Raw genomic sequence first — 115,343 nt, forward strand, 5'->3', positions numbered from 1 at the left:
TGCTGCAGAATATATTGCAGAAGGTTTAAACGCGAAAACGCGTGAGAGCATCGAGCTTCCTCGAGGCACTGGTAGCTTCGAAATTAAGCAGAGAGAAACAAAAGCTCTTTAAAAAAGAACATAATTGATTTAAAATGTAAAGAGGTGTATAATGCACCTCTTTTTTAGTTTATAAAAAAGGAAAAATATAACGTACTCGTTAGTGAGATAAATTGAGCTCTTACGAATAAGTTAGCACCCCATCTACCATCTTATTTTGGAAAACGAGATGATAAAATAATGTGCTTAAACTTAAAGTGGTAAGAGAGTTAAAATGAGTTATATAATATTGTATATATATTGTCAGATGAAGTAAGTAGAGAAAAAATAAAGAGTATAGTGTAAAGGAGTGAATATATTGCGTTGTCCATCCTGTTCGCATAATGGTACAAGAGTGTTAGATTCGCGTCCGGTAGACGAGGGGCGCTCTATTCGAAGAAGGAGAGAGTGTGAAAGTTGTTTAAGTCGCTTTACGACATTTGAAAGAGTAGAAGAGTCACCTCTTATCGTTGTAAAAAAAGAAGGCACACGAGAAGAATTTAATAAAGAAAAGATTTTGCGCGGCTTAATTAAAGCGTGCGAAAAAAGACCAGTATCTTTAAGACAATTAGAAGAAGTAACTCAAAGTGTGGAACGTGAACTTCGTAATTTAGGTATATCAGAAGTGAAAAGTGATATGATTGGTGAAATTGTTATGGAAGAACTGCGTGATATTGATGATGTTGCTTACGTGCGTTTTGCTTCTGTATATCGCCAATTTAAAGATTTAAATGTATTTATTGAAGAATTAAAAGATATACTGCAAAAAGAAAGAGAGTAGAAGTTGTATTTTATTCTCTTTACATACCGTAAGTAATGAGATAGGAGAGCTAGAAGCGAAAGCTAATAGCTCTTTTTCGCTAAGCAATTATATAATGAAGATAGAACGAATGAAGTAGAGGATAGATTGGATGAGAGAAAGGAAAAGCAAGAATGGAAAAACAGTCATGGATGGAGCTATTGCCAATTGATCGTTATAAAGTAAGTGCGAAAGGGTTACTGCATAATTACGACCGAAAAGTGTTAACGATGTTGTATCAGCCGTTAATAGGTAGTAGAGCTTTTAGTTTGTACATGACGCTATGGGGAGAGTTAGAGCAAGATCGTGTGTTTGGAAAAGAGAATACACATCATTCCCTTATGGTGACCATGCAGATGCAGCTTCCCGAAATATATGAGGAACGAGTAAAGTTAGAAGCAATTGGGCTTTTGAAGGTATATATTAAGAAAGAAAAAGATATTCGAATGTTTATATACGAATTGCAACCACCTTTATCTCCGAAGCAGTTTTTTGATGATATTGTGTTAAGCATCTTTTTATACAATCGATTGAGTCGGACAAAATATAATCAAGTAAAGCAATATTTCTTAGAAGAAGAATTTGATTTTGCTTCTTATGAAAATGTTACGCGTTCTTTCAATGATGTGTTTGGTTCGTTTAATCCAGGACAGCTTGAGCATGCGCAAGAAGATCTTCGTATTCCAAAAACGACAGCTATGCCAAGTAACGAGAAGGGAGACGCTCCAAAAGTTTGGAATGATTTCTTTGATTTCTCCTTATTTGTAGATGGCTTGTCTGCTCTTGTCCCTAAAAAGGCGATTACAGATCAAGTGCGAGAATGTGTCAGTACACTTGCTTACGTGTACGATGTAGATGTGTTATCGATGCAAAATATCGTTCTTGGTACGGTGACAGAGATGCAGACAATTGATATCGAAAGGCTTAGAAAAGGAGCACGTGATTGGTATCAGTTCGAAAACGGTCAAGCGTTACCTGTATTAAGTGAAAGAGTACAACCTCACGCTGCACGTATGATGGAAGGAAAAGAGCCTTCTACGCAAGAAGAGATGTTAATAAAACAGTTAGAGGAAATCTCACCAAAACAACTATTAAAAGAAATCTCTGGTGGTGCAGAGGCGACAAAGGCTGACTTGCAGATCGTTGAAGATGTAATGATCAATCAAAAATTAACGCCAGGTGTTGTGAATGTACTTATTTATTACGTTATGCTACGCTCAGATATGAAGCTTGCGAAAACGTATGTGGAGAAAATTGCTGGGCATTGGGCACGTAAAAAGGTCGGTACAGTAGCTGAAGCAATGGCGTTAGCGAAAGAAGAAAACCGTCAATATCAAGAATGGGCTGAGACGAAGAAAAAAGGCCGTACGTCGAAGAAAACGATAAGAAAAGAAATGGTACCAGATTGGCTGAAAGAAGAGCCGAAAGAACAAGAGAAAGAAACAGTGAAGAAAGATGTAAGTAAGAAAAAAGATGCAAGTACGTTAGATGATGAACGAAAACGACTAGAAGAAGTGTTAAAAAAATATAAGCGTGATTAATAGAAGAGAATGAACGCTCTTTGAGGTGAGAAAATGGAGCATATTCAAAATTCATTTGCAAAGTTAATGGAAAATAAAAATTTTAAAAATAGATATGAAGTATTAAAGGCGGAAGTAATGGCACATCCGCGTGTGAAAGAATTTATAGACGAACATCAAGGTGAAGTAACAACTTCTATGATTGAGCGCAGCCTTGTGAAGTTATACGAATATATTGGACAAAGTGTAGGTTGTGCGGATTGTCCGGATCTAGGTTCGTGTAAAAACATGCTGCAAGGATATGAGCCAAAGCTCGTTATCCAAGGGAAGATGATTGATATTCAATACGATCGTTGCGTTAGAAAAGTAGCATATGACGAGAGAAAGAAATATGAAAAACTCGTTCAAAGTGTATATATGCCAACTGACATTTTACAGGCAACGATGGAAAACTTAGATCCTTCAGATTTAGATGCGCGTATTGATGCAATTGGTGCAGCTAATGAATTTTTAAGTACATATGAACCTGGTAAAAAAGTACAAGGTTTATATTTGTACGGTAAATTTGGTGTAGGGAAAACGTATTTGTTAGGAGCAATGGCGAATGAACTTGCTCAAAAGAAAATAAGTTCGATGCTCGTATACTTCCCTGAATTTTTACGTGAAATTAAAAGTTCGATTCAAGATAATTCGATTGGGGAAAAGATTGATGCGGTGAAACGCGTACAAGTTTTAATGCTAGATGATATCGGAGCAGAAGCGATGTCAAGTTTTGTGCGTGACGATGTGCTTGGTGCAATTTTGCAATTCCGTATGTTAGAAAACTTACCGACGTTCTTTACGTCTAACTTTGATTTCAAGGAATTGGAACATCATTTAACGTATACACAGCGTGGTGAAGCAGAACAAATGAAAGCAGCACGTATTATGGAACGAATTAAATATTTAGCGAAGCCAATTCCGATTGGCGGGAAAAACCGACGTCATAAGTAAAGAGTAAGCTGAAAAGCTTGCTCTTTTTTCGTTTTGAACACTTTTCAGAATAGGTGAATTGCAAAACGAAAAACTTCTTATAGAAAATTCATTGTAGCTTGTATCATTTTTTTCTCCCTCCCTTAATATATATAAAATTAGCAAGCCATATTGAGTGGATTTTCTAACGATAGGAAATGTAATTCTACTAAGAGTGAACTTCCACGGGACGGACTCTTATAGGATTTGTAACGTATAGATACAATCCTTTAGAGCAGGGATAAAAGGGGGGACAAAAGTGATTGAAATTTGCTTCGAAGAAAAAAATGATGCTATGCATGTATATAGACAACTATTGAAAAGAGCGGAACTGTTATATAAGGAAACGAGTGTGTATTTACAGGAACAAAAAGTGGTGATTCACATACCAGTATGTGAATCGAATTATATTGAAAAGATTTTATTGCCGGTAATGGTATATTTCATTGTGAATGTAAAGCAAAATAAGTGGATTTATACAATCTTAAAAGAGAAGTTTTTTTATGAAGAAGAGGAAGAGTGTCATCAAATATTGCATATGGCACAAGAGATTTTAAAGGGAAGAAGAAAAGGGATTGCTCGTGAATTAACACGTCACACATTTGAATCATATATTAAATCTTCTTTAAATAACTGGCTTTGTGATCCGCTTTCGTTCTCGTTTTCATCATATGTTCGTTTTCGCCTTCGTACATATAGGGAAATGGTAGCTAAGCTTGCTGAATTGTCGATTGATGAGTATAAGTTGGAACAAGAATATCAAATGTTTATTGAGACGCTAAGGCAACAAGTGCGCAGCCGAAAATCACGTTTGTCCTGTGTGCATCTTATTTTTGATGAAAGTTTTATTTTCTATGATGATAAAGGTAGACGTTTAAAACAGGAGAAATTGGTCCAATATATAGACGAGGAATTATTAAAGCAAAAGGATGTATATATTGATACGAAAGTAATTGCACCACTTCTTTCTATTTCGCCGAAAAAAATTTATTTATATACGAAAGAACAAGACCATAATATGATTATTACTTTGCGAAATGTATTTCAAGAACGGGTCCAATTACATGGATTACATGAGTTTGAGCGCAATGTGAAAAATTTAAAAAATAAAGGTAACGCCCTTGATTTTCTAAGTTTTTGAGCATATAATTACCTACATAAATGAAATATATTGAAATGTCATGATGAGGACATGAGTAGTTTTCTACGATTTTCAGAGAGGGAAGCCTTAGGGTGTGAGCTTCCTAGTACGGGATTATTACTTACCACCTCTAAACTTTAGCAGTGAACGGTTTTTTCTAGTAATTGCTAACGGACAACACCGTTATGTTGAACTTGAGCAATTAACAATAATGTTAATTGGAACAAGGGTGGAACCACGAATTCAACACTCGTCCCTTTTTACGGGATGAGTGTTTTTTATTTTGAAAAAAAGAGGAGTGACCAGTGATGGCAGATGTAGTTAAAATTACTTTCCCTGATGGAGCTGTGAAGGAGTTTCCAAAAGGCGTAACAACTGAAGAAATCGCAGCTTCTATTAGCCCAGGCTTAAAGAAAAAAGCTGTGGCTGGAAAATTAAACGATGAGATGATCGATCTTGTTACACCAATCGAAGAAGATGGTGCAGTTTCTATTATTACATTAGATTCTGAAGATGGCTTATACATTTTACGCCATTCAACAGCCCACCTATTAGCACAAGCGTTAAAACGTTTATATAAAGATGCTAAGCTTGAGCTCGGCATTGGTCCAGTAATTGAAAATGGCTTCTACTACGATATTGATATGGAAGAAGCAATCACAGTTGAAGACTTCAAGAAAATCGAAAAAGAAATGCAAAAAATTGTGAACGAGAACTTAGAAATCGTTCGTCATGAAGTGCCACGTGCAGAAGCACTTCGTCGCTTTGAAGAAATCGGCGATGAGTTAAAATTAGATTTAATTAACGATCTTCCAGAAGATGCAGTTATTTCAATCTATGAGCAAGGCGAATTCTTCGACCTTTGCCGTGGTGTTCACCTTCCATCTACAGGGAAAATTAAAGTATTTAAATTATTAAGCGTTGCAGGTGCTTACTGGCGCGGCGATAGCAATAATAAAATGCTACAACGTATTTACGGTACTGCATTCGTTAAGAAAGCAGAATTAGATGAGCACTTACGTATGCTTGAAGAAGCGAAAGAGCGCGATCACCGTAAATTAGGTAAAGAATTAAAACTATTTACTAATAGCCAAAAAGTAGGACAAGGTTTACCACTTTGGTTACCAAAAGGTGCAACTATCCGCCGCATTATCGAGCGTTACATCGTTGATAAAGAAGCAAGCTTAGGCTATGATCACGTATACACTCCAGTACTAGGAAGCAGAGAGCTTTATGAAACTTCTGGTCACTGGAATCACTACCGTGATGGTATGTTCCCATCAATGGAAATGGATAATGAAGAGTTAGTTCTTCGTCCGATGAACTGCCCTCACCACATGATGGTTTATAAAAATGATATTCACAGCTACCGTGAATTACCAATCCGTATTGCGGAACTTGGAACAATGCACCGCTATGAAATGTCTGGAGCATTATCTGGATTACAACGTGTACGCGGAATGACTTTAAACGATGCACACATTTTCGTTCGCCCAGATCAAATTAAAGAAGAGTTAAAACGTGTTGTAAACTTAACTCTAGAAGTGTACAAAGATTTTGGTTTAGAGAACTATTCATTCCGTCTATCTTATCGTGACCCAGCTGATACTAAAAAGTACTATGCTGATGATGAGATGTGGGAAAAAGCACAAGGTATGTTAAAAGAAGCTATGGATGAAATGGGTCTTGATTACTATGAAGCTGAAGGTGAAGCGGCATTCTACGGTCCAAAACTTGACGTTCAAGTTCGTACTGCTCTTGGAAAAGACGAAACACTTTCAACTGTACAATTAGACTTCTTACTTCCAGAACGCTTTGAATTATCTTACGTTGGTGAAGACGGTAAACAACATCGTCCAGTTGTAATTCACCGTGGTGTTGTATCAACTATGGAACGTTTCGTAGCCTTCTTAATTGAAGAATACAAAGGTGCATTCCCAACTTGGTTAGCTCCAGTTCAAGCGCAAGTAATTCCAGTTTCTCCGCAAGTACATTTAGACTATGCGAAGAAAGTACAAGATGAATTACGTCGTGCTGGTATCCGTGTTGAATTAGATACTCGTGAAGAGAAAATTGGTTACAAAATCCGTGAAGCACAAATGCAAAAAATTCCGTACATGCTTGTAGTAGGTGACAATGAAGTAACTGAAAACGGCGTAAACGTACGTAAATATGGTGAACAAAAATCAGAAACAATTGCATTAGATGCTTTTGTTGATATGATTAAAGTAGAAGGAAAACGATAAGACAGAGCCGCGGTATACCGCGGCTTTCGTATGTATTATAAAAAAGAAAAACTAGAAAAAATAACCAAACTATACTTATCATAAAAAAGTATTGCAAGTATGTTAGTTGTTTGTTACAATATTTCTTGTTGTTAGTAAAACACATAGTGTCTTCTTGACAGACGTCATGTCCTATGATAAACTCATCAAGGATAATAGAATATTGTTTTGTGGAACAAGTAGAAGCACCCGCTTCTCACCTGATGGACGCATTCGCAGTTTACAGGTAAATGTATTTCTTACTTAAGAATTTACAAGTGTGGGTGTCGTATGCCCGCACTTTTTTTGTCGGGTTCTATGACTACAAAAGATGTTCTGAAAAAACCTTGGAGGTGGCTTACTATTAGCAAGGATATGATGATTAACGAGCAAATTCGTGCACGTGAAGTACGTTTAGTTGGTGCAAATGGCGATCAACTTGGAATCAAGTCTCGTAATGACGCTTTAGACTTAGCTGCAAATCTTAATCTTGATTTAGTATTAGTTGCTCCAAATGCGAAACCGCCAGTATGCCGCATTATGGACTACGGTAAATTCCGCTTTGAGCAACAGAAGAAAGAAAAAGAACAGCGCAAAAATCAAAAAGTAATTAGCATGAAAGAAGTTCGTTTAAGTCCAACAATTGATGAACACGACTTTAACACAAAACTTCGTAATGCTATCAAGTTTTTAGAGAAAGGCGACAAGGTTAAAGCGTCAATTCGCTTTAAAGGACGTGCCATTACTCATAAAGAAATCGGTCAACGTGTTTTAGATCGCTTCTCAGAAGCTTGTGCTGAAGTTAGTACAATTGAATCTAAGCCTAAAATGGAAGGACGTAGTATGTTCTTAGTTTTAGCACCGAAAAACGATAAGTAATAGATAGAGGAGGAAATACCTATGCCTAAACAAAAAACTCATCGCGGCTCTGCAAAGCGTTTCAAAAAGACTGGATCAGGTAAACTGAAACGTTCTCACGCTTACACAAGCCATTTATTCGCTAACAAATCTACAAAAGCTAAACGTAAACTACGTAAAGCTGGTGTAGTAAGCGCTGGTGACTTCAAACGCATTCGTCAAATGCTTGACAACTTAAAATAAGTTCGGCTGATATATAGAACAATTAGGAGGTAATATTATGCCAAGAGTAAAAGGTGGTACAGTTACTCGTCAACGTCGTAAAAAAGTTATAAAATTAGCAAAAGGTTACTACGGTTCTAAGAGTACATTATTCAAGGTTGCTAACCAACAGGTTATGAAATCTCTAATGTATGCATTCCGTGACCGTCGTCAAAAGAAACGTGACTTCCGTAAATTATGGATTACACGTATCAACGCAGCAGCTCGTATGAATGGTCTTTCTTACAGCCGTTTAATGCACGGTCTTAAAAATGCTGGCATCGAAGTTAACCGCAAGATGCTTGCTGACTTAGCTGTTCATGACGAAAAAGCTTTCGCTGAATTAGCAACAGTTGCAAAAAACAACATTAACTAATTAATTAGTTGAAACCTTAGAAGATTTTTCTTCTAAGGTTTTTTTATTTGTATGCAAAGAGAAGTATGTCGTTATCGATATGACAAAATCAATATAAAAGCTATAGCGATATAGAAGAATATATATATGAAGCCAGGAGAATTCTCCTGGCTTTTTTCAATTATCCCCCTTTGGAAAGAAGAGTATCTTTCCTACCTGAAACGACACTGCTATAATGGAAAGATGATATGGAACTTTCATCAGATAAAATAAATTTTTTATCAGTGGACAATCTCCGGATAATGATTAACTATCACCAATCGGAGTGAACAATCTAATAGTGATGATTGAAACGTATTTGTAAATTAAGGACAAGCTATTTTGTAAAGAGATAAATGGCTGACTTATTAATAAGAAACGAAAAATAATAATGAACTTTGAGATGAAACAACATTGTTGCGTAAAATGCGATGTTGGAGGAGGACAATAGAATGGACTTACTACAACTATTTAAATTACAAAAAGAATTAGATGACCGTATTGTGAAAGAGCATGATTTACAACCGAAAAAGTTGTTAAAAGAAAAAATGTTAGCTCTTCTTGTAGAAATTGGAGAACTTGCAAATGAAACACGTTGTTTTAAATATTGGAGCAACAAACCAGCATCAGAACGTGAAGTAATATTAGAAGAATACGTAGATGGCTTGCATTTTATTTTATCAATCGGAATTGATTTAGGTATTGATAAAAACTTCCTATTCTATAAATGTGCACAAACGAATAAAACACAAGTAGAAATTTTCTTAGACACATATGCGAAAGTAATTCGTTTTACAGATCAACCATCTATTACGAACTATATTGAATTATTTACAAGCTACCTTCGACTTGGACAAGCGCTAGAGTTTGAGCAAGAAGAAATTGAAAAGGCATATTTAGATAAAAATGAAGTAAATCATCAGCGTCAAACACAAGGATACTGATTTAATTTTTGAATATTTCAATTTCCTTTTGTATAATGAAGTGACTGAAGAAAAAGGAGGGTGTTGGCAATGACAAAATTAGACACAACATTGACAATGCTAAAAGAATTAACAGATGCACGTGGTATTGCGGGTAACGAGCGTGAACCACGCGAAGTAATGAAGAAATATATTGAGCCGTTTGCGGACGAACTTTCTACTGATAATTTAGGAAGTTTAGTTGCGAAAAAAATAGGGGAAGAAAACGGCCCTAAAATTATGGTTGCAGGTCATTTAGATGAAGTTGGCTTTATGATTACGCAAATTGATGACAAAGGTTTCCTTCGTTTCCAAACAGTTGGTGGCTGGTGGTCACAAGTTATGCTTGCGCAGCGCGTGACAATTGTAACGCGTAAAGGAGATGTAACAGGTGTAATTGGTTCAAAACCACCACACATCTTACCTCCAGAAGCGCGTAAAAAGCCAGTTGAAATTAAAGACATGTTCATCGATATTGGTGCTTCTAGCCAAGAAGAGGCAATGGAGTGGGGCGTACGACCTGGCGATCAAGTTGTACCTTACTTTGAATTCCAAGTGATGAAAAATGAAAAAATGTTACTTGCAAAAGCATGGGATAACCGAATTGGTTGTGCAATTGCAATTGACGTATTAAAACAATTAAAAGATGAAAAGCATCCAAACGTTGTATACGGCGTAGGGACTGTACAAGAAGAAGTTGGTCTTCGTGGTGCGAAAACATCTGCGAACTATATTAAACCAGATATCGCATTCGCAGTAGATGTTGGTATCGCTGGTGACACACCAGGTGTAACGGCAAAAGAAGCGCAAAGTAAAATGGGTGATGGACCACAGATCATTTTATATGATGCTTCTGTTATTGGACATACAGGTTTACGTGACTTTGTAGTTGATGTTGCTGACGAATTACAAATCCCGTATCAATATGATTCAGTAGCGGGCGGTGGAACGGATGCAGGCGCAATTCACATTTCTGCAAATGGTATTCCGTCTATGGCAATTACGATTGCAACGCGCTACATTCATTCTCATGCGGCAATGTTACACCGTGATGACTATGAAAATGCAGTGAAGTTAATTGTAGAAGTTATTAAACGTCTTGATAAAGAGGCTGTACATAACATTACATTTAATTAATAGAAAAAGCGAAGGAGATTTTCCTTCGCTTTTTTATGTTTTAAAAAGGTCGTTCTAATCCTGCAGCAGTATGAGCACCTAAAATGATTAAACGAGTTAATTGCATAGCCATAAAATGCGGGGTATAAATCATCCCTCTTTTTAACCATGACATAATCATCCCGATATGAGCTCCTGTCACATAACTAATTAAAATATCACGAGGAACCATAAGATCTTTATCATCTGGCTGTGAAATAGACAGGCTTAATGTTAAATGTGTTTGTATTGTTTTCATCATTTTATAAGAGTAGTTTCCAGCGGCTTTATCACCAAGCATAACGTTATAGAAGTTCACATTTTCTGCAATATGTTCGAACAAAGCCAAAAATGTCGGATGTGGTGAATCAAATGTAAGTTGAAAATCTTCTTTATTTCTATTTTTCGGCTTAATAACTTCTGTTAACTTCTCTAACATTTCTTCAATGCTTTTGTCTAATAGGTCATATTTATCATGGTAATGGCTATAAAACGTAGTGCGATTTACAGGAGCACGTTCTGCAATATGTTGAACAGTTACATCATCAAATCCTTTTTCGCCTACTAAAGCGACAAAAGCATCCTGTATGAGTTGTCTCGTCCGCTTTACACGTGGATCATTTGTATTTTTAATAGACATTTTTACTTCCCCTCGTTTAATTTTCTATACTTAAACAACATATAGGTATTATATTGTTGTTTAAGCGACATTTCATACTTAAATTGTCGGTTGTAGATTCAAAATAATTATTTATAATTATAAACGATAGTCCTTCAGAAATCAGCACCGCTCGCAGGTAGATAAATTTCAATTTACACCGCAGATGGTGTGATTTTTTTGTTTAAAAGTTAATATAATTAACAATTAAACACTCTAAACAATAAGGACGTAAATAGTTTAGAAAAAAATTATATGCGATATAAGGAGAGGAATGCAATGAATCAGTTTCGAAGAATGGTGATTATCAACATTATCACATTAATTGTACTAGTTGGCGGCGGTATTGGCGGTTATTACTATTACAATCAAGCGGAAAATTATTTAAAAACAGAAAATGCAAAAATTGATGGAAAGGTAATTCCGATTGCATCACCAGTAGCAGGTAAATTAATTGACTGGAAAGCTGAAGTAGGAAAGAATTACAATGAAAATGATAAATTAGGTGCTGTTACTGTAGCGGCAGCAAATGGAGAACAAACAGTAGATGTAACAATTCCACAAAATGCAACAATTGTGCAATCAAATGCAACAACAAATGCTTTCGTTGGAGCAGGTAGCCCAATTGCTTATGCATTTGATATGAACAATTTATGGGTAACAGCAAACATTGAAGAAACAGATGTTGACGATGTACAAAAAGGTCAAGATGTAGATGTGTATGTGGATGCATACCCAGATACAACTTTATCAGGAAAAGTAGAGCAAGTTGGATTAACAACAGCGAATACATTCTCTATGTTACCATCAAGCAACGCAACAGCGAACTATACGAAAGTAACACAAGTAGTACCAGTTAAAATTTCTTTAGATCATAGTAAATCAGTAAATATTGTTCCTGGAATGAATGTGTCAGTTCGTATTCATAAGTAAGGGGGAGATGAGATGTCCTCAATTGCAATTGCAGGATATGCACTATTTTGTATAATCGTCTTCTTCCTTGTAAATCGTCTTTTACGAAAGAAAAAAACGAACGTGGGAGAAGAACAAGTCCCAGCCGTAAATAAAATAGAAGTAAGTAAGGTAGAAACAGAAGAGAAAGAAATTGAACGAAAGCAAGAAGCAGAAATTTCTAATGTAGTTGAGTTAGAAACAGGAAAGCAAGAAGAAGTAAAACAAGAAAAAGAAGTGCCGAAAAAACAAATGTCTACGCCTGTAGAAAATGTGAACGTAAAAGCAGTTGTAGCTGTATTAATTCTCGGCATGTTCGTTTCTATTTTAAACCAAACAATTATTAACGTTGCATTGCCTCCGTTAATGAATGAATTTAATGTATCAACTTCAACAGCACAATGGTTAATTACAGGTTTCATGCTTGTAAATGGTATTTTAGTACCGATTAGTGCCTTTTTAGTTTCACGATTTACGTATCGTAAATTATTCGTAGCGGCAATGTTATTCTTCACGGTAGGATCTATCATTTGTGCTATTTCAGGAAACTTTACAATGATGATGACGGGCCGCGTTATTCAGGCGGTGGGTGCAGGTATTTTAATGCCGGTTGGTATGAATATTTTCATGACATTATTCCCGCCTCATAAGCGCGGAGCAGCGATGGGATTACTAGGTGTAGCGATGATTTTAGCACCAGCTATCGGACCAACTGTAACGGGCTGGGTGATTGAAAACTATAGCTGGAACTTAATGTTCTATGCGATGTTTATTATCGGTTTAATTATTACATTCCTATCTTTAAAATTCTTTACACTAGCTCAGCCAGTATCTAAAACGAAGTTAGATGTATTTGGTGTTGTTAGTTCAAGTATTGGACTAGGTAGCTTATTGTACGGATTTAGTGAAGCAGGAAATAATAGTTGGACTAGTGCAGAGGTTGTTATTTCACTTATCATTGGTGTAGTAGGTATTGCGGTATTTATTTGGAGAGAGCTAACAACGGACAATAAAATGCTTGATTTACAAGTATTTAAATACCCAGTATTTACTTTTACTTTAGTAATTAATGCAATTGTTACGATGGCATTATTCGGAGGTATGTTATTACTTCCGGTATATCTGCAAAACATTCGCGGTTTCACACCGATAGAATCAGGTTTATTACTACTTCCAGGATCATTAATTATGGGGATCATGGGACCTATTGCAGGTAAACTATTTGATAAGTATGGTATTCGTCCGTTAGCAATTGTCGGTTTAGCCATTACAACGTTTGCGACATATGAATTCACAACGTTATCGATGGATACACCGTATAGCGTTATTATGACGGATTATATTATACGTTCGATTGGTATGTCATTCATTATGATGCCAATTATGACAGCAGGTATGAACGCACTGCCGATGAAATTAATTTCTCACGGTACAGCAACGCAAAATACGTCAAGACAAGTAGCTGGTTCAATTGGAACAGCGATTTTAATCACACTTATGACGCAGCAAACGACTGCTCACGTAGCAGATTACGGCAACATGTTAACAACGTCAAACCCAATTTTAGTTGATAAAGTACACGGCATGGGGCAAAGTTTAGCAGCGATTGCTGGATCAGCGCAAGCAGGAGATGCGATGAGCACGCAACTATTATTTGGACAAATTTCGAAGTTATCTGCAATTAACGGTATTAACGATGCCTTCTTAATTGCGACGATACTCGCAGGGATTGCTTGGGTATTATCGTTCTTCTTACCATCAGGCAATAAACCAAATAGAAAAGCAGGGAATTAAATTCCCTGCTTTTTTGTCTGTTTAAAGAGTTAAATATAAAAAATGATAACCAGTTACGGAGCACAGCCCTGTTATAAATAAAACCATTCCCATAGCACGAATACTGGATATTTGTCTTCCGCTTATAATAGCTAATAGTCCAGCTAAAGAGAAGAAACACCAATATAAAGTTCCCGAAATTGGAACAATCCCCTCTAAATCTATTCCATAACCTATACAAATGATAGGAATAAAGATAAGCGATATACTAATCAAACCAGCCATAATAGTAAGTGGTTTACGACATTTAATACCAACAATAATTAAAAAAATGCCAACGATGAAGTCGCATAACATCAAAGTAAGAGCGAAAATCATCCAAGTTAATATCCCGAACACTTTTGTATTACCTCCGATTTATGGGTTTCTAAAAAATATTATATATAGTATGAATCACCTACAGTCATGAGTAACCAGAAGGTAACCCCTAATATACCAGCGATAAAAATAATGAATCCATATTACGTATACTTTTAATTTTGGCTTGGACTCCACTTACCCCTGCTAATAATCCAGTTAAAGAAAACAGTATCCAATATAAAGTGGTTGAAATAGGGAGGATTGCATTGCTATCCACTCCCATGCCCCAAAAAATAAAAGGTAGTGTGACAAAGGAGAAGCTAAGTATCCCCATTAAACCAACAAATAATTTACGATGTTTCATGCTAGTAACAATTAAAAAAATACCACCGAAAAATCCGCATAAAACAAGAAGTGGCATATAAACAACCCAAAGTAAGCTCAACATATATAGTCTCCTTCTATAGTAATCAGTTATATTTTACTACATGAGGTTTATTTTGGATATTATTAATAAATATGTATAAATTGATAGAAATGAGAAGTAATGATACGAATTAATAAAAAAGGTATCGCGATGATACCTCTTTCTAACTCAAGAATGCCAACATATTATTCATAATATGAAATAACATAGCTGGAATAATGGATTTTGTTTTTTTACATAAAATAGCCATTAATAATCCCATGAAGAAAGTAATTACCATTACGCCAAGTGAGTATGTATGAGCGATACCGAAGAAGAAGCTTGTTACGATAGCTGCAATCCAAAATGGAAAGCGTTCTGAGAAGAAGCGGAGTATAAAACCACGGAAAATCAGCTCTTCAAAAATTGGTGTAAGTATTGCGAAGCCGAGAAGTAATAATATTTGATACTGCTTGAAAACGTCTAAGTTAAGTGCGGAAGATTGCTGCTTTGTTGCGTCTTGGAACATATAATTTAACAAGATGTAATTGAGTAAAATATTTGTAGCGAAGAAAAGAAGTAAGTATACGTATGTACGCCATTCTTTAAGTGCTTTAAAGTTAAAAAATTTTAGTAGTAATTTTTTTGCGGGTTCGAATTTAAAAATGAAGAATAACAACACGGCTAGTTGTAATACGATACTTGCAGTATTTGCAATAGATTCATACAGGGCAATTTGTTTTTTATCTGTAAGACCGGCTGTATAAATTGTTAAGGGCATTGCGAGGAACACAGTAATAAGTCCGGTTCCGAAAAAAGCGAATAAAACGGAGCTAATAAATTGTCCCCATGACATAGAGTATTTCTGTTCATTAGAAAGTTGTGTAGCGGGTTGCATTTGTAAAATCACCTCTTTATATTTGTATATTTAATTATAAAGTATTTTGTTTTTATATGTAATATTTAAATATTACATATAAAGTGAAACTTTAATGAGTGGGGAGGTTTATCCCCCACTCATTATCAGCCCTCACCAATCGGGCTTTTACGGGCAGTTGATTCCCCCACCTAATTTCTTTATTTCCGCTGAATTTTGGGGTGGGGGTCTTACTGCCCGTTAATGCGGGGTAAAGGTGTATTTCCCATAAAATAACAAAAGAGGTATCACCCTATAGTGATGCCTCTTTCTCATTGATAACTATGTTCTGCCTTGTTATTCGATTTTGATTGCTCTATTTGCAATTCACGTTCTACCAATCGGTCTAACTGTTGAATAGCTTTTAATGCTTTTTCATAAGAAATCGTTCTATAATGGTGCGCTCCGCCGGGTTCTTCATCTGCTTCGTCTGCCCATTTAATAATGTTTTGAAGAGATGTCCTTTCAATTTCTTGCTGTACTAAGAAAGAATCTGTATGAAGAAGAATCGCGATAGAAATTTCTTTTGCTAGTTTCGGATGTTCTCCTAATCTAATAAGTAATTTATGAGCTCTTTCTGCTCCTTTAATTGCATGGATATCATTCTTTTTATACAAGTCATAATCCCATTCTCCCTCACTGTACCATGTGTGATGTCCGATATCATGAAGGAAACCAGCTTTTGTTGCAGCATCGACTGAGGCGTGATGCTTTTTAGCTAAGTGAAACGCATGGTAAGCGACAGCAATCGCGTGGACCATCCCAGAACGATTTACGTATTTTTGTGTAATATGGTGTTTGAAAATTTGTTCAAGCGTAATACGGTGCATAAAACATTCACTCCTTTTTATCTAATGGTGTCTATAAAGAAAATCGATCGGTTTAAATGTATTTTGAATATTGTACTCCATCTGTGTAGCGTTAGTAAAGTAGAAATGTTTAGGAGAAGAAAAATTTTATAGACATAAAAGGTCACCTTAGTTTTTTTCTAAGGTGATCTTTTATTGTTTATTTTTTTAATCCTTGCTCCAGTGTTCCTAACATTTCGTGTTTTTCATTTTCATCAGCATTTTTCCAAATGACTTCGAATAAAACGCCAAGACCTGGAAGCATTTTTTCTTCACCGCTTTGAATTGCATCGACAATCGTTTCTTGTAATTGATCTTGTGAATTTCCAGATACATTCGCTAATACAGCACCGCGTAAATTAAAACTCATTATTTTCACCTCTTCTTCAGAATTGAAACTGACGTTAGTTTTTGTTCTTTTTTATGTAAATATGTATGAAAAATAGGCTATAATGATAAGACAAGAAGAGAGGGAAATACATATTATGAAAAACATTGATTCAGTGCAAAATCCGCGTGTGAAGCAGTGGAAAAAGCTGCAGACGAAAAAAGAGCGCGATAAAAAAGGTTTATTTTTTGTAGAAGGATTCCACTTAGTGGAAGAAGCTTTAAAAGCAGGAGTTGTAACAGAACTTATCGTTTCTGATCAGACAGATCTTCCGAAAGATTGGACAGTTAATGATGTGGAAATGTATATCGTACCTGAAGCAATCGTAAAAGTACTCCGTGAAACAGAAACGACGCAAGGGGTATTTGCTGTTTGTGAGAAACACGAGAGTGAAGTAGCTCTTGCAGATGGAAAGTTTCTTTTATTAGATGGTCTTCAAGACCCGGGCAACTTAGGGACAATTATTCGTACAGCTGATGCAGCTGGTATTCATGCTGTTGTGCTTGGAGAAGGATGCGTTGATGCATATAATAGTAAAGTGCTTCGCTCTACACAAGGTTCTATTTTCCATTTACCAGTTGTAAAAGGGAACTTAGAAGAGTGGGTAGACAAGTTAAGAGAAAATAACGTTCCTGTATATGGAACAGCTCTTGAAAATGGAGTTCCGTATGGTGAAGTAACACCAGCTGGTGGTTTTGCATTAATTGTAGGAAATGAAGGAAGCGGCGTAAGCCAAGAAATTCTTGCAAAAACGGATCAAAACTTGTATATTCCAATTTACGGCGGGGCAGAATCATTAAATGTTGCGGTTGCAGCAGGGATTTTAACGTATTATTTACAAAGCCCAGTTGCGAACAAATAAAAAACTTCTTATAATAAGTTGAAGTATATTATATTAAAAGTTAAATAACGAAAAACGTTGATAGAGAAGAGTAACTTACAAAATCGCCATATAGGGAGAGAATGCCTTAGACTGAAAGCATTCTTATGGTAGACGGAAGTGAATTCACCTCTGGAGTTGACGCCAGGACCATATATATGTAAAGGCGTTCCGGTCAGAATTGATCGTTATAACTAATGAGTGGGCAGACCTGGTCTGTCAATTTAGGGTGGTACCGCGAATTTACCTCGTCCCTTTTTGGGAGCGAGGTTTTTTTATTTTTAAAATTAGGAGGGTTCCAAATGGAAGCACGTTTAAAAGAGCTAAAGCAAAAAGCGTTAGAGCTTATTGAAGAAGCGAAAGAGCTAAAGGGCTTAAACGACGTACGCGTAGCGTATTTAGGAAAAAAAGGTCCAATTACAGAAGTATTACGCGGCATGGGAAAATTATCAGCAGAAGAGCGTCCACGTATGGGAGCATTAGTAAATGAAGTACGTGAAGCGATTCAAACGCGTCTAGACGACAAAATTGGTAACTTAGAAAAAGCAGTAATTGAAGCGAAATTAGCTACGGAAACAATTGATGTTACACTACCAGGTCGTCCTGTTGAAACAGGTTGTCACCATCCGTTAACAGCTGTTGTTGAACAAATTGAAGATGTATTCATCGGTATGGGTTATGAAGTAGCTGAAGGAACAGAAGTAGAAAAAGATTACTATAACTTCGAAGCATTAAACTTACCGAAAGATCACCCAGCGCGTGATATGCAAGATACATTCTACATTACAGAAGAAACGTTACTACGTACACATACATCTTCTGTGCAAGCACGTACGATGGAAAATAATAAAGAAAAAGGCCCAATTAAAATTATTTGTCCTGGTAAAGTGTATCGCCGCGATGACGATGATGCGACGCATTCACACCAGTTCATGCAAATTGAAGGTCTTGTAATTGATAAAAACATTCGCATGAGTGACTTAAAAGGTACACTGCAAGTATTCGTGAAAAAGATGTTCGGTGAAGATCGCGAAATCCGTCTTCGTCCAAGTTTCTTCCCATTCACAGAGCCATCTGTAGAGATGGATATTTCTTGTATGATGTGTCACGGCAAAGGTTGCGGCACTTGTAAAGGAACTGGCTGGATCGAAATTTTAGGCGCAGGTATGGTTCACCCGAACGTACTTGAAATGGCTGGTTACGATTCAAAAGAATATCAAGGTTTCGCATTCGGTATGGGCGCAGAGCGTATCGCAATGTTGAAATACGGCGTAGATGACATTCGTCATTTCTATACAAATGATGTACGTTTCTTACAACAATTCAAACGAGCGTAAGGGAAGGAGAGGATAAGTATGTTCGTATCATATCGTTGGTTACAAGAGTATGTAGATATTAAAGATGTAACAGCACAAGAACTAGCAGACAAAATCACGAAAAGTGGTATTGAAGTAGAAGGCGTTGAAGTATTAAATAAAGGTGTAAAAGGTGTTGTAGTAGGTCACGTATTAGAATGTGAAAAACACCCAGAAGCTGATAAGTTAAGCAAATGCTTAATCGATATCGGTGAAGAAGAGCCAGTTCAAATTATTTGTGGAGCTGCTAACATTGCAAAAGGTTTAAAAGTACCAGTTGCAAAAGTTGGTGCTGTACTTCCTGGCAACTTCAAAATTAAAAAGGCAAAACTACGTGGTGAAGCTTCTCACGGTATGGTTTGTGCGCTTCAAGAGCTTGGTATTGATGGAAAGTTAGTTTCAAAAGAATATGCAGACGGTATCTTCATCTTCCCGAGTGACGCTGAAGTTGGTGCAGACGCACTTGAAATTTTAAATTTACATGATGAAGTACTTGAGCTTGGTTTAACACCAAACCGTGCAGATTGCTTAAACATGTTAGGTGTTGCATATGAAGTCGCTGCTATTTATGGCCGTGAAGTAAAACTTCCAGCTATCAGCTTACAAGAAACAGCAGAAAAAACTTCTGATTACATTTCTGTAAGTGTAGAAGCGAAAGAAGAAAACCCATTATATATTGCAAAAATGGTGAAGAACGTAAAGATTGGTCCATCACCAATGTGGATGCAAACGCGCCTTATGGCAGCTGGCATTCGTCCAATTAGCAATGTAGTGGATATTACAAACTACATTTTAATGGAATACGGTCAACCGTTACATGCATTCGATTACGATAAATTAGGTTCAAAAGAAATCGTTGTTCGTCTTGCAAAAGAAGGCGAAAAAATTGAAACGTTAGATGATCAAGAGCGTACGTTACAAAGCCACCACCTTGTAATTACAAACGGAACAAAAGCTTTAGCTGTTGCTGGTGTAATGGGCGGAGCGGATTCTGAAGTTACAAATGAGACAGTAAACGTTTTAATTGAATCTGCATACTTTGCAGGTCAAACAGTACGCCGTACATCAAAAGACTTAGGTCTTCGCAGTGAATCAAGCGCACGTTTTGAAAAAGGAATCGATCCAACACGTACATTTGAAGCAATTCAACACGCAGCTGCTTTAATGGCGAAATACGCTGGCGGAGAAGCACTTGAAGGTGTAGTAGAAGCTGACAACTTACAAGTACAAGAGCGTACAGTATCTGTTACTGCTGAAAAAGTAAACCGTGTATTAGGTACAAATATTTCTGCAAGTGAAATGGGTACAATGTTCACAAACTTGAAATTCCCATTCACAGAAGTAGAAGGAACATTCCATGTGAATGTACCAGCACGTCGTCCTGATATTGCAATTTCAGAAGACTTAGTAGAAGAAGTGGGTCGTCTATACGGTTATGACCACATTCCAGTTACATTACCTTCTGGAACAATGACTCGTGGTAAATTAACATCAGCACAAACGAAACGTCGTAAAGTACGTCGCTTCCTAGAGGGTGCTGGTTTATATGAAGCAATCACATATTCATTAACAAGCGCTGATAAAGCGAAGCAATATATGGTTGAGCCAAATGAAAAAGCTCCTGTAAACCTTGCACTTCCAATGAGTGAAGAGCGTAGCCAACTTCGTTTAAGCTTAGTACCGCAATTACTAGAAGCTGTTTCATATAATGTGGCACGTAAAAATGATAGTGTTGCTTTATACGAAGTAGGTTCTGTCTTCTTACCGACAGAAGCAGGGGAACTTCCGAAAGAAGAACAACATCTTGCGGGTGTTATGACAGGACTTGCTCTTCACCATGCATGGCAAGGTGAGAAGAAAGTAGTAGACTTCTTCGTTGTGAAAGGTGTACTAGAAGGATTATTCGACGTACTTGGCGTTGCAAACCAAATCACTTATGCACCAGCAAAACGTGAAGGGATGCACCCAGGTCGTACAGCTGACATCGTATTAGATGGCGAAGTAATTGGTTTCATAGGTCAATTGCACCCAGAAGCAGAGAAACAATTAGATGTGAAAAATACATTCGTATTCGAATTATCTCTTGTAAAAGTATTTGGTGCAGACGCAGAAGAAACTTACTACGCAGCAATTCCACGTTTCCCATCTATGACACGTGATATGGCTGTTGTCGTAACAAAAGAAACAAAAGCTGGCGAAATGAAGCAAATCATTGCTGAAGCTGGCGGAGAACTTCTGAAAGACGTCACGTTATTCGACTTATACGAAGGTGAAAAAATGGAAGAAGGCAAGAAGTCACTTGCATTCTCTATGACCTACTTCGATGCAGAACGTACGTTAACAGACGAAGAAGTAACAGAAGCACATAACCGTGTATTAAAAACGGTAGAAGAGAAATTTGGTGCGGAGTTACGTAAGTAATAAAAGATTGCCGGATTAAGTCCGGCAATTTTTTTATGGCACGATTGTCGGAAAATCGATATATTACAAAAATCGCTGATATATTTTTTGGTATCTTGCATCTTTCTCTCGAATGTAGTACATTAATTTTAGTTTAACAAAATGAAAGACGATGATAAGGAAAAGTAGTATATACTATAATCCAAAGCGAGTCAGGGACGGTGAGAGCCTGATGAGGCGGTATATGTGAAGAACACCTTGGAGTTGCTAACCGAAATTGAATCTTGTATTCAAGAGTAGACTTAGACGGGAATCCGGCCTGTTACAAACCGGGAAGTATGTATTACATACGAGTTAAAGTTGGTCTTTATGACAAATTGGGTGGTACCGCGAAGTTTAACCTTTCGTCCCTTTATGGATGAAAGGTTTTTTTGTATTTAAATATATGTGCAAAGGAGAATTTCACTATGGAAAACACATTAGTAAAAAGTCTGTATAGAGATACAGATAAATACGCAGGTCAAACAGTACAAGTATCAGGGTGGATTCGTAACTTACGTGATTCAAAAGCATTTGGTTTCATCGAATTAAACGACGGTAGCTTCTTCAAAAGCGTTCAAATCGTTTTCGATACAGAGTTAGAAAACTTCAAAGAAATTGCAAAACTTCCACTTAGCTCTTCAGTTAAAGTAGAAGGTACAGTAATTGCAACGCCTGGAGCGAAGCAACCATTTGAAATTAAAGCAGAAAAAATTGATATCGAGGGCTTATCAGATTCTGATTACCCACTTCAAAAGAAACGTCACACGTTTGAATACTTACGTACAATCGCTCACTTACGTCCAAGAACAAATGCATTCTCTGCAACGTTCCGTGTACGTTCTGTCGCAGCATTTGCGATTCACCAGTTCTTCCAAGAGCGTGGATTCGTACATGTTCATACACCAATCATCACTGGTAGTGATACAGAAGGTGCAGGCGAAATGTTCCGCGTAACAACGCAAGATTTAAACAACGTACCAAAAGGTGAAGACGGACAAGTTGATGAATCAAAAGACTTCTTCGGCAAAGAAACAAACTTAACAGTAAGTGGACAGCTGAACGCTGAAGCTTATGCATTAGCATTCCGTGACGTATACACATTCGGACCTACATTCCGTGCAGAAAACTCAAACACAACTCGTCATGCAGCTGAGTTCTGGATGGTTGAGCCGGAGATTGCATTCGCTGAACTAGGCGACGTAATGGATCTTACAGAAGATATGCTGAAATATGCAATGAAATACGTACTAGAGCATGCACCAGAAGAAATGGAATTCTTCAACAGCTTCGTTGATAAAACAGTTCTTGAGCGCATGAACAACGTAATCAACTCTGACTTCGGTCGTATCACATATACAGAAGCAATTAAAGTGCTTCAAGAGTCAGGTGCTGACTTCAAATATCCAGTAGAATGGGGTATTGACTTACAAACAGAGCACGAAAGATACTTATCAGAAGAAATTTTCAAACGCCCTGTATTCGTAACTGACTATCCAAAAGACATTAAAGCGTTCTACATGCGTATGAATGAAGATGGAAAAACAGTAGCTGCTACTGACCTTCTAGTTCCTGGCATCGGCGAATTAATCGGCGGAAGCCAACGTGAAGAAAGAATGGACGTTTTAGTAGACAGAATTAAAGAATTAGGTATGAACGAAGAGGACTACTGGTGGTACTTAGAACTTAGAAAATACGGCGGTACAAAACACGCTGGATTCGGTCTAGGTTTCGAGCGCTTCCTAATGTACATCACTGGCATGGCTAACATCCGTGACGTAATTCCATTCCCAAGAACTCCAGGCTCTTCTGAATTCTAAAATATGAAAAAAGCGAGAGGATTTCCTCTCGCTTTTTATTTTGCATAGTTTATTACCTCGTAGCAAAAAGTAACGCGAAGGGGTGAATATAAATGAGTAAAAAAGTGAAAAAAGATCATTCAAGATCAAGCCTTGGTTCTCCAGAAATAGAAGGACAAGGAACGACGGCACATGAAACAGGTTCTCATAAAGTATCTTCATCAAATAAGAAGCAGAAAAGAAGTTAACATAAAAAAGGAGAGTCTTGGCGGCTCTCCTTTTTTATATGTATTACACCCTATTATCATTAATTTCTTTTGTAATTTTATCTACATCTTTGTCTAATCGATCTAAATAGAAAAACCACAGTAAACTCATAAGCACGTAATAGATAGCCATTACACCAAGATTATCAGATATATTTTCGAATGTAGATTTAGTAGTGAAAAAAGCTCCCCAAATGGTAGAAATAGTGAGGTAAGAAAGTGGGCCCACGAGGTGTACGAAAACATATAATAACTTTTTAACTTTTACAGCGTTCATATGAATTCCCTCCTTATGTAAACAATCCTTTTTTTAAAATCATAGATTCAAGTTCCTCACAGAAGTGCTGTAGTTTTGCTGGATTATGTATTAACAAGCGGGCATCGTGTTTCCCGATAAATCTTCGAATCCGAAAGTTTAATAAGAAAGAACGGCCATAACGCTCTATTAAATCGTTGAACTCTCGTTGTTCACTTAGTAGCTGAATGTTTTCTCTAATTTCAAACTGTCTTTCGTGTGGATCGCCTAGTAAAATATTTAGAATCATTTGTAGAAGTAGCAATGGGAATCTCCTCCTATTTTAGAATAATCTGTATATTTTAATTGTAACAAAATTATAAGGATAATAGTAGGGGAAACACAAAAACAGGAGTTTGTAGCCTCCTGTTTTTGTCGATACTATTTTAATAAGCGAAACGCCTTCTCCTTATTAGCGAAATGCATTTTCACAAACTCAGGTAATCGTTCTTTACCAAGCTTTTGAATTAATTTAGCAGCTGCAATATCAACTTGTTTACCAGCACCTTTTGGAAGTGGCATACCGGCTTTTTTGCTTAGTTCGTCAAACTGTTTTACGAATGAGTAACGAGCTAAAATGGAGGCAGCGGCTACTGCTAAGTGTACGCTTTCGCCTTTCGTCGCGAAGTAAACATTTTCACGCTGTACCTGTTTTTGTTTTGCTAAATATTTGTAGTATGTATCAGGTTGTGTGAATTGATCGATTAAGACGCCTTCAGGTTTTGTAGGTGCAATTTTAGCTAATAAGTTTGTAATAGCTTTATTATGCAGTAAAGCTTTTAACTTACCTTGGTTGTTTCCTTTATCAAATAGCTCGTTATATTTTTCATTATGAAGGACAAGAGAGCTGTAAGGAACAACGTGTAGAAGTTGTTTTGCAATGGCAGTAATTTGATCGTCATTTAAGTTTTTAGAGTCTTTTACACCAAGTTCTTTTAACAGTGGGATTTGCTCCGCATCCACATATACAGCAACTACTGTCATCGGTCCGAAGAAATCACCAGTACCAACTTCATCTGACCCTACGATAGACATTGTACCGATGGAAGCAGGGGGTGCATAACGGTGTGAATCGACAGATTTTTTTACAGCTGTTTTCGGTGTTTGAGAGACAGTTTGCCAACGAGAAGCTTCTGCTTCAGCACGGCCACCTTGGAACATTACTTTTCCAGATTTATAAGCTGTAATCGTGCAAGATGGCACCTTTGCCATGAAGATCCCGCCTTGTGGAGTTTTTGGACTAAGCGCTTGTTTGTATTGTTGTTTCATGTCTTCAATTACTATAGAACTTGTTTGTATTACGATAGAATTTGACAAGATGGTCGCTCCTTTTTTTATATTGTTATTTTTATCATATCGGATTGTTCTTTCTGTTTCCATAATATGATGGTTCATGGTATGATAAACTTTAGGATTCTGTACGTGATTGGAGGCCGGTGAGTTGTCACAACAAAAGGGAAAGAAAAGTCGAATTAATGTAGAAATCTATGGTCAACAATATTCAGTTGTTGGCGATGAAAGTACAAGTCATATCCGCATGGTAGCAGCGATTGTGGATGATAAAATGCGCGAACTCAATGCCAAGAATCCTTCGCTTGACACGAGTAGACTAGCGGTATTGACGGCAGTAAACGTCATACACGATTACATAAAATTAAAAGAAGAACATGAGAAATTGAAAGAAAGTATGACAAAAAAAGGAATGGAATAACATGATTGATATTATTATCATTTTACTGCTTGTTATGGGATTTTTCCTCGGCTTACGCAGAGGGTTTATTCTGCAACTTGTAAAGTTAACAAGCTTTATTATCGCATACCTTGTTGCATACTGGTACTGTAAAGATTTAGCGCCAGCACTTACGAAATTTATTCCGTATCCATTTGATAAAAACGTATCTGTTCCAGAATGGATTGATGCAAATAATATTGAAACAGTATTTTATCAAGCGCTTGCGTTTATCATATTGTTTATTATTACAAAAATTGCACTTTCATTACTTGGTAATTTGTTAAATATGTTTGCAGAAATACCGGTTTTAAAGCAAGTCAATGCGTTTGCGGGGGCAATCCTCGGATTTTTAGAAGTATATATTATTTTGTTTGTTTTAATTATCGTTGGAAACATTCTTCCGATTGAACAAATACAAACACCATTACAAAAATCATCAATTAGCAAAATAATTGTAGACGATACACCGATTCTTTCTGAAAAGGTGAAGGAACTATGGCAGACAGGTAGCAGAGTATAACTTCTCTTTTTTCGGAAAGAGGAGTTTTTTTCTATGAAAGAAAGGCGGGGTAATGATGAAAGTAAATAAAAAACAAGTTATTAAATTACTAGAGACAATTGGGCTTTTTATGGAACTAAAGGGCGCGAATCCATTTAAAATATCTGCATTTCGTAAGGCGGCGGCAGCATTAGAAAGTGATGATCGTAGTCTTTCTGAGATTGAAGATTTCACGAAGATTCCGGGCATTGGAAAAGGAACAGCAGCAGTTATTCAAGAATATATAGAATCGGGAACATCTGAAGTATTACAAGAGCTTGAAAAAGAAGTGCCAAGTAGCTTATTACCGTTATTAAAATTACCAGGCCTTGGTGGTAAAAAGGTAGCTAAGTTATATAAAGAACTTGGTGTTGTTGATATGGAATCGCTAAAAGCGGTTTGTGAGGAAAATAAAGTACAAGCTTTAGCAGGTTTCGGTAAGAAGACAGAAGAGAAAATATTAGAAGCAATCGATCAAGTAGGCTCTCGTCCAGAGCGTTTACCAATCGCAATGGTATTACCTATTGCCGGGGAAATAGAGGAGAAATTGTCGAATATTGCTGAAGTAATTCGTTTCTCTCGTGCTGGTAGTTTGCGCCGTGTTCGTGAAACAGTGAAAGATTTAGACTTTATCATTGCAACGACAGAACCAGCTGCAGTACGTGAGCATTTACTGCAATTTGATAATATGATTGAAGTAATCGCAAGTGGAGATACAAAAGTTTCTGTTCGTCTTCAATATGAATATGATATTTCAATCGATTTCCGTTTAGTAAAACCAGAAGAATTTATTACAACCCTTCACCATTTCACAGGATCAAAAGATCATAACGTAAAAATGCGCCAAATCGCGAAAGATAGAGGCGAGAAAATTAGTGAGTACGGTGTAGAAAACTTAGAAACAGGTGAAGTGAGAACATTTGAAACAGAAGAGGAGTTCTTCGCTCATTTCGGTCTTCCATTTATCCCACCAGAAGTGCGTGAAGATGGAAAAGAAATTGAATTAATTAAAGAGTATCCAAACTTAATTCAGTTCTCTGACATACAAGGTGATTTACATATGCATACAACATGGAGTGATGGTGCTTTTTCCATTGAAGAGATGGTACAAGCGTGCCGTGCTCGTGGATATAAGTTTATGGCGATTACTGATCACTCACAATACTTGAAAGTAGCGAACGGTTTAACGAAAGAGCGCCTTCGTGAACAAGCGAAAGAAATTGAACGTATGAACGAAAAGTATCCAGACATTACAATTTTACGCGGAATTGAAATGGATATTTTACCGGATGCAACACTTGATTTTGATGATGAAGTATTAGCAGAATTAGATTATGTCATTGGAGCGATTCACTCTAGCTTCTCACAAGACCGTGAAACGATTATGAAACGTCTTCGTGCTGCGCTGGAAAATAAGCATGTCACAATGATTGCTCATCCGACAGGACGTCTTCTTGGACGCCGCGAGGGCTATGATGTGGATACAGATTTATTAATCGAGCTCGCAAAAGAAACAAATACAGTTTTAGAATTAAATGCGAATCCGAACCGTCTAGATTTAAGCGCGAAATTATTAAAACAAGCACAAGATGCTGGTGTAAAAGTAGCGATTAATACGGATGCTCATACGCTTGAAATGTTAGAAGATATGGAAACAGGTGTAGCAGCAGCACGTAAAGGTTGGATTCAAAAAGATAACGTGATTAACACGTGGGATATCGAACGTTTATTAGACTATATTAAACGTAATAAGTAACACAAGGGGGACCTGCAACATGTTAGAAAGAACGTTGCGTGTATTAGAATATAATAAAGTAAAAGAACAATTACTTGAACATACAGCCTCTTCACTTGGCCGTGACAAAGTGAAGCATTTAGTGCCAAGCACTGATTTTGAAGAAATTGTAGAAATGCAAGATACAACAGATGAAGCAGCGAAAGTCATTCGTTTAAAAGGTAGTGCACCATTAGGTGGTATTACGGATATTCGCTCAAATGTGAAGCGTGCAAAGATTGGAAGTATGTTAAGCCCGAATGAACTACTTGATATTGCCAATACGATGTATGGTAGTCGCAATATGAAACGTTTCATTGAAGATATGGTTGATAATGGTGTCGAGCTTCCAATTTTAGAAACTCATGTCGCTCAAATTGTATCTTTATATGATTTAGAAAAGAAAATTACAAATTGTATCGGTGATGGCGGTGAAGTAGTCGATAGCGCAAGTGATAAACTGCGTGGTATTCGTACTCAAATTCGTACTGCGGAAAGTCGTATTCGTGAAAAGTTAGAAAATATGACGCGTTCTTCCAACGCGCAAAAGATGCTGTCTGACGCGATTGTAACGATTCGTAACGAACGTTACGTAATCCCAGTAAAACAAGAATACCGCGGTGTATATGGCGGTATTGTCCACGATCAATCAGCTTCTGGGCAAACGTTATTTATTGAACCACAAGTCATTGTAGAGTTAAATAACGCGCTTCAAGAAGCACGAGTGAAAGAAAAACAAGAAATCGAACGCATCTTATTGATGTTAACAGAAGAAGTGGCAGTAGAAGCGGATATCGTTTTATCTAACGTAGAAGTAGTTGCGAATCTTGACTTTATTTTTGCGAAAGCTTTTTATGGGAAGCGTATAAAAGCAACGAAACCAATCGTAAATAACGAGCGTTATATGGATTTAAGACAAGCACGTCATCCGCTTATTGATCCAGAAATTATTGTGCCAAATAACATTATGTTAGGGAAAGATTTCACGACAATTGTTATTACAGGACCGAATACAGGTGGTAAAACAGTTACGCTGAAAACAGTTGGTATTTGTGTGCTAATGGCGCAATCTGGCCTTCACATTCCAGTAATGGATGAATCAGAGATTTGTGTATTTAAAAATATCTTTGCCGATATCGGTGATGAGCAATCGATTGAACAAAGTTTAAGTACGTTCTCCTCACATATGGTGAACATTGTTGATATTTTAGAAAAAGCTGATTTTGAAAGCTTAGTTTTATTCGATGAATTAGGTGCTGGAACAGATCCGCAAGAAGGGGCTGCATTAGCAATTTCAATTTTAGATGAAGTATGTAATCGTGGTGCTCGCGTTGTTGCTACGACGCATTACCCAGAATTAAAAGCATACGGATATAACCGTGAGAAAGTTATTAATGCGAGCGTTGAGTTCGACGTGAACACATTAAGCCCAACGTATAAATTATTAATCGGTGTACCAGGACGTAGTAATGCCTTTGAAATTTCAAAGCGCCTTGGACTATCTGATCGCGTGATTGATCAAGCTCGTAACCACATTAGTACAGATACAAACAAAATTGAAAATATGATTGCGAAGTTAGAAGAAAGTCAAAAGAATGCAGAGCGTGACTGGAACGAAGCAGAAGCACTTCGCAAGCAATCTGAAAAACTGCATCGCGAATTACAGCGTCAAATTATTGAATTTAATGATGAGCGCGATGAAAAATTATTAAAAGCGCAAAAAGAAGGGGAAGAAAAAGTCGAAGCTGCAAAGAAAGAGGCAGAAGGCATTATTCAAGAACTTCGTCAATTGCGTAAAGCACAGCTTATAAATGTGAAAGACCATGAGCTTATTGAAGCGAAGAGCCGTCTAGAAGGTACGGCGCCAGAGCTTGTGAAGAAACAAAAAGTAAACGTGAAAAACACAGCGCCAAAACAACAATTACGCGCAGGTGATGAAGTAAAAGTGTTAACGTTTGGTCAAAAAGGTCAATTGCTTGAAAAAGTAAGTGATACAGAGTGGAGCGTACAAATTGGTATTCTGAAGATGAAAGTGAAAGAATCCAATATGGAATACATTAATACACCGAAGCAAACTGAGAAAAAAGCAGTCGCGAGTGTGAAGGGTAGAGATTATCACGTTTCATTAGAGCTTGATCTTCGCGGTGAACGTTATGAAGATGCAATGATGCGCGTTGAAAAATATTTAGACGATGCACAGCTTGCAAGCTATCCGCGCGTATCAATTATTCACGGTAAAGGAACAGGAGCGCTTCGCCAAGGTGTACAAGATTACTTGAAGAAACATCGCGGTGTGAAAAACTACCGCTACGGTGACATGGGCGAGGGAGGCCTAGGCGTAACAGTTGTCGAATTAAAATAGCAAACAACGAAACAAAGGGGAACCATTATATGTTTATGGACAAACTTGCAAAAGTATTGTTAGCTTGTTGCGGAATATTTTTGGTAATTGGGGTTATTTATTTAGTTGTTTTTGCGAAGTAAAAGAGCGTCAATCGTGGCAGAGTGATATTGCCATAGATTGACGCTTTTAATATATAGGAAAAGGAATAAGCTATGAAAATCAACCAATACATAAGCGAAGCAAAATCCTGTTCAAGACGCGAAACAGACCGTCTCATTAAAGCAGGATGCGTGGCTATTAACGGCGAAATATGTACGCACGGTGCACTCGTGAGCGATGGTGATGTGGTAACGATTGATGGACAGGTTATTGCAAAAGAAGAGAAGAAAAAGGTGTATATTGCCTTTCATAAACCAATCGGAATTACTTGTACAGCAGCCAATCATATTGAAGATAATATTATTGATTATATCAATTACCCAGAGCGTATCTTTCCTGTTGGGCGATTAGATAAAGCGTCGGAAGGACTAATCTTATTAACGAATGACGGTGCGATTGCCAATCAAATTTTACACGGTGATCATGAGCACGAGAAAGAATACATCGTTACGGTTGATAAGTCGTTTACAGATTGGTTTATTGATGAGATGTCCAGCGGTGTAAAGATTAAAGATGGAATGACGAAGCCTTGTAAAGTGACGAGAGTGGATCAATCTACATTTCGCATCGTTTTAACGCAAGGAATGAACAGACAAATTCGTAGAATGAGCCGTGCTTTCGGGTTTACTGTAACAAAGCTAAAGCGGGTTCGTATTATGAATATAGAGCTAGATGATCTAGAAGTGGGAAAATGGCGTAACATTACAGCTGAGGAATTAGAAATATTAATAGGGCAAATATAGGGAGGGGAAATTTTCTCCCTATATTTTTTTGTCAGAAAAAATAAAACTATTGATTTTTTAAAAAATAGCCCATATAATAAAAAACAACAAGTTTCGACAAGATATTTTATAAAAGTAATGATGAGGACATGAGTTGTTTTTGACGATTCTCAGAGAGGGAAGCCTAGGCTGTGAGCTTCCTAATACGGAAAGACAAACTTACCACCTCTAAACTTCAAGAGTGAACTGCATGATGCATTGTAATTCTTGGCGGATAAAACCGTTATCAATTTACACGAGCTATAAAATGAGCTTATTTTGTTATAAATTCATTTTATTAGAATAAGGGTGGAACCACGATTTCAACACTCGTCCCTTTGTTAGGGACGGGTGTTTTTTGCGTTCTTTTACGGGGAAGTATGCTTGAAAGAGGATATGTGACGGTCTTTAATTCAGAATATTTCGTCAATCTAAAAATATTTAGGAGGTTAGTAGAAATGAAATCATCTTTAAAGTTTTCTGAGATGTTTGCAATAAGTTTAATGTTGTTTGCACTATTTTTCGGTGCAGGTAATATGATTTTCCCGCCAGCTTTAGGGCAAGGTGCTGGAACAGACGTATGGATCGCATTATTTGGCTTTATCGTAACAGGTGTTGGATTACCTTTATTAGGGGTAATTGTTATAGCTCTAAAGGGAGATATTAATGAGCTAGCGGGACGTGTACACCCTGTATTCGCACTTGTTTTTATCACTGCAATTTATTTATGTTTAGGCGTATTCGTAAGTGTTCCGCGTACAGGAACAGTTGCTTATGAAATGAGTGTTGCACCATTTTTACCAAGTGATATAGCTGGTCAATCGTATCCACTTGTTATCTTTACATTCATTTTCTTTGCAGTAACTTTCTATTTAGCTTTAAACCCATCGAAATTAGTGGGCCGCATCGGTAAAGTATTAACTCCAATTTTGTTAGCTGTTATAGCAATTATCGTAGGTAAAGCAATTATTACACCAATTGGAGAATTTGGTGCACCGACAGAAGCGTATAATGCTCCGCTCTTTAAAGGTTTTATTGATGGATATTTAACTTTAGATGGACTTGCAGCACTTGTTTTCGGAAATGTTGTTATTAATGCTTTAAAAGCAAAAGGCGTTACAAATAAGAACAGCATTGCAAAAGTAACAATCTTTGCAGGATTTATTGCAGCGCTCGGTTTACTACTTGTTTATTTAGCACTTGCTTATCTGGGAGCTTCTAGTGTGTCTCTTGGAATGGGAGCAAACGGAGGAATTATTTTAACAAACGTTGTAAATCATTTATTTGGTAGTTACGGAACTTTATTATTAGGGATCGCAATTACAGCGGCATGTTTAACAACTTCTGTAGGTATTGTTGCAGCTTGTGGGGAATATTTTTCTTCCTTATTACCAAAGCTTTCTTATCAAAAGGTTGTTTTCATCTTCTGTGTATTAGCATTTATGGTAGCAAACCTTGGGTTAACTCAGTTAAACGCATTAGCACTACCGATTTTAATTGCAATTTACCCAATTGGTATCGTACTGATTGTATTATCGCTTGTTGAAAACTATATTCGCCTTCCATTAGCTATGTATGTAGGCGGTATTGTAGGCGCATTTGCAATTAGCTTCTTTGATGGATTGCATAATGCAAATCTTCAAGTAGTGGCCCTTGCTCCTATCTTAGATAAAATTCCATTATATAGTGTAGGGATTGGTTGGCTAGTTCCGGGTATCATTGGAATTGCAATTGGATATGTAGTTTCTTTATTTCAAAAGCAAGAAGTTGCTGTAGAAAAATAGTGAAAAGAGGCTTTCTATGAAAGAAAGTCTCTTTTTTTGTAGAAAAAATTGCATATAGGGAAATTTAGATATTAAAAATTTTATACGTAATATAGTTGACAAAAAAATTAGCATTAGGCTAAGATTGACTTAGTTGTGGAAATATTGGAAGGAAAGTGAGGAGTGAAAGGTATAAGGTTTTCTATAACGATATCATTTTGTAGATAGAGGTGATAGGGTAGGAGAATGGTTAGTTTTATTTTTTTTGACCTTCATTGAGAATGATAATCATCAAAAGAAATAGGGACTTATGTTAAAATGTAAATCGCTCTTTATAAGGAATAGGGAGGGATATTATTTTTAACACGTAGTGAGAATGATAATCAATAATATCTACATTACATAAATAAATTACAATTAAATAATGATAGAGGATTATTATTTTTTTCTTATAAATTGAGAATAATTATCATTTTCAAAAAAGTATGGATGAAAGATAAACAAGGAGGAAGTAAGCCAAATGAGAAAGATTTCTGTATTACCCGCTTTTATTATAACGTTCGTATGTATGCTAGCTTTTCTTGTCATGCCATATGGGAAAGTTTCAGCACAACTAGCTGACGGTACTTATGATATTAACTATGTCATTCAAAAAGCGGAAAATGATTCAGCTTCAATGGCAAATGATTATTTTGAAAAACCAGCTAAGTTAGTTGTGAAAAATGGTGAGATGAGAGTACAAATTCCGATGAATCATAGTGCTTGGATTACAGAATTTAAAGCACCTGAGAACGGGAATTTTGTTGATGCAAAAGTTGTTAGTAAAGATGAATCAGCAGATAAAAGAACTGTAGAGTTTAAAATAGACGATTTATCTAAGCCAGCAGCTGCAAAAATTCATGTTGTTGTACCTAACGTAAATTATGACCATAACTACACAATTCGCTTTGCATTTGATGCAAATGTAAAAGCGGTAGGCGGAGAAAATAAAGCAATTACTGCAACAAAGAATAATGATCAAACAAAAACAGATACAAAAGTAAAAGAAGAAGTGAAGAAAGAAGAGAGTAAAGAAGCAAATAAAGAGGCGAACAAAGAAACAAATGAAAGCGGTAAAGCTGAAAAAACAGATAACCCAAAAACAGGCGATGAAGCACGCATCGGATTATTTGCAGCGTTAATTCTTATTTCAGGTGTTTTCTTAATTCGTAAAGTGAAGTTAAGTAAATAAATCTTTTGAAGGGTGATGAATATATGTTTAAACAATTTAAAATGATTATTGCCGTATTTGCTGTTTTATTTACGTTTATAGCAACACTAGGTTCACAAGATACAAAGGCTGCTACAAAAGTAGCTGATGGAAAATATAATATTGCTTTTACTGTATGGAAAGGCGATAAAGATGAATCATCTAGAATGAATAGTTATTTTGAAAGTCCGGCAACATTAACAGTTAAAGATGGAAAACAATATGTTTCATTCAAAGTGAAAGATAGTACTTCTATTAAAAGTTTACAAGTAGAAAAAAATGGTCAATTCGTAGAAGCTACTATGTTAAGTGAAAATACAAAAGAGAATACTAGAGTTGTAGAATTTGAAGTTGCTGACTTGTCAAAAAAACTAAATGGCAAGGTGAAAATTAATATCCCAATTATTAATTATAACGCTTCATATGATATTCGTTTTGTATTTGATGGGAACAGTATTAAATAATTAAAAAATTTTCAAAAGGGAGAGTCGTTCCATTGAACAGGTATGTAAAAATTATTGTTGCTATGTTTTTAATGGTATTTACATTCGTATCAACATTACAACCACTTGCAGTTCAAGCAGCTACCCAGTTGGCTGACGGTGAATATTCAATCGGTTTCAAAGTTCTTAAGGACACATCAGATGAAGAATCTATGATGAATCAATACTCTGTAAGTCCAGGAACTTTAAAAGTGAAGGATGGGAAGAAGAAGGTATCCTTTACGTTAGAACATAGTTCATGGATTACAAAGTTTGAAACAGAAAAAAATGGCCAGTTTGTTGCGACAAATGTAAGTAGTGAAGATAAAGAAAAAGATACAAGAGTAGTAGAATTTGAAGTGGACGATGTAGAGAAAGTATTAAATGCGAAAGTAAAAGTAGACATAGACTTTTTAAATTATCATCATGATTATGATGTACGCATTGTATTTGATCAAAATAGTATTACACCGATTCATGTAGAACAACCAAATGAAAAAGAGGACCCAGCTAATAAGCCAGATCCAAATGAAAATCCGGATCCAAGTCAGAAGCCCGACCAAAAGCCTGACCCAGATCAACAACCAAATTCTAACACAATTAAAGATGGAGAGTACAGTATTCCATTTAAAGTGTTAAAAGATCAAACAGATGAAGAATCTAAGATGAATACTTACATGGTAAATCCAGGAGTATTAAAAGTAGAAAACGGTAAGAAAAAAGCGTTTGTAACATTAAAAAGTAGTTCATTAATTAAAAATTTCCAAACGGAAAAAGATGGCGCATTTGCTGATGCAAAAGTAGTGAGTGAAGATAAAGAAAAAGATACAAGAGTAGTAGAATTTGAAGTAGACGATTTATCTAAAAAAATAAATACAAAAGTATTTATTGAAGTGGCATCACAAGGTTACAAGCAAACACATAATGTACAACTTTTATTTGAACAAGATAAACTTGAACAAATTAAAAATGAAGAGAAACAACCGGATGGAGATAAAAAGCCAGAAGTAGAAAAACCAGATGCTGACACAATGAAAGACGGTGAATACAGCATCAATTTCAAAGCTTTAAAAGATCAAACAGAAGAAATTTCAATGATGAACACGTATACAAAGAGTCCAGGCGTGTTAAAAGTGAAAGATGGTAAAAAATATGTATCATTCACATTAACGAATAGTGCATGGATTACAAAGTTTGAATTTGAGAAAAATGGTTCGTTTGTTAATGCGAGTGTATTAAGTGAAGATAAAAAAGCCGATACACGCGTAGTGGAAGTAGAAGTAGACGATTTATCTAAAAAGTTAAATGCAAAAGTAAAAGTAGATATCGATTCAATGAATTATCATCATTTCTACGACATTCAATTTGCATTTGATAAAGGTAGCATTAAACCGTTAGATAACCAAGGCGGAAACGATAACCAAGGCGGAAACGATAACCAAGGCGGAAACGATAACCAAGGCGGAAACGATAACCAAGGCGGAAACGATAACCAAGGCGGAAACGATAACCAAGGCGGAAACGATAACCAAGGCGGAAACGATAACCAAGGCGGAAACGATAACCAAGGCGGAAACGATAACCAAGGCGGAAACGATAACCAAGGCGGAAACGATAACCAAGGCGGAAACGATAACCAAGGCGGAAACAATAACCAAGGCGGAAACGATAACCAAGGCGGAAACGATAACCAAGGTAATAACACAACCATTGATCCAAAAGCACTAAAAGATGGTGAATACAGCATTGGCTTTAAAGTTCTAAAAGATAAAACAGAAGAAATTTCAATGATGAACACATATACAAAGAGTCCAGCTGTACTAAAAGTGAAAGACGGTAAGAAGTATGTATCGTTTACATTAACGAACAGTACATGGATTACAAAATTTGAGTTTGAAAAGAATGGTTCTTTTGTTAACGCAAAAGTGTTAAGTGAGAATAAAGAGCAAAATACAAAAGTAGTAGAGTTAGAAGTAGATGATTTATTTAAAAAATTAAATGCAAAAGTAAAAGTAGATATTGATGCGATGAATTATCACCATTTCTACGATGTTCAATTTGTATTTGATCAAGATAGTATTAAAGCTTTAGGTAACCAAGGTGGAAACGACAACCAAGGTGGAAACGACAACCAAGGCGGAAACGACAACCAAGGCGGAAGCGACAACCAAGGCGGAAGCGACAACCAAGGCGGAAGTGACAACCAAGGCGGAAGTGACAACCAAGGTGGAAATAATCAACCAAAAGTAATAGTTGATCCGAAAAATTTAGTAGATGGTCAATATGATATTCCATTTAAAGTGTTAAAAGATAAAACAAATGAGCTTTCAAAGATGCATGACTATACTGTACATCCGGCAAAATTAATCGTTAAAGATGATAAAAAGTACATTGAGATGACGTTGAAAAATAGTGCATGGATTACAAAATTCCAAACGGAAAATAACAGTCTTTTTGCTGATGCGAAAGTAGTAAGCGAAGATAAAAATGCAAATACGAGAGTAGTGCAATTTGAAGTAAGTGATTTATTTGCAAAATTAAATGCAAAAGTAAAAGTTGATATCAACGAAATGAACTACCATCATTTCTACGATGTCCAAATTCAATTTGATACAAATAATATTGGTGCGTTAGGAACGATTAAAGAGGATCCAAAAAAAGATCAGAAAAATGATCCGAACAATCCAGTGATTACACCGAAAGTAGATAATGTAAAAAAAGTAGATAATCCTGATTTTAACCGAAATGCAGATGATAAGAAGAAAAAAGAAGGCCAAAAAAATGATCCGAAAAAAGAGAAAAACTCAAAAACGGCAGATACAGCACAACTAGGCTTATACATGGTGCTATTGCTTGGGTCACTTGCTTTATTAGTTCGTAAATATAGAGCAGGAAGATTGTAATTTTGGAGTCTTGATGCATGTTCGCATGCATCAAGACTTGTTTCATATTGTTTGGAAAGGAGTGGTGATTGAAAGTGAAGAAAATTGCTAGTGTACTAATGGCTATCATTCTATTAGTGAGTATAGCTGGATGCTCGACGCCCAAAAAAGAAGCAGCAAAACAGGTAAAGAGTGAGAGTAAAGAGAGAATTGTTGCAACGACAGTTGCTGTTACTGAAATTATGGATGCGTTAGAAGTAGATTTAGTTGGTGTTCCAACAAGTACGAAAGATTTACCAAAGAGATATAAAGGTTTACCTGAAGTTGGGAATCCGATGAGTCCTGATATGGAAAAGGTAAAATCATTAAAGCCGTCAGAAGTATTATCCGTGACAACACTTGAATATGAATTAAAGCCCGTTTTTGATGGTGTGGGCATGAAAGCAAACTTTGTAGACTTAACTAGTTTAAAAAACATGCAAAATACCATTAGTAATTTAGGTAAGCAATATGGACGTGAAAAGCAGGCTGAAGCAGTTGTAACGAAGTTAGATAACAAGGTTACAGAGATTCAAAAAGCAGTAAAGGGAAAGAAAGAACCGACAGTGCTTATTTTATTAGGTGTGCCGGGGAGTTATTTAGTAGCAACAGAGCATTCTTATATTGGAGATTTAGTGAAACAATTAGGTGGTAAAAACATTGTACAAGGTGAGAAAGTAGAGTATTTAGCTTCTAATACAGAGTATTTAAAAAAAGCTGATCCAGATATTATTTTACGAGCAGCTCATGGTATGCCTGATGAAGTTGTGAAAATGTTTGATAAAGAATTTAAAACAAATGATATTTGGAAACATTTCGCTGCAGTTAAAAATAACCGTGTTTACGATTTAGAAGAGCGCTTATTTGGGACGACAGGTAATTTAGCAGCAATTGAAGCGTTAGATGAATTGAAAAAAATGATGTATCCGTGATGCATTTTAATATAAAGGAAGAGTGGAATGAATAAAAAAACTTGGAGTTTCCTCATTGTTACTGCATTGCTTATTGTTATGACGTCATTGTCAGCGACGAAAGGAAGTTTAGAAATAGGGATAGTGGACCTTGTACAAGGGATATTTACAGGGGCCAATGAAGATGTGGAAGTAATTAAAGATTTACGTTTCCCACGTATTATTATTGCACTATTTACTGGAGCAGCTCTGGCCGTTTCAGGTGTGCTTTTTCAAGCTGTTATGAAAAATCCACTTGCTGATGCTGGGGTAATCGGGATATCTTCTGGGGCAAGTTTTATGACACTTGTTATTATTACGTTATTCCCGCAATTCTTTTTCTGGACACCCGTATTCGCCTTTTTAGGTGGTGCGTTTGCATGTTATCTCGTTTATGCATTTTCATGGAAGTCAGGGTTAAGTCCGCTTCGCATTATTTTAGTTGGTATAGCTATTAATGCAATGTTCACTGGATTAAATGAATCGTTCATTACGATTTGCGGATACTTCATTAAGAGTATTAAGCAAACGACGACTTCTAACATAACGATGAAGACGTGGGGCGATGTAGAAATAATGGTTACATATGGAACAATTGGTCTTATTCTTGCTCTGTTTGTAGGAGCTTGGTGTAACTTATTATCGCTACAAGATAAGACTGCGAAAAACTTAGGTTTGCACGTGACGAGAGTTCGTCTTATTATTTCTGCTATTGCAGTACTTTTAGCAGCAGTATCAACAGCGATTGCAGGTGTTATTGCTTTCGTAGGATTACTCGTTCCGCACATTTCAAGACAACTAGTCGGTTCGGATCATAAAGTATTAATTCCATTTTCTGCTCTTGCAGGAGCGTTGTTAATTTTGACGGCGGATACGATTGGAAGGTTAATTGTGCCACCTAACGAAATTCCAGCAGCAACGATTATGGCAGTGATTGGTGGCCCATTCTTAATATTCTTGCTTAGAAAGAGTGATAAAGTTCATGGAAATTAAAAATGTAACCTTTTCGTATGATAATGTAACGGATCGATTAAAGTCGGTTAGTAGTGAAATAGAAATTGGTAAAATTACAACAATTATTGGTCCAAACGGTTGTGGGAAATCGACATTACTTGGCGTGATGTCAAGAAATCACGATCCTCGTAGCGGTGAGATAATACTCGATGGGAAGGCGATTAGTCAATATAAACCGAAAGAGTTTGCTAGAAAGTTAGCCGTTGTCCATCAACAAAATGAAGCACCGGCAGACATGACGGTAGAGAAATTAACAAGTTATGGTCGTATGCCTCATAAAAATATTTTTTCCTCGCAAACTGATGAAGATAGAGACGCAATCGAAAGGGCTTTAGCATGTACGAATTTGCTAAGTAAACGTGATAAAGAGATTCACGCTTTATCTGGTGGAGAAAGACAACGGGTTTGGATTGCCATGACGTTAGCTCAGAAAACACCAATGCTCTTTTTAGATGAACCGACAACATATTTAGATATTTATTATCAACTTGAAATATTAGAGCTCGTAAAAGAGTTAAATGAAGTACATGGATTGACAATCGTTATGGTATTACATGATATCAATCAGGCGATTCGCTATAGTGATCATATCATCGTTATGAAAGACGGCGAGATTGTTACGAAAGGTAAGCCAAATGATGTTGTGACAGAAAGTATGATAAAGACGATATACGGTGTAGATGTCGTTGTAAAGCAAGATGAAGATACAGGGTTGTATATGGTCCCAATGGGTATTTAAATATGCGAACAATCCGTTTTGAGGTGATGATTTGAGTAGTAAAAAAGAACGGAAGAAGAATTCTTTTTTTCAACGAATACTTACAGTTGTTTTTTTAGGTACCTTTTTCTATTCAGTATATGAATTAGGTGATATTTTCATGGATTACTATGAAAATCGTAAAGTAATGGCCGAAGCACAAAACATTTATGAAAAGAGTCCGATGGAAGAGCAATCACAAGACGGAGAAGTACGTAAACAGTTCAAAGCTCTGCAGCAAATTAACCAAGAAATAGTTGGATGGATTACGATGGACGATACACAAATTAATTATCCAATCGTTCAGGCGAAAGATAATGATTACTATTTATTTCGTAATTATAAAGGTGAAGATATGAGAGCAGGCAGCATTTTTATGGACTATCGTAATGATGTGAAATCTCAAAATCGAAATACTATTTTATATGGTCACCGTATGAAAGATGGTTCTATGTTTGGAAGTTTAAAGAAAATGTTAGATGAAGAGTTCTTCATGTCGCATCGTAAATTATATTACGATACATTATTTGAAGGATATGATCTTGAAGTGTTCTCGGTGTATACAACAACAACTGATTTTTATTACATTGAAACGGATTTTAGCAATGATACGGAATACACATCATTTTTGGAGAAAATTCAAGAAAAATCGCTGTACAAAACGGATACAAAATTGACAGCAAGTGATCAAATCGTAACACTTTCGACGTGTGACTATGCACTTGATCCGGAAGCAGGAAGGTTAGTCGTGCATGCGAAACTAGTAAAGAGATAGTAAAAAAAGTATAGAATATGAGAAGTGGTAACGCTTCTCATATTCTATACTTTAAAAAAGAAATATGTTTACTGTGCTGCAGCCATTGGCATACGTACAACTTCAACATTGTAGTAAGTGATTTTATTATCAAGAATATATTCTGGCATCCCACCTTGATGTGAATGAGCATCTTTAAATGCTGAGCTCTTCGTCCAACCTTGGAAATCTTCTTTTGCATTCCAGCGTGTGCTAATTGTTACTTCATCATAATCAACTGTATTTTGCGTTAAAAGAACTTCTAATCCTAAAAAGCCTGGCATCGTTTCGACTTGACCTACTTTATTAAAACGCTCAATTAATTTATGTCCATTTCCCTTTGTAATTTTAGCTGTATTTGTAACAATAATCATGTTTTATTCCTCCTATAAATGTAGCCTTTATTTTCGAGAACTCATATACATTAAATGATAATGAAAATCATTATCATTGTCAATGGTAAATGTGAAATAAATAAGTTTTTTTATTATTTTGGACAGTAAGATTTCCATTTCAAAATGTAGTAAATATGTGGCGGTTAAGTGAGAGAATGAGCGAGTTGTACTAGCAAAGCAATAATATGGTATAGTGAAACGAGGCTGTTTTTTCAGGCTCGTTTTTTAAATGCTTCCTATAGAGAAAGCATGCAAATGGAAAGGAAGTTATTATATGCGATCAGAAATAACTGTAAAAATAAAACCGAAATTTATAAAAGAAATTAAAAGTGGATATCCGCTTATTTTAAAAGATGCGATTCAAAATTTAAATGATGTTCAGGAAGAAGGAACAATCATTAAAGTAGTAGATGAGAAGAACAATTTTGTCGGAAAAGGTTATTATGGAAAACAAAATAAAGGATACGGCTGGATTTTAACGAGAAAAGAGAGTGAACAAATTAATCAATCTTTCTTTGAAAGTAAAATAAAATCTGCCTTACATAAACGAAAGCAATTTTACAAATCAAGTGATACGACAGCATTCCGTGCCCTAAATGGTGAAGGTGATGGTCTTGGAGGCTTAATTATCGATTATTATGACGGCTATTATGTAGTAAGTTGGTATAGTGAAGGGATTTATACTTTCAGAGATGAGATTATAGCAGCTCTTCAAAAAGTAGCAAACTTTAAAGGTATTTATGAGAAAAAGCGTTTTGATACGAAAGGGAAATACATTGAAGGCGATGATTTCGTAGCAGGAGTACGCGGTGAGTTCCCGCTTATCGTAAAAGAGAACGGTGTGAACTTTGCTGTTTATTTAAATGACGGAGCGATGGTTGGTGTATTTTTAGATCAGCGTAACGTTCGAAAACAAATTCGTGATAAATATGCAAAGGGGAGAACAGTGTTGAATATGTTCTCTTATACAGGTGCTTTCTCTGTATTTGCAGCGCTTGGCGGAGCGAGCAAAACGACGAGTGTCGACCTTGCAAATCGTAGTTTAAGTAAAACGATTGAGCAGTTTAGTGTAAATGAAGTTGATTATGAAGCGCAAGATATTATTGTAGAAGATGTATTTCTTTACTTCAAATATGCAGCGAAGAAAAAGATGAAATTTGATATGGTTGTACTTGATCCTCCAAGCTTTGCACGCTCAAAAAAATATACATTTAGTGCAGCGAAAGATTATAAAAACTTATTAAAAGAAACAATTGCGATTACAGAAAATAACGGGATTATCGTTGCCTCTACAAATTGTAGCGCATTCGATATGAAAAAATTTAAAGGATTTATTGATACAGCCTTTAAAGAAATGAATGGTAAATACAAAATATTAGAAGAACATTCTTTACCAGAAGATTTTCGTACAATTGATCAATTTAAAGAGGGAGACTATTTAAAAGTAGTTTTCATTGAGAAAATTAAAGGGTAATAAAGAAAAAGGAGCTCGAGTTTACTTGAGCTCCTTTTCTTATTGAACGATATTTTGTACTCTACCGACTTGCCCGTCCTGCAATCGTACTTTAATGCCATGTGGATGAGAAGGGGAGTTTGTTAAAATATCTTTTACAATTCCACGTGTTAATTTACCGGTGCGTTGATCTTGTTTTAATACAATATCAACTTCAAGACCGGGTGCGATATTAGAACGTTTTTGTCCGTTCATTTATACACCTGTACGTCTACGTTGGTTGTTTGTTTTCTTCGTTTGTTGGTTTTGTAATTTTTTCGTTGCTTGGCTTTGATTTGTATTATTTGAACCATTTCCATTTCCTTGCTTTTTCTTTGCAAGTTGTTCACGCATTAAATCAGCTAAGCTTACTTTTTTGTTTTCTGACATGATAAGTCTCCTTTATATAAAGTTAATTATGAACAATAGTAGTGAATTTTATCATATCATTGTTAAGGAAGGAAGGGAAGTTGGTTTGAAAATTCATATAATTCTTTCCAGTATTCATTCGTTACGATACAATTGAAATGCTAATGTTTGTAAAAAAAGGGGATAGACATATGTCACATCATATTTTATTAGTTGAAGATGATATTTCAATTCAAGAGATGGTGGAAAAGTATTTAATAAAAGAAGGTTTTCAAGTTACAATCGCGTCTGACGGAGAAGAAGGGGTGCAAGCATTTTTTAAATCATCCTTTGATTTAGTTATCCTTGATATAATGATGCCAAAGTTAGATGGCTTAGAGGTTGTACGTATTATTCGTGAGAAGAGTGCCGTTCCGATTTTAATGATGTCGGCAAAAGATACAGATGTTGATAAAGCTGTTGGATTAGGACTTGGAGCAGATGATTACATTTGTAAGCCATTTTCTATGATTGAATTGGCTGCACGTGTAAAAGCGGGTATTCGGAGGTCTACGAAATATTCGGCTACAGAAACAACAGAAAAGATGATTCAAATTGGTGATTTAGCAATTGATCCAATTAATTTTACGGTTGAAAAAAACGGAAAGCCCCTCAAACTGACTTTAAAAGAATTTGAGATTTTAAAGCTATTCGTAAAGAATCAAAATCGTGTATTTACAAAAGCGCAAATATATACGTTAGTTTGGAACGAAGAGTATTACGGTGATGATAATGTTATAAATGTTCATATGAGAAGATTGCGCGAGAAAATTGAAAGTGATCCATCTAATCCAGAGTATATTAAAACGTTATGGGGCATCGGCTATAAGTTGGAAGTGATGTAATATGTTCAATTTGTTAATAGGTATTATTTTTATATTGTTATGTGTCATTTACATACAGTATAAAATGAGGGAAAACAGTAGCAAAAATTTACGATACACATACGAAAAGTTAGAAAGTATTGTAAATGAACAAACAGGCGAGAAGTTACTCGTTATGACAGATGATCTAGAATTGCAAAAATTATTAGTGGCAATTAATCAATTATTAGCTGCAAAACAGAAAACGAATGCAGATCATGCGAAAGTAGAAATTTCGATGAGAAAAATGCTTTCCAATATTTCACATGATTTAAAGACGCCATTAACAGTTATTCTTGGATATACAGAAATGTTAAATAAGGATAAAACGATAAATAAAGAAGAGCAGCAAATATTACTTGAAAAGGTGCATGTGAAAACACTAGAAGTAATGGAACTGATTCATAAGTTTTTTGATTTAGCAAAATTAGAATCTGGTGACAAGGCAATTGAGATGACAAAAATAAATATGAATGAAGTTTGTCGCGAGAAGATTTTATCTTTTTATGATTTGGTGACGACGAAAGGATTTCAAGTTCATATTGATATACCAGAAAGAAATATATATGCACTTGGAAATGTAGAAGTATTAGGTAGAGTATTAAATAATTTAATATCAAATGCAATTACATATGGGGACGATGGAAAGACACTTGGGATGACACTAAGAGATGATGAAACGAGTGTGTATATAGATGTATGGGATACAGGAAAAGGAATTGATGAATCTCATATTGATAAAGTGTTTGAGCGTATGTACACACTTGAAGATTCAAGAAATAGATTGTACCAAGGGAGCGGTTTAGGGTTAACGATTACGAAACGGCTTGTGGAAGCGATGGATGGGAAAATTCACCTTTCTAGTAAGCCATATAAAAAAACGATTTTTACAGTTGTATTAAAAAAGATGCTGTTTTAGCTTGTAGAGAAGTAGATTCTACAAGCTTTTTTCAGCGTAAGGAATTTGTAAGGAACGGGTAAGAAAAAAGAGATTTCCGTTGTCTATTATAGAAATATAAAGTAGTGCGAAAGGAGACAGTGACATGACATATATATTAAAAACGAATCAGTTAACGAAAGTGTTTAAAGGGAAAGAAGTTATTTCTAGCGTCAACATGCATGTGAAAAAAGGAGAGATATACGGTTTCTTAGGACCGAATGGTGCAGGTAAAACAACGATTATGAAAATGATTACAAATTTAATAAAACCGACGAGCGGTGACATTGAGATTTTCGGTGAGAAGTTAACAGACACATCTTATGAAGTATTAAAAAGAATGGGGACAATTATTGAATATCCAATCTTTTATGATAAATTAACGGCGAAAGAAAACTTAGAATTACATTGTGAATATATGGGCTATTACGATAAAAACGAAATTGAACATGCGTTACATTTAGTGAAGCTGCAAGGGATAGATAATAAAAAAGTAAAAGATTTTTCATTGGGAATGAAACAACGACTTGGTATTGCAAGGGCAATCGTGACAAAGCCAGAACTACTTATTTTAGATGAGCCAATTAACGGTTTAGATCCAATTGGTATTAAAGAATTACGAGACTTATTTAAAATGCTCTGCAAAGAATATGGTATTACGTTATTAGTCTCTAGTCATATTTTAGGCGAGATGGAACTAATGGCAGATACAATTGGTGTGATTCAAAATGGAAAACTAATAAAAGAAGTTTCAATGAAGAGTATTAACGGAAAACAAACAGAGTACATTGAAATTACTGTTCTTGATGTGAAGCGTGCAGCTTATATTTTAGAAGATAAACTCGGTATAAAAAATTACAAAATAATGAGTGGAAATATGATTCGTGTGTATGAATTGGCGGCGACACAAGCTATTTCAAAAGCACTTATTATGAACGATGTAGAAATTGAAAGTATTAATAAAAAACATAGTTCCTTAGAAGAATATTTCTTAAATGTAATGGATGGAGAGGGCATTCATGCTTAATGGATTGTTAGTGAATCTAGTAAGTGGATTGATTGTAATGTTCATAAGTGGGATTTTATATTATAGAAAACCTGAGCGGAAATGGTTGTTAATTCTAATAGTGATAGGAATGATGAGCGTAGTTACTGCTGGAATTAGAATGTTAGTAGCATATAGATAGTTATATAAAGGATGGAGGAGTGGTTTGTATGCTTAGATTAATGAAGCTTGAGTGGAAAAAGCATCGATTATCTAGTTACTTTAAAAGTGTAGCAATTTGTATTATAGCAATTTTCGCTGCAGTAAGCCTTATGGCATTAGGAATGAAAGCTGAGGGAGACGTGCTTTTCTCTGACTTCACACAGAACATGGCTTTAGCAAATATTTTTATTAGGATAACATTCATTATTTTTAGTTCGGTTATTTTATCACGTTTAGTAATTGATGAGTATAAGAACAAAACGATACAACTATCATTTATGTACCCGCTGCAAAGGAAAATGTTAATGAGAGCGAAATTAACAATTGTTTTTTGTTTTTGTTTTGTGAGCACGATTATCGCTACTTTTATTATTAGTTTGCTCGTATATTTTGTGAGTCCAATGATGGGACTGATTGAAACGCCAGCTACGATAGGTGAAATAATAGCTATCGTTCCAGCTACTATTATAAGTGCATTTATGATATCTGGTATAAGTTTAATTTCTTTATTTTTTGGGATGAGAAAGAAATCAACACCGACAACGATTACTTCGGCTGTAATAATTGGTATGCTGATTAGTGGTAACGTTGGGGCTGAAAGCCATCAAGTAAGTATGTTTGATTTTATAGCTATCCCAATAGTGCTCTGTTTATTAGGGATTTTCATTAGTTATCTATCGTTTCGTAAAATCGACAAGATCGATGTGGCGTGAAGCAAGCCTAAAACAAAAACGAACTGGGGTATGAATGGTGAAAAAAATAATAGTAATTGCAATATTATTTTTGACAATTGCTAGTGTGGTTTTTGGCTTTAAGGTATTTCAGGGGAAAGATTTTAAGAAAGAAAAGTCTTTTGAGATAAATCATATAAAAGAAATAGAAGTGAAAAATGAAGACTGGGATATTGAATTTAAAGGTACAGATGCTAACAAAATAGTGATTTTGGCTCAAGGTAAACAATTGGATAAAGAGATAGATCCTGTCGAAATAGAACATGAAGGGAATAAAGTTATAGTTAAGCAAAAACAAAAGGCGACCAGATTCTTTAATGGTTTTACGTTTAGGAAGAAAAATAGTATATCTATAGTTGTTCCGAAGAAAGAAATAGATAAAATTGTATTAAATAATAAATCGGGTGATGTGAAAATAAGAGATATAGTAGTAAAAAGTATTGTGACAAAAGGCAAGTCTGGAGATGGAATGATTACAGGACTATCGGCAGATAAGGGTGAATTCATATCCGAAAGTGGAGATTTAATGTTAAAAGATAGTTCGTTACAAGAAGTAAATATAACTTCTACTACTGGCGATAATTATGTGAAAAATATAAAAAACGAAAATATGAACATCACTTCAACATCTGGGGAAGTATTACTGAAAGATATGAAAGAAGGAAAATCATTATTTGTAGAAACAAAATCAGGAGATATTGGCGTACGGTATAAAGGTGTTCCGACATCTTTAAAACTTACGGCTAAAAGTAATTCGTCTGACGTAATGGTGAATGTAAATGGACTTAAGAAAGATAAAAATACAGAAAAAATAAAAGAGGGAACGATTGGTGATGCAAAAAACGAAGTGAAGATTTTAAGTAAAACAGGAGTAATTTATATTGATTAAGCCTTATGAGGAAGGAGGACTATTATGCTACGTTTAATGAAGCTAGAACTGAAGAAGTTTAAGCTTGGATGGTATGTGAAAGGGGCAGTTATTGCAAATATTGCTATACTGGCATTAATGATCTTTATGAGCATCGTTGCTCAAGTAGAAGGTGATGCAGAAATAAGGGATCCACAGACAATGTTGTTGACGGCTAGTACATTAGTACGAGCAACATTCATTATTTTTGGTGGTGTACTCATAGCGAAACTAATAATTGATGAATATAAAAACAAAACAATATTACTCATGTTTTCTTATCCCATTAACCGGAAGAAAATGATGATTAGTAAGTTGGCCATTACAGCAACATTAACATTTATAACAGTTATTGTATCTAACATTTTAGTAGTAGGAATTTTCTTTGGGATAGATAGCTATTTTGCAATTCTTCCTAATTCATTCACAGTAGATCAATTGACGAGAGAAGGGATAAATCTTGTTCCTTTAGCTATTGCCACTGCTGGAATAAGTTTAATACCTCTATATTTCGGAATGCGTAAACGTTCAGTGCCGACTACAATTGTTTCATCTCTTATCGTTGTATCAATTGCAATTAATAACACCCCAATGTTTTCTACAGCAACTTTTCTTCCCCTTCAACTAGCACTTGCAGCAATTGGAGTTGCGATTGCATATTACGGAATTAAAAATATAGAGAGAGAAGATGTAACTGTATGAAAAGAATAAGAAAAAAGAGTTGGCGTTACACCAACTCTTTTTTTGTATATGTATGCTTCGTTACTACTCTGTAAATTTGGAGTGTTTGCTCAAATATTCCTGAACTCCTGAAGAAATGTTAAAGTTATTAGGGCTTTTATATTCGATAGTAAACTCTCCGTCTTTACTTGTCTCGAAGGAGATTGCATAGCTATTCATTTTAGCATCGTAAGAAGTATTTTTGACTTCCGCATCTAGATCAAAGTATTTTGTAATATATTCTTTTGATTCCGTAATTGCTGTTTGTTTTCCCCAAGGGGTACCATAACTTGTGAAATAAAGAGATACGCTGATAACTCCAATAATAGAAGTTAGTAAAATAGTTCCCATAACTATTTTTTTATTTTTTGTATTCAATTTGGTTACTCCTCTTCATAATATGTATTCATTTTAACCTATCTTTTCCATAAAACAACCATTTAGTAAAAATAGTTTCACATGAAACAAGTTACAGAAAAAGACAAGATGTGTAAACACCTTGTCTTTTTTTGTTGTTACATTTTAGGAGCTTCCATTCCAGTCGCAGCCCATTCTTCTTTTGCAGGACCATATACGCCAGGGACTGTTAGGCCAGCTTGTCGCATTAAAACCGTCATTTGTCCGCGATGGTGATTTTGATGATTAATGAGTGTCATTAAAAATATAGAATTCGGCATAGGACGACCAAAGAAGTCATTAATAGTAGCTAAGTCTTTATCTGTCCATTCGCCTTGAAGAGCTTCAACAAAAGCTACATTCACTTTACGGTATTGATCAGCAATTGTTGTTGCAGAAGTTGGTACAGGATAATCCTTCGATTCTCCTTCAAACTTAAGCCCTGTGCCAGATAGCATAACTGGAATTGCAGTCACGATATGCCAAGCAACTCTGCCTAATGTCCAGTGCCCAGGTGCAATTTCTTTTGACAAAGATTCATCTGTTAATGCATCGAGCATTTTTTGAGTAGACTCAGCCTCGTATGTCCATGATTGCAAGAAGCCTTCAATAGTTTGGTACATATTTATCCCTCCTAGTTATGTTCGTTACATTCGTGAAAAAAAGATAGTTTCCTTTTGACCTTATAAGAATGAATAAAAAAGGAGACTTCCAAGAAGCTCCTTTTTAACTTTCTTCCAACTCTTTCTCACCAACCATAAGAAATAAGGTGCTCCAAGTACAGCAACATTCAAATTTGCGTAACGATAAAGAGTTGAATAATTGTTGAGCCGAGAGCTGAAATACCGATTTCTATTAAAGCAAGGACTGTTGAGCTAAATCCTAATTTCCATGAAAAAAGGACAATTTTAACTGCAAGTAGTCCGCCGATGAATACACCAATTGGATTGAAGTTTATATGTATATGCAGAATAGAGAAAAAGAATTTCGTTTGAGCAAGAAGGCGAAAGTACAAGCAAAAAGAGAGGAAATCGCATGTAATAATTACTAGAATGTATGGAATAAATCTGTGTTTATCCCCACTAGGTAAAGTATTTCTTTGCTATTTAGATAGGTGTTTTCTAACTCGGTGATTGTACTTAAAAGATTGAATGTAAAGGAAGTGATCAACATGTCTTCATGGAGCAATAATATAAATGGATATTGTGGGTGTAATAATCAAAATGGTGTACATGTTGATTCATGCTGTTTTAGTTGTGATGGGACAGTTCCTAAGCTGGGTCCAACAGGTCCGACGGGAGCAACAGGAGCAACGGGCCCAACAGGTGACACAGGCCCGACGGGAGCAACGGGCCCAACAGGTGACACAGGTCCAACGGGAGCGACGGGAATAACAGGTTCAATGGGTCCGACGGGAGCAACAGGAATAACAGGGGCAACAGGAGCGACGGGAATAACAGGGGCAACAGGAGCGACGGGAATAACAGGTTCAACGGGTCCAACGGGAGCGACGGGAATAACAGGGGCAACAGGTCCAACAGGAGCGACGGGAATAACAGGGGCAACAGGAGCGACGGGAATAACAGGGGCAACAGGTCCAACAGGAGCGACGGGAATAACGGGAGCAACGGGAATAACGGGTCCAACAGGAGCAACAGGTTCAACGGGTCCAACAGGAGCAACAGGTTCAACAGGTTCAACGGGAGTAACAGGAGCAACAGGAGACACGGGGGCAACTGGCACAAGTATAACGGCAACATACGCTTTTGCAAATAATACATCGGGAACAGCGATATCGGTACTTCTTGGTGGAACGAATGTCCCGCTTCCGAATAATCAAAATATTGGTCCAGGTATTACTGTTTCTGGGGGGAATACAGTATTTACGGCTGCAAATGCGGGGAATTATTATATTTCATATACGATTAATATAACGGCTTCATTATTAGTCAGTTCGCGGATTACAATTAATGGTGTACCTCTTGCTGGAACGATCAATTCTCCTGCGTTAGCAACTACATCATTTAGTGCAACAATTATTACGACTCTTGCGGCTGGAAGTGCCATTAGTTTGCAACTATTTGGTTTGTTAGCTGTTGCAACGTTATCAACAACTACACCAGGAGCTGTGTTAACGATAATAAGGTTAAGCTAAATAATAACTCTCTTATTCTTTTAAGATTAGGAGAGTTTATACATATAATAAGAAGTTAATGGAGTGAAGCATAGTTATACAAAAGTCAGAATATTATGATTGTAACGTTATGGCGACTATAATATAATGAAACCAACCATCATGAATGAACATTCATTTATTTTTATGTATTTGAAGGGGGAATGAAGGTGGAAAAACCATGGTTGAAAAGTTATCCAGAAGAAATTCCAAGTACGATTTCTTATGATATTCAGCCGCTTCATGGATATGTGGAACAGGTGGCTTCCCGTTATCCAGAAAAGAAAGCGCTTCACTTTTTAGGGAAGGATATTACATTTTCAGACTTCCACGATAAGGTGAAGAGGTTTGCAAATTATCTTCAAAAACTCGGTGTGGAAAAGGGGGATCGAGTTGCTATTATGTTGCCGAACTGTCCGCAATCTGTAATTGGTTATTATGGTACATTACTTGCGGGAGGTATCGTAGTACAAACAAATCCACTATATACAGAAAGAGAATTAGAATACCAGCTTCATGACTCGGGAGCAAAAGTAATTCTTTGTCTCGATTTAGTGTTTCCAAGAGTAACGAATGTTCAATCTGCTACAAAAATTGAACATATTATCGTAACTCGGATTGCGGACTTTTTACCCTTCCCTAAAAATTTACTTTATCCATTTGTACAAAAAAAGCAGGCAAATCTTGTTGTGAATGTGTCGGAAAGCGAAACGATTCATCTATGGAAATCAGTAGAACGAGAAAGTAATGTTAATGTTGAAGTGCCTTGTGATCCTGAAAATGATCTAGCCCTTTTACAGTACACAGGAGGAACAACTGGATTTCCGAAAGGCGTTATGTTGACGCATAAAAACCTTGTTTCGAACACTTTAATGGGAGCTCATTGGCTATATAATTGTAAAGAAGGGGAAGAAGTAATTCTTGGTGTCCTTCCGTTCTTTCATGTGTATGGGATGACAGCTGTAATGAATTTAAGTATTATGCAAGGATATAAAATGGTGCTGATTCCGAAGTTTGATATGAAAATGGTTTTTGAAGCGATAAAAAAACATAAAGTCACACTATTTCCAGGGGCACCGACCATTTATATTGCTCTATTAAATAGCCCCCTCTTAAAAGAATATGATATTTCTTCTATTCAAGCTTGTATTAGTGGATCTGCCCCGCTTCCTGTAGAAGTACAGGAAGAGTTTGAGAGAGTTACAGGTGGGAAATTGGTAGAAGGTTATGGATTAACGGAGTCGTCGCCAGTTACACATGGGAATTTTTTGTGGGAAAAACGCGTGCCAGGAAGTATTGGTGTGCCGTGGCCAGATACAGAGGCAAACATTATGTCACTTGAAACTGGAGAGGCTTTACCTCCGGGGGAAATTGGTGAAATTGTTGTAAAGGGTCCTCAAATTATGAAAGGGTATTGGAATAAGCCAGAAGAAACAGCAGCTGTATTACAAGACGGATGGCTTCATACAGGGGATGTTGGTTACATGGATGAAGATGGATTTTTCTATGTGAAAGACCGTAAGAAAGATATGATTGTTGCGAGTGGATTTAATGTGTATCCTCGCGAAGTAGAAGAAGTATTATATGAGCATGAAAAAGTGCAAGAAGTAGTGACGATTGGAGTTCCCGATCCGTACCGGGGAGAGACAGTTAAAGCATTTGTTGTGTTAAAGGAAGGTGCGGAGTGTTCTGAGGAAGAATTAAACCAGTTTGCGCGTAAATATTTAGCGGCTTATAAAGTGCCGAAAGTATATGAGTTTAGAGATGAACTGCCGAAAACGACAGTCGGAAAAATTTTACGCCGTGTCCTAATAGATGAAGAGAAAAGAAAAAATGAGGATGAGCAAACGGGCTAAGGCCCTTTCTTTTTGAAAAAATAGGATTGACACTTTTCTAAATAGTCAGTATTATAAGAATATGAATGACTATTCATTCAGTCATCTTCTTGAAGGGGACAGTAAAGTGAAGAAAAATAGACCGAAATACAATCAAATTATTGATGCGGCAGTCATTGTGATTGCGGAGAATGGGTACCACCAAGCGCAAGTTTCTAAAATAGCAAAGCAAGCTGGGGTAGCTGATGGCACGATTTATTTATATTTTAAAAATAAAGAAGATATATTAATATCCTTATTCCAAGAGAAGATGGGAGATTTTGTCGAAACAATTCGTCAAAAAACAGCAGGAATTGAAAGCGCTGTATCGAAGTTATTCATGTTGGTAGAAACGCACTTCTTGCTGTTATCACAAAATGATCCTCTTGCTATCGTTACGCAATTAGAGCTAAGACAGTCCAATCAAGACTTACGCCTGAAAATAAATGAAGTATTAAAAGGCTACTTACAAGTTATGGATGAGATTTTAGAGACAGGTATAAAGCAAGGTGAATTCCAAGCGGATTTAAATGTTCGCGTGGCAAGACAAATGATCTTTGGAACAGTAGATGAAGTTGTGACCAATTGGGTAATGAGCGATCATAAGTATGATCTGGTCGCACTTTCAAAAACGGTACATGGGCTACTTATTGCAGCTTGTGGTTATCGTCAATAATGGGAGGGATCATGTTGAAATTCCTATCTGTAAGAGTTGAAGATCATATCGCGGTGGCGACGTTAAATCATGCGCCGGCAAACGCGATGTCTTCACAAGTTATGCATGACGTTACTGAATTAATTGATCAAGTGGAGAAGGATGATAACATTCGTGTTGTTGTTATTCACGGTGAAGGGCGCTTCTTCTCGGCGGGAGCAGATATTAAAGAATTTACATCTGTTATTGAAGCGAAGCAAGCGACAGAATTAGCGCAGCTTGGACAAGTTACGTTTGAGCGTGTTGAAAAATGTTCAAAACCAGTTATCGCGGCAATTCATGGAGCGGCACTTGGCGGCGGCCTTGAGTTTGCTATGTCTTGCCACATGCGCTTTGCAACTGAAAGTGCAAAACTTGGTTTACCTGAATTAACACTTGGATTAATACCTGGATTTGCAGGTACACAGCGATTACCACGTTATGTTGGGAAAGCGAAAGCTTGTGAAATGATGTTAACAAGTACACCGATTACTGGTGCAGAAGCATTAAAATGGGGGCTTGTTAACGGAGTTTTTGCTGAAGAAACATTTTTAGATGATACGCTTAAAGTTGCAAAACAGATTGCTGGAAAAAGCCCAGCGACGACTCGTGCTGTACTAGAGTTATTGCAAACGACGAAATCGTCTCATTATTATGAAGGTGTACAACGCGAAGCTCAAATCTTTGGTGAAGTATTTACGGGTGAAGATGGAAGAGAAGGTGTAGCAGCGTTTTTAGAAAAACGTAAGCCTTCATTTAGTGGCAGGTAGTTCAATTATTTTTTTAATATAAATTAACAGAAAATTAAAATTGATAGAATCTTTCTGAAAAACAAGGGGGTAAATGGAATGAACATCTACGTACTCATGAAACGAACATTTGATACAGAAGAAAAAATCGTAATTAAAAACGGTGCAATTTACGATGGCGAAGCGGAATTCATCATCAACCCTTACGACGAATATGCGATTGAAGAAGCAATTCAAGTAAGAGACGCACAAGGTGGCGAAGTTACTGTTGTAACAGTCGGTGGCGAAGATAGTGAGAAAGAACTTCGTACGGCATTAGCGATGGGCTGCGATAAAGCTGTATTAATTAATATTGAAGATGATGTGGAAAATGGTGACCAGTTCACGACAGCAAAAGTACTTGCTGAATATTTAAAAGATAAAGATGTAGATTTAATTTTAGGCGGGAACGTTGCAATTGATGGTGCATCTGGACAAGTTGGTCCACGCGTAGCAGAAGCGTTAAATATTCCGTACGTAACGACAATTACAAAACTTGAAATTGACGGTACAAACGTGAAGATTGAGCGTGATGTTGAAGGTGATACGGAAGTGATTGAAACTTCATTACCAGTTTTAGTAACAGCACAACAAGGTTTAAATGAACCTCGTTATCCATCGCTTCCAGGTATTATGAAAGCGAAGAAAAAGCCACTAGAAGAAGTAGAATTAGATGATTTAGATTTAGAAGAAGATGATGTGGAAGCAAAGACAAAAACAATTGAAATCTATTTGCCTCCTAAGAAAGATGCAGGAAAAGTGTTACAAGGCGAGCTGCAAGATCAAGTAAAAGAACTTGTATCGTTGCTCCATACAGAAGCGAAAGTAATCTAATAAAATACGAAATTATATATGCAGGAGGGAAAATCTATGGCTCGTAAAGTATTAGTAATGGGTGAGGTTCGTGATGGATCGCTACGTAACGTTTCGTTTGAAGCGGTAGCAGCAGCAAAAACAATTGCAGAAGGCGGTGAAGTAGTAGGTCTTCTAGTTGGAGACAGCGTTGCCTCTTTTGCAAATGAATTGATTCATTACGGTGCAGATCGCGTTGTGACAGTTGAAAATGATAAATTAAAATCATATACATCTGATGGTTATGCACAAGCATTTTCAGCTGTATATGCTGAAGAAAAGCCAGAAGGTATTGTATTTGGACATACAGCACTGGGTAAAGATTTATCACCAAAATTAGCAGCGAAGCTTGAAGCTGGTCTAGTTTCTGACGTAACTGCTTTAGATGTTGAAGGTGGAAATGTTATCTTTACTCGTCCAATTTACTCTGGTAAAGCGTTTGAGAAGAAGATTGTAACAGACGGTATCTTATTTGCGACAGTGCGTCCAAATAACATTGCGACGCTTGAAAAAGATGAATCTCGCAGTGGTGACGTGTCTTCTATTACAGTAGATGTGAAAGATTTACGTACAATTATTCAAGATGTCGTCCGTAAGACGGCAGAAGGTGTTGACCTTTCTGAAGCGAAAGTTATTATCGCTGGTGGACGCGGTGTGAAGAGTGAAGAAGGATTCAAGCCATTAAAAGAGTTAGCTGACGTATTAGGCGGCGCTGTTGGAGCATCTCGTGGTGCTTGTGACGCTGAGTATTGCGATTACTCATTACAAATTGGTCAAACTGGTAAAGTTGTTACGCCAGACTTATACATTGCATGCGGTATTTCTGGTGCGATTCAGCATTTAGCTGGTATGTCTAACTCAAAAATAATCGTTGCGATTAATAAAGACCCAGAAGCAAGTATCTTCAAAGTAGCTGACTATGGTATTGTTGGCGATCTATTTGAAGTCTTACCTCTTTTAACAGAAGAGTTTAAAAAGTTAAAAGTACATTCATGATTTGAGTACCCTTGAGTTCCAAGTGAAGTACCCCTATATATAGAAAAGGTGAGAGATCCCCTGTCTCTCATCTTTTTAGTATTTAATCCGTATTTTTATATAGTATAAAGGAACACTTTTTTGTTACAATACATAACGATACATATTATTCGCCACGTATATAAGTTAATGATATACTCTTGGTAGAATATACTTGAAGGAGGAAATAAAATGGCAATTGTAAATGCAAATGACCAAAGCTTCGCAGCTGAAACTAGCGAAGGTGTTGTATTATTAGATTTCTGGGCACCTTGGTGTGGACCTTGTAAAATGATCGCTCCTGTATTAGAGGAAATTGATGCAGAATTAGGCGAAAAAGTAAAAGTAGTAAAAGTAGACGTGGATGAAAACCAAGAAACTGCTCGTCAATTCGAAGTAATGAGCATTCCAGCTCTTTTCGTATTAAAAGACGGTAAAGTAGTTGATCAAGCGTTAGGTTACAAACCGAAAGAAGCGTTAGTAGAATTAGTTTCTAAACACTTCTAAAATAAAGGGCTACCATTTGGTAGCCTTTTTTATTTTCCTTTTTTACACCTTTCCGTTACAATAAAAGAACGTATGTTGGGTGTTTTGGCATAGTATGTTTTCATGTGAAAATAAAGATGCTAAGCATGTAGAAATGGAGGGTAACGAGTGCACGAACATTTAAAAGAAAAATTGGCTATTTTACCAGATCAACCTGGTTGTTACTTAATGAAAGATAAGCAAGGAACGGTTATATATGTCGGAAAGGCAAAAGTGCTTAAAAATCGTGTGCGCTCGTACTTTACTGGTTCGCATGATGGAAAAACACTGCGGCTTGTAGGAGAAATTGTAGATTTTGAATATATTGTAACCTCCTCGAATCTAGAGGCTCTCATTTTAGAGTTAAACTTAATAAAAAAACATGATCCAAAATATAATATTCAATTAAAAGATGATAAAACATATCCTTTTATTAAAATTACAGCTGAGAAACAGCCGCGATTACTTATTACGCGAAATGTAAAAAAGGATAAGGGAAAGTATTTTGGTCCTTATCCGAATGCACAATCAGCTCATGAAACGAAAAAACTGCTAGATCGTATGTATCCGCTTCGTAAGTGCTCAAATATGCCAGATAAAGTTTGTTTATATTATCATATGGGTCAATGTTTAGCACCTTGTGTGAAAGAAGTGACGGAAGAACAAAACAAAGAAATTGTAGATGAAATTATTAAGTTTCTAAATGGTGGGCATAAAGAAGTTCGTTCAGAATTAGAAACAAAGATGTATGAAGCTTCAGAGAAACTAGAATTTGAACGCGCAAAAGAGTTGCGGGATCAAATTGCGCATATTGATGCGATTATGGAAAAACAAAAGATGATTATGAGTGACTTAGTGGATCGTGATGTGTTTGGGTATGCAGTTGATAAAGGATGGATGTGTGTTCAAGTTTTCTTCGTTCGAAAAGGAAAGCTAATTGAACGTGATGTTTCTATGTTTCCAATCTACGATGAACCAGAAGAGGGATTTTTAACGTTTATCGGTCAATTTTATGAGAACAGCAGTCATTTTAAGCCGAAGGAAATTGTCGTTCCAGGAAGTATAGACTCAGAGTTAGTAGAGCGCTTTTTAGAAGTTGAAGCGACACAGCCGAAACGTGGTAAGAAAAAAGATCTTGTAGAATTAGCAAATAAAAATGCGAAGATTGCTCTTGAAGAGAAATTCTACTTAATTGAACGTGATGAAGAGCGAACGATTAAGGCGGTAGATCATTTAGGGAAGCAGCTCGGGATTGAAACACCTTATCGTATTGAGGCGTTTGATAACTCAAATATTCAAGGGACAAATCCTGTTTCTGCAATGATTGCTTTTATCGATGGGAAACCAGCTAAAAAAGAATATAGGAAATATAAAATTAAAACGGTTCAAGGACCAGATGATTATGAGTCTATGAGAGAAGTTGTGAGACGCCGTTATACAAGGGCGCTGAAAGAGAGTTTGCCTTTACCAGATTTAATCATTATTGATGGTGGAAAAGGGCATCTGGCAGCTGTAAGTGATGTTCTAGAAAACGAACTCGGTTTATATATTCCGATGGCAGGGCTTGTAAAAGATGACAAACATAAAACTTCCCATTTAATTATTGGAGATCCACCTGAACCTGTGATGCTTGAGCGAAATAGCCAAGAATTTTATTTATTGCAGCGCATTCAAGATGAAGTGCATCGATTTGCGATTACATTCCATCGTCAATTACACGGGAAATCTGTCATTCAATCCGCACTGGATGATATTCCTGGAATTGGAGATAAACGAAAAAAGATATTGTTGAAACATTTTGGGTCGCTAAAAAAGATGAAAGAAGCTTCTGTAACGGAATTTGTCGAAGCGGGTATGCCGAAAAATGTCGCAGAGACGATTTATACTTATTTAGCGGATAAGAAGACGTTGTAGTTTACAACGTCTTCTATTTTCTGGTATAATTTCTGAAGATTTAAAATAAACATAACTGAATGAAAATACAAAAAAGTCAACTAAACTTATATGTCTAGTTGACTGTAGGTAATGCTACACTTCAATGAGATCTTTTATATCCCATTTCACAAGAAATGTAATAGAGTCTGAACGTTTTTTCTTTTCTTCATAGGACTCTGCAACTACGTTTCGTTGCTTTTGAATTTGTTCAGCGATGAATCCAGCTTCTAATTGATAAGAAGAATGTCTGTTTTGTTTTTGACGTTCAGCGATGAGTGTGCCTTTAAGTTGGAACTGCATTTCACGACGCTTATGTTCAATAATGCTTAAAGTGCCCCAGCCAGCTTTTTCAAAGAACTGAATGACTTCTTCAATTGTTTCTAGTGGATATTTTCTTGCAAGGTTTCTACCAGACCAGTATAAAATACCATCTAAATCGTTACCGATTAAATCAGGTAGTAATTCTTCACGTAGCAATTCATAAGCGAAGGCGTTCAATGAAACATCTTCTAAAGATGTTGTATCGATTGTATTTTTACTCACAATATTCCCCTCTTTCTATAGGGATTATTATATAACATTTCTCATTTATAAAAACAGATTTTTCTTTGGGAAAATCTGAATATATAAGAAGGGAAAAAGAATTGGCAAATTATATGCAAATTATGTATACGTTTTCTTGACGCTTCGACAAAAATAGGGGTAAAATGAACTTGTTATCAAATTATGCTGAAATATTTCGAATAATTTTTTCAGTTTTTCTTATGCCAATAGTGAAAAAACATTATTGTTGTAAATTAATCTGAAAACAGCAGTCAAACATTCAAGGGGGTAATGGGGACATGAAAGGCCGCGAGTATACGTTTCGTAAGTGGCACTCATTAATGGGGGTCATCCCGGTTGGTGTCTTTTTGACGCAACATTTAATTGTAAACAACTTTGCAACAAGAGGAGCAGAGGCTTTTAACAAAGCTGCAGGCTTTATGGAGCTCCTTCCATTCCGGTATGCGCTAGAGATTTTCATCATCTTTTTACCGATACTGTACCATGCTATATATGGCTTATATATTGCATTTACAGCTAAGAACAATGCGGTTTCTTACGGTTATTTCCGTAACTGGATGTTCGTCTTCCAAAGAATTTCAGGTATCGTTACACTGATTTTCATTTCTTGGCACGTCTGGGAAACTCGTATTCAAGCAATGCTAGGTAAAGAGGTAAACTATGATATGATGGCAGATATTTTAAACAATCCAGCTATGTTTGCATTCTACTTAGTTGGTGTTGTTTCAACAATTTTCCACTTTGCAAATGGACTATGGACATTCTGCATAAGCTGGGGAATTACAGTATCTCCACGTTCACAAAGAATCTCTACTTATGTAACATTAGCTATTTTCTTAGGTCTATCTTATGTAGGTGTGAGTGCATTATTAGCGTTCATCGATCCACAGCTAGCAAACCAGTAAGGAGTGGGAGAGCATGAAAGGGAAACTTATAGTAGTCGGCGGTGGCTTGGCCGGCTTAATGGCAACGATTAAAGCGGCGGAAGCAGGAGTAAATGTTGAACTATTTTCTTTAGTACCAGTAAAACGTTCACATTCTGTATGTGCCCAAGGTGGAATTAACGGTGCCGTAAATACGAAAGGTGAAGGGGATTCTCCATGGATCCACTTTGACGATACAATTTATGGTGGGGACTTCTTAGCGAACCAACCGCCAGTTAAAGCAATGTGTGAAGCAGCACCTGGTATCATTCATTTAATGGACCGTATGGGTGTTATGTTCAACCGTACGGAAGAAGGACTTCTTGATTTCCGTCGTTTTGGTGGAACACAACATCACCGTACAGCATTTGCTGGTGCAACAACTGGACAGCAATTACTATACGCATTAGATGAGCAAGTACGTCGTCACGAAGTAGCAGGACTTGTAACGAAATATGAAGGTTGGGATTTCTTACGAGCTGTTGTTGATGACGAAGGTGTGTGCCGAGGAATCGTTGCACAAGACTTACAAACAATGGAGATTAAAAGTTTCCAAGCTGATGCCGTGATTATGGCAACAGGGGGCCCTGGTATCATCTTTGGGAAATCAACTAACTCTATTATTAATACAGGTACAGCAGCTTCTGCTGTATATCAACAAGGCGCATATTATGCAAACGGCGAGTTCATTCAAATTCATCCAACGGCAATTCCTGGAGACGATAAATTACGTCTTATGAGTGAATCGGCACGTGGTGAAGGTGGCCGTGTTTGGACATATAAAGATGGTAAACCATGGTACTTCCTAGAAGAAAAATATCCGGCTTACGGAAACCTTGTACCTCGTGATATTGCAACGCGTGAAATCTTTGACGTTTGCGTAGAGCAAAAACTAGGTATTAACGGTGAAAACATGGTGTACTTAGATCTTTCTCATAAAGATCCGAAAGAACTAGATATTAAACTTGGTGGAATTATTGAAATCTATGAGAAGTTTACAGGTGATGATCCTCGTAAACTACCAATGAAAATCTTCCCAGCAGTTCACTATTCAATGGGCGGACTATGGGTTGATTATAAGCAGATGACAAGTATTCCAGGTTTATTTGCAGCAGGTGAGTGTGATTATTCTATGCACGGTGGTAACCGTCTAGGTGCGAACTCACTATTATCAGCAATTTACGGTGGTATGGTAGCAGGACCGAACGCGATTGAGTATATGAAAGGTCTTTCTAAATCGTCTGATGCTGTTTCATCTACTGTATATGAGCAAAATGAATTAATCGAAACAGAGAAATTTAACAATATTTTAACGCTTGATGGTAACGAAAATGCATATGTTCTTCATAAAGAGCTTGGAGAATGGATGACAGATAACGTTACAGTAGTTCGTGAAAATAAAAAGCTACTAGAAACTGATGCGAAAATTGAAGAGTTAATGGCGCGTTACAAACGCATTAACATTAATGATACAGCGAGATGGAGTAACCAAGGTGCTTCATTTACACGCCAACTTGCAAATATGTTTGAGTTAGCACGTGTTATTACAATTGGCGCATATAACCGTAATGAGAGCCGCGGGGCGCATTACAAACCTGAATTCCCAAATCGTGATGATGCAAACTTCTTAAAAACTACGATGGCGAAATTTGAAGGAGAAGGAAATGCACCAGCATTCCATTACGAAGAAGTGGATGTTTCATTAATTAAACCACGTAAACGTGACTATTCCTCAAAACATGATGTAGCTGCTAAGGGTGAAGAGAAGGGGGATAAGCAACATGTCTGAGAAAACAATCCGCCTCATCATTACGAGACAAGATGGACCAGACGCTCAAGCGTTTGACCAAGAGTTTGAAATTCCATATCGTCCAAATATGAACATTATTTCGGCACTGATGGAAATTCGTCGTAATCCTGTTGATTCAAAAGGAAACCAAACGACTCCGATTGCATGGGATATGAACTGTTTAGAAGAAGTATGTGGCGCATGTTCGATGGTGATTAACGGAAAACCACGTCAATCATGTACAGCTCTTATTGATCAGTTAGAACAACCAATTCGCTTAAAGCCGATGAAGACATTCCCAGTTGTACGTGACTTACAAGTTGACCGTAGTCGCATGTTTAACGCTCTAAAACGCGTTAAAGCTTGGATTCCAATTGATGGTACGTATGACTTAGGACCAGGACCAAGAATGCCTGAGAAGAAACGTCAATGGGCTTATGAGCTTTCAAAATGTATGACATGTGGTGTTTGCTTAGAATCATGTCCAAACGTAAATAGTAAATCTGACTTTATTGGACCAGCACCGTTATCACAAGCTCGTTTATTCAACTCACATCCAACGGGTGAAATGCATAAAGCAGATCGCTTACGTGCAATTATGGGAGATGGAGGACTTGCAAACTGTGGTAACTCTCAAAACTGTGTGCAATCATGTCCGAAGGGTATTCCATTAACAACTTCAATTGCGGCATTAAACCGTGATACAACAATTCAATCGTTTAAAGATTTCTTTGGTAGCGACAATAACTATTAATAAATAATGCCTCTTCATGTTGAAGAGGCATTATTTATAACTTTATTTTTCTGTTTATTCCGTTTATTTTGAGGGCGAAAAGGAGAGGAAACAATGAAGAGGATTTCTTATATTGAAGACTTTGAGCGATGGGAAAGTGATTTTTCATTTTACAATCCTGTAAAAGTTCGTTTTGGTGAAGTAGATATGTTTGGGCATGTAAATAATGTCGTTGCCTTTAGCTATTTTGAAGAAGCACGTATCGCATTGTTTAAAGAACTTGGATTTATGCAAGAATGGACGCATGAATCTTCAGAAACGATGATCGTTGTGGCAGATTTACAATGTAATTTTATTAAGCAAATATATTTTGATGAACAGTTGAAGGTGTATGTAAAAGCGGGATCGGTTGGGAATTCTTCTTTAGATTTGCATTACATGGTGAAGAATGCAGAAGGAGAAGCTTGTTTAGTCGGCCGTGGAATGATGGTTCAAGCATCGAAAAAAACGGGAAAAGGCGAACCGTGGCCTGAAGAATGGAAGAAAAAATTACTACAATGAAAGACAAAAAATAAGAGAGCAATTTGCTCTCTTATTTTTTGTCTTTCATTGCTTCTTCTAATGTTAAATGATGTTTATATATGTATGTAGCGTATGGATTACCAACGTAGCGCAAATGCCACGGTTCATATGAATATTCTGTTGTTTCTGTTTTATCTTCTAAATAACGAATTACAAAGCCAAATTCATGGGCATGTTTTGCAACCCATTTTCCTTCGGCTGTCTCTCCAAAAATAGGCTCTAATTGGAATTTAGCAGATTTTGAACTAATATCCATTGCTAAACCAGTTTGATGTTCACTCGTACCAGGAATGGCACTTACTGAATCAGCTTCAGCTTTTCCTTGGCGTCTAACGTATGTATCATGTAATGATTTTTGGCGTTTGTATGAACGATAACCAGATACAGCTGTAAGTTCAAGTCCTTCTTTCTTTGCCGCTTCAAACATATTTTCAAGCGCATCTGCAGCATCTTTACGCAGCAATGTTTTTTCTTTATCTTTTGGACTAGTAAATGGTACGTTTGGTCTTGTTAAGTCTTCAGGTATGTATCCGTCTGGTAGTTTTCGATGTTTATTCACTAAGACAAGATTAGACTCTGGATTTGTTACAACGGAAAAATCATTTTCTAGCTTCTTTGCAGTATGATCAGCTTTTGGAAAAGCAGGAATCTCTTCTTTTTGGTGATTACTATGCTGTTGACTTTCGACAGCTTTCGCCTCATTTTGTAGTGGTGATTTAGAACTAAAGTAAGCGAAAGAAGTGATACCGATTACAATAGTAGTGGCAGAAATAATGATTATCTTTTTCATGATACCTTGTAATCACAGTCCTTTCTTAATAAAATATGTATCGTTTTTTATTATAAGTCTAGTTTACTGAAAAAGAAATATAAGAGTCGTAACGTAATAGAAATGCAAAGAAAATGTCAGAAAATGTGTGAAATTGTAGTATTTTTTCATATAATTCATTTCTTATCTTTCATGAAATTCATTTTTTATGTAATATATATACATAAGAAGATGTAACGATTATCGAGAATGAAGAACTTCTTGTATAGACTAGGAGTGAATGGGAATGGATTTTGCAACAATTATTGGGCTCATTTTAGGATTTGTAGCGGTAGTAGTAGGGATGGTCGTCAAGGGCGCTGACATAACAGCCTTATTGAATCCTGCCGCAGCATTAATTATTTTTATCGGTACATTTGCTGCAGTATGTATAGCATTTCCGATGAATCAACTAAAAAGGGTTCCAAAATTATTTAAAGTTCTTTTTGGTTCAAATAAAAAGGATTTAAGTTATGAACAGTTGCTAGAATTATTTGTTCATTGGACATCAGAAAGTAGAAAATACGGTATTTTGTCTTTAGAGCAACAATTGGACAAAATTCAAGATGAATTTCTTTTGCGTGGTATGAAATTTGTGATTGATGGCGTATCCGCAGAAGATCTAGAACAGATTTTAGAAGCTGAATTAGAAGCAATTGAAGAAAGGCATGCAAAAGGGGCGGCAATTTTTTCTCAAGCTGGTACATATGCACCGACATTAGGGGTTTTAGGTGCTGTTATTGGTCTTGTAGCTGCACTTGGCAATTTAACTGATATTGAAAAGTTAGGTCACGCTATTTCGGGTGCTTTTATTGCAACGATTTTTGGTATTTTTTCAGGCTATGTATTATGGCATCCATTTGCAAACAAACTAAAGCAAAAATCTGCAGCTGAATTAGAGAAAAAACGTTTAATTATTGATTGTTTATTAATGTTACAAGAGGGTACATATCCATTTATTATGAAGAACCGCATTTTAGGTGCACTTTCTGCAACTGAGCGTAAAAAGCTAGAAAAAGGAGCAGAAAAAAATGCGGAGTAAAAAAAATAGAAGAGGCAAAAAGAAAAAACACGAAGAACATATCGATGAAACTTGGTTAATCCCTTATTCTGATATGTTAACGTTGTTATTTGCATTGTTCATCGTTTTATTTGCGATGAGTAGTATAGATGCTGCGAAGTTCAAACAGATGGCAGTAGCATTTCGAAGCGAATTAGCAGGTGGAACAGGAAATAAAGAGTTTTTAAGTGATCAGAAGCCAAATGATGAAAAGGAATTATCAGCAAGTAGCCTTGAGGCAGAACAAGCAAAAAAACAAGAAGAAGCTAGAGAAAAAGAAAAAAAAGAAATGGATGAATTGAAAGCATTACAAAAAAAGATTGATCAATATATTAATGAGAAACAATTATCCTCTTCTTTTCAAACTAAATTAACAGAAAAGGGATTAATGGTGACAATATTAGAGAATGTGCTGTTTGATTCGGGGAAAGCAGATGTGAAGTTAGAATCACTAGGGATTGCAAAAGAGATGTCTAGCTTACTTGTTTCAGCGTCACCTCGTGAGATTACAGTATCTGGTCATACGGATAATGTCCCTATTGCCAATGCGCAGTTTGCATCGAACTGGGAATTAAGTACGCAGCGTGCAGTTAATTTTATGCAAGTATTACTCCAAAATAAAGAATTACAACCAGAAAAATTTAGTGCCATTGGTTACGGAGAATACCGTTCAATTGCTCCAAACGATACACAAGAAGGAAAGGCAAAGAATAGGCGTGTGGAAGTGTTTATCTTGCCTTTAACAGAGAAGGGAAAATAAAGAGGATGGCGAATGCCATCCTCTTTATTTTGCATCAAATGATTTTAAGTTGTCGCGACGGATTTTATCTTTTTCTGCATCTGATTTTTTGAAATCATAATCATATAAAGCGCCTTCCCAATCGCCATACATTGGATTCGGGAAAATAATAAATTTCTCACCAAATTGTGCTTTCGAATCTGATACTGCTTGATTGCGGTCTTTTACAGACTTTCCATCAAAACCAGTGAAATCAGATAAGTTATCACCGAAGAATAAGACGATATCATGTGTTTGCGAAACGAGTTCACGGCGTTTTTCTTTTCCTTTTTCTTTCGGATCTTGTAGTAATATATGTTCTTTCGTTGCTTGAGGAGCACCTACACGCTCAAGATTTTTAATTGTTGCATCTAGTTGGTTCGTTTTACGATTTGAGATGTAATAAATATCTACACCTTTAGACTCCGTATATTTTAAGAAATCAATTGCGCCTGGAAGGGCTTCAGCTTCAGCCTTATTAATCCAATCATCCCATTTGTAAGGATAGCCTTTTCCTGTTTTTACGCTCATTGCTTGATGAGGGCTGTTGTCTAAAACAGTTTCGTCTAAATCAAGTACGATAGCAGGCTTTTTCTCTGTCCCTTTTGCAAGAGCTGCATCAAGCTTCAATTGACCGATATTGTACCCTTGGTAGTAAAGTGCTTTCGTTTCACTGGCTGTTTGATACCATAAATCAGCCATTAATTGCTGTTCTGTTAATTTTACTTTTTCTTCTTTTGCCACTGTTTTCTCTGGTGTTCCTGAACATGCTACAAGCGATGTAGATAGAACCGCTACAGATAATAAAGTGGTAATACCCCTCTTCATCTTCATATGTATCCTCCTTGATGTTAGAAAATCATCTTATATTATATATTAAAATATAAAAATTTTTTTATGAACATTTGCATATTGTCTTTTGTATATATAGTAGTATGTCCTATATTAGAAAGATGAGAAAAATGATGGAAATCATTTTGACAACTTTTATTGTCGGAATGACAATTATAATTGACAAATGACATTATATTATTTACAATTTTAACTAAATAGAACAAATGATGGATTAAGGAGATGTTACATACTAAGAGGATGAAGTGTAGTGCTATATTTTATCCTGAATAAACATAGTCTTTGAGAGAGAGTATGAATGATATTAAAGGGGAGGCTTTATACTTTGAGTTTACAAATTCAGAACTTAACGAAACTATTTGGGGAATCAAAAGCAGTGAACGGTTTGCAAATTTCGTTACCAAAAGGTGAAGTGCTAGGATTACTTGGACGAAATGGTGCAGGAAAAACAACGACAATCAAAATGCTTCTCGGATTATTAACGCCTAATGAAGGATCTATTACATGGGATGGAAAATCATTTGGGACTAGTGGGGTAACGATTGGGTATTTACCAGAAGAAAGAGGTTTATATACAAAAAGTAGAGTAATAGACCAGTTGCGATATTTTGGTAGATTAGAAGGAATGTCGAAAAAAGAAGTAGATCTTGCTATTGATCACTGGTTAGAGCGATTAGCAATACCGGAATATAAATTTAAAACGGCAGGAGAGCTTTCAAAAGGAAATCAGCAAAAAATCCAATTAATTGCTGCTCTTCTTCATAATCCTGAACTTCTCATTTTAGATGAACCATTTAGTGGATTGGATCCAGTTAATGCTGGAATGTTAGCTAGCATTATTGAAGAACAAGTACAGAGCGGAAAGACCATTATTTTATCTAGTCATCGTATGGAACAAGTAGAGGCTTTTTGCCAACATGTATGTATTTTGAAAAAAGGCGAAGCAGTCGTAAAAGGCCAGTTAAGTGATATTAAAAAAGAGTACGGTTTCCGTAATTTAACGATTGAAGATACAGAAGAGAATGCGAAGGGATTAGAAGCTATTCATGTATCCTATGAAAAACAACAAGGTCTTCTTTATGTGCAAGTACAAGATGATGCAGAAGCTCTAAAGATTTTACAACAGTTGCAAGAACAAGGTGTTACCTTACGACAATTTAAAATGTTAGAGCCGACGTTAAACGAAATCTTTGTAGAGAGGGCGAAATAACGATGCGTAAATTTTCTCACGTATTTTCATTTTATTTTAGGGAAGCGTTTTTATCTAAAAAATCATTAATCATGAGCGCGGTTTTATTTTTAATTGTTTTTGGGATTTTTGCGTTCAATCATTTTACTTCAAGTAATGATAAAAATAAGGATAAAGATAAAATTGCAGTTGTGACAGAGAGTTCTACATATAAAATACAAAAAGAAGAGTTAACTAAGTTATTACCATCAGCTAAATTAACAATTGGTTCAAAAGAAGATTTCAATAAACTGCATAAACAAGTAGAAGAAGGCGAGTTAGACGGTTTGTTTCATGTAACTGAAAAGAATGGAGTTCCAGAAGTAACGTATATGTTTAATGGGTTCGCTAGTGAAACAAATTCTACAATTATAGCTAGTTATTTAAAGGGAAAATATATGGCGGTAACAGTTGCTAAACATAATGTTTCACCAGAAATTGCACAACAATTACAAACGGACATTTCCGTGAAACAAGAAGCAATAAAAGATCGTTCTGCCTCTGCCGGAATTGCATATTTCTTCATATTCGCTTTATATATGTTTATTGTTGCGTTCGGAAGCACAATTGCGATGAATATTGCTTCTGAAAAAGCTTCTCGCGTTATGGAAGTTATGATTCCGAAAGTAAAACCTCTTACGATGATGTATGCAAAAATTTTAGCGGTTGTTTCAACGGCGTTATTACAACTTGTCATATTGGCATGTGGTTATTTAGTTCCTTATTTACTAGGGTGGGTAGATTTAGAAAATGGTTCATTATTTGGCGTAATTGATGTTACAAAGTTAGATGCAAAAATAATCGGTATGTTCCTAATTTATTTTGTTACAGGATATTTCCTGTATGCGATGATGTATGCAGCTGCTGGTGCGGTTGTTTCTAAGACGGAGGATTTGCAAGGTGTAATGCTACCGATTTCAATTTTAATAATTGCAGCATTCTTTATAAGTCTTAAATCGTTAGGTGACCCAAATAGTACTATCGTTGTTGTAAGTTCTTACGTTCCATTCTTTACCCCGATGGTTACATTCTCACGCTTTGTAGCTGGTGAAACTGGTATGTTAGAAATTATGATAACATTGGCGGGGCTTTTAGCGACAATCGGTATTTTAAGTGCTGTTACAAGCCGCATTTACGTAAACGGTGTAATGAATTACTCAGATAAAGTGAAATTTAAAGATTTAGCGAAGTTTATAAAGCGTCAATAATGAGAGAAAAGTATGATTTCCTATTGGAATCATGCTTTTTCTTTATGTATAAATTAAAAATAGTATATAATAATAAGAGTCGTCTTTTAATAGAATGAATACAAAGGAGGGTGTGCAGATGGGGATTAGTAGTCGTTTTACAGTAGGTGTTCATATGTTAACGTTACTTGCGATAGATCGAAACTCTCGCTGTACCTCTGAATGGATTGCTGGTAGTGTGAATACAAATCCAGTTGTGATTCGTCGCATTACAGGAATGTTGAAGAGAGCAGGACTTGTTGATGTACAAGCTGGTAAAGGTGGTACGACACTTGCTCGTGATTTAGAAGAAATTACATTACTTGATGTATATAAAGCAGTGGAAGTTGTAGAAGAAGGACAACTATTTTCCTTCCATGAAAATCCCAACATTGAATGTCCAGTAGGAGCTAATATTCAATCAGTATTAGAAATTATTTTAATGCAAGCGCAAGAAGCGATGGAAAACGTACTTGCAAATGTAACGGTAGATCAATTAGTTACAAACTTAAAGTCTAAAATGAAAGAGTAAAAAAGCGAGCAACCTCATAATGAGGGCTCGCCTTTTTTTTATTCAGAAATATTGAAAATTTTATTTTTCAGTATTTAAAATGAATTTACCAACAATAGCTGCTACGATACCACCAAGAATTGGTGCTACGATGAATACCCATAGTTGAGAAAGTGCTTCTCCGCCAGCGAATAGAGCTGGTGCGATACTACGAGCTGGGTTAACAGAAGTTCCAGTTAACGGAATTCCTAATAAGTGAACTAAAACTAATGTGAAACCAATTACTAATCCTGCTAGAGAAGAACTTCCTTTTTTACCTGTTACAGCAACGATAACTAAAATGAATACGAAAGTTAAAATAAATTCAACTAGAAATGCTCCAGATAAACCAAGAGTTCCAAAACCATTTTGTCCTAAATTATCTAACGGTGTTTTAGCAGAGCGTAAAATCGTTACTAACGTTGCAGTTCCTAATAAACCACCTAAAATTTGAGCTAATACATAATAACAAAGTTCCATAGCGTTCATTCTTTTGTTGATGAACATAGCTACTGATACTGCTGGGTTAATGTGACATCCAGAAATTGTTCCGATGCTATATGCCATAGCCACAATAGATAGACCGAAAGCCATAGCGATTCCTAATGTTCCAATTCCTTCAATTCCGCCGCCAATGACAGCTACTCCAGTTCCGAATAATACAAGTACAAATGTACCAATAAATTCAGCGATTGCTTTTTTTAACATAATTTACCTCCTAATATTGCGCATGAAACGTATTATAACATAGGTTTTAGTATAAACAGCTAATGAAATACTATTCTGATAAGGCGAAATAGGGGGACAATAAAAAAAGAGTATAGTTCTTTGTTAGAGAACTATACTCTTTTTTATGCAGTTTTTTTCTGCTTAACGACTGGAGCAGAACGGTTTAAAACGCTATTTGCAACCATTCCTAACATAATAATAATCATTCCAAGCAGGGAAAGACCACCAGGAAATGAACCATTCAAGAAAACAATTTCGCCAAGCACGGTAAAGACCATCGTTCCAGCTTGCGTTGCTTCAACAGCTCCAAGTAGAGAGAGGTTATCTTTGGCTAAGTCAGTAGCAAAGAAAAATGTCATCGTCGCAATCACGCCAGAACATAAGGCTAACAAAAATCCTTGCAACATTTGGCTGGATGTTGGAATACCGGTAGTAGAAAATCCATATATACCAAGTAAAATTGTTATAGGGAGACTTCCTATTGCCATTCCTAATACACGTTGGAACGTATCAAGACGTCCGCCAACAAGTTCCATCATTTTTCGGTTGCCGAATGGATATAAGAAGGCTGCTACTACGACAGGTAAAAAACCTGAAATGAACTGAGTCATTGTAATATGACCTGCTGCAGTCGCTTGCATACAAATTACACCAAGTAAAATAAATAATGCGACATATAAACTACGAAGTGGAATTTTTCCGCGTACAAGTTTTGTGCCTGATTTCGTTTCTAATTTAACGAAGAATAATGGTGATAAAAGTAAACCTGCTAATATAGTAACTTGCCAAGTTCCAGCAACGAGCCAAGCTGGAGAAAAGACAGCTGCGAAACTTAATAAAGAATAGAAACCAATACCAGCAACGGAACCCCATCCGATCCACGCTAATGGATGTTTCTTTAATTCTTCCCATAAACCCCTTAAGTTTTTGCGAAATAAAACGATAAGGAATAAAATAGGGAGAGCAAATAAAAAACGGAAGGAAGCTGTCCAGGCCCAGCTCGTTCCAGATACATTCATCGCTCGATTAATAATAAAGGTTGCGGAAAAAAAGGCTGATGATAAAAGGCCTAATAAAATTGCGCGCATGAAGTATAGCACTCCTTTCGGAATTTGATGATTATGTATAGTATAATATACTTAAAAATAATAAAAGTAAACTATTTTATACTTTAAGGTGGTTTTATAGATGAAAGAACATGAAGATATGCAAACGAAAGAGGTCATTCAGCAAGTAGGTCAGCTGTTAAGACAAATTCGAAATGAACAAAAATTAAGTTTAGAAGAATTAGCTCAAAAAACAGGGGTTAGTAAATTAACATTAGGAAAGATTGAAAGAGGCGAAACGAATCCGACGTTAGCTGTCATTTGGAAAATAACGAAAGGGTTATCGATTCCTTTATCGAGATTGATGGTTGTTGGAGAACCTGTAGCTGTGGCGCGCTGCGGAGAAGGATTTGCAGTAGATGTAGGACAAGCATGGCATTTAGAAACGATGTTCCGCTATACGAAAGAAACGGGGATGGAAATGCATCGTGCTTGTTTAAGATCGAATAGTATATATGAACCAGAAGCTCATCATGAAGGTGCTATTGAGCTTGTAACAGTAATGAAAGGGAAAGTATCGATTCAAGTAGAAAGCGATGTATACGAATTAAATGAGTTTGACTCTATTCAATTTGAAGCGAATAAAAAACATAGTTATAGAAATGAAGAAGATGAAGTAGCAGTATTACATTTAACGATGAAATATTCTTCATGAAAAAATCCTCTATAGAAAAATCTATAGGGGATTTTTTATACGCTATGCTCAAATAGATGAAAGAATATTATTAGTACGAACGTGGCATAAGTAATAAACAAATAAAATAAACTAAAAAACCAGTCCCAAAACATAAAATAGCAATGACCCAAAGTATGCGAATGAGGGTAGAGCTAATATCAAAATATTCTCCTAAACCGCCACATATACCAAATAGCATTTTATCAGTTTCGGATTTACATAACCTTTTTGACATCTTCCAATCCACTCCTTTTTATCCCGCTTTAACGAGCAGTAAGACCTCCACCTAAAAATTCAGCGAAAGCAAAGAAGTTAGGTGGGGATTAACTACCCGTAAAAGCCCGATTGGTTTAACTAATGATCAGTGGGGGGATGAACAACCCCCCCCTACTGATCAAAGTTTCACTTTATACCAAGCTATATACTTCTATTCTATATGGAAATTTATGAGAAGACTATGAGGTTGTATGACATTTTTTTTAGGGAACAGTCGTATTAATTGTCTTAATTTTCAGTTGATATTAAAATTATAGTAAGAGGTAACTTTTAATAAAGGGTGGGGGAAATAGAGATGACAGTATATTGGTTGACTAATGTAATGCTTGAATCAGGGTATACATATGAAGAGGGGAGAATTTCCCAAACAGAAACAGAGTTATGTAGTTTACTCATTGAAGATGGACGAATTAAAAAAATGATAGCAGGGGCTGTTCAAGAGGAAGGAGTATTAATTCTTGATGCTAAGCGTTTATTAATTTTGCCAGCTTTCGAAGAGATGCATATTCATATTGATAAGACGTATTATAGTGGTCCTTGGAAAGCTTGTATACCAGCAGAGAATATTTTTACGCGTTTTCATGAAGAAGAAAAAATTCTGCCGAAGCAATTAGCAACTGCTCAAGATAGGGCGGAAAATATGTTAGCGTTATTGCTTCGAAATGGTGCAACGAATATTAGAACGCATTGTAATGTTGATCCGATTATTGGACTTGGTAATTTGGAGGCGACGTTAGCGGCGTTGGAAACATATAAAAATCAGGTTTCTGGTAGAATTGTTGCTTTTCCACAACATGGATTATTGCGCAGTAATTCTGTACAACTTGTGAAAGATGCGATGCGTATGGGTGCGCATCTAGTCGGTGGAGTGGATCCAGCTACAGTGGATAATGATATTGAAAAATCATTACATACCATTATGGATATCGCAGTAGAATTTAATGCGGATGTTGATATTCATCTGCATGATGCGAATAATCTTGGGACGTTTACGATGAAGCGATTGGCAAGTTTAACAGAAGAAGCGGGATGGCAAGGTCGCGTAACAATTAGTCATGCACTTGGACTAGGTGGTGTTACGGATAAAGAAGTTGAAGAAGTGGCGGAAAGACTAGCTGCTTTAAATATTGATATTACTTCAACGGTGCCAATTGGGAAACAAGTAATCCCAATTCCGTTATTAGATAAAAAAGGTGTGAAAGTTTCATTAGGAAATGATAGTATTACTGATCATTGGTCACCGTTTGGCACAGGTGATATGCTGCAAAAGGCAAATCGATTAGCGGAACGTTTTGGCTGGAGTGACGAAAGGTCTTTAGGAAAAGCCCTTCGCTTTATTACGGGAGGAAAAGAAACGTTAAACAATGAAGGGAAGCGAGCATGGCCGAATGTAGGAGATGAAGCGAGTTTTGTTTTGACGAATGCAACATGTACTGCTGAAGCGGTAGCGCGTCAAACAGAGAAACGTTTAGTCGTGCATAAAGGGAATATTGTTGTTGGAAGTTTAAATGAGGTGGAATTAAATAATCTTGTGTAAAAGAATCGTGTAAATGTTTTGAGGAGGGTTCTAATTGTGAGTGTAGAACCCTTCTTTGTTATGCTTGCAATATATTTCTTATAGGGAAGCTAGAAAGGATGAAAAATTTGGACAATCAACATAACCAAAATCATATTATGGGAACTTTGCAATGGTTTATATTTTTATTAGCGAATTCAATCGCACTACCAATTGTCGTTGGCGGATTATTTCATCTTACAACGGAAGAAATATTTTATTTAATGCAGCGTACGTTTTTTGTAGTTGGTATATCTTCTTTTTTACAAGGGTGGCTTGGACATAGACTACCAATTGCGGATGGACCAGCTGGATCGTGGGTTGGAGTATTTACCGTACTTGCTTATGCAACGGCCGGGCAAGATCAATTACATAGTACGTTGCAAATTTTAGAATTAGGAATGATAATTTCCGGTGTTATTTTAATAGGATTAGGAGTCACTGGTTTTATCGGACGTATTTTATTTTTATTCACGCCGCTTGTGACAGGGACGTTTTTACTTTTATTATGTTTACAATTAAGCGGTGTATTTCTAAAAGGAATGCTAGGAATTACTGCTACCGTTTCTCAAATCGATGGATTTACAGCGATAATTGCGTTTAGCATATTTCTTTTCGTTATTATACTATCTAACTTCGGAAAAGGTTTTGTCAAAAGTTATGCGGTTTTAATAGGATTAATTAGTGGGTGGATTCTTTTTCTCATTGCAGGAAAAGTGACGATTCCATCTCAAGTAACTCATTTTGTGCAATTTCCACATGTATTTGCTTGGGGACTTCCAAAGTGGAATACAGGTATGGCTGTATCCAGTTTCGTTATGGTATGTATTTTAGTTTCAAATACAGTGGCAGCTATTATAGCAATTAATCAAGCTACCATTCAAAAGGGGACTATTGAACAAAAACAGTTGAAGGGTGGTACGTGGGTTGGAGGGATTTCGCATATCATTTCTTCTGTATTTTCAACTGTAGGTGTCGTGCCGTTACCAGCAACGGCAGGATTTATACGTTTAACGAAACAAAAATATATACGATCGTTCTTACTAGCATGTTTGTTACTAGTCGTAATGTCGTTGTTTCCAAATATTATTCGTTACTTAGCATCGTTACCACCTGCTGTCGCATCTGCGGTTTTAATGGCTTCGTTCGTACAGTTAATTGGAATTGGTTTTCATAATATAAAACAAGTGCCAATGAGCGAACGGAATGTAACGGTTTTAGGAGTTGCTGTATTATTTGGAAGCGGTGTTATGTTTTTACCGTCTGGAGCACTCCAATCACTGCCGTCTGTTATGCAATATATATTCGGAAATGGTTTGTTCGTAGGTACAGTTGTCAGCATATTACTAGAACAAATATGGCGTACTGAAAAGTGAGTGGATACAAAGAGTGTCTGCACTGTATAAAAGTCTAAAATAACATGTGAAATAAAGCCTATTTTCATTCACCACCCGCACATTTCGTTCATACAATATCTTGACTAAATAAACACCCAACTTACACATACACGGCTCTGGCTTAAGCAAGGAGGTTTATACCAGTTGAAGGAAAAAGCGTATCAATCTAAACCGTTACTCACAAAGAGAGAGAGAGAAGTATTTGAATTACTGGTTCAAGATAAAACAACGAAGGAAATTGCAGGTGAACTTTTTATCAGTGAAAAAACAGTACGCAACCACATCTCAAACGCAATGCAAAAGCTAGGAGTTAAAGGACGTTCACAAGCAGTTGTTGAGCTTCTTCGCATGGGAGAGCTCGAACTATAAAAAGAAAGCCGACTTTTATATGAAGAGTCGGCTATTTTTTTTGCTTATATTTTGAATTTAAAAAGGTATCTCAGACTTTGAGAAGGAAGATATGTTTCAGGAAGAAATGTTAAAAGTAACTGTTTTAGAACATGATGAGGTATTCAGGATAGGTATCTTTGTCATTTATAAATAAGAAGGTGCAAATATGAAGTTGTATTTTAAGGATATGGAGATAGGTGAAATTAAAGATGTTTTTGGAGACATGCCATGGATGTATGGAACGATTCGTCTATTCGAGAATAGTAAACCGTTCCAAAAATATTTTCGTGAGATGGTAGACGAAGATAGTGTATTTGATTTTGAAAGCATAGACCCTGAATTTTCATATGAAGAAAATTGGTCTATTTTTGATGAGGATGATCAGCGATATTTAGGGATTAATATACCTGCTATTCATATGGAGGATAACACGATTGCGTGGCGTTGGAGATAAAAGCTATCAGGTTGTGAAAATCTTCGTACGAAAGAATTCAAACGAGACCAACAAGCAGACTTTTATACAAAAGGTCAGCTTGTTGGTCTCGTTTTTTCCGCTTGCTATATGAATGATAAGAACACCCCATACATAAATAGGTAGTAAGGAGGGGATATGTTGAAAAGGATATTGTTAGTTTCAACAAGCGCTCATGATATGAATGGACACCCGACTGGTTTGTGGCTGGAAGAGCTCGCAGCTCCTTATAATGTATTTAAAAAAGCTAAGTTCGATGTTGATATTGTGTCGATAAAGGGCGGTAAAGTACCTATTGATAGAGTGTCTATTCCGAACGGGATACCTCGTGAATTTAAGTATGTGGCTTCTTTATTGCAAAATACGAAGCTGATCTCAAATGTTCATTTTTCGGATTATGATGCAGTTTTATTTGGTGGTGGGCACGGAGCGATTGTAGATTTTCCAGGTAATCCATATGTTGCAAATTTGATTGAGAATATGTACAACAATAACCGGATTGTAGCGGCTGTTTGTCACGGAGTAAGTTCTTTAGTCGGTGTGAAAAATAAAGATGGCTCGTTTTTTGTTACCGGTAAGCGTATAACAGGTTATACAAACGATGAGGAAAAAGCTGTGCATTTAGAAAAGCGAGTGCCGTTTTTATTAGAAAGTAAATTGAAAGAAGAAGGAGCTTTGTTTTATGTTGCTCCAAATTTCACATCGCATGTAGTAGTAGATGGGCGTTTAATTACAGGGCAAAACCCGCAGTCTAGTATGGAAATAGGGAAAGCTATAAGAAGAACTGTAAATAAATTATAGAAAAGGTGCTCGCTACTCATGAAGGTAGCGGGCATTTTTTCAGTAGTGTAAATGAAAAAGATTTAAACTAAAAAGATGTATTGAGTATAGTGAGTTCATTTATAATTAATCGTGAATTTGCTATACTATTTTGTATGGACAAAAGGGGAGGTTCTTTTAATGAGAAAAGTTGCGTGTGCAAATACTTATATTAATAAAATAAAGCCCGTTATTAGAAAAACGAGTTTTAGCCAATTGAAAATAGATGAAATTGCGAAATATATGGATATTAGTAAAGCTACTTTATATAAACGTTTTTCTTCAAAAGATGAGATTATTGAAGCAGTGGTAGAAGATTTTATGACCTACCTTCTTGAAGGAGATGCGGATAATCAAGATGAAAGTATGTCTTTTGCAGAACGTTTCCAAAAGACGTTTATCCACTCTTTGAAATGTGTGACATATATTTCTGATGTCTTTTTACAAGATTTGAAAGAGGCATATCCGCATTTATCTGATCAGCTAGTCGCTGCACAACAAAATCGTAATCATAATTTGCAAATGTTTTTTGAAGCGGGTATGGAACAAGGCTACTTTAATAAAATGAACGCACAATTATTTATGGTGCAAGATGATGTGATGTTAAGACGTATTATAGATCATTCTTTTTGTATTCAGTACGATATTACGTTAAAGAAAGCGATACTTGATTTTTATCAATTGAAGAAGTATCAACTTTTTAAACCAGAGTATATAGATGCAATTGATGATTCGGAAATTGAAAAAGAAGTTATTGCTATTTTGCAAATGATTTCGTAAAAAAGCAGGTTTTCCTATAGTAATGGAAAACCTGCTTTTTTATTATCTGTTATTTGTTTACGTGTTGTAATACTAATTCAGCTACTGGACCACCTGAAGCTGGGTTTTGACCAGTGATAACACGATTATCTTCTATAGCATAAGCTTCCCAAGGTTGCGCAGCTTTTTCGTAAAGTCCTCCATTTTTAATGAGTTCATCTTCTGTTAAAAATGGAACAAATTGATCTAATTCAGCTAGTTTTTCATCTTCGTTTGAAAAACCTGTTACTTTTTTACCACTAATTAAACGTTCCCCATTACTTAATGTGATATGAAATAAACCAGCAGCTCCGTGACAAACAGAGGAAACGATTCCGCCATTTTCATAAATGTTGCGGCTAATCATTTGAAGTTCTTTATTTTCTGGGAAGTCCCAAATTACACCGTGACCGCCTGCGTAATAAATGACGGCGTAGTCTGCTGGATTCACTTCACTCGGTTTCATTGTAGAACCGAGACGATTCATAAATTCTTTCTTTTGATACCATTCCCAATCGATGCTCTCCGCCATTGCTAAACTATGCGGATCAATTGGTGTATAACCGCCTTGTGGACTAACATAATCTACTTCATAACCAGCTTCTTCAACCTTTTTAACGAAATGGACAGCTTCACCAAGCCAAAGACCAGTAGCTCGATTTAAATTTGGATATTTTTCTACGCTCGTTAATACGACTAACATTTTTTTCTTCATCATAATCCTCCTGTAATGTTTCTTCTATATAAAAGTTCTTTATTTACTTGGTTTTATTACGTTAGAAATTGCAAATTTGAATAACTATGTCAGCCCTCCTTATATCGGATTCAAAATTAGTGTATAACAATCTTTGAACGAAGTAAACTAAAAACGCTAAATTAGTTCACTTTGTATATTTTTCGTTGACAAACTGTAATGCTGAAACTATGATAGTTCCATGAATATCGAACAACGTACATGTTTCGTTTCGGATTCAATTTGTCGCGCGATAAATGTATACATTTGGTGAAGTTGTTTAGCAGTGAGAGAAGCGCTAAACAACTTTATTTTCATTTGCAGTTACTACAATCAGGAGAGGTGTTACACATGGGGAAAGATATAAGTAACCATTCAAAATGGTTTGTTTTCACATTATGTTTTATCGTTTTATTAGGACCGATGAATGCGGTTTTATTTAATGTAGCGTTAGAGGATATGGCTAACGATTTATCCATTAGTCAAGCGAAAGTAAGTTGGGTTGTAGTAGGGTATTCCTTAGTTGTCGGTATTGGTTCGATGATCTATGGGAAGTTGGCTGATCGTTACAGTGTGAAAAAACTATTAATTATTTCAATTATCATATTTGTATCGGGTTCTATTATTGGATTTATGAATCAATCTTATCCGATTACCATTCTTGCAAGATTAGTGCAGGCGAGTGGAGGAGCGGCGTTTATTGCGCTTAGTATGATTGCAGTGGCAAAATTAGTTGTTCCTGATAAGAAGCCTGATGCATTAGCGATGATCAGTTCTTCTATTGCATTAGCAATAGGTATTGGTCCTTTAGTTGGCGGGGCTATTACAAATACATTGGGTTGGCCGTATTTATTTTTATTTATGGTTATTTCAGTAGTTGGGATTTTCTTGCTTATAAAATTTATGCCAGCAGAAGAGCAGCATACGGATGAAGCGTTTCATTTTGATTACATTGGAGCGGTTTTATTATTTGCGTTCATTACGACTGTTTTATTAGGTGTAAATATTAATAGTTGGCTATTTGTGTTATCGGTAGCTTTCTTATTTTTATTCACGGTTCGTATGAAGAACGCGGAGCATCCATTTATTCATATTGAGTTGTTTACAAATAAACCATTTCTTCGTTTAATAGCGGTCGGATTTATAATTAATGTGGCGCTATGTGCTAGTTTATTATTATTACCATTGCTGTTAGGCAGAGAGCACGGATTGTCTCCATTTGTTATCGGAATTGTATTATTTGTTGCATCACTTTTTGGTATTGTATCTAGTTTTATTACTGGAAAGATTGTCCCTTCCTTTGGAAATGTGAATATGATTTATGTAGCGTCTGTCATTATGATCGTTGGCTTTTTAATTTTGGGGTTTATTCCGAATGGGAACATAGTCGTTATTGTAGTGGCGATTATTTTAACATTTATGAGTTATTCAGCTATTCAAGTATCATTAAACACATTAATACCGAAAACATTACATCCAGCTAAAGTTGGAGTCGGTCTTGGTTTATATAATTTAATTAACTTTTTTGGTATGGCATTTGGACCAGCTGTAGCGAGCAAAATTATGGAATCTACAAATAGTTATCGTTTGAATTTTATTTTAATCGTCACTTTAATTTTTGCTCATTTCTTCTTATTAATAGGAATGTTTTCTTTCCGAAAAAAGGTGGAGCAATAAAGTGAAACTTTAATTAGTGGGGGCATCCCCCACTAATTATTAGCCCACACCAATCGGGCGTTTACGGGCAGCCCGATCCCCACCTAACTTCTTTGCTTTTGCTGAATTTTGAGATGGGGGTCTTACTGCCCGGCAAATAGCGGGGTAAATACGTACTTTATTATAGAAGGTCGGTTATTTTTCTGTCTTGCAAATTATGAAAAAAAGGAGCAAAATAAAAAAGGTCCTAGTCTATACAGGTACAAATGAAAATTTTCATACAGAAGCAGTTTAAGTTAGCGAACTTAAAGTTTGTAAAATATAATGATAAAATAAGATGATGAATGAGAAAACGGGTGATGAATTTGAATAGAGCAATCGGTGTTATCGATTCAGGAGTTGGCGGTTTAACAGTAGCGAAGGAATTAATTCGTCAGTTGCCGAAAGAGCGTATTATATATTTAGGGGATACGGCACGTTGCCCTTATGGTCCACGTTCTCGAGAAGAAGTGCGTCAATTTACGTGGGAAATGACGGAGCATTTACTAGATTTAAATATCAAAATGTTAGTTATTGCGTGTAATACAGCAACTGCGGTTGTATTAGAAGAGATGCAGAAACAATTACCAATTCCAGTGGTAGGAGTTATTCACCCAGGATCACGTACAGCTTTAAAAGTGACAAACACGTATCATGTTGGGATTATTGGAACGATTGGAACGGTGAAAAGTGGTGCATACGAAGAAGCGCTAAAGTCTATTAATAACCGTGTTATGGTAGAAAGTTTAGCGTGTCCGCCTTTCGTTGAGCTTGTAGAGAGTGGGAATTTTGAAAGTGAAATGGCGTATGAAGTTGTACGAGAAACGTTGCAACCGCTGAAAAATACTGATATTGATACACTTATTTTAGGTTGTACACATTATCCAATTTTAGGTCCTGTTATTAAAAAAGTAATGGGAGATAGAGTACAACTAATTAGTTCAGGTGATGAAACAGCGCGCGAAGTAAGTACAATTTTATACCATAGTAAAATGTTGAATGAGGGAGAGGAACAAAGTGATCATCTCTTCTTAACGACAGGAAAAATAGGCCTATTTAAAGAAATTGCATCAAAATGGTTCGGTCAACCGATTGAAAATGTGAAACATATTCATTTAGAAAAAGAATAATAGTAGAATCCATATAAATGAGCTCCTGAGAAATCAGGAGTTTTTTTGTTTATAGGAAGCACAGCTTGTTCTAAAAAGTGAAACAGCTCGTATACATAATAGTACAAACTTAGATTTTAGGGGGGAATGGTATGCCTAAATCCACTTTTAAATGGGTTGTTGGTGCTACTGTGAGCGCTGTTTTACTAACAGGGTGTGGCTTTATAAATCAGGAGAAAGCAACGGAACAAATTGATCCGCCAAAACAAGTTACGTATACAGAGGGTGGAAAGAAAGAAGTAGCTAAGAAAGATAAGCAAGGACAAACGGTGAATAGAGAACTATACCTTGTTGATAAAAATGGTTATGTTGTACCGCAAACGTTAGCTATACCTACTCCGAAAGCGAATGAGGTCATTCAGCAAACGTTAGAGTACCTTGTGAAAGATGGACCGGTAACGAATTTATTACCGAATGGGTTCCGTGCAGTCATTCCAGCGAATACATCGATGACACTAGATTTGAAAAAAGATGGGACGGCAGTCATTGATTTCTCTAAAGAAATGAAAAACTATGCAAAAGAGGAAGAGCGTCAGATGGTTGAGTCAATAGCCTGGACGTTGACGCAATTTAAAGAAATAAAGCAAGTGCAGTTCCAAATAAATGGTGAGAAATTGGCAAAGATGCCTGTTGGTGGTACACCGATTGGTGAAGGGGTGAGCCGTGCTAATGGTATCAACTTCGATGATGAACAAGTAGCGGATGTAACAAATACAAAACCGGTTACACTTTATTTTATGGCGCAAAATAATAATAAGCAGCAATACTACGTACCAGTAACACGCCGCGTTGTAGAAGGAAAAGAAAATGATTATGCAGCAATTATAGATGAACTTGTAAAAGGACCGATTCATCAATCGCTTCTGAATGATTTTAATCCAGGAGTTAAGTTGATTACGAATCCGAAGTTACAAGATGGAAATCTTACATTAAACTTTAATGAAAATATATTTATAAACCCAGATAAAAATATGGTTTCAAATTACGTATTGAAGTCGTTAGTTTTATCTTTAACAGAAAAGAAAGGCGTGAAAAGTGTTTCTATTGAAGTAAATGGTAAAGCGAATCTTATAGATGAAAAGGGCGGAAAGTTAATAAAACCTGTCGATCGTCCAGAAAACGTGAATACAGGTAGTTTTTAATCTTCAATAATTTGATATACTTAAGTAAGAAAGGGGAATTACTTTTTGGGTTCCTCTTCTTTTATTGTATACATATCATACATTTAAATTTGGCTATACTAACAAGTAGTTATGAGGAGGTTATTTTTATGCGAGTAGATGGTAGAGAGAAAACAGAATTACGCCATATACATATTCATACGAATTATTTAAAACATCCAGAGGGATCAGTATTAATTGAGGTTGGGGATACAAAGGTAATTTGCTCAGCGACAATTGAAGAGCGTGTCCCACCGTTTATGCGTGGAGAAGGAAAGGGCTGGGTAACAGCTGAATATGCGATGATTCCACGTGCAACAGAACAACGTACAATTAGGGAATCAAGTAAAGGGAAAGTAACAGGACGTACAATGGAAATCCAGCGCTTAATTGGACGAGCATTACGTGCGGTAGTTGACTTAGAAGCACTTGGTGAGAGAACGGTTTGGATTGATTGTGATGTTATTCAAGCGGATGGTGGAACGAGAACTGCTTCTATTACAGGTGCATATGTAGCAATGGTATTAGCGTTTGAGAAGTTATTACAAGCAGAAAAAGTATCTAAAATTCCAGTAAAAGATTATTTAGCAGCAACGTCAGTAGGAATTGTTGAAGAGCAAGGTGTTGTTTTAGATTTAAACTACGCAGAAGATTCTAAAGCAGACGTTGATATGAACGTAATTATGACTGGAAAAGGTCAGTTTGTTGAAGTGCAAGGAACTGGAGAAGAGGCGACGTTTAGCAGAGCGCAGTTAAATGAATTACTTGATGCTTCGGAACAAGGTATCTTCCAACTAATCGACATGCAAAAAGAAGCGTTAGGTGACATCGTATCTCATATAGAGTAGAGGTGGAAAGTATGAAACAAGTTGTTGTAGCGACAAAAAATATGGGGAAAGTACGTGAATTTGCTGAGTTATTTGAGCGATTTGATTTAGAAGTAAAATCATTGCACGATTTTCCTCATATTGAAGAAGTCGAAGAAACTGGTGAAACATTTGAAGAAAATGCGATCTTAAAAGCGGATAGTCTGAGTAGACAGCTGAATGCGATCGTAATCGCGGATGATTCAGGTCTTATTGTAGATGCTTTAAATGGAAAACCAGGCGTGTATTCAGCTCGTTTTGCTGGAGAGCCGAAAGATGATCAAGCGAATATTGATAAAGTGTTACAAGAATTAAATGAAATAGCGTTTGAAAAGCGTAAAGCTCGTTTCTACTGTGCATTAGCAGTGGCTTTCCCTGAAGGTGATAAAAAGCCTGTCATTGTAAACGGGACGTGCGAAGGGTATATTTTAGAGCAGCGCCGCGGGGAAAATGGCTTTGGATATGATCCGATTTTTTATGTGGAAGAATATAAAAGAGCGATGGCGGAACTAAGTTCAGATGAGAAAAATGCCATTAGCCACCGTGGACGTGCTCTTCGTAAGCTAGAAGAAAAAATCCCTGAATGGTTTTTAGGAAAATAAGGGAGAGAGATTGATGAAAGCTTTAATCGTAAGCGATAGTCATAACTCCGTGAAGGAATTACAGCAGTTGAAAGAGAACTATGAAGGAAAAGTAGATGTCATGATTCATTGCGGTGATTCAGAGCTAACGCCTGCTCATGAAGAGCTGCAAGGTTTCCATGTTGTAAAAGGGAACTGTGATTATGCTAACTTTCAAGATGAAATTGTAACTGATGTAGATGGCATTCGTTTCGTAGTTGTGCACGGACATCGTCATAACGTGAAAATGACATTACAAACATTAGCGTACCATGCGGAAGAGGTAGGGGCGCAAGTTGCATGCTTCGGACACTCTCACGTATTAGGTGCAGAATTAATCGATGGCGTTTTATTTATTAATCCAGGCAGTATTTTATTGCCACGTCAGCGTGTAGAAAAGACATTTGCTTTATTAGAAATGGATGAAAATCAAATGGATGTTCGTTTTGAAACATTAGACGGACAACTAGTTGAACAAGCAGTTTTTAAAAGAGGATAAGAAAAATTATCCTCTTTTAAAAAAGGTGTTGACTTTATGTATGGTTATACATATAATAAATATTGTCGATAGGGCAACAACGCTAACGAAGAAAAATAAAATAACATATGCGGGTGTAGTTTAGTGGTAAAACAAGAGCCTTCCAAGCTCTGGTCGAGAGTTCGATTCTCTTCACCCGCTCCATGTCCCAGTAGCTCAGCCGGATAGAGCATACGCCTTCTAAGCGTACGGTCGGGAGTTCGAATCTCTCCTGGGACGCTAAAAAAACCTTGTTATCTTTTGATAACAAGGTTTTTTGTTTGTTTAAAAATTGATGTATGTGCAAGAGGTGTAAAAAATATAAAGTAACATATGATAATTATTATATACAATAGATTAAAGTGCATTAAGAAAAGAGCGCTATTTATGCGCCCTATTTCTCTTGTTTAATTTAAAGAATCAATAGGCTTATGATGAAACTTAAATCCATATCTATATTATCCCAATTGTTCACTTAGAATGTTATAAAACTTTTTACCATTCTAGTACGATTAAGCAGCCGTTATCGGAACTTATCCCCGACAGTGTGTTACAATTAATAGAAGCGGAAAACGAGAATCTCCAATTGACTGGACGTGTGATTGGTTGGACAGTTTAAGAAGGTTGTATAAAAAAGGGAGATGGCGCAAAGATGGCTAGATCAAATGAGAATGATTTAACAGAGAAATTGGCAGAAGGTCACCGGAAATATGGTGATGGCAACTTTACAGTACAGAACATCGGTGATGAAACTAACCCAGATTGGACTGTCGTAAAAAATGTGAGGAAGGGATCGGCAGGCATTCGTGAAGGAGAAGATATATTAAGACTGCGATCAAAATATATAAAATAGTACGGGAATGGGCGGAGTGGGAGTTCAAATCTCTCCTGGGACGCTAAGAAACCCTTGTTATCTTTTGATAACAAGGGTTTCTTGTTTAGTTATTAATAAACTTCTCAAATACAAAACCATAATCTTTCACGTTATATTGTTTCTTCGTATCAACGAGCCAGTTAAAGGCGATCTCGTTCATTTCTTTAAATTGTTCTGCTAAATTTACTTGTGCGTTTGAAATACGGCTGAAAGCGTTAGATGCCATATCTAGACTTTTATGTGCATACTGCAATGTAATATCGTTGTCGTATGAAATTTCTTCTATTTTAAGTAAAGCCTTATATAAATCTTTTAATTCTTCAATATGTTTTTTATTAACATCAATTGAATAATGCTCATCCCCCATCTGGAACTTAATTTCTACGTCTAAATCAATCGTTCCTGCAGTTTCAAGTGCTACGTTTTTAATTTGATACTTACTATAACTAAAGCGGCGTAGTGTACGTTTTTTACTTGTTGCACTTGTACCATCTAGGTGGATTAATCCTTTGTTTGTGAAACAATATTCATCTGATTTTGATTTGATTAGAAAATAAATTTTCTCCCCATCTTCATGCATCACGTAATCATCAGCATCAACTTTATCGTAATCTTTCGGTGTAATGACAGAACCTACATCGCTTAGCCCTAATACATCTGCAGCCATTTTTTTAAACATACATAATCCCCCTTTTAAATTAAATTCTTAATTGTATAAAAATATATTAACACGATTTCAATAAAGTGTTTTCTTATAATTAAAAACATTTGAAGGTAAGTTAAGAAAAGTAACGAATAATTATTTCAACCCTAAGTTATTTAGTAAATCTATCAGTTTAAGAGTGGATTCTCCGAAAAATAACCAGGAGAAAAAGTTAATTTTGCAAGTAATTATAGAGAAATTCCGTGAAAACCTCTCAAGTAATATGAGGTTTTTTTCTATCCATTTTGAAATCTTACAATTCTGTAAGGTAACTGTAAGGAAGTTCGATGGTAACAAATTGCTAATCCTCTATAATAAAGGTAACAACGATAAAACGAGGAGGAAGAAATGATGAAAGGATTAATTGTAACGGGTTTAACAGTTGCTTTTGGATTTGTAGCGTATGAGAAATTAACGTATGTAGTTGATGTTGTAAAACATTTAATCGCTTAGTAAAAAAACTGCCATGAGAGGGAAAGGGAATGAGTGAATGAATGGAATGGTTATTTGGAATTATAGGTACTTGTAGTGTAGTGTTATTGTTCTTTGTCCCGAGTGGTATACTTAGTTCGACAACGAGTTTGTTCTTCTTAAGTTTGTTTGCTTGTACGATGCTTATTATTATGTTTTTAATGAAGCGAAGTAAACTAATCTTCTATTTTAGCATGATTGTTATGGCAATTATTGTTCTCCAAATTATTACCCTTGTTATATACCCCACTATTATAAAAGCTTTCCATTAATGATGAATCCTCTGCTTTAATTGCTGAGGATTTTTATTTGTACATTTTTAATTTTTAGTAAGGATTTGTTTATATCGAAATATAAAAATTAAATATTTTCATATTTCAAACAAAGGATTTCGGGATGTTGTGTTCTTATTACTCATTTGATATATTTACTTTAAAGATAATTAAAATCTAGAAAAAGAGGCGGACGTATGGATAAAAAAGAAAATACGGTCGTATTGTTTCCACAACTATCAGAGCGATATATTGATGAAGGTTTTTTAGCACTGAAAGAGCGGAAATTCGAAGGTGCATTGCGCTGCTTTGAAATATTACGTCAGTATAATGCAGAAACGGAACAAACGGAACTCGCTTCTGTTATTTGTTTGTTAGAATTAAAACATATGGAAGAAGCGAAAGACAAATGTGAACAGTTACTTGAAACAGGAGCTGTATTATTTGGTGATATTCTGGAAACATATGTGACGATTTTAGTTCAAACAAATGATTATGAAGGTGTCATTGAAATCGTTGAAAAGGTTTTGCAAACGAAAGATGTAATGCCTGAGCAAAAGGAAAAATTAGCACAGCTCGCTTTATTTGCAGAAGGTATGTTAAGTGAAGTAGATACGTCACTAGTCGATTCGAATTTTGAATTGGATGAGTTTACTAATGAAATGTTTGGAGAAAACTTTGGACAAAAGCTAAGAGCGATTCAGCAACTTTCGTTAAAAGACTTGGATCTTGCATTACCTATTTTAAAGAAATTTTTAATAGACGAAAAACAGCACCCTTATTTGAAAACTTCTATTTTATATAAAATGATAGAAAATCAAATAGAAGAAGAGATAGAGGTAGAAAAGTTTGGGAATACGATCAAGGTGATTCCAGCATTTACAGGTCATAATGAGGAGCAATCCGATAACATTATACATACATTATCAAGCCGATTAGAGCAAAATTATCCCGATATATTTGATGCGATGGTTACATATTGGAAAGAATTGCGAATTAGCGTTTTCCCATTCGCTCTATTAATGGATAAAGTGGAGATTTGGGCTGCTGTTTTAGAGAGAATTGGAAGAAAGCGTTTCGGATTGACTATTGATGAAGAAGAGCTTATGACAGCGTATAATATTGAATTAGAAGAGTTTCATATTGCCTATCAATGGTTATTACGTGTTGAAAGAGAAGGATATTTGCCCGTATAATTATGAAAAAGAATCGTTCGGTTCTTGAAACGAGCATATTCTATGTTATAATGTAAGGGTTGCAAAAGGCAGAAATCTGCCTGTTTGTAAGAGAAGAGAAGTGTAATTCTCTTACTTAATATGTTTCATATTATTCTCGAACAAAATATACCGTAGTTGTCTTTTAGACAATTAGTAGATTGGAACATTATATCTGAAAGCTTTTGCTAGAGGATTATTTGTACTTTTGTTATTTCAAAAAAGAGATAATGAAGATTTTAATCTATAGAGGTATGTGCATACATTATTATAGTTGGAGGGAAAGAATAAATGGCTGCAAAATGGGAAAAATCAGAAGGTAACGTAGGCGTTTTAACAATCGAAGTTGATGCTAAAGAAGTAAACAACTCTATCGACGCTGCGTTCAAAAAAGTAGTACAAACAATTAACGTACCAGGTTTCCGTAAAGGGAAAATGCCTCGTCCGTTATTCGAACAACGCTTTGGTATCGAATCTTTATACCAAGATGCTTTAGATATCATCTTACCAAAAGCATACGGTGAAGCGATCGATGAAGCTGGTATCTTCCCAGTTGATCATCCTGAAATCAACATCGAGAAGTTCGAAAAAAATGCTAACCTTATCTTCACTGCAAAAGTTACAGTGAAGCCTGAAGTTAAATTAGGTGAGTACAAAGGTTTAGCAGTAGAAAAAGTTGAAACAACTGTAACTGACGAAGATGTAGAGAACGAATTAAAATCTTTACAAGAGCGTCAAGCTGAACTAGTTGTTAAAGAAGAAGGAACTGTTGAAAACGGTGATACAGCTGTAATCGACTTCGAAGGTTTCGTTGATGGCGAAGCATTTGAAGGCGGAAAAGGCGAAAACTATTCTCTTGCAATCGGTTCTGGTACTTTCATCCCTGGTTTCGAAGAGCAAGTAATTGGTCTTAAATCTGGTGATTCTAAAGAAGTTGAAGTATCATTCCCAGAAGAGTACCACGCTGCTGAATTAGCTGGTAAACCAGCTACATTCAAAGTAACAATTCACGAAATCAAAACAAAAGAACTTCCTGAGTTAAACGACGAGTTCGCTAAAGAAGCTGACGAAGAAGTTGCAACTCTTGATGAATTAAAAACAAAACTTCGTACAAACTTAGAAGAAGGCAAAAAGCACGAAGCTGAGCACAAAGTACGTGACGAAGTAGTAGAATTAGCTGCTGCTAACGCTGAAATCGAGATTCCAGAAGCTATGATCGACACTGAGTTAGATCGTATGGTTCGTGAATTCGAGCAACGTTTAAGCCAACAAGGTATGAACCTTGAGCTTTACTACCAATTCACAGGTACTGACGCTGACAAGTTAAAAGAGCAAATGAAAGAAGACGCTCAAAAACGCGTAAGAATCAATCTTGTTCTTGAAGCTATCATTGAAGCTGAAAACATCGAAGTTACTGAAGAAGAAGTAACTGCAGAAGTTGAAAAAATGGCTGAAATGTACGGTATGCCAGTAGACGCTATCAAGCAAGCTCTTGGAAGCGTAGACGCTTTATCTGAAGACCTTAAAGTGCGTAAAGCTGTAGACTTCTTAGTAGACAACGCTGCATAATAAAATAACAAGGCGCGATTTTAATCGTGCCTTGTTTTATAAATATAGAAATATATTTATAAAACTTTTCGATGAAGAAGGAAAACTTCCTTTACAAGTCGAATATACATATTTCAAAAGTTTTAAAATTTTTTTATTTGTACATAACTAGTCATATTATTTGTATTTCTCGCCACGTAGTGACATAATATGTATTTACATACGATACATTTATCGTGTACATACGAAGGCAAGAGGTTAGCACTTTGTAAGGGGTGTGAAAATATGTTTAAATTTAATGATGAAAAAGGTCAATTAAAATGTTCTTTCTGTGGTAAAACACAAACGCAAGTTCGAAAGTTAGTTGCAGGTCCAGGTGTTTACATTTGTGACGAATGTATCGAACTTTGTACTGAAATTGTACAAGAGGAGCTTGCGAAGGACGAAGAAGTAGAATTCAAAGATGTACCGAAACCGGTAGAAATTCGTGAAATCTTAGATGAGTATGTCATCGGACAAGATAACGCGAAAAAAGCACTAGCGGTAGCGGTATATAACCATTACAAACGCATTAATTCTAACAGTAAAATTGATGATGTAGAATTAGCGAAGAGTAATATTTCACTTATTGGGCCAACTGGTAGTGGTAAAACATTATTGGCACAAACATTAGCGCGTATTTTAAATGTTCCATTTGCAATCGCGGACGCAACATCTTTAACAGAAGCTGGATATGTAGGGGAAGATGTAGAAAACATCTTACTAAAATTAATCCAAGCAGCTGATTATGATGTAGAGAAAGCAGAAAAAGGAATCATTTATATTGATGAGATTGATAAAGTGGCACGTAAGTCCGAAAATCCATCAATTACACGTGATGTATCTGGTGAAGGTGTACAGCAGGCACTTCTGAAAATTTTAGAAGGTACTGTAGCGAGCGTTCCACCTCAAGGTGGTCGTAAGCATCCGCATCAAGAGTTCATTCAAATTGATACAACGAACATCCTATTCATTTGTGGTGGAGCGTTTGATGGCATTGAGCCAATTATTAAACGTCGCCTTGGTGAGAAAGTAATTGGATTTGGTGCTGAGAAGAAAAATGCTGATGTAAATGAGAAGCATGTTTTATCTCACGTTTTACCAGAGGATCTTTTAAGATTCGGTTTAATTCCGGAGTTTATCGGTCGTCTTCCAGTTATTGCGAACCTAGAGCCGCTTGATGAAGATGCTCTTGTAGATATTTTAACGAAACCGAAAAATGCACTTGTTAAGCAATTCCAAAAATTATTGGAGCTTGACGATGTTGAGTTAGAGTTTGAAGAAGGTGCACTAGTTGAGATTGCGAAAAAAGCAATTGAACGTAAAACAGGTGCTCGTGGACTTCGTTCTATTATTGAAGGCTTAATGCTTGATGTAATGTTCGAACTTCCATCTCGCAAAGATATCGAGAAGTGTATTCTGACGAAAGAAACAGTAGCTGATAATGAACCGCCGAAATTGGTGTTACAAGACGGTACTGTACTTGATACAAAAACATCTGCATAGTGCGAAGAAGAAACAGCAATTTTTATAATTGCTGTTTTTCTTTATGTTTAGCTATGTTCCTCCGCGGAAATACTAAGTGATAAAACATTGCGGGAGGAAATAAATTATGAGCTGGACAAATATATTTTTACTTGTTCAACTTGTTTTTGGTGTAATTGTCGGATTGTATTTTTGGCATTTACTTCGAAATCAGCGAACACAAAAAGTTTCAATTGATCGAGAATCGAAAAAAGAATTAGAACAGCTTCGTAAAATGCGTGAGATTTCTTTAACAGAGCCGCTTGCGGAGAAGGTACGTCCTACATCCTTTTTAGATATTGTAGGGCAAGAGGACGGGATTAAGTCGTTAAAAGCGGCTCTTTGTGGTCCGAATCCGCAACATGTAATTATATATGGTCCGCCAGGTGTCGGGAAGACAGCGGCAGCACGTCTTGTATTGGAAGAAGCGAAACGCAATCCGAAATCTCCATTTCGTACGAATGCAACATTTATCGAACTTGATGCGACGACAGCAAGATTTGATGAACGTGGTATTGCAGACCCATTAATTGGTTCAGTCCATGATCCGATTTATCAAGGGGCAGGTGCAATGGGGCAAGCGGGTATCCCACAGCCGAAAAAAGGGGCTGTAACAGATGCGCATGGTGGTATTTTGTTCATTGATGAGATTGGTGAATTACATCCAATTCAAATGAACAAAATGTTAAAGGTGCTAGAAGATCGGAAAGTATTTTTGGAAAGTGCGTACTATAGTGAAGAAAATTCGATGATTCCAACGTATATACATGATATTTTTCAAAAAGGTTTGCCAGCCGATTTTCGCTTAGTTGGGGCGACGACACGTTCGCCAGAGGAGATTCCTCCTGCTATTCGGTCACGCTGTTTAGAAGTGTTTTTCCGTGAGTTAGATACAGAAGAGATTCAAAAAGTAGCGAAGAATGCAGCTGATAAAGTGGAAATGCAAATAGGTAAAAATGGTGTTGAAATGATCGGGATGTATGCAAGAAATGGACGAGAAGCGATTAACCTTGTACAAATTTCTGCTGGTATGGCAATAAATGAAGAACGTTCTTTCATTAAAGATGAAGATATAGAGTGGGTTGTTCACTCTAGTCAACTTACACCGAAATATGAAAAACGTATTTATCCTATTCCGAGAATCGGTCTTGTAAATGGACTTGCTGTATACGGACCAAATACAGGCGCGTTATTAGAAATTGAAGTAACAGCAATCAAGGCGAAAGATAAAGGGTCGGTAAATGTTACCGGGATTGTGGAAGAGGAAAGTATTGGTAGTCAAACGAAATCCATTCGCCGTAAAAGTATGGCGAAAGGTTCTGTAGATAATGTATTAACAGTACTTCGTTCTCTAGATGTGTTGCCAGAAGGGTACGATATACATATTAATTTTCCAGGTGGTATCCCAATTGATGGGCCTTCGGCAGGTATTGCTATGGCAACAGGTGTATATTCAGCAGTGCATCGTACGTATGTGAGTAATGAAGTAGCGATGACCGGTGAGATAAGTATACACGGGGAAGTGAAACCTATTGGTGGTGTGTACGCAAAAATAAAAGCTGCGAAAAAAGCAGGTGCTAAGAAAGTCATCATTCCTGCTGAAAACATGCAACCATTTTTGTATACAATAAAAGGAATTGAAATCATTCCTGTTCGTAAGTTAAAAGAAGTATTTGAGCTAACATTTATGCAGGAAAATATGCATCGAGACCTTGATATACATACTACTGTAGACGAAACAGATGCACAATCAATGTGAGAATGAACGATAATAAAATTTGCCAGACTTCGTTTAAGTTTGTATGCTTAAGCGGAGTCTTTTTTCCTTTTTAAAAGGGAGAAAAAACGAGGGATTTACAATTGTGGAAAATCTCTGCAATTGCATCTAGATGTATTGTAATATAAAATAGTTGAACAGGAGTTTAATTTATTATGGAGGTGCTATGTCTAGTATGAATACGAATGAAAGAATCGTACCCCTCCTACCATTAAGAGGCGTTCTCGTATATCCAACGATGGTTCTGCATCTTGATGTAGGACGTGATAAATCGATACAAGCACTAGAGCAGGCGGCAATGGATGAAAATATCATCTTTTTAGCGATGCAAAAAGAAATGAATATCGATGATCCGAAAGAAGATGACATATATAGTGTAGGTACAGTGGCGAAAGTGAAGCAAATGTTAAAATTGCCGAACGGTACGCTTCGTGTCCTTGTAGAGGGTTTACATAGAGCTGAAGTAGTAGAGTTTATCGAAGAAGAGAATGTAGTGCAGGTTTCTATCAAAACGGTAACTGAAGAAGTGGAAGATGATCTAGAAGAGAAAGCTCTTATGCGTACATTACTGGAGCATTTCGAACAATATATTAAAGTTTCGAAAAAAGTTTCAAATGAAACATTTGCAACGGTAGCTGATGTGGAAGAGCCAGGAAGATTAGCTGATTTAACTGCTTCTCACTTGCCGATTAAAACGAAGCAGAAACAAGAAATCTTAGAGATTGTATCTGTGAAGGAACGATTACATACACTTATTTCAATTATTCAAGATGAACAAGAGTTACTTAGTTTAGAAAAGAAAATTGGACAAAAAGTGAAACGTTCAATGGAGCGCACGCAAAAAGAATATTTCTTACGTGAGCAAATGAAGGCGATTCAAACTGAACTTGGCGATAAAGAAGGTAAGGGCGGGGAAGTTGAAGAACTTCGTGAGAAAATTGAACAATCAGGAATGCCTGAAGAAACAATGAAGGCTGCACTGAAAGAATTAGACCGTTATGAAAAGTTACCAGCAAGTTCTGCGGAGAGCGGTGTTATTCGTAATTATATGGATTGGTTATTAGCACTTCCGTGGACAGAAGCGACAGAAGATATGATTGATCTTGCTCATTCTGAAGAGATTTTGAACAAAGATCATTACGGGCTTGAGAAAGTAAAAGAGCGCGTACTTGAATATTTAGCTGTGCAGAAGTTAACGAATTCATTAAAAGGACCTATCCTTTGCTTAGTAGGACCTCCTGGGGTCGGGAAAACATCGTTAGCGCGTTCGATTGCAACATCATTAAATCGTAATTTTGTCCGTGTATCCCTTGGTGGTGTACGTGATGAATCGGAAATCCGTGGTCACCGTCGTACGTACGTTGGAGCGATGCCAGGACGCATTATTCAAGGTATGAAAAAGGCGAAAACAGTTAATCCAGTCTTTTTATTAGATGAGATTGATAAAATGTCTAACGACTTCCGTGGAGATCCATCAGCGGCATTACTTGAAGTGTTAGACCCAGAACAAAACCATAACTTCAGTGATCATTACATTGAAGAACCGTATGATCTATCGAAAGTTATGTTTGTAGCAACTGCGAATACACTTTCAAGTGTTCCAGGTCCGTTGCTTGACCGTATGGAAATTATTTCGATTGCTGGCTATACAGAACTTGAAAAAGTTCACATTGCCCGTGAACATTTATTGCCGAAACAATTAAAAGAGCATGGCTTACGAAAAGGTAATTTACAAGTACGTGATGAAGCGCTTCTTGAAATTATTCGTTATTATACACGTGAGGCCGGTGTTCGTACGCTAGAGCGTCAAATTGCAAAAGTTTGTCGTAAAGCAGCAAAAATTATCGTTACAGCAGAACGCAAGCGTATTGTAGTAACAGAGAAAAACATTGTTGATTTACTTGGTAAGCACATATTCCGTTATGGGCAAGCTGAAAAAACAGACCAAGTTGGTATGGCAACAGGGTTAGCGTATACAGCAGCAGGCGGTGATACACTTGCGATTGAAGTGTCTGTAGCGCCAGGTAAAGGGAAATTAATTTTAACAGGGAAACTTGGGGATGTTATGAAAGAATCCGCACAAGCAGCGTTTAGCTATATTCGTTCTCGTGCAGAAGAACTTCAGATTGATCCGAATTTCCATGAGAAAAATGATATTCATATTCATGTTCCAGAAGGAGCAGTTCCAAAAGATGGACCGTCAGCAGGTATTACGATGGCAACGGCACTTATTTCTGCACTAACAGGTATTCCTGTAAGTAAAGAAGTGGGGATGACAGGTGAAATTACACTTCGTGGTCGTGTATTACCAATTGGTGGTTTAAAAGAAAAAACATTAAGTGCTCACCGCGCAGGCTTAACAAAAATTATTTTGCCAGCAGAAAACGAGAAAGATTTAGATGATATTCCAGAAAGCGTAAAAGAAAACCTTACGTTTGTGCTTGCATCTCATTTAGATGAAGTATTGGAGCACGCATTAGTAGGAGTGAAACAATGAAAGTAACAAAAGCAGATATTGTAATTAGTGCTGTTAAACCAGAACAATATCCAGACAGTGATTTACCAGAAATTGCATTAGCAGGTCGTTCAAATGTCGGGAAGTCTTCCTTTATTAATAAAATTTTAAATCGTAAAAAGTTAGTACGTATTTCTTCTAAACCAGGGAAAACGCAAACGTTGAACTTTTTCTTGATCAATGAGATGATGCATTTTGTTGACGTTCCAGGTTATGGATATGCGAAAGTATCTAAAACAGAGCGCGCAGCATGGGGCAAGATGATTGAGACTTACTTTACAACACGTGAGCAATTAGACGCAGCTGTATTAGTAGTTGATTTACGTCACCAACCAACAAATGATGACGTGATGATGTATGATTTCTTAAAGCATTATGAAATCCCAACAATTATTATTGCGACGAAAGCCGATAAAATTCCGAAAGGGAAATGGCAAAAGCATTTAAAAGTTGTAAAAGAAACGCTTGCTGTTGAAATTGGCGATGAAATCGTTCTATTCTCTTCTGAAACAGGACTTGGAAAAGAAGAAGCGTGGAAGGCAATTCATAGAATGACAAAAACAAAAAACGCGTGACGAATGTCGCGCGTTTTTTTATTTACTAAATTTTTTTATCGTACGTTTAATGTAACCTCAATATTACCTCTTGTTGCTTTCGAATAAGGACATACACCGTGAGCGGCTTCTACAAGTTCTTGTGCTTCGTCATGAGAGACGCCAGCAACATGTACATCAAGTAAAGCAGATAGGCCGAAACCACCATCTGTATCTTTTCCGATAGAAACGTGAGCAGTTACTTCTGTACTTTCTACTTTCACACGTTTTGTACGAATGACAAGTTGTAATGCACTATCAAAACAAGCGGCATAACCAGCAGCAAATAGTTGTTCTGGATTCGTTGCCTCTCCGCCTGCACCACCTAGTGCTTTCGGCATTTTTACATCAAGATTTAATATGCCATCATCTGAAATTACTTTTCCGTTTCGTCCACCTGTAGCAGTTACTGAAGCAGTATATAATTTATCCATGTTTATTCCCCTTTTCTATCATTAATTGTTTTCATTGTTTCAATTAGTTTATTTAATTGAATTAATAAAGAACGATATTCTTGTTCTGTAATTCCTAAATTTGTTGCCATTGTTGTCGGCAATGAACAAGCCTTTTCTTTTAAATCTTTACCTTGTTCTGTTAATTTAATACAAACTTTGCGCTCATCTTCTTTGGAACGAACACGTTTTACAAGTTTTAATGATTCCATTCGTTTTAACATAGGTGTTAACGTACCGGAATCTAAAAATAGACGTTCTCCAATTTCTTTTACTGTTAGTCCATCTTGCTCCCATAGTACGAGTAAAGTAATGTACTGGGGATACGTAATACCCATATCTTCTAAATATGGTCGATAAAAGCGGGTAACTTCTTTAGAACAGGCGTAAATAGAAAAACAAAGTTGGTTATCTAGATGTAAAGAATTCTCTGTCATACATAACTCCTTTCTAATTAAGTTGTGCACAATTTAATTTTATAAAATCAATATAACGAAAAAGAAATACAATGTCAAATACATTGTATTGAGAAAGTTTGTGCTACAATTTGGAACAATCATACATATTTTTCTTCATGATGAAAGAAGATAGGAAAGATGATGTTATAATTCATATGGAATAGTTTCCATCACTTGATTATGAGGGCTTTTTTTGGTAACGTACAAATAGAGTTATTAATTTATAATCATTATAAAGTAGAAAGTCTTTATTAGTTTTACTGAATCTCCTTTATTACATACGGAGAATAAATAAAAAATAATCGGTTGTTCACACGATTGTCAGATTCATAAGAGGAAAGTTGTATTATGATAGTAGATAAAGTGATAAAACGGGTGAAGGGGGACATGCTGCGTGCATATTCTTGTTGTTAGTGTAAATTATCGAACAGCCCCTGTAGAATTTCGTGAGAAACTCACATTTCAGGCAGCAGAGCTAGAGCAAGCAATGACTACATTACAAAATCAAAAGAGCGTGTTAGAGAATGTCATTGTATCAACTTGTAATCGCACTGAGATTTACGCTGTTGTCGATCAATTACACACGGGACGGTATTATATTAAGAAGTTTTTAGCTGATTGGTTTCAGCTTGAAATAGAAGAAGTCGCACCATATTTAACTATTTTTGAACAAGACGGTGCAATAGATCATTTATTCCGCGTGACGTGCGGTTTAGATTCTATGGTAGTTGGAGAAACACAGATTTTAGGCCAAATAAAAGATAGCTTTTTAGAAGCGCAACAAGTAAAAGCGACAGGCACAATTTTTAATGAGTTGTTTAAGCAGGTGGTTACGTTAGCGAAACGTGCGCACTCAGAAACGACGATTGGTGAAAGTGCGATGTCTGTTAGCTATGCTGCTGTTGAGCTCGGAAAGAAAATATTTGGTGAGTTAACAGATTGTCATGTGCTTATTCTTGGTGCTGGTAAGATGGGTGAGCTGGCACTGCAAAACTTATATGGAAGCGGTGCTCGAAAAGTAACCGTCATGAATAGGACGTTTACGAAAGCGGAAGTAATGGCTGAGAAATATATGGGACATGCAAAGCCTTTAAGTGAATTGCAATGTGCATTATTAGAAGCAGATATTTTAATTAGTTCAACTGGTGCATCTGAATATGTCATTACGAAAGAGATGATGACAAAGGTAGAGAAAATGCGCTCTGGTCGTCCGTTATTTATGGTGGATATTGCAGTGCCACGTGATATTGATCCAGCGATTGATGAACTAGAAGGTTCTTTCTTATATGACATTGATGATTTGCAAGGAGTAGTGGAAGCAAATCGTGCTGAGCGTTTGAAAGAAGCAGAGAAAATTCAATTTATGATTGAAGAGGAAATTGTTTTATTTAAAACGTGGTTAAGTACACTTGGTGTTGTTCCGTTAATAGCAGCTCTTCGTGATAAGGCACTTGCTATCCAAAGTGAAACGATGGAAAGCTTGGAACGAAAAATACCGAATCTTAGTGATCGTGAGAGAAAAGTAATTAGTAAGCATACGAAAAGTATTATTAATCAATTATTAAAAGACCCAATTTTAGTAGCGAAAGAAATTGCTGCTGAAGAGGGAGCAAACGAAAAATTAGCGTTATTTGCAAAGATTTTCGACTTAGAAATGGAAGATGTAGAGAGTTGTGCGGAAGAAGTAGAACATAAAAGAGCGTGGACACCATCCGTTCCATCTTTATAATTTGGAAGGATGATCGGATGAGTTTTTTAAATAACAGTATTATTTATCATATTGCAATTATTTTATATGCTTGTAGCATTAGTTTATATTTTATAGATTATTTCCAAAGTAACCGAAAGGCGAACCGATTTGCTTTTTGGTTACTTTCGATTGTATGGGTTCTGCAGTCTATCTTTATGTTACTTAGGGCTACAGATTCAGAAACGAACCCTATATTAACTTTATTATCAGGGATTTATTTTTATGTTTGGCTATTGATTACGATGTCGTTAGTCATTAATCGATTTATGAGAATTGACTTTCTAGTCTTTTTTACAAATGTTGTCGCATTTGGCGTAAGCGCTTTTTCTATTTTTACACCGCTCGGAAAGATGTCGCCGGTACTGGCAGAGCAATTAGTTTCAGAACTTGTATATGTACATGTCGGTATGGCTATTATTTCTTATGCAACTTTCACTGTATCGTTCATTTTTTCTATTATGTATTTATTGCAATATCGCCTATTAAAAAAGAAAAAATGGAATGCGAGATTAAGAAGGTTAGGGAATTTACCGAAGCTAGAATCGATGTCTTACGGATTAAATTTATTTTCTGTTCCATTTTTCTTATTAGCTATTTTATTAGGATGCATATGGGGATATACGAAATTGGACAATTTCCATTGGTATGATACGAAAGTGATTGGGTCTTTTGTCGTTCTATTTGTATATTGTGCTGGCCTATATTTACGAGTGGCAGATGTGTTGCAAGGGAAGAAAATCGTGCAGTGGAACATCGGAGCATTTCTCGTAATGCTAATCAATATTTTTCTATTAAGCAGTTTATCCAACTTCCACTTTTGGTATTTATAATGAGGAGAGAGAATTATGCGCAAAATTATTGTAGGGTCACGAAAGAGTAAATTAGCATTAACGCAAACAAACTGGTTTGTTGATCAGTTAAAAGCACTAGGTTTACCATATGAATTTGAAGTGAAAGAAATCGTCACAAAAGGTGATGTTATTTTAGATGTTACTCTTTCAAAAGTAGGCGGAAAAGGCTTGTTTGTTAAAGAGATCGAACATGCGTTACTTACGAAAGAAATTGATATGGCTGTACATAGTATGAAAGATATGCCGGCCGTACTTCCAGAAGGATTAATGATTGGTTGTACACCGAAGCGTGTTGACCCTCGTGATGCTTTTATCTCAAAAAGCGGAGCAGCGTTTGAAGAGTTAGCAGAAGGCGCTATTTTAGGTACGAGTAGTTTAAGACGCAGTGCACAATTATTAGCTGCGAGACCAGATTTACAAGTGAAGTGGATTCGAGGAAATATCGATACACGTTTACGTAAATTACAAGAAGAGGATTACGATGCAATCATTTTAGCAACAGCTGGATTACAAAGAATGGGCTGGGATAATGAAGTTATTACAGAACATTTAGATGAGACGTTATGTGTACCTGCTGTAGGACAAGGTGCATTAGCGATTGAATGCCGTGAGGATGATAAGGATTTACTACAGTTGTTAGCGCATATGAATGATGCAGTAACAGAAAGAACAGTGGCGGCAGAACGAGTATTTCTTCATAAACTTGAAGGTGGCTGCCAAGTTCCGATCGCTGGATATGCAACTCTTACAGAAAATGATGCAATCGAATTAACAGCTCTTGTCGGTTCTATGGACGGTTCTATTTTATTGAAAGAGACAGTAGTAGGAACTAATCCAGAGGAAGTAGGATTAGAGGCTGCGGACCGTTTAATTAAACAAGGCGCCAAAGAACTCATTCTTGCTGCAAATAAGGGGCAACAATAAATATGAACGCTCTCGCTGGCAAAACGGTATTAATTACACGTGCCCAGCATCAAGCGAAACAAATGAGTGTAGCGGTGAAAGAAAAGAGCGGAATTCCATTGGAAATTCCGCTTTTGCGTATGGAAGGTATGTCTCATAGGCAAATTCAACATATAGCAGGGCACCTGCATTCGTATGACTGGGTTATTTTTACGAGTAAAAATGGGGTAGCTTTTTTTCTAGATAGTTTGAGAAAGAAGCTACCCGCAAAGACTAAAATTGCTGCAGTAGGCGTGAAAACAAGGTTAGAGTTAGAAAAGCGGGGCTATCAAGTGGACTTCGTTCCAACTGCATTTGTTGCAGAAGTATTTGCAGAAGAGTTTGTAAAAAGACTAAGTGGAAACGAGTGCATTTTATTTCCGAAAGGGAATTTAGCAAGAGATGTAATTCCAGTTGCACTTCGCGAAATTGGTGTTTCTCTAGATGAGCTAATCGTATATGGTACGCAAGAGAATGTAGAGAAAAGGCAAGAGCTTATAGTAGCGTTAGAAGTAGGGAAAGTAGACATTATTACATTTACAAGCCCTTCAACTGTTACTAGTTTTGTTCGTTTACTTGAGGGTACAAACTGGAGAGAATGGACAAAAAACTGTACAATTGCTTGTATAGGGCCTATTACGGAAAAAGAGGCGATCCTTTATTTTCCACATGTTATTATGCCGAAAGAGTACACTGTAGAATCATTACTACAATGCATTTGTGAATCTATAAAATAAAAGAATGGGGATAGAAATCTATGAACTCTTTACAATTTAATCGTCATCGTCGCTTAAGACAAAGCGGTAATATGCGTGCGCTTGTGCGTGAAACGTTTTTACATACGGAAGATTTTATTTACCCTATTTTTGTATTAGAAGGAGAAAATGTTCGTAATGAAGTGCCTTCTATGCCAGGCGTATATCAAATGTCTTTAGATTTATTGCAAGCTGAAATGCAAGAGGTTGTTGATTTAGGTATTCGTTCTGTTATTGTATTTGGTTTACCTGCTGAAAAAGATGAAGTTGGATCATCAGCATATTGTGATCATGGAATCGTGCAACGTGCAATTAAGAAAATTAAAGGTGAATTCCCTGAGCTAGTAGTAGTTGCAGATACATGTTTATGTCAATTCACAAGCCATGGTCATTGCGGTGTAATTGAAGATGGTATTATTTTAAATGACGAGTCTCTTGCAGTTCTTGCGAAAACAGCTGTAAGCCAAGCGAAAGCAGGAGCGGACATTATTGCGCCATCAAACATGATGGACGGATTCGTAACAGCAATTCGCCATGCATTAGATGAAAATGGTTTTGGACACGTACCAGTAATGTCGTACGCTGTGAAATATTCATCAGCATTTTACGGACCATTCCGTGATGCGGCGCACGGTGCTCCGCAATTTGGTGATCGTAAAACATATCAAATGGATCCAGCGAACCGTATGGAAGCATTCCGTGAAGCAGAATCAGATGTAATGGAAGGGGCAGATTTCTTAATTGTAAAGCCAGCTCTTTCTTACTTAGATATCGTTCGTGATGTGAAAAATAACTTTAATTTACCAGTCGTTGCATATAACGTAAGTGGTGAATATTCGATGATTAAAGCAGCAGCGCAAAATGGTTGGATTAATGAAAAAGAAGTTGTACTTGAAAAATTAATTAGCATGAAACGTGCAGGAGCAGATTTAATTATTACGTATCATGCAAAAGATGCAGCAAGATGGTTACAAGAAGGAGGCGCTAAATAATGAAAAAGTTTGATAAGTCGATTGCGGCGTTTGAAGAGGCACAAGATTTAATGCCTGGTGGCGTAAATAGCCCCGTTCGTGCTTTTAAGTCTGTTGGTATGAATCCGTTGTTTATGGAGCGCGGAAAAGGCTCTAAAGTATATGATATCGATGGAAATGAATACATCGATTACGTATTATCATGGGGTCCTTTAATTCATGGTCATGCGAATGATCGTGTTGTTGAAGCTTTAAAATCTGTTGCTGAAAGAGGAACAAGCTTCGGTGCCCCAACGGAAATTGAGAATAAATTAGCGAAACTTGTTATTGAGCGCGTACCATCAATTGAGATTGTACGTATGGTTAACTCTGGAACAGAAGCGACAATGAGTGCGCTACGTTTAGCTCGTGGTTATACAGGACGTAATAAAATTTTGAAATTCATCGGTTGTTACCATGGTCATGGTGATTCGTTATTAATTAAAGCCGGTTCTGGTGTGGCGACGCTAGGTTTACCAGATAGCCCAGGTGTACCAGAAGGTGTAGCGAAAAATACGATTACCGTAGCGTATAACGATTTAGAAAGTGTGAAATACGCTTTCGAACAATTTGGTGATGATATTGCTTGTATAATTGTAGAACCAGTAGCAGGAAATATGGGTGTTGTTCCTCCGCAACCAGGATTTTTAGAAGGTCTTCGTGAAGTAACAGAGCAAAATGGTGCATTGCTTATTTTTGATGAAGTCATGACAGGATTCCGAGTTGCTTATAATTGCGGACAAGGTTATTACGGTGTAACACCTGATTTAACTTGTTTAGGTAAAGTAATCGGTGGTGGCTTACCAGTAGGAGCATACGGTGGTAAAGCAGAAATTATGCGCCAAGTTGCACCGAGCGGACCGATTTACCAAGCAGGTACTTTATCAGGTAACCCACTTGCAATGGCAGCAGGTTATGAAACGTTAGTACAGTTAACGCCAGAATCATATGTAGAATTTGAGCGTAAAGCTGAAATGTTAGAAGCTGGCTTACGTAAAGCGGCTGAAAAACATGGCATTCCGCATCATATTAACCGTGCGGGTTCTATGATTGGTATCTTCTTTACAGATGAACAAGTTATTAATTACGATGCAGCAAAATCTTCAAACTTAGAATTCTTTGCGGCTTACTATCGTGAAATGGTAGAACAAGGTGTATTCTTGCCACCATCTCAATTCGAAGGTCTATTCTTATCGACAGCACATAGTGATGCAGATATTGAAGCGACGATTGCAGCAGCTGAAATTGCAATGTCAAAATTAAAAGCTTAATTGTTGAAAGAAAATCGCTCTCCATAAGGGGAGCGATTTTTTTTATTCATAAAGTCAGCTTTCCATACATAAATCTGTAATGACATATAGTTTGGGAGGGGGAAAAGAAGTGGCAACAGATCATTCATTACGTTTTTCATTAAAAGAATCTGTTTGGTTCCAAAAAGGACAGGAAGTCGAAGAACTTTTGTCAATTTCGTTAGATCCAGACGTTGAGATAGAAGAGCTTGATCATGAAGTTATCGTGAGAGGGCAATTAGATTTAACGGGAGAGTATGTTGCGCGGCAAGATGATTCGGCTTATTCATTAAGAGATTTATCGCCAGCGAAGTCGATTGATTATGTAGAAACAAGGGAAGATGGGGTTAATGAACTTGTTCATTCCTTTCCGCTTGAAATATCAATTCCGAGAAACCGTGTGAAAGTAATTGAAGAACTATATGTATCTATTGAGGAATTTGATTATGAATTAAAGGAAAATGGTTGCTTACAATTATTAGCGGATATATCTATCACTGGTTTATGTGATGAAGAAAGAATCGAGGATGAAGAGGAAGAAACAGCGTATGCTGAGTTAGAGGCTGATTCCGCACAAGAAGATGAAAATAGACCCGCCATGCACGTAGAAGAACCAGTCTATAAGGAATCAGATGAGTGGGAAGATTACGCATTTGAACCGTTTCAACTAGAGGAAAGAAAAGAGCAGGAAGTAGAGGAAGAGGAAATAGAAGAACATGAATTTGTGGAGCGTGAAGAGGAGAAAGAATCAACGCCACAATTTGAATTGTTCGGAAGAAAAGATTTCAAGAAAGAAAAAGCGAAAAAACAAGAAGAGCAAGAAGAAGAAACGTATTCACAGCGAGATGAAAATGCACTTTATTTAACGAAAATATTTACGAAAGAACCGGAAGAAGAATTTACAAAGTTAAGAATGTATTTCGTGCAAGAAGGGGATACAATCGAATCTGTTGCAGACCGTTATGAAACGTCTGTACAAAACTTATATCGTGTCAATCAAACAGAAGATATATATTTAACTGCGGGACAAATTATTTATATTCCTGTTTCAAGGGCAAAAGCGAAATAAGTGAGTGTTTTCACTCACTTATTTTCCTAAAGGCAATGTTTTGAATAGAAAGGGTTATTCGTATGGATATTGAATTACGAAATCGCTATGAACCCATTGTAAGGCAATATAGATTGGATACACAGCATATGGAAGAGCACGGAAGTGTAACGAAAATTTACACGAATCAAGGTCCGTATGCGCTCAAGAAAATAGAAGACGGGAAGTTAGAGAGGAATAACTTTTTGCACCATATTCAATATTTGAAGGAGAACGGTTTTTCAAATTATGTACCTATATACCATGCGACGGATGGAAATTATATTTTAAGTGACGGGACGTATAATTATTATTTAATGCCTTGGTTAGAACGTGCGGAAGGCAACGGCGAGGATAATGATCAATACCATAAAATGTTTCAAACTCTCGGGACGTTACATCAAAAAACGGTGAAAGAAGAAACGTATACAGAAGAAGATTTAGAAAAACATTATACAAATATATCCGATCGCTGGGAGAATGATGGTGAGATGTTAGAAGAGTTTCTCGTAGAATCTGAAGCGAAGTGGTATATGTCTCCGTTTGAATTGCAATATTGTACGTACTATCATCATGTAATGAGGGCGCGTGAGTTTGCAATGAAGCAATTAACTGAGTGGAACGATGCGATGAAAGAAAAAGAAAAAACACGTATTACTTTTGTACATGGTAACGTATCGCTTAATCATTTCTTATTTGATTATGAACGGAATGGCTATTTTATTAGTTTAGAAAAATCTAAGTTTGCCACACCGGTGCAAGATATAGTAGGGTTTTATTCTCGGTCTTTAAATACGTATCCAATTGCGCGAAGTGATCGGTTTGAATGGTATCAAATGTACCAAAAAAATTTCCCTTTTACGAAAGAAGAGCAACTACTCATGTTTGCATATATGACGTATCCATCGCAATTTATTCGGCAAATCCAGTCTTATAAGAAAAGAAGAGAGAGTCGCAATGAGGAAAATGAACTGCTCGGAGTAAAGAGCTTACAACAATCGCATTGGCTCGTTAGCAATATAGAATATTTCCTTTCGCAATTACAAGCTGCTCAGCAAGGGAGCGGATAAAGTGATGGGGTCTTACTGCCCGTAAATAGCGGGAGAAAGAAGATAAGTAGAGGATGCTACTTATCTTCTTTTTTTGCCCAAAAAGCCGTAGTATTAAATTTATCTTGACGAATAGGGTTTCGTTTTTTACACTATTGTATATAATAATTAACAATCATATAAATGCCTTGAAGGGGAAGAGTATAACAAGAAACGTCTTCAGAGAGGAGAATCATTAGCTGGGAGATTCTCTAGATAGTTATGTTAGAAGGTAGCCCTGGAGCATCTTTTCTGAACGGAATAGTTCTCATTAGGAAAAGACGGATTTGTCCGTTATCAAATTAAGAGTATAAGCAAATTCCTGAATTTGTTTGTAAATAAAGGTGGTACCGCGATGTCCCTCGTCCTTTTTGGATGAGGGGCATTTTTTATTTTAAGGAGGGAAAATAATGTCAAACACGGAAAAGAATTTACCAACTAAATATGATCATATGTCCGTTGAAGAAGGCCTTTATCAATGGTGGCTTGAAGGCAAATATTTCGAAGCAACAGGAGATGAGAAGAAACAACCATACACAATTGTAATTCCACCTCCGAACGTAACTGGTAAGTTACACTTAGGTCATGCTTGGGATACAACTCTTCAAGATATTTTAACTCGTACGAAGCGTATGCAAGGTTACGATGTATTATGGCTTCCAGGAATGGACCATGCGGGTATCGCAACACAAGCGAAAGTAGAAGGGAAACTTCGTGAAGAAGGTATTTCACGTTACGATCTTGGCCGTGAGAAATTCCTTGAAAAAGCTTGGGAATGGAAAGAGGAATACGCGTCTCACATTCGTCAACAATGGGGGAAAGTTGGTTTAGGATTAGACTATTCTCGTGAACGTTTCACATTAGACGAAGGTTTATCTGATGCGGTTAATAAAGTATTCGTTCAATTATACGAAAAAGGCTTAATTTACCGCGGTGAATATATTATCAACTGGGACCCAGCAACACGCACAGCTCTTTCTGATATTGAAGTAATTCATAAAGAAGTTCAAGGTGCATTCTACCATATGAACTATCCGTTAACAGATGGTTCTGGTCATATTCGTCTTGCTACTACTCGTCCAGAAACGATGCTTGGTGATACAGCAGTAGCAGTTCATCCAGAAGACGATCGTTACAAACATTTAATCGGGAAAACAGTTACACTTCCAATCGTAGGCCGTGAGATTCCGATTATTGCTGATGAGTACGTAGAAAAAGATTTCGGAACAGGCGTTGTAAAAATTACACCAGCTCATGACCCGAATGACTTTGAAGTAGGTAACCGTCATGACTTACCACGTATCTTAGTAATGAACGAAGATGGATCAATGAACGAAAAAGCTGGTAAGTATAACGGTATGGATCGTTTCGAATGCCGTAAAGCGTTAGTGAAGGACTTACAAGAAGCGGGCGTATTAGTAGAAATCGAGCCTCATATGCATTCAGTAGGTCATAGTGAGCGTAGTGGTGCAGTTGTTGAGCCTTACTTATCAACACAATGGTTCGTAAAAATGGCTCCACTTGCTGAGAAGGCAGTAGAGCTTCAACAAAAAGAAGAAGAGAAAGTAACGTTCGTACCAGAACGTTTTGAAAACACATACTTACGCTGGATGGAAAACATTCACGACTGGTGTATTTCTCGTCAATTATGGTGGGGACACCGTATTCCAGCTTGGTATCATAAAGAAACTGGTGAAGTATACGTAGGTACAGATGCACCAGCAGATATTGAAAACTGGAATCAAGATAACGATGTACTTGATACATGGTTCAGTTCAGCGTTATGGCCATTCTCAACACTTGGTTGGCCTAATGAAGATGCAGCAGACTTCAAACGTTACTATTCAACAGATGCATTAGTAACGGGTTATGACATCATCTTCTTCTGGGTATCTCGTATGATTTTCCAAGGTTTAGAGTTTACAGGCGAGCGTCCATTTAAAGATGTATTAATTCACGGTTTAGTTCGTGATGAGCAAGGACGTAAAATGAGTAAATCTCTTGGTAACGGTATTGATCCAATGGATGTTATCGAGAAGTACGGTGCAGATGCAATGCGCTATTTTTTATCAACAGGAAGCGCACCAGGTCAAGATTTACGTTTCAGTATGGAAAAAGTAGAGTCTACTTGGAACTTCATTAATAAAATTTGGAACGCATCACGTTTCGTATTAATGAACATGGATGATATGAAGTATGAAGAAATCGATTTAACTGGTGAAAAATCAGTTGCGGATAAGTGGATTTTAACTCGCTTAAACGAAACAATCGAAAGCGTAACGCGTAACATGGATAAATATGAGTTCGGTGAAGCTGGTCGTTCATTATACAACTTCATTTGGGACGATTTCTGTGACTGGTACATTGAAATGGCGAAACTTCCACTATACGGTGAAGATGAAGCAACTAAGAAAACAACTCGTTCTATTTTAGCTTACGTATTAGACCAAACAATGCGTCTACTACACCCATTCATGCCATTCGTAACAGAGAAGATTTGGCAACATTTACCGCATGAAGGCGAATCTATTACAGTAGCAGCATGGCCAACAGTTCGTGAAGATTTACAAGATACAGAAGCTGCGGCAGAAATGCACCTTCTAGTTGATATCATTCGCTCTGTTCGTAACATCCGTGCAGAAGTTAATACGCCAATGAGCAAAAAAGTTCAAATGCAAATTAAAGCAAAAGATGAGGCTGTACTTGCTCAACTTACGAAAAACAGCTCTTACATTGAGCGTTTCTGTAACCCAAGCGAATTAATAATTCAAACGGATTTACAAGCACCAGAAAAAGCAATGACTGCAATCGTATCAGGTGCAGAGTTATTCTTACCGTTAGCTGATCTTATCAATCTTGATGAAGAGAGAGCACGTCTTGAGAAAGAATTTGAGAAGTTCGACAAAGAAGTAGAACGTGTACAGAAGAAACTTTCAAACCAAGGTTTCGTAGCGAAAGCTCCTGCAGCAGTTATTGACGGAGAGCGTGCGAAAGAGCAAGACTACCTAGAAAAACGTGAAGCAGTTCGCCAACGTCTAGCAGATCTTGAAAAGTAAAATATTTTTTAGAGGCTCACTATATTGGTGAGTCTCTTTTCTTTGCGTATAATAGGAGTATGAAGGTTGTCTTTTGAAAGGGGAAGCATACGTGATACATACATACGAAGAAGCGATAGGGTGGATTCATAGCCGATTGAAGTTTGGTATTAAACCGGGATTAGAAAGAATGAAATGGATGCTAGAAGAGCTCGGAAATCCAGAGCGTCACATAAAATGTGTTCATCTTGCTGGTACAAATGGAAAAGGTTCAACGTTAACATATATGCGCTACATGTTAGAAGATGCAAAATATAAGGTAGGAACATTTACCTCTCCATATATTGAAACATTTAACGAACGTATTAGTGTGAACGGGACACCAATTGCAGATGAAGAGATTACTGAACTTGTAAAGATGGTAAAGCCAGTCGTTGAAAAACTAGATGGGACGGATTTAGGGGAAGCGACTGAGTTTGAAATTATTACTGTTATGGCAATTTGTTATTTCGGTAAAGTTAATTTCTGTGATGTTGTTTTATTTGAAACAGGGCTTGGAGGGCGCTTTGATTCTACGAATGTTATTCATCCTGTTCTCACGATTATTACAAATATCGGCCACGATCATATGCATATTTTAGGGAATACACTAGGAGAAATTGCATATGAAAAGGCGGGGATTATTAAGTCTGGTGTTCCGGTTATTACTGGTGTACGAGATGAGGAAGCATTGCAAGTCATTCAAAAAGTTGCAAAGGAAAATCATGCAAACTTATACGAGATGGGCAAGCATTTTACAGCGTTACATAAACAGTCTGGCGAAGATGGAGAATGGTTCGATTTCACTTGTCCTTTCGCCACTTTTGAAGATGTGCGAATCTCAATGAAAGGTGTTCACCAAGTAGGAAACGCAGCACTTGCACTTATGGCAGTCATGTATGTCAAAACATACTTATCATTTTTAATTGAGGAAGTAGAAATAAGAACTGGATTACAGGAAGCGTATTGGATTGGTCGATTTGAAAAACTGCAAAGCAATCCAGATATTATTATAGATGGTGCCCATAACCCAGAAGGTATCGAAAGTCTTGTGAAAACAGTAGAATCACATTACAAAAATAAAAATGTAATAGTTTTATTTACTGCCCTAGGTGATAAACAATTGCATAATATGGTAGATCAATTAGAAACCATTGCCGATGAAATTATTTTTACAACATTCGCCTTTGATCGTGCTATTTCTGCTGACGAGCTTGCATCGTATTCAAAGAAAGAGTCAAAACTAGTTTTTGAAAATTGGAAAGAGGCAATTGATACGAAGGTTGAAATGATTGGAGAAAATGATGTTTTTATCATAACAGGTTCTCTTTATTTCATTTCGGAAGTTCGAAAATATATTCGCGAGAAAAACTAGATAGTCTTTGCTATCTAGTTTTTTTGTTCTACAAATGAAGTCAAATGCATACATATAAGATAAATATATAGGGTTATTTGGCGAATTCCTCTGACAAATATCTCATTTTTTTGTGAAATGAATATGATATGATGCGGACAATGATAAGAGGTGAGGTGTGAGTGTATGGACAAGCAATCACGAACGATCTCAGTGAAAGTGAATGGAACAGAAGCGAAGTATGAGGAGAAGAAGAAAGATGAATTTGAATGGATGGTAGTAGAAAGTGAAAGACCGAAAAACGTTGTTCCGTTTCAAAAAGCGAAATTGGTGTCTAAGGAAAAAAAACGAAAGAAGTGGAGCAATACGTTAATTGCAATCGTTGCCACTGCGATTGTTATTGGTACGGCTTTTGGGATGGGAATGCTACAGTTACTTAAAGGACAAGGTGCGACAGGGGGAAGCGAAGTAACAGCTTCGAAGCAGATGCGAAATGAAGAATCAAAGGTGGGCGGAACGGCAGAACAAACACCGGCACCAAAAGAGGAAAAACAAAAAGCACAGACAGGAACGTCATTAGATCCAATGAAATTATTTTTTGTGCAAGGAGGGATTTATTCTTCCGAAGAAAAGGGACAGGCCGCTCTTGAAGAGTGGAAAGGTAATGGAGGCGTTGCAGCTTTAAAACCGAGCGGTGATAAGTATGCATTAGTTGTTGGTATTGCTAGCGATGAACAAGGCATAAATCAATTAATGACGCAGTATAAAAATGATAATGTCTCCGTATTGAAAAAGAACTGGGATATAACAGATAAAGCGTTACTTAAAGATGATAAAGAAGTTGGGGCATTTTTAACAAAAGTACAGCCATTATATACTCATTTAGCAAAATATGCTTCCAGCATACAAGCTAGTAGAAAAAGTAATGCGAAAGATATAGGGGCGATTGAAAAAGAGTGGAAAGCGATTGAAAAAGAAGGGAAAAGTATGAAGCAAGAAGAAGCGAAGAAATTGTATATGTATACGTCAGTAGCTGTGCAAACAGTGAAGGACGGAAAAGATGATAAGGAATCTTTGGCGAAACTAAATCAAGTTATTATTGATGGTATGCTTTCGTATGAAAAAATTGTTTCACAAAAGGCGAAATAATAGGATAATGAAATGACGAAGGAAGAAGTGTAGGTACTTCTTTCTTTTCTTTTGAATTTATAGTAAAGTGCTTTCTCTATGGCAGAAATATAATTGTATGTTAGTAAAGAGGTATTATTTTATATAGAGAAGATAATATTTCTTTCATTTGTGGACAAACTATTCCTTTGATACGATTGTTGTAAATGATTCTGCTTCATGTGAGAAAGGAAGGAGAAAATATGAAAAAAATTATTTTAGCTTCAGGGTCACCTCGCAGGAAGGAATTACTTGAGTTAGCTGGTGTGCCATTTGAAATTATTGTAAGTGAAGTAGAAGAAAAGATTGGTGCGTATTCCTCACCTTCTGATATTGTTATGTCACTTGCTTTGCAAAAAGCATCTGCGGTAGCAGAAACGAATAGTGATTACATTGTGTTAGGTGCAGACACAATTGTTACATATGAATCGCGTATACTTGGAAAGCCTTCTAATGAGGCTGAGGCGAAAGAAATGTTGCAATTATTATCAGGGAAAACACATGAAGTGTATACGGGTGTTGCAATTATAGCGAAAGACAAAACAGTCACTTTTTACGAGCGTACAGAAGTTACGTTTTGGGAATTAACAGAAGAGGAAATTGACGTATATGTTGCATCAAAAGAACCTCTTGATAAAGCAGGGAGTTATGGAATTCAAGGTAAAGGATCTATTTTTGTTCAACATATTCAAGGGGACTACTATAGTGTAGTCGGGTTACCAATTTCACGTCTTGTTCGGGAATTAAAACAATTTAATATTGATGTAACCCATGCGTAAAATTGCATGGGATTTTCTTTGAGAGAACAAATAAAAGGGGTGGAGAAATGAACGGTATTCGTGATGTTGTCAAAGAAGAACAGCCACGGGAGCGTTTATTGTTAGAAGGAGCTGGAAGTTTATCGAATCGGGAGCTTCTTGCTGTGTTACTTAGAACAGGTTCTAAAGAAGAAACAGTTTTAAAGTTATCAGATAAAATTTTACATCACTTTGATGGTTTACGTATGTTGAAAGATGCAACGTTAGAAGAGCTTGTCAGTATACATGGTGTTGGGATTGCAAAGGCAGCCCAGCTTATAGCTGCTTTTGAACTTGGTAGAAGAATGGTACGTTTAGAATATCAAAATAGATACAGCATTCGAAGCCCAGAAGATTGTGCGAGATATATGATGGAAGAAATGCGCTTCCTGCAGCAGGAGCATTTTGTATGTTTATATTTAAACACAAAAAATCAAGTTATACATAGGCAAACCATTTTCATTGGAAGCTTAAACACATCAATTGTGCATCCAAGGGAAGTTTTTAAAGAAGCGTTCCGCCGTGCAGCAGCCTCTATCATATGTCTTCATAACCATCGTGCGACACGTTCCTAACTGAAAAGGTTACGCACGCTGTCTGAACGTCATTTATGGCAAGTAAGAGAGTCGTGAACTCTTAACTCGATAGGTAGAATGATAGGGTAACGCCTTGAAATGCCTACTCTAATACTCCGACATGCGTTATTCGAATGTGTATAAGAATAGGGTGTGAAGCTCGGTGAAGTCGGCTGAAAGTTGTCGTAGTACTCATGAGTAACCGAAAGCTAACCAGAGGTGGTTGGTACAACTGATAGGTCGTGAGTCGTGAAAAACTTAATATGGTGAGAATGTGGTAAAACACTGACGAACTAGCGAACGAAATGTCTGTAAGTGGAACTACTTAGAAATGAGTAGACTTGATGAAAACTTCAAGTGCGTTCCGTGGGCGAGTAAGTATGGTGGTTTCGAAAGCTCCATGCATCGTTACAGGCGATGGAGAGGACGTCAGGCAAGAGCTAGCACCTAAGTTAAGAATAGATAGAGTTAAGGGAACGTGGAAAGCTATCAACATGGAGAGTACACACTCTATGAAGTGGTAGGGAGGAAAGGAATATATCTATAACTTCCTTTTATGATAGTGAGAGTAGAGGCAGGAGTGATGAAGTTTCTGTAATGGAAATGGAACAATAGCCTCAAGTCGTTTCGCCTAAACTATTTTAACTCAATCATCTCAAGGATTCTCGTATGACTAAAAAGGTCACGAGCCAAGATTGGAGCGTGATATACCTTGAACGAAAACTTTAAGAAGATCCCTAGAATGAAAAATACAAGGTTACGCCATGCAGAGTATTATGGCATGACTGAAATCTTCGATGAACTTTATGTAAAAAGTAAGGATAAACAAAAATTTAAAAACCTCATGTCAATCATTACTTCAGACAACAACATTCTACTTGCCTATCGAAATATTAAACGGAATAACGGAAGCGCTACGCCTGGAGTCGATGAAGTTACGATAAAGGACGTTGAAGAGCTTGGAACCCATGAGTTTATTGGAATTGTGAAGAAAAGATTTAAACAGTATAATCCTCGAAAAGTAAAACGTGTGGAAATTCCAAAACCTAATGGAAAAACTAGACCATTAGGTATTCCATCTATGTGGGATAGAATTGCGCAACAATGTATTCTACAAGTACTGGAACCTATATGTGAAGCTAATTTTTACAAATATAGTTATGGGTTTAGACCGACAAAATCAGCTGAAAATGCAATATCTGCATGTAATGGACGAATAAACAATAATAAAATGCAATATGTAGTGGATATAGACATTAAAGGTTTCTTCGATGAAGTGAAACATTCAAAACTTATGCGACAAATTTGGACAATGGGTATTCGTGATAAACAATTACTTGTGATTATACGTAAAATGTTAAAAGCGCCTATTGTTTTACCAAATGGAGAAATCGTACATCCAACAAAAGGGACACCGCAAGGTGGAATACTTTCCCCTCTATTGGCGAATATCACTTTAAATGAATTTGATTGGTGGATTGCAAACCAATGGGAAAGTAAAAAGTGCCGAACGCTTAAGGACTATCTTAATAAGAAAACAGGATGGTATAGTCGCCAATATCGCTATCAACAACTTAGAAAAACATCTACATTAAAAGAAATGTACATTGTCCGCTACGCAGATGATTTTAAAATTTTTACTACAACGCGATTAGATGCTGAAAAGATTTTCATGGCAAGTAAAATGTGGCTAGAGGAACGGTTAAACCTTCCTATTTCTGAGGAGAAATCTCAAATTACAAATCTGAAAAAGAAAAGTAGCGAGTTTCTCGGCTTTGAACTGAAAATGGAACGAAAAGGATATGACCGTTTTGGCCGCAGAAAATACGTTTGTCAATCACATATAGCAGAAAAAGCACGAAAGAGGATTAAGAAACAACTCAAAGACCAGATCAAACTCATGCAAAGAGTTCCCAATGGAAACGAATTAATCAAGAACGTTCGAATCTATAATAGTATGGTTATTGGCATTCACAATTATTATCAAATTGCGACGCAAGTAGTCAATAGTTTGATGCCAATACAATACCAATTAACACAAATAGAACGTCAGCGATTAAAGCAATTTTCATTGAGAAAAACAACCAATTATCCAATCAAAGATAAAGGCATTAAACCTTATTTAAAATCAAAGATGACAAGATATATTAATGGATATCCCCTCATTC

At 36.5% G+C, this 115,343-nt stretch carries 114 protein-coding genes, 2 tRNA genes, 2 pseudogenes and 6 other annotated features (2 of these 124 cut by a window edge); of the genes and pseudogenes, 94 read left to right on the plus strand and 24 right to left on the minus strand.

All coding sequences use genetic code 11. The features are described 5' to 3' along the window. The 11 genes from speD to QCI46_RS04535 all read left to right on the plus strand — a co-directional run. Positions 1-112, plus strand: the end of a protein-coding gene (gene speD / locus QCI46_RS04485; RefSeq protein WP_002003660.1) for an adenosylmethionine decarboxylase. Its footprint begins 272 nt before the window's first position; 112 of the gene's 384 nt are visible here — the last part of the coding sequence; its start codon lies beyond the left edge, outside the window; its stop codon occupies positions 110-112. 285 nt (positions 113-397) lie between these two features. Further along, the gene (gene nrdR / locus QCI46_RS04490) at positions 398-859 is read left to right on the plus strand and encodes a transcriptional regulator NrdR (RefSeq protein WP_001203687.1); all 462 of its coding nucleotides are present in this window, start codon (positions 398-400) and stop codon (positions 857-859) included. A gap of 152 nt (positions 860-1,011) precedes the next feature. Continuing rightward, a complete protein-coding gene (locus QCI46_RS04495) occupies positions 1,012-2,418 on the plus strand; it encodes a replication initiation and membrane attachment family protein (RefSeq protein WP_000415023.1) in 1,407 nt (468 codons plus the stop codon). Between the two features lie 33 nt (positions 2,419-2,451). Then, positions 2,452-3,390: a primosomal protein DnaI gene (gene dnaI / locus QCI46_RS04500; protein ID WP_000400114.1), complete on the plus strand. Its 939-nt coding sequence runs from the start codon at positions 2,452-2,454 to the stop codon at positions 3,388-3,390. Positions 3,391-3,667: 277 nt separating this feature from the next. Continuing rightward, on the plus strand, positions 3,668-4,549 hold the full coding sequence (gene ytxC, locus QCI46_RS04505) for a putative sporulation protein YtxC (RefSeq protein ID WP_087985377.1): 882 nt from the start codon (positions 3,668-3,670) through the stop codon (positions 4,547-4,549). A gap of 31 nt (positions 4,550-4,580) precedes the next feature. Next, positions 4,581-4,810: a binding site (T-box leader), on the plus strand. A gap of 47 nt (positions 4,811-4,857) precedes the next feature. Beyond that, complete coding sequence (thrS, locus tag QCI46_RS04510; protein WP_000786074.1) at positions 4,858-6,795, plus strand: threonine--tRNA ligase; 1,938 nt, start codon at positions 4,858-4,860, stop codon at positions 6,793-6,795. Between the two features lie 210 nt (positions 6,796-7,005). After that, positions 7,006-7,126: a sequence feature (ribosomal protein L20 leader region), on the plus strand. Positions 7,127-7,188: 62 nt separating this feature from the next. Continuing rightward, complete coding sequence (gene infC, locus QCI46_RS04515) at positions 7,189-7,692, plus strand: translation initiation factor IF-3 (RefSeq protein WP_000973214.1); 504 nt, start codon at positions 7,189-7,191, stop codon at positions 7,690-7,692. Positions 7,693-7,713: 21 nt separating this feature from the next. Next, positions 7,714-7,914 (plus strand): 50S ribosomal protein L35, encoded by a 201-nt coding sequence (gene rpmI, locus QCI46_RS04520; protein ID WP_001125946.1) that lies wholly within the window; start codon positions 7,714-7,716, stop codon positions 7,912-7,914. Between the two features lie 37 nt (positions 7,915-7,951). Then, entirely contained in the window at positions 7,952-8,308 is a 357-nt protein-coding gene (gene rplT, locus QCI46_RS04525) for a 50S ribosomal protein L20 (protein WP_001138364.1), read from the plus strand. 470 nt (positions 8,309-8,778) lie between these two features. After that, the gene (locus QCI46_RS04530; RefSeq protein ID WP_000365057.1) at positions 8,779-9,270 is read left to right on the plus strand and encodes a dUTP diphosphatase; all 492 of its coding nucleotides are present in this window, start codon (positions 8,779-8,781) and stop codon (positions 9,268-9,270) included. Between the two features lie 69 nt (positions 9,271-9,339). Further along, positions 9,340-10,425 carry a M42 family metallopeptidase gene (locus QCI46_RS04535; protein WP_353839688.1) on the plus strand — a complete coding sequence of 362 codons (1,086 nt, stop codon included), beginning with the start codon at positions 9,340-9,342 and terminating at the stop codon, positions 10,423-10,425. A 40-nt stretch (positions 10,426-10,465) separates the two neighbouring features. Here the strand turns inward: QCI46_RS04535 and QCI46_RS04540 are convergent, their stop codons facing one another. Further along, complete coding sequence (locus tag QCI46_RS04540) at positions 10,466-11,083, minus strand: TetR/AcrR family transcriptional regulator (protein ID WP_353839689.1); 618 nt, start codon at positions 11,081-11,083, stop codon at positions 10,466-10,468. Between the two features lie 297 nt (positions 11,084-11,380). Here QCI46_RS04540 and QCI46_RS04545 point away from each other — a divergent pair, with 297 nt between their 5' ends. Both QCI46_RS04545 and QCI46_RS04550 read left to right on the plus strand, forming a co-directional pair. After that, positions 11,381-12,034, plus strand: coding sequence for an HlyD family secretion protein (locus QCI46_RS04545; protein WP_353839690.1), 654 nt, complete (start codon positions 11,381-11,383; stop codon positions 12,032-12,034). Between the two features lie 12 nt (positions 12,035-12,046). Continuing rightward, complete coding sequence (locus QCI46_RS04550; protein ID WP_098078794.1) at positions 12,047-13,846, plus strand: DHA2 family efflux MFS transporter permease subunit; 1,800 nt, start codon at positions 12,047-12,049, stop codon at positions 13,844-13,846. A 21-nt stretch (positions 13,847-13,867) separates the two neighbouring features. Here the strand turns inward: QCI46_RS04550 and QCI46_RS04555 are convergent, their stop codons facing one another. The 5 genes and pseudogenes from QCI46_RS04555 to sspI all read right to left on the minus strand — a co-directional run bounded on the left by QCI46_RS04555 (position 13,868) and on the right by sspI (position 16,725). Then, positions 13,868-14,224: an ammonia permease gene (locus tag QCI46_RS04555; protein WP_353839691.1), complete on the minus strand. Its 357-nt coding sequence runs from the start codon at positions 14,222-14,224 to the stop codon at positions 13,868-13,870. A 38-nt stretch (positions 14,225-14,262) separates the two neighbouring features. Next, positions 14,263-14,633 (minus strand): annotated as a pseudogene (locus QCI46_RS04560) (DNA-binding protein). Positions 14,634-14,775: 142 nt separating this feature from the next. Beyond that, positions 14,776-15,489, minus strand: coding sequence for a CPBP family intramembrane glutamic endopeptidase (locus QCI46_RS04565; protein ID WP_353839692.1), 714 nt, complete (start codon positions 15,487-15,489; stop codon positions 14,776-14,778). Between the two features lie 290 nt (positions 15,490-15,779). Beyond that, the gene (locus tag QCI46_RS04570; RefSeq protein ID WP_000554785.1) at positions 15,780-16,337 is read right to left on the minus strand and encodes an HD domain-containing protein; all 558 of its coding nucleotides are present in this window, start codon (positions 16,335-16,337) and stop codon (positions 15,780-15,782) included. A 178-nt stretch (positions 16,338-16,515) separates the two neighbouring features. After that, the gene (gene sspI, locus QCI46_RS04575; RefSeq protein WP_000009511.1) at positions 16,516-16,725 is read right to left on the minus strand and encodes a small acid-soluble spore protein SspI; all 210 of its coding nucleotides are present in this window, start codon (positions 16,723-16,725) and stop codon (positions 16,516-16,518) included. 82 nt (positions 16,726-16,807) lie between these two features. Here sspI and QCI46_RS04580 point away from each other — a divergent pair, with 82 nt between their 5' ends. The 5 genes from QCI46_RS04580 to QCI46_RS04600 all read left to right on the plus strand — a co-directional run bounded on the left by QCI46_RS04580 (position 16,808) and on the right by QCI46_RS04600 (position 23,464). After that, on the plus strand, positions 16,808-17,605 hold the full coding sequence (locus QCI46_RS04580; RefSeq protein ID WP_137036649.1) for a TrmH family RNA methyltransferase: 798 nt from the start codon (positions 16,808-16,810) through the stop codon (positions 17,603-17,605). A gap of 48 nt (positions 17,606-17,653) precedes the next feature. Continuing rightward, positions 17,654-17,882, plus strand: a binding site (T-box leader). Between the two features lie 43 nt (positions 17,883-17,925). Continuing rightward, entirely contained in the window at positions 17,926-18,960 is a 1,035-nt protein-coding gene (gene pheS / locus QCI46_RS04585) for a phenylalanine--tRNA ligase subunit alpha (protein ID WP_000388217.1), read from the plus strand. 18 nt (positions 18,961-18,978) lie between these two features. Continuing rightward, the gene (pheT, locus tag QCI46_RS04590; RefSeq protein WP_353839694.1) at positions 18,979-21,399 is read left to right on the plus strand and encodes a phenylalanine--tRNA ligase subunit beta; all 2,421 of its coding nucleotides are present in this window, start codon (positions 18,979-18,981) and stop codon (positions 21,397-21,399) included. 142 nt (positions 21,400-21,541) lie between these two features. Beyond that, positions 21,542-21,793 (plus strand) — a binding site (T-box leader). A 52-nt stretch (positions 21,794-21,845) separates the two neighbouring features. After that, on the plus strand, positions 21,846-23,237 hold the full coding sequence (asnS, locus tag QCI46_RS04595) for an asparagine--tRNA ligase (RefSeq protein ID WP_000432172.1): 1,392 nt from the start codon (positions 21,846-21,848) through the stop codon (positions 23,235-23,237). A gap of 92 nt (positions 23,238-23,329) precedes the next feature. Further along, entirely contained in the window at positions 23,330-23,464 is a 135-nt protein-coding gene (locus QCI46_RS04600; protein ID WP_087985370.1) for a YuzL family protein, read from the plus strand. Between the two features lie 43 nt (positions 23,465-23,507). Here QCI46_RS04600 and QCI46_RS04605 read toward each other — a convergent pair whose 3' ends face one another. From QCI46_RS04605 to rnhC, 3 genes are all read right to left on the minus strand, one after another. Further along, positions 23,508-23,759 carry a hypothetical protein gene (locus QCI46_RS04605; RefSeq protein WP_353839695.1) on the minus strand — a complete coding sequence of 84 codons (252 nt, stop codon included), beginning with the start codon at positions 23,757-23,759 and terminating at the stop codon, positions 23,508-23,510. A 13-nt stretch (positions 23,760-23,772) separates the two neighbouring features. Further along, positions 23,773-24,042, minus strand: a complete 270-nt coding sequence (locus tag QCI46_RS04610; protein ID WP_327958907.1) for a hypothetical protein — start codon at positions 24,040-24,042, stop codon at positions 23,773-23,775. A gap of 116 nt (positions 24,043-24,158) precedes the next feature. Then, positions 24,159-25,094: a ribonuclease HIII gene (rnhC, locus tag QCI46_RS04615; RefSeq protein ID WP_353839696.1), complete on the minus strand. Its 936-nt coding sequence runs from the start codon at positions 25,092-25,094 to the stop codon at positions 24,159-24,161. Positions 25,095-25,218: 124 nt separating this feature from the next. Between rnhC and zapA the strand changes: the two genes are divergently transcribed. The 13 genes from zapA to srtB all read left to right on the plus strand — a co-directional run bounded on the left by zapA (position 25,219) and on the right by srtB (position 40,996). Further along, positions 25,219-25,488, plus strand: a complete 270-nt coding sequence (gene zapA / locus QCI46_RS04620) for a cell division protein ZapA (RefSeq protein WP_000082701.1) — start codon at positions 25,219-25,221, stop codon at positions 25,486-25,488. Between the two features lies 1 nt (position 25,489). After that, complete coding sequence (locus QCI46_RS04625; RefSeq protein WP_353839697.1) at positions 25,490-26,029, plus strand: CvpA family protein; 540 nt, start codon at positions 25,490-25,492, stop codon at positions 26,027-26,029. A 55-nt stretch (positions 26,030-26,084) separates the two neighbouring features. Then, the gene (gene polX / locus QCI46_RS04630; protein WP_087982280.1) at positions 26,085-27,803 is read left to right on the plus strand and encodes a DNA polymerase/3'-5' exonuclease PolX; all 1,719 of its coding nucleotides are present in this window, start codon (positions 26,085-26,087) and stop codon (positions 27,801-27,803) included. Positions 27,804-27,822: 19 nt separating this feature from the next. Continuing rightward, positions 27,823-30,183 carry an endonuclease MutS2 gene (locus QCI46_RS04635; protein ID WP_098200072.1) on the plus strand — a complete coding sequence of 787 codons (2,361 nt, stop codon included), beginning with the start codon at positions 27,823-27,825 and terminating at the stop codon, positions 30,181-30,183. 194 nt (positions 30,184-30,377) lie between these two features. After that, the gene (locus QCI46_RS04640) at positions 30,378-31,067 is read left to right on the plus strand and encodes a 23S rRNA pseudouridine(2604) synthase RluF (protein WP_353839698.1); all 690 of its coding nucleotides are present in this window, start codon (positions 30,378-30,380) and stop codon (positions 31,065-31,067) included. Between the two features lie 108 nt (positions 31,068-31,175). After that, positions 31,176-31,426, plus strand: a binding site (T-box leader). A gap of 117 nt (positions 31,427-31,543) precedes the next feature. After that, positions 31,544-32,869: a branched-chain amino acid transport system II carrier protein BrnQ6 gene (gene brnQ6, locus QCI46_RS04645; protein ID WP_087985365.1), complete on the plus strand. Its 1,326-nt coding sequence runs from the start codon at positions 31,544-31,546 to the stop codon at positions 32,867-32,869. A gap of 499 nt (positions 32,870-33,368) precedes the next feature. Further along, entirely contained in the window at positions 33,369-34,079 is a 711-nt protein-coding gene (gene isdC / locus QCI46_RS04650) for a heme uptake protein IsdC (protein WP_353839699.1), read from the plus strand. A gap of 23 nt (positions 34,080-34,102) precedes the next feature. After that, entirely contained in the window at positions 34,103-34,561 is a 459-nt protein-coding gene (locus QCI46_RS04655; RefSeq protein ID WP_098275885.1) for an NEAT domain-containing protein, read from the plus strand. Between the two features lie 32 nt (positions 34,562-34,593). Then, entirely contained in the window at positions 34,594-37,482 is a 2,889-nt protein-coding gene (locus QCI46_RS04660) for an NEAT domain-containing protein (RefSeq protein WP_353839700.1), read from the plus strand. A gap of 68 nt (positions 37,483-37,550) precedes the next feature. Continuing rightward, positions 37,551-38,432 (plus strand): heme ABC transporter substrate-binding protein IsdE, encoded by an 882-nt coding sequence (isdE, locus tag QCI46_RS04665; protein ID WP_327958925.1) that lies wholly within the window; start codon positions 37,551-37,553, stop codon positions 38,430-38,432. A 27-nt stretch (positions 38,433-38,459) separates the two neighbouring features. Next, positions 38,460-39,443, plus strand: coding sequence for a FecCD family ABC transporter permease (locus QCI46_RS04670; protein ID WP_064474638.1), 984 nt, complete (start codon positions 38,460-38,462; stop codon positions 39,441-39,443). Further along, positions 39,433-40,203 carry an ABC transporter ATP-binding protein gene (locus tag QCI46_RS04675; RefSeq protein ID WP_064474639.1) on the plus strand — a complete coding sequence of 257 codons (771 nt, stop codon included), beginning with the start codon at positions 39,433-39,435 and terminating at the stop codon, positions 40,201-40,203. Before QCI46_RS04670 ends, QCI46_RS04675 begins: the two co-directional genes overlap by 11 nt. 31 nt (positions 40,204-40,234) lie before the next feature. Then, positions 40,235-40,996: a class B sortase gene (gene srtB, locus QCI46_RS04680; RefSeq protein ID WP_088064532.1), complete on the plus strand. Its 762-nt coding sequence runs from the start codon at positions 40,235-40,237 to the stop codon at positions 40,994-40,996. Between the two features lie 68 nt (positions 40,997-41,064). On the opposite strand, the gene isdG is transcribed toward srtB, so the two are convergent. Beyond that, positions 41,065-41,388 (minus strand): heme oxygenase, encoded by a 324-nt coding sequence (gene isdG, locus QCI46_RS04685; protein ID WP_000587825.1) that lies wholly within the window; start codon positions 41,386-41,388, stop codon positions 41,065-41,067. A 295-nt stretch (positions 41,389-41,683) separates the two neighbouring features. On the opposite strand from isdG, the gene QCI46_RS04690 reads away from it, so the two are divergent. Next, positions 41,684-42,883: a class I SAM-dependent rRNA methyltransferase gene (locus QCI46_RS04690; RefSeq protein ID WP_353839702.1), complete on the plus strand. Its 1,200-nt coding sequence runs from the start codon at positions 41,684-41,686 to the stop codon at positions 42,881-42,883. Positions 42,884-42,922: 39 nt separating this feature from the next. Here the strand turns inward: QCI46_RS04690 and QCI46_RS04695 are convergent, their stop codons facing one another. Both QCI46_RS04695 and QCI46_RS04700 read right to left on the minus strand, forming a co-directional pair. Beyond that, positions 42,923-43,117 carry a YwbE family protein gene (locus tag QCI46_RS04695; RefSeq protein WP_001014310.1) on the minus strand — a complete coding sequence of 65 codons (195 nt, stop codon included), beginning with the start codon at positions 43,115-43,117 and terminating at the stop codon, positions 42,923-42,925. Next, positions 43,118-43,291, minus strand: coding sequence for a hypothetical protein (locus QCI46_RS04700; protein WP_001293584.1), 174 nt, complete (start codon positions 43,289-43,291; stop codon positions 43,118-43,120). Between the two features lie 170 nt (positions 43,292-43,461). Here QCI46_RS04700 and QCI46_RS04705 point away from each other — a divergent pair, with 170 nt between their 5' ends. The 7 genes from QCI46_RS04705 (at position 43,462) to QCI46_RS04735 (ending at position 48,656) form a co-directional block, all read left to right on the plus strand. Beyond that, positions 43,462-44,154 (plus strand): response regulator transcription factor, encoded by a 693-nt coding sequence (locus QCI46_RS04705; protein WP_076540559.1) that lies wholly within the window; start codon positions 43,462-43,464, stop codon positions 44,152-44,154. Position 44,155: 1 nt separating this feature from the next. Continuing rightward, positions 44,156-45,091, plus strand: coding sequence for a HAMP domain-containing histidine kinase (locus QCI46_RS04710; protein WP_353839703.1), 936 nt, complete (start codon positions 44,156-44,158; stop codon positions 45,089-45,091). A gap of 124 nt (positions 45,092-45,215) precedes the next feature. Then, a complete protein-coding gene (locus tag QCI46_RS04715; RefSeq protein ID WP_353839704.1) occupies positions 45,216-46,136 on the plus strand; it encodes an ABC transporter ATP-binding protein in 921 nt (306 codons plus the stop codon). After that, positions 46,129-46,296 (plus strand): hypothetical protein, encoded by a 168-nt coding sequence (locus tag QCI46_RS04720; protein WP_353839705.1) that lies wholly within the window; start codon positions 46,129-46,131, stop codon positions 46,294-46,296. The genes QCI46_RS04715 and QCI46_RS04720 overlap by 8 nt, the downstream gene beginning before the upstream one ends. Before the next feature lie 28 nt (positions 46,297-46,324). After that, complete coding sequence (locus QCI46_RS04725; RefSeq protein WP_353839706.1) at positions 46,325-47,029, plus strand: ABC transporter permease; 705 nt, start codon at positions 46,325-46,327, stop codon at positions 47,027-47,029. A 34-nt stretch (positions 47,030-47,063) separates the two neighbouring features. Next, positions 47,064-47,936, plus strand: a complete 873-nt coding sequence (locus tag QCI46_RS04730) for a DUF4097 family beta strand repeat-containing protein (RefSeq protein WP_353839707.1) — start codon at positions 47,064-47,066, stop codon at positions 47,934-47,936. A gap of 24 nt (positions 47,937-47,960) precedes the next feature. Beyond that, the gene (locus QCI46_RS04735; RefSeq protein ID WP_353839708.1) at positions 47,961-48,656 is read left to right on the plus strand and encodes an ABC transporter permease; all 696 of its coding nucleotides are present in this window, start codon (positions 47,961-47,963) and stop codon (positions 48,654-48,656) included. A gap of 63 nt (positions 48,657-48,719) precedes the next feature. Here QCI46_RS04735 and QCI46_RS04740 read toward each other — a convergent pair whose 3' ends face one another. Further along, entirely contained in the window at positions 48,720-49,052 is a 333-nt protein-coding gene (locus QCI46_RS04740) for a YfjL-like protein (protein ID WP_353839709.1), read from the minus strand. 137 nt (positions 49,053-49,189) lie between these two features. Further along, the gene (locus QCI46_RS04745; protein WP_353839710.1) at positions 49,190-49,693 is read right to left on the minus strand and encodes a DinB family protein; all 504 of its coding nucleotides are present in this window, start codon (positions 49,691-49,693) and stop codon (positions 49,190-49,192) included. A 548-nt stretch (positions 49,694-50,241) separates the two neighbouring features. Between QCI46_RS04745 and QCI46_RS04750 the strand changes: the two genes are divergently transcribed. The 8 genes from QCI46_RS04750 (at position 50,242) to uvrC (ending at position 58,904) form a co-directional block, all read left to right on the plus strand. Continuing rightward, positions 50,242-51,225: a BclA C-terminal domain-containing protein gene (locus QCI46_RS04750; RefSeq protein ID WP_353839711.1), complete on the plus strand. Its 984-nt coding sequence runs from the start codon at positions 50,242-50,244 to the stop codon at positions 51,223-51,225. A gap of 188 nt (positions 51,226-51,413) precedes the next feature. Beyond that, a complete protein-coding gene (locus QCI46_RS04755; RefSeq protein WP_064474652.1) occupies positions 51,414-53,099 on the plus strand; it encodes a long-chain-fatty-acid--CoA ligase in 1,686 nt (561 codons plus the stop codon). A gap of 106 nt (positions 53,100-53,205) precedes the next feature. Next, positions 53,206-53,793 (plus strand): fatty acid metabolism transcriptional regulator FadR, encoded by a 588-nt coding sequence (locus QCI46_RS04760; RefSeq protein WP_000742213.1) that lies wholly within the window; start codon positions 53,206-53,208, stop codon positions 53,791-53,793. A gap of 11 nt (positions 53,794-53,804) precedes the next feature. Beyond that, entirely contained in the window at positions 53,805-54,581 is a 777-nt protein-coding gene (locus QCI46_RS04765; RefSeq protein WP_353839712.1) for an enoyl-CoA hydratase, read from the plus strand. Positions 54,582-54,659: 78 nt separating this feature from the next. Further along, complete coding sequence (etfB, locus tag QCI46_RS04770; protein WP_001029035.1) at positions 54,660-55,433, plus strand: electron transfer flavoprotein subunit beta; 774 nt, start codon at positions 54,660-54,662, stop codon at positions 55,431-55,433. 36 nt (positions 55,434-55,469) lie between these two features. Beyond that, positions 55,470-56,447 (plus strand): electron transfer flavoprotein subunit alpha, encoded by a 978-nt coding sequence (gene etfA / locus QCI46_RS04775; protein ID WP_000101967.1) that lies wholly within the window; start codon positions 55,470-55,472, stop codon positions 56,445-56,447. A 210-nt stretch (positions 56,448-56,657) separates the two neighbouring features. Beyond that, positions 56,658-56,972 (plus strand): thioredoxin, encoded by a 315-nt coding sequence (trxA, locus tag QCI46_RS04780; RefSeq protein WP_001018943.1) that lies wholly within the window; start codon positions 56,658-56,660, stop codon positions 56,970-56,972. Positions 56,973-57,119: 147 nt separating this feature from the next. After that, a complete protein-coding gene (gene uvrC, locus QCI46_RS04785) occupies positions 57,120-58,904 on the plus strand; it encodes an excinuclease ABC subunit C (protein WP_000544269.1) in 1,785 nt (594 codons plus the stop codon). A gap of 114 nt (positions 58,905-59,018) precedes the next feature. Here uvrC and QCI46_RS04790 read toward each other — a convergent pair whose 3' ends face one another. Continuing rightward, on the minus strand, positions 59,019-59,468 hold the full coding sequence (locus QCI46_RS04790) for a YslB family protein (RefSeq protein WP_000042225.1): 450 nt from the start codon (positions 59,466-59,468) through the stop codon (positions 59,019-59,021). A 299-nt stretch (positions 59,469-59,767) separates the two neighbouring features. Between QCI46_RS04790 and sdhC the strand changes: the two genes are divergently transcribed. The 4 genes from sdhC to QCI46_RS04810 all read left to right on the plus strand — a co-directional run bounded on the left by sdhC (position 59,768) and on the right by QCI46_RS04810 (position 63,495). Further along, complete coding sequence (gene sdhC, locus QCI46_RS04795) at positions 59,768-60,394, plus strand: succinate dehydrogenase cytochrome B558 (RefSeq protein WP_000678354.1); 627 nt, start codon at positions 59,768-59,770, stop codon at positions 60,392-60,394. A gap of 13 nt (positions 60,395-60,407) precedes the next feature. Continuing rightward, positions 60,408-62,201, plus strand: coding sequence for a succinate dehydrogenase flavoprotein subunit (sdhA, locus tag QCI46_RS04800; RefSeq protein ID WP_000676749.1), 1,794 nt, complete (start codon positions 60,408-60,410; stop codon positions 62,199-62,201). Continuing rightward, positions 62,194-62,955, plus strand: a complete 762-nt coding sequence (gene sdhB / locus QCI46_RS04805) for a succinate dehydrogenase iron-sulfur subunit (RefSeq protein ID WP_001291827.1) — start codon at positions 62,194-62,196, stop codon at positions 62,953-62,955. Before sdhA ends, sdhB begins: the two co-directional genes overlap by 8 nt. A gap of 93 nt (positions 62,956-63,048) precedes the next feature. Then, entirely contained in the window at positions 63,049-63,495 is a 447-nt protein-coding gene (locus QCI46_RS04810; protein WP_353839713.1) for an acyl-CoA thioesterase, read from the plus strand. Between the two features lie 31 nt (positions 63,496-63,526). Here QCI46_RS04810 and QCI46_RS04815 read toward each other — a convergent pair whose 3' ends face one another. Beyond that, complete coding sequence (locus QCI46_RS04815) at positions 63,527-64,306, minus strand: M15 family metallopeptidase (protein WP_048541274.1); 780 nt, start codon at positions 64,304-64,306, stop codon at positions 63,527-63,529. 265 nt (positions 64,307-64,571) lie between these two features. Between QCI46_RS04815 and motA the strand changes: the two genes are divergently transcribed. Both motA and motB read left to right on the plus strand, forming a co-directional pair. Then, positions 64,572-65,366, plus strand: coding sequence for a flagellar motor stator protein MotA (gene motA, locus QCI46_RS04820; protein ID WP_048541276.1), 795 nt, complete (start codon positions 64,572-64,574; stop codon positions 65,364-65,366). After that, positions 65,356-66,144 carry a flagellar motor protein MotB gene (motB, locus tag QCI46_RS04825; protein WP_001256743.1) on the plus strand — a complete coding sequence of 263 codons (789 nt, stop codon included), beginning with the start codon at positions 65,356-65,358 and terminating at the stop codon, positions 66,142-66,144. Before motA ends, motB begins: the two co-directional genes overlap by 11 nt. Before the next feature lie 24 nt (positions 66,145-66,168). Here the strand turns inward: motB and QCI46_RS04830 are convergent, their stop codons facing one another. After that, entirely contained in the window at positions 66,169-66,996 is an 828-nt protein-coding gene (locus QCI46_RS04830) for a 5'-nucleotidase, lipoprotein e(P4) family (protein WP_353839714.1), read from the minus strand. A gap of 343 nt (positions 66,997-67,339) precedes the next feature. On the opposite strand from QCI46_RS04830, the gene QCI46_RS04835 reads away from it, so the two are divergent. The 3 genes from QCI46_RS04835 to QCI46_RS04845 all read left to right on the plus strand — a co-directional run bounded on the left by QCI46_RS04835 (position 67,340) and on the right by QCI46_RS04845 (position 70,000). Then, positions 67,340-68,224 carry an ABC transporter ATP-binding protein gene (locus QCI46_RS04835; RefSeq protein WP_137014411.1) on the plus strand — a complete coding sequence of 295 codons (885 nt, stop codon included), beginning with the start codon at positions 67,340-67,342 and terminating at the stop codon, positions 68,222-68,224. Between the two features lie 2 nt (positions 68,225-68,226). Next, positions 68,227-69,450, plus strand: a complete 1,224-nt coding sequence (locus QCI46_RS04840) for an ABC transporter permease (RefSeq protein ID WP_353839715.1) — start codon at positions 68,227-68,229, stop codon at positions 69,448-69,450. A gap of 118 nt (positions 69,451-69,568) precedes the next feature. Continuing rightward, a complete protein-coding gene (locus QCI46_RS04845; protein ID WP_000512998.1) occupies positions 69,569-70,000 on the plus strand; it encodes an Rrf2 family transcriptional regulator in 432 nt (143 codons plus the stop codon). A 60-nt stretch (positions 70,001-70,060) separates the two neighbouring features. On the opposite strand, the gene QCI46_RS04850 is transcribed toward QCI46_RS04845, so the two are convergent. After that, positions 70,061-70,726 (minus strand): MIP/aquaporin family protein, encoded by a 666-nt coding sequence (locus QCI46_RS04850; RefSeq protein WP_000913204.1) that lies wholly within the window; start codon positions 70,724-70,726, stop codon positions 70,061-70,063. Positions 70,727-70,869: 143 nt separating this feature from the next. Continuing rightward, complete coding sequence (locus tag QCI46_RS04855) at positions 70,870-71,835, minus strand: DMT family transporter (RefSeq protein ID WP_048541288.1); 966 nt, start codon at positions 71,833-71,835, stop codon at positions 70,870-70,872. A gap of 100 nt (positions 71,836-71,935) precedes the next feature. Between QCI46_RS04855 and QCI46_RS04860 the strand changes: the two genes are divergently transcribed. Then, complete coding sequence (locus QCI46_RS04860) at positions 71,936-72,508, plus strand: helix-turn-helix domain-containing protein (RefSeq protein ID WP_000658052.1); 573 nt, start codon at positions 71,936-71,938, stop codon at positions 72,506-72,508. A gap of 70 nt (positions 72,509-72,578) precedes the next feature. On the opposite strand, the gene QCI46_RS04865 is transcribed toward QCI46_RS04860, so the two are convergent. Continuing rightward, positions 72,579-72,764 (minus strand): PspC domain-containing protein, encoded by a 186-nt coding sequence (locus tag QCI46_RS04865; RefSeq protein WP_000044335.1) that lies wholly within the window; start codon positions 72,762-72,764, stop codon positions 72,579-72,581. A 336-nt stretch (positions 72,765-73,100) separates the two neighbouring features. Here QCI46_RS04865 and QCI46_RS04870 point away from each other — a divergent pair, with 336 nt between their 5' ends. The 6 genes from QCI46_RS04870 (at position 73,101) to QCI46_RS04895 (ending at position 78,218) form a co-directional block, all read left to right on the plus strand. Next, positions 73,101-74,342 carry an amidohydrolase family protein gene (locus tag QCI46_RS04870; protein WP_353839716.1) on the plus strand — a complete coding sequence of 414 codons (1,242 nt, stop codon included), beginning with the start codon at positions 73,101-73,103 and terminating at the stop codon, positions 74,340-74,342. A 98-nt stretch (positions 74,343-74,440) separates the two neighbouring features. Beyond that, the gene (locus QCI46_RS04875) at positions 74,441-75,736 is read left to right on the plus strand and encodes a purine/pyrimidine permease (protein WP_327958949.1); all 1,296 of its coding nucleotides are present in this window, start codon (positions 74,441-74,443) and stop codon (positions 75,734-75,736) included. A gap of 165 nt (positions 75,737-75,901) precedes the next feature. Further along, positions 75,902-76,126 carry a spore germination transcription factor GerE gene (gerE, locus tag QCI46_RS04880; protein WP_000659484.1) on the plus strand — a complete coding sequence of 75 codons (225 nt, stop codon included), beginning with the start codon at positions 75,902-75,904 and terminating at the stop codon, positions 76,124-76,126. Between the two features lie 187 nt (positions 76,127-76,313). Beyond that, entirely contained in the window at positions 76,314-76,601 is a 288-nt protein-coding gene (locus QCI46_RS04885) for a hypothetical protein (RefSeq protein WP_327958951.1), read from the plus strand. 156 nt (positions 76,602-76,757) lie between these two features. Continuing rightward, positions 76,758-77,420, plus strand: a complete 663-nt coding sequence (locus tag QCI46_RS04890; RefSeq protein WP_327958953.1) for a type 1 glutamine amidotransferase domain-containing protein — start codon at positions 76,758-76,760, stop codon at positions 77,418-77,420. Between the two features lie 159 nt (positions 77,421-77,579). Continuing rightward, entirely contained in the window at positions 77,580-78,218 is a 639-nt protein-coding gene (locus QCI46_RS04895; protein WP_327958955.1) for a TetR/AcrR family transcriptional regulator, read from the plus strand. Between the two features lie 49 nt (positions 78,219-78,267). Here QCI46_RS04895 and QCI46_RS04900 read toward each other — a convergent pair whose 3' ends face one another. Beyond that, complete coding sequence (locus QCI46_RS04900; protein WP_353841835.1) at positions 78,268-78,951, minus strand: type 1 glutamine amidotransferase domain-containing protein; 684 nt, start codon at positions 78,949-78,951, stop codon at positions 78,268-78,270. Positions 78,952-79,320: 369 nt separating this feature from the next. On the opposite strand from QCI46_RS04900, the gene QCI46_RS04905 reads away from it, so the two are divergent. From QCI46_RS04905 to QCI46_RS04945, 9 genes are all read left to right on the plus strand, one after another. Further along, positions 79,321-80,646, plus strand: coding sequence for an MFS transporter (locus tag QCI46_RS04905; protein WP_327958958.1), 1,326 nt, complete (start codon positions 79,321-79,323; stop codon positions 80,644-80,646). Positions 80,647-80,984: 338 nt separating this feature from the next. Next, the gene (gene racE / locus QCI46_RS04910; protein WP_353839717.1) at positions 80,985-81,794 is read left to right on the plus strand and encodes a glutamate racemase; all 810 of its coding nucleotides are present in this window, start codon (positions 80,985-80,987) and stop codon (positions 81,792-81,794) included. Positions 81,795-81,925: 131 nt separating this feature from the next. Beyond that, positions 81,926-82,975: a spore germination protein GerM gene (gerM, locus tag QCI46_RS04915; protein ID WP_098089285.1), complete on the plus strand. Its 1,050-nt coding sequence runs from the start codon at positions 81,926-81,928 to the stop codon at positions 82,973-82,975. 128 nt (positions 82,976-83,103) lie between these two features. Further along, positions 83,104-83,841 (plus strand): ribonuclease PH, encoded by a 738-nt coding sequence (gene rph, locus QCI46_RS04920; protein ID WP_353839718.1) that lies wholly within the window; start codon positions 83,104-83,106, stop codon positions 83,839-83,841. An 11-nt stretch (positions 83,842-83,852) separates the two neighbouring features. Beyond that, the gene (locus QCI46_RS04925) at positions 83,853-84,461 is read left to right on the plus strand and encodes an XTP/dITP diphosphatase (RefSeq protein WP_353839719.1); all 609 of its coding nucleotides are present in this window, start codon (positions 83,853-83,855) and stop codon (positions 84,459-84,461) included. A gap of 13 nt (positions 84,462-84,474) precedes the next feature. Further along, positions 84,475-84,978: a metallophosphoesterase gene (locus QCI46_RS04930; protein WP_353839720.1), complete on the plus strand. Its 504-nt coding sequence runs from the start codon at positions 84,475-84,477 to the stop codon at positions 84,976-84,978. Positions 84,979-85,087: 109 nt separating this feature from the next. Next, positions 85,088-85,161, plus strand: a tRNA-Gly gene (locus QCI46_RS04935). 1 nt (position 85,162) lies between these two features. Continuing rightward, positions 85,163-85,236: transfer RNA gene (locus tag QCI46_RS04940), tRNA-Arg, on the plus strand. Positions 85,237-85,648: 412 nt separating this feature from the next. After that, positions 85,649-85,849, plus strand: coding sequence for a hypothetical protein (locus QCI46_RS04945; protein ID WP_000124458.1), 201 nt, complete (start codon positions 85,649-85,651; stop codon positions 85,847-85,849). Between the two features lie 85 nt (positions 85,850-85,934). Here QCI46_RS04945 and QCI46_RS04950 read toward each other — a convergent pair whose 3' ends face one another. Then, a complete protein-coding gene (locus QCI46_RS04950; RefSeq protein ID WP_353839721.1) occupies positions 85,935-86,549 on the minus strand; it encodes a PH domain-containing protein in 615 nt (204 codons plus the stop codon). Between the two features lie 518 nt (positions 86,550-87,067). Here QCI46_RS04950 and QCI46_RS04955 point away from each other — a divergent pair. The 7 genes from QCI46_RS04955 (at position 87,068) to ysxC (ending at position 96,508) form a co-directional block, all read left to right on the plus strand. Beyond that, positions 87,068-87,316, plus strand: a complete 249-nt coding sequence (locus QCI46_RS04955; protein ID WP_081110174.1) for a hypothetical protein — start codon at positions 87,068-87,070, stop codon at positions 87,314-87,316. A 197-nt stretch (positions 87,317-87,513) separates the two neighbouring features. Further along, positions 87,514-88,512, plus strand: coding sequence for a hypothetical protein (locus tag QCI46_RS04960; RefSeq protein ID WP_353839722.1), 999 nt, complete (start codon positions 87,514-87,516; stop codon positions 88,510-88,512). Positions 88,513-88,821: 309 nt separating this feature from the next. After that, positions 88,822-90,099 carry a trigger factor gene (gene tig, locus QCI46_RS04965; protein ID WP_088093531.1) on the plus strand — a complete coding sequence of 426 codons (1,278 nt, stop codon included), beginning with the start codon at positions 88,822-88,824 and terminating at the stop codon, positions 90,097-90,099. Between the two features lie 264 nt (positions 90,100-90,363). Then, the gene (gene clpX / locus QCI46_RS04970; RefSeq protein WP_000472285.1) at positions 90,364-91,623 is read left to right on the plus strand and encodes an ATP-dependent protease ATP-binding subunit ClpX; all 1,260 of its coding nucleotides are present in this window, start codon (positions 90,364-90,366) and stop codon (positions 91,621-91,623) included. Between the two features lie 106 nt (positions 91,624-91,729). After that, complete coding sequence (gene lonB / locus QCI46_RS04975) at positions 91,730-93,400, plus strand: ATP-dependent protease LonB (protein ID WP_000119166.1); 1,671 nt, start codon at positions 91,730-91,732, stop codon at positions 93,398-93,400. Between the two features lie 184 nt (positions 93,401-93,584). Then, positions 93,585-95,915 (plus strand): endopeptidase La, encoded by a 2,331-nt coding sequence (gene lon / locus QCI46_RS04980; protein WP_327958966.1) that lies wholly within the window; start codon positions 93,585-93,587, stop codon positions 95,913-95,915. Next, a complete protein-coding gene (gene ysxC, locus QCI46_RS04985; RefSeq protein ID WP_000869124.1) occupies positions 95,912-96,508 on the plus strand; it encodes a ribosome biogenesis GTP-binding protein YsxC in 597 nt (198 codons plus the stop codon). The genes lon and ysxC overlap by 4 nt, the downstream gene beginning before the upstream one ends. Before the next feature lie 35 nt (positions 96,509-96,543). On the opposite strand, the gene QCI46_RS04990 is transcribed toward ysxC, so the two are convergent. Both QCI46_RS04990 and QCI46_RS04995 read right to left on the minus strand, forming a co-directional pair. Next, complete coding sequence (locus tag QCI46_RS04990; RefSeq protein WP_353839723.1) at positions 96,544-96,960, minus strand: organic hydroperoxide resistance protein; 417 nt, start codon at positions 96,958-96,960, stop codon at positions 96,544-96,546. 2 nt (positions 96,961-96,962) lie between these two features. Beyond that, positions 96,963-97,415 carry a MarR family winged helix-turn-helix transcriptional regulator gene (locus QCI46_RS04995; RefSeq protein ID WP_088064515.1) on the minus strand — a complete coding sequence of 151 codons (453 nt, stop codon included), beginning with the start codon at positions 97,413-97,415 and terminating at the stop codon, positions 96,963-96,965. Positions 97,416-97,830: 415 nt separating this feature from the next. Here QCI46_RS04995 and hemA point away from each other — a divergent pair, with 415 nt between their 5' ends. The 15 genes and pseudogenes from hemA to ltrA all read left to right on the plus strand — a co-directional run. Beyond that, complete coding sequence (hemA, locus tag QCI46_RS05000) at positions 97,831-99,165, plus strand: glutamyl-tRNA reductase (protein ID WP_098089296.1); 1,335 nt, start codon at positions 97,831-97,833, stop codon at positions 99,163-99,165. Between the two features lie 17 nt (positions 99,166-99,182). Beyond that, complete coding sequence (locus tag QCI46_RS05005) at positions 99,183-100,016, plus strand: cytochrome c biogenesis protein (RefSeq protein WP_000008998.1); 834 nt, start codon at positions 99,183-99,185, stop codon at positions 100,014-100,016. Positions 100,017-100,031: 15 nt separating this feature from the next. Beyond that, positions 100,032-100,961: a hydroxymethylbilane synthase gene (hemC, locus tag QCI46_RS05010; RefSeq protein ID WP_353839724.1), complete on the plus strand. Its 930-nt coding sequence runs from the start codon at positions 100,032-100,034 to the stop codon at positions 100,959-100,961. Between the two features lie 2 nt (positions 100,962-100,963). Further along, the gene (gene hemD / locus QCI46_RS05015; protein ID WP_353839725.1) at positions 100,964-101,716 is read left to right on the plus strand and encodes a uroporphyrinogen-III synthase; all 753 of its coding nucleotides are present in this window, start codon (positions 100,964-100,966) and stop codon (positions 101,714-101,716) included. Positions 101,717-101,736: 20 nt separating this feature from the next. Next, positions 101,737-102,726: a porphobilinogen synthase gene (gene hemB, locus QCI46_RS05020; protein WP_353839726.1), complete on the plus strand. Its 990-nt coding sequence runs from the start codon at positions 101,737-101,739 to the stop codon at positions 102,724-102,726. Next, positions 102,726-104,015 carry a glutamate-1-semialdehyde 2,1-aminomutase gene (gene hemL / locus QCI46_RS05025; protein WP_048541355.1) on the plus strand — a complete coding sequence of 430 codons (1,290 nt, stop codon included), beginning with the start codon at positions 102,726-102,728 and terminating at the stop codon, positions 104,013-104,015. The genes hemB and hemL overlap by 1 nt, the downstream gene beginning before the upstream one ends. Positions 104,016-104,124: 109 nt before the next feature. Then, on the plus strand, positions 104,125-105,102 hold the full coding sequence (spoVID, locus tag QCI46_RS05030; RefSeq protein WP_048541357.1) for a stage VI sporulation protein D: 978 nt from the start codon (positions 104,125-104,127) through the stop codon (positions 105,100-105,102). 62 nt (positions 105,103-105,164) lie between these two features. Continuing rightward, a complete protein-coding gene (ysxE, locus tag QCI46_RS05035; protein WP_088064510.1) occupies positions 105,165-106,190 on the plus strand; it encodes a spore coat protein YsxE in 1,026 nt (341 codons plus the stop codon). Between the two features lie 158 nt (positions 106,191-106,348). Then, positions 106,349-106,581: a binding site (T-box leader), on the plus strand. A gap of 37 nt (positions 106,582-106,618) precedes the next feature. Continuing rightward, positions 106,619-109,264, plus strand: coding sequence for a valine--tRNA ligase (locus QCI46_RS05040; protein ID WP_353839727.1), 2,646 nt, complete (start codon positions 106,619-106,621; stop codon positions 109,262-109,264). Between the two features lie 91 nt (positions 109,265-109,355). Continuing rightward, positions 109,356-110,657 (plus strand): bifunctional folylpolyglutamate synthase/dihydrofolate synthase, encoded by a 1,302-nt coding sequence (locus QCI46_RS05045; protein WP_353839728.1) that lies wholly within the window; start codon positions 109,356-109,358, stop codon positions 110,655-110,657. Between the two features lie 165 nt (positions 110,658-110,822). Beyond that, entirely contained in the window at positions 110,823-111,785 is a 963-nt protein-coding gene (locus tag QCI46_RS05050; RefSeq protein WP_353839729.1) for a stage II sporulation protein B, read from the plus strand. A 221-nt stretch (positions 111,786-112,006) separates the two neighbouring features. Then, positions 112,007-112,582: a Maf family protein gene (locus tag QCI46_RS05055; protein ID WP_098089316.1), complete on the plus strand. Its 576-nt coding sequence runs from the start codon at positions 112,007-112,009 to the stop codon at positions 112,580-112,582. 47 nt (positions 112,583-112,629) lie between these two features. Beyond that, positions 112,630-113,157: pseudogene (gene radC, locus QCI46_RS05060) on the plus strand (DNA repair protein RadC); the annotation flags it as partial. A gap of 362 nt (positions 113,158-113,519) precedes the next feature. Further along, complete coding sequence (locus tag QCI46_RS05065; RefSeq protein ID WP_000858402.1) at positions 113,520-113,699, plus strand: hypothetical protein; 180 nt, start codon at positions 113,520-113,522, stop codon at positions 113,697-113,699. 188 nt (positions 113,700-113,887) lie between these two features. Then, a protein-coding gene (ltrA, locus tag QCI46_RS05070) for a group II intron reverse transcriptase/maturase (protein WP_456304689.1) crosses the window boundary here: on the plus strand, positions 113,888-115,343 show its 5' portion. 458 nt of this gene lie beyond the right edge of the window; the window shows 1,456 of its 1,914 coding nt (coding positions 1-1,456); it begins with the start codon at positions 113,888-113,890; its stop codon lies off the right edge, out of view.

Source organism: Bacillus cereus group sp. RP32 (assembly GCF_040459735.1).
GTDB lineage: Bacteria > Bacillota > Bacilli > Bacillales > Bacillaceae_G > Bacillus_A > Bacillus_A wiedmannii.

What these genes read in the sequence shown, in the direction of transcription:
- QCI46_RS04495 (WP_000415023.1), top strand. Translation starts at nt 1,012, where the DNA reads ATGGAAAAACAGTCATGGATGGAGCTATTGCCAATTGATCGTTATAAA.
- dnaI (WP_000400114.1), top strand. Translation starts at nt 2,452, where the DNA reads ATGGAGCATATTCAAAATTCATTTGCAAAGTTAATGGAAAATAAAAAT.
- thrS (WP_000786074.1), top strand. Translation starts at nt 4,858, where the DNA reads ATGGCAGATGTAGTTAAAATTACTTTCCCTGATGGAGCTGTGAAGGAG.
- infC (WP_000973214.1), top strand. Translation starts at nt 7,189, where the DNA reads ATGATGATTAACGAGCAAATTCGTGCACGTGAAGTACGTTTAGTTGGT.
- rpmI (WP_001125946.1), top strand. Translation starts at nt 7,714, where the DNA reads ATGCCTAAACAAAAAACTCATCGCGGCTCTGCAAAGCGTTTCAAAAAG.
- rplT (WP_001138364.1), top strand. Translation starts at nt 7,952, where the DNA reads ATGCCAAGAGTAAAAGGTGGTACAGTTACTCGTCAACGTCGTAAAAAA.
- QCI46_RS04530 (WP_000365057.1), top strand. Translation starts at nt 8,779, where the DNA reads ATGGACTTACTACAACTATTTAAATTACAAAAAGAATTAGATGACCGT.
- QCI46_RS04535 (WP_353839688.1), top strand. Translation starts at nt 9,340, where the DNA reads ATGACAAAATTAGACACAACATTGACAATGCTAAAAGAATTAACAGAT.
- QCI46_RS04540 (WP_353839689.1), bottom strand. Translation starts at nt 11,083, where the DNA reads ATGTCTATTAAAAATACAAATGATCCACGTGTAAAGCGGACGAGACAA.
- QCI46_RS04545 (WP_353839690.1), top strand. Translation starts at nt 11,381, where the DNA reads ATGAATCAGTTTCGAAGAATGGTGATTATCAACATTATCACATTAATT.
- QCI46_RS04550 (WP_098078794.1), top strand. Translation starts at nt 12,047, where the DNA reads ATGTCCTCAATTGCAATTGCAGGATATGCACTATTTTGTATAATCGTC.
- QCI46_RS04565 (WP_353839692.1), bottom strand. Translation starts at nt 15,489, where the DNA reads ATGCAACCCGCTACACAACTTTCTAATGAACAGAAATACTCTATGTCA.
- QCI46_RS04570 (WP_000554785.1), bottom strand. Translation starts at nt 16,337, where the DNA reads ATGCACCGTATTACGCTTGAACAAATTTTCAAACACCATATTACACAA.
- sspI (WP_000009511.1), bottom strand. Translation starts at nt 16,725, where the DNA reads ATGAGTTTTAATTTACGCGGTGCTGTATTAGCGAATGTATCTGGAAAT.
- QCI46_RS04580 (WP_137036649.1), top strand. Translation starts at nt 16,808, where the DNA reads ATGATAAGACAAGAAGAGAGGGAAATACATATTATGAAAAACATTGAT.
- pheS (WP_000388217.1), top strand. Translation starts at nt 17,926, where the DNA reads ATGGAAGCACGTTTAAAAGAGCTAAAGCAAAAAGCGTTAGAGCTTATT.
- pheT (WP_353839694.1), top strand. Translation starts at nt 18,979, where the DNA reads ATGTTCGTATCATATCGTTGGTTACAAGAGTATGTAGATATTAAAGAT.
- asnS (WP_000432172.1), top strand. Translation starts at nt 21,846, where the DNA reads ATGGAAAACACATTAGTAAAAAGTCTGTATAGAGATACAGATAAATAC.
- QCI46_RS04600 (WP_087985370.1), top strand. Translation starts at nt 23,330, where the DNA reads ATGAGTAAAAAAGTGAAAAAAGATCATTCAAGATCAAGCCTTGGTTCT.
- QCI46_RS04605 (WP_353839695.1), bottom strand. Translation starts at nt 23,759, where the DNA reads ATGAACGCTGTAAAAGTTAAAAAGTTATTATATGTTTTCGTACACCTC.
- QCI46_RS04625 (WP_353839697.1), top strand. Translation starts at nt 25,490, where the DNA reads ATGATTGATATTATTATCATTTTACTGCTTGTTATGGGATTTTTCCTC.
- polX (WP_087982280.1), top strand. Translation starts at nt 26,085, where the DNA reads ATGAAAGTAAATAAAAAACAAGTTATTAAATTACTAGAGACAATTGGG.
- QCI46_RS04635 (WP_098200072.1), top strand. Translation starts at nt 27,823, where the DNA reads ATGTTAGAAAGAACGTTGCGTGTATTAGAATATAATAAAGTAAAAGAA.
- QCI46_RS04640 (WP_353839698.1), top strand. Translation starts at nt 30,378, where the DNA reads ATGAAAATCAACCAATACATAAGCGAAGCAAAATCCTGTTCAAGACGC.
- brnQ6 (WP_087985365.1), top strand. Translation starts at nt 31,544, where the DNA reads ATGAAATCATCTTTAAAGTTTTCTGAGATGTTTGCAATAAGTTTAATG.
- isdC (WP_353839699.1), top strand. Translation starts at nt 33,369, where the DNA reads ATGAGAAAGATTTCTGTATTACCCGCTTTTATTATAACGTTCGTATGT.
- QCI46_RS04655 (WP_098275885.1), top strand. Translation starts at nt 34,103, where the DNA reads ATGTTTAAACAATTTAAAATGATTATTGCCGTATTTGCTGTTTTATTT.
- QCI46_RS04670 (WP_064474638.1), top strand. Translation starts at nt 38,460, where the DNA reads ATGAATAAAAAAACTTGGAGTTTCCTCATTGTTACTGCATTGCTTATT.
- QCI46_RS04675 (WP_064474639.1), top strand. Translation starts at nt 39,433, where the DNA reads ATGGAAATTAAAAATGTAACCTTTTCGTATGATAATGTAACGGATCGA.
- isdG (WP_000587825.1), bottom strand. Translation starts at nt 41,388, where the DNA reads ATGATTATTGTTACAAATACAGCTAAAATTACAAAGGGAAATGGACAT.
- QCI46_RS04690 (WP_353839702.1), top strand. Translation starts at nt 41,684, where the DNA reads ATGCGATCAGAAATAACTGTAAAAATAAAACCGAAATTTATAAAAGAA.
- QCI46_RS04695 (WP_001014310.1), bottom strand. Translation starts at nt 43,117, where the DNA reads ATGAACGGACAAAAACGTTCTAATATCGCACCCGGTCTTGAAGTTGAT.
- QCI46_RS04700 (WP_001293584.1), bottom strand. Translation starts at nt 43,291, where the DNA reads ATGTCAGAAAACAAAAAAGTAAGCTTAGCTGATTTAATGCGTGAACAA.
- QCI46_RS04705 (WP_076540559.1), top strand. Translation starts at nt 43,462, where the DNA reads ATGTCACATCATATTTTATTAGTTGAAGATGATATTTCAATTCAAGAG.
- QCI46_RS04710 (WP_353839703.1), top strand. Translation starts at nt 44,156, where the DNA reads ATGTTCAATTTGTTAATAGGTATTATTTTTATATTGTTATGTGTCATT.
- QCI46_RS04715 (WP_353839704.1), top strand. Translation starts at nt 45,216, where the DNA reads ATGACATATATATTAAAAACGAATCAGTTAACGAAAGTGTTTAAAGGG.
- QCI46_RS04720 (WP_353839705.1), top strand. Translation starts at nt 46,129, where the DNA reads ATGCTTAATGGATTGTTAGTGAATCTAGTAAGTGGATTGATTGTAATG.
- QCI46_RS04725 (WP_353839706.1), top strand. Translation starts at nt 46,325, where the DNA reads ATGCTTAGATTAATGAAGCTTGAGTGGAAAAAGCATCGATTATCTAGT.
- QCI46_RS04730 (WP_353839707.1), top strand. Translation starts at nt 47,064, where the DNA reads ATGGTGAAAAAAATAATAGTAATTGCAATATTATTTTTGACAATTGCT.
- QCI46_RS04735 (WP_353839708.1), top strand. Translation starts at nt 47,961, where the DNA reads ATGCTACGTTTAATGAAGCTAGAACTGAAGAAGTTTAAGCTTGGATGG.
- QCI46_RS04745 (WP_353839710.1), bottom strand. Translation starts at nt 49,693, where the DNA reads ATGTACCAAACTATTGAAGGCTTCTTGCAATCATGGACATACGAGGCT.
- QCI46_RS04750 (WP_353839711.1), top strand. Translation starts at nt 50,242, where the DNA reads ATGTCTTCATGGAGCAATAATATAAATGGATATTGTGGGTGTAATAAT.
- QCI46_RS04765 (WP_353839712.1), top strand. Translation starts at nt 53,805, where the DNA reads ATGTTGAAATTCCTATCTGTAAGAGTTGAAGATCATATCGCGGTGGCG.
- etfB (WP_001029035.1), top strand. Translation starts at nt 54,660, where the DNA reads ATGAACATCTACGTACTCATGAAACGAACATTTGATACAGAAGAAAAA.
- etfA (WP_000101967.1), top strand. Translation starts at nt 55,470, where the DNA reads ATGGCTCGTAAAGTATTAGTAATGGGTGAGGTTCGTGATGGATCGCTA.
- trxA (WP_001018943.1), top strand. Translation starts at nt 56,658, where the DNA reads ATGGCAATTGTAAATGCAAATGACCAAAGCTTCGCAGCTGAAACTAGC.
- sdhC (WP_000678354.1), top strand. Translation starts at nt 59,768, where the DNA reads ATGAAAGGCCGCGAGTATACGTTTCGTAAGTGGCACTCATTAATGGGG.
- sdhA (WP_000676749.1), top strand. Translation starts at nt 60,408, where the DNA reads ATGAAAGGGAAACTTATAGTAGTCGGCGGTGGCTTGGCCGGCTTAATG.
- sdhB (WP_001291827.1), top strand. Translation starts at nt 62,194, where the DNA reads ATGTCTGAGAAAACAATCCGCCTCATCATTACGAGACAAGATGGACCA.
- QCI46_RS04810 (WP_353839713.1), top strand. Translation starts at nt 63,049, where the DNA reads ATGAAGAGGATTTCTTATATTGAAGACTTTGAGCGATGGGAAAGTGAT.
- QCI46_RS04815 (WP_048541274.1), bottom strand. Translation starts at nt 64,306, where the DNA reads ATGAAAAAGATAATCATTATTTCTGCCACTACTATTGTAATCGGTATC.
- motA (WP_048541276.1), top strand. Translation starts at nt 64,572, where the DNA reads ATGGATTTTGCAACAATTATTGGGCTCATTTTAGGATTTGTAGCGGTA.
- motB (WP_001256743.1), top strand. Translation starts at nt 65,356, where the DNA reads ATGCGGAGTAAAAAAAATAGAAGAGGCAAAAAGAAAAAACACGAAGAA.
- QCI46_RS04830 (WP_353839714.1), bottom strand. Translation starts at nt 66,996, where the DNA reads ATGAAGATGAAGAGGGGTATTACCACTTTATTATCTGTAGCGGTTCTA.
- QCI46_RS04840 (WP_353839715.1), top strand. Translation starts at nt 68,227, where the DNA reads ATGCGTAAATTTTCTCACGTATTTTCATTTTATTTTAGGGAAGCGTTT.
- QCI46_RS04845 (WP_000512998.1), top strand. Translation starts at nt 69,569, where the DNA reads ATGGGGATTAGTAGTCGTTTTACAGTAGGTGTTCATATGTTAACGTTA.
- QCI46_RS04850 (WP_000913204.1), bottom strand. Translation starts at nt 70,726, where the DNA reads ATGTTAAAAAAAGCAATCGCTGAATTTATTGGTACATTTGTACTTGTA.
- QCI46_RS04855 (WP_048541288.1), bottom strand. Translation starts at nt 71,835, where the DNA reads ATGCGCGCAATTTTATTAGGCCTTTTATCATCAGCCTTTTTTTCCGCA.
- QCI46_RS04860 (WP_000658052.1), top strand. Translation starts at nt 71,936, where the DNA reads ATGAAAGAACATGAAGATATGCAAACGAAAGAGGTCATTCAGCAAGTA.
- QCI46_RS04865 (WP_000044335.1), bottom strand. Translation starts at nt 72,764, where the DNA reads ATGTCAAAAAGGTTATGTAAATCCGAAACTGATAAAATGCTATTTGGT.
- QCI46_RS04870 (WP_353839716.1), top strand. Translation starts at nt 73,101, where the DNA reads ATGACAGTATATTGGTTGACTAATGTAATGCTTGAATCAGGGTATACA.
- QCI46_RS04875 (WP_327958949.1), top strand. Translation starts at nt 74,441, where the DNA reads ATGAAAAATTTGGACAATCAACATAACCAAAATCATATTATGGGAACT.
- QCI46_RS04885 (WP_327958951.1), top strand. Translation starts at nt 76,314, where the DNA reads ATGAAGTTGTATTTTAAGGATATGGAGATAGGTGAAATTAAAGATGTT.
- QCI46_RS04890 (WP_327958953.1), top strand. Translation starts at nt 76,758, where the DNA reads ATGTTGAAAAGGATATTGTTAGTTTCAACAAGCGCTCATGATATGAAT.
- QCI46_RS04895 (WP_327958955.1), top strand. Translation starts at nt 77,580, where the DNA reads ATGAGAAAAGTTGCGTGTGCAAATACTTATATTAATAAAATAAAGCCC.
- QCI46_RS04900 (WP_353841835.1), bottom strand. Translation starts at nt 78,951, where the DNA reads ATGAAGAAAAAAATGTTAGTCGTATTAACGAGCGTAGAAAAATATCCA.
- QCI46_RS04905 (WP_327958958.1), top strand. Translation starts at nt 79,321, where the DNA reads ATGGGGAAAGATATAAGTAACCATTCAAAATGGTTTGTTTTCACATTA.
- racE (WP_353839717.1), top strand. Translation starts at nt 80,985, where the DNA reads ATGAATTTGAATAGAGCAATCGGTGTTATCGATTCAGGAGTTGGCGGT.
- gerM (WP_098089285.1), top strand. Translation starts at nt 81,926, where the DNA reads ATGCCTAAATCCACTTTTAAATGGGTTGTTGGTGCTACTGTGAGCGCT.
- rph (WP_353839718.1), top strand. Translation starts at nt 83,104, where the DNA reads ATGCGAGTAGATGGTAGAGAGAAAACAGAATTACGCCATATACATATT.
- QCI46_RS04925 (WP_353839719.1), top strand. Translation starts at nt 83,853, where the DNA reads ATGAAACAAGTTGTTGTAGCGACAAAAAATATGGGGAAAGTACGTGAA.
- QCI46_RS04930 (WP_353839720.1), top strand. Translation starts at nt 84,475, where the DNA reads ATGAAAGCTTTAATCGTAAGCGATAGTCATAACTCCGTGAAGGAATTA.
- QCI46_RS04945 (WP_000124458.1), top strand. Translation starts at nt 85,649, where the DNA reads ATGGCTAGATCAAATGAGAATGATTTAACAGAGAAATTGGCAGAAGGT.
- QCI46_RS04950 (WP_353839721.1), bottom strand. Translation starts at nt 86,549, where the DNA reads ATGTTTAAAAAAATGGCTGCAGATGTATTAGGGCTAAGCGATGTAGGT.
- QCI46_RS04955 (WP_081110174.1), top strand. Translation starts at nt 87,068, where the DNA reads ATGGAATGGTTATTTGGAATTATAGGTACTTGTAGTGTAGTGTTATTG.
- QCI46_RS04960 (WP_353839722.1), top strand. Translation starts at nt 87,514, where the DNA reads ATGGATAAAAAAGAAAATACGGTCGTATTGTTTCCACAACTATCAGAG.
- tig (WP_088093531.1), top strand. Translation starts at nt 88,822, where the DNA reads ATGGCTGCAAAATGGGAAAAATCAGAAGGTAACGTAGGCGTTTTAACA.
- clpX (WP_000472285.1), top strand. Translation starts at nt 90,364, where the DNA reads ATGTTTAAATTTAATGATGAAAAAGGTCAATTAAAATGTTCTTTCTGT.
- lonB (WP_000119166.1), top strand. Translation starts at nt 91,730, where the DNA reads ATGAGCTGGACAAATATATTTTTACTTGTTCAACTTGTTTTTGGTGTA.
- lon (WP_327958966.1), top strand. Translation starts at nt 93,585, where the DNA reads ATGTCTAGTATGAATACGAATGAAAGAATCGTACCCCTCCTACCATTA.
- ysxC (WP_000869124.1), top strand. Translation starts at nt 95,912, where the DNA reads ATGAAAGTAACAAAAGCAGATATTGTAATTAGTGCTGTTAAACCAGAA.
- QCI46_RS04990 (WP_353839723.1), bottom strand. Translation starts at nt 96,960, where the DNA reads ATGGATAAATTATATACTGCTTCAGTAACTGCTACAGGTGGACGAAAC.
- QCI46_RS04995 (WP_088064515.1), bottom strand. Translation starts at nt 97,415, where the DNA reads ATGACAGAGAATTCTTTACATCTAGATAACCAACTTTGTTTTTCTATT.
- QCI46_RS05005 (WP_000008998.1), top strand. Translation starts at nt 99,183, where the DNA reads ATGAGTTTTTTAAATAACAGTATTATTTATCATATTGCAATTATTTTA.
- hemC (WP_353839724.1), top strand. Translation starts at nt 100,032, where the DNA reads ATGCGCAAAATTATTGTAGGGTCACGAAAGAGTAAATTAGCATTAACG.
- hemD (WP_353839725.1), top strand. Translation starts at nt 100,964, where the DNA reads ATGAACGCTCTCGCTGGCAAAACGGTATTAATTACACGTGCCCAGCAT.
- hemB (WP_353839726.1), top strand. Translation starts at nt 101,737, where the DNA reads ATGAACTCTTTACAATTTAATCGTCATCGTCGCTTAAGACAAAGCGGT.
- hemL (WP_048541355.1), top strand. Translation starts at nt 102,726, where the DNA reads ATGAAAAAGTTTGATAAGTCGATTGCGGCGTTTGAAGAGGCACAAGAT.
- ysxE (WP_088064510.1), top strand. Translation starts at nt 105,165, where the DNA reads ATGGATATTGAATTACGAAATCGCTATGAACCCATTGTAAGGCAATAT.
- QCI46_RS05040 (WP_353839727.1), top strand. Translation starts at nt 106,619, where the DNA reads ATGTCAAACACGGAAAAGAATTTACCAACTAAATATGATCATATGTCC.
- QCI46_RS05050 (WP_353839729.1), top strand. Translation starts at nt 110,823, where the DNA reads ATGGACAAGCAATCACGAACGATCTCAGTGAAAGTGAATGGAACAGAA.
- QCI46_RS05055 (WP_098089316.1), top strand. Translation starts at nt 112,007, where the DNA reads ATGAAAAAAATTATTTTAGCTTCAGGGTCACCTCGCAGGAAGGAATTA.
- QCI46_RS05065 (WP_000858402.1), top strand. Translation starts at nt 113,520, where the DNA reads ATGAAAACTTCAAGTGCGTTCCGTGGGCGAGTAAGTATGGTGGTTTCG.